We start from the raw sequence: 112364 nt of genomic DNA, 5'->3' as shown, positions 1-112364 counted from the left end.
TGCACGAGGCCATCGCCGGTCACGACCCGCTGGACTCCACCTCCATCGCCTCCCCGGTGCCGGTGCTCGCCGAGGCCGCCCGCCGCGGCGCCGAGGGCGGCCTGTCCGGCCTGCGGGTCGGCGTCGTCACCGAGCTCGGCGGCGAGGGCCACACCGACGGCTACGACGAGGGCGTGCTCGCCCGCGTCGCCGAGGCGGTCGCGCTGCTGGAGAGCCTGGGCGCGGAGGTCCGCCACGTCTCCTGCCCGGCGTTCGACCTCGCGCTGCCGGCCTACTACCTGATCGCGCCCAGCGAGGCGTCGTCCAACCTGGCCCGCTTCGACGGCGTCCGGTACGGCCTGCGGGTCGGCGACGACGGCGACCGGGACCTCGACGAGGTCATGGCGCTCACCCGCGAGCAGGGCTTCGGTCCCGAGGTCAAGCGCCGGATCATCCTCGGCACCTACGCGCTGTCCAGCGGCTACTACGACGCCTACTACGGGCAGGCGCAGAAGGTGCGCACCCTTATCACCCGCGACTTCACCAGCGCCTGGGACGACGTGGACGTGCTGGTCAGCCCGACCAGCCCGACCGTCGCCTGGCCGGTCGGCGCCCGCGTGGACGACCCGATCGCCATGTACGCCGCCGACCTCTGCACGCTGCCGGCGAGCCTCGCCGGCGTGCCCGCGATCTCGGTGCCCTGCGGGCTCTCCGAGGGCCTGCCGGTCGGCTTCCAGATCATGGCGCCGGCCCTGGCCGACGACCGCTGCTACAAGGTCGCCGCCGCGCTCGAGGCAGCTCAGGACGCCGCCCGCGGCTCCCGGTTCCTCGACCAGCTCACCGCCCGCCCGGCCGGGAGCGCGGCGTGAGCGGCGCGCTGAAGGCCGCCTGGGGCCTGACCGCCTTTGTCATCGTCGGCGGCCTCGTCGGCTGGATCGCCTCCGGGCGCCCCGTCTTCGCCGTCTTCCTCGTCCTGGGCGTGCTCACCGCCGTCGGCGCCGTGGTCACCGGCCGCGCCGAGCGAGCCGCAGGCCGGCCCCCCGCACCCAAGGAAGGCCCCACCCCGTGAGCAGCACCACCGACCGGCTCGTCGACTTCGACGAGGTCCTCACCCGCTACGAGCCGGTGTTCGGCCTGGAGACCCACGTCGAGCTGGGCACCGCCTCCAAGATGTTCTGCGGCTGCGCCACGACCTTCGGCGCGGAGCCCAACACGCAGACCTGCCCGACCTGCCTGGGGCTGCCCGGTTCGCTGCCGGTGGCCAATGCCGCCGCGATCGAGTCGACGATCCGCATCGGCCTGGCGCTGGGCTGCCGGATCGCCACGTGGGCGCGGTTCTCCCGGAAGAACTACTTCTACCCGGACATCCCCAAGGGCTTCCAGACGACGCAGTACGACGAGCCGATGTGCACCGCCGGGCATCTGGACGTCGAGGTGGACGGCGAGACGTACCGGGTCGAGATCGAGCGCGTGCACCTCGAGGAGGACACCGGCAAGAACCTGCACGTCGGTGGCTCGACCGGGCGGATTCACGGCGCCGACCACTCGCTGATCGACTACAACCGCGCGGGCATCCCGCTGGTCGAGATCGTCACCCGGCCCATCCCGGGTGCCGGCGCCAAGGCCCCCGAGGTGGCCAAGGCCTACGTCACCGAGCTGCGCGAGATCCTCGTCGCGCTCGGTGTGTCCGAGGTGCGCATGGAGCAGGGCAACCTGCGCTGCGACGTCAACACCTCCCTGGCGCCGATCGGCAGCCTGGAGTGGGGCACCCGCACCGAGACCAAGAACGTGAACTCGCTGCGCTCGGTCGAGCGCGCCGTGCGCTTCGAGATGCGCCGCCAGGCCGCGGTCCTCGATGCCGGCGGCACGATCACGCAGGAGACCCGGCACTTCCACGAGGACACCGGCAGCACCTCGCCCGGCCGCAGCAAGGAGGAGGCGACCGACTACCGGTACTTCCCCGAGCCCGACCTGGTGCCGGTCGCTCCCGACGAGGAGTGGGTCGCCTCGCTGCAGGCCGCCCTGCCCGAGCTGCCCGCCGCCCGGCGCACCCGGCTCTCCGACGAGTGGGGCATCTCGCCGACCGAGATGGCCTGGCTGGTCAACGCCGGTGCCGTCGAGCTGGTCAGCGACACCGTCGCCGCGGGCGCCTCGCCCGCCGACGCCCGCAAGTGGTGGCTGGGTGACCTCGCCCGCCGTGCCAACGACACCGGTGTCGAGCTGGGCGAGCTCGCCGTCACGCCGAAGCAGGTCGCCGAGCTGATCGGGCTGATCTCCGCCGGCACGATCAACGACCAGCTGGCCCGGCAGGCGCTCGACGGCGTGCTCGCCGGCGAGGGTGACCCGGCGGCCGTGGTCGAGGCGCGCGGGCTGGCCGTCATGGGCGACTCCGACGAGCTGGTCAGCGCCGTCGAGGCGGCCATCGAGGGCAACCCCGACGTCGCGGAGAAGGTGCGCGGCGGCAAGGTGCAGGCCATCGGCGCGCTCGTGGGCGCGGTCATGAAGACCACCCGCGGCAAGGCCGACGCCGCCACCGTCAAGCGGATGCTCGAGGAGCGGCTCTCCTAGAGCGGACTTCCGCCCGCGGACGACGGCGGGTTGATGCGCAGCACCTTGTCGTCGTCCTCGGCCGGGGCGCCGATGCCGTCGCGGTTCGACGTCGTGATCCACAGCGCGCCCTGGGGGTCGGCGACGACGGTGCGCAGCCGCCCGTAGCGGCCGCCGAGGAACTCCTCGAGGTCGCCGGCGACCGCGCCCGCGTCGTCCACCGGGACGGCGTGCACCCGTTGGCCGTCGAGCGCGCCCAGGAACACCGCGCTGCCGGCGACGGCGCAGCCGCCGAGGCCGTCGTCGCCGGGCGGGATCTCGACGACGGGGCCGGTCACGGCGTAGTCGCGGCCCTCGGTCAGCGCGTCCAGCTCGTCGGGGCCGTCGAGGGCGGCGTCGACGGCGAACAGCCGGTCCTCCTCGCCGACGCACACGGCGGTGACGTCGCGGTGCCCGCTGGTGAAGGCCGGCCCGGCGCCCACCGGCCCCCCGAAGACGTCGATCCGCAGCACCTTGCCGCCGAGGGAGAGCGGGTCGGTGCCCAGCGCCGGGTTGCCCGTGTCGCCGGTGCCGACGTAGAGGCTGCCGTCGGCGCCGAACACCAACCCGCCGCCGTTGTGCACCTCGCCGCGCGGGAGACCGGTGAGCACCGCGTTCGGAGTCCCCCCGATCGGGAAGCGCACCACCCGGTTGTCGGTCCCGGTGGAGAGGTAGGCGTAGAGCAACCCGTCCTCGAGGTACGTGGGCGAGACGGCCAGGCCGAGCAGCCCGCCGTCACCGGCCGGGTCCACGCCCGGCACGACCATCAGCTCGCGGGCGGGGGAGCGGTCGGGGAAGACCTGCAGGATGCGGCCGGTGTCCCGCTCGCCGACGACGGCGGTGCCGTCGGGCAGCAGCGCCAGCCCGGTGGGCACGGCGAGGCCGGAGGCGACGACGTTGGGGTCGCCGTCGGACTCCTCCGCGCCGGGCTCGGCCGGGCGGTCGGGGTCCGGCGCGGACGACGACGGCGGCGGCCCGACCCGGGGTGGGGCGCCCTCGGGCAGCGGGCGGAAGGGCCCGGACGGCTCGTAGCCGTCGCTGCCGCACCCGGCGAGGAGGACGGCGCTCAGCAGCAGCGCACCCGCCGAGACCCGCCGCATGCCCCCACAGTACGTGCGCACCGCGGGGCCGGACGGAGGTTGCGCCTAGTCTCGGCGCTCGTGAGCGAACCGCTGATCGGCCCCGACGAGGTGCTCGACGTCCTGGTCCCTTCCCGCGCCCTGGCGGCTGCCGTCGAGGCGGTCTCGCCGCGGGTGCGCGCGCACCGCTGGTCGGTGCTCGACGGCCCGCCCAGCGGCGACGCCGTCCGCTCCCGGGTGTGGGTCCCGCGCTCCGGTGGCGCCGACGTGCCCGACGGGGAGTTCTTCGCCGCGCTGCCCGACCTGCGCGTGGTGCAGCTGCTCAGCGCCGGCGCCGAGCGCTTCGCCGGGCGGCTCCCCGAGGGCGTCACCCTGTGCAACGCCCGCGGTGCGCACACGCCCTCGACCGCGGAGTGGGCGGTGACCGCCACCCTGGCCGCCCAGCGCGGGATGCCGTTCTTCGTCCGCGAGCAGGACGCCGGCCGCTGGACCCCGCGCACCCACCACTCCCTGGTCGGCGCGAAGGTGCTCGTCGTCGGCGCCGGCGACATCGGCCGCACGATCGGCCGGATGATGGCCGGCTTCGACGTCGAGCTGACCTTCGTCGCGCGCACCGCCCGCGACGGCGTGCACGCCACCAGCGAGCTGCCCGAGCTGCTGCCGCAGGCCGACGTCGTCGTCGTGATCGTGCCGGTGACCGACGAGACGACCGGCCTGGTGGACGCCGCGTTCCTCGCCGCGATGAAGGACGACGCCCTGCTGGTCAACGCCGCCCGCGGCGTGGTCGTCGACACCGACGCCCTGCTCGCCGAGCTGACGTCGGGCCGGCTGCGCGCCGCCCTCGACGTCACCGAGCCCGAGCCGCTGCCCGAGGGGCACCCGCTCTGGTCGGCGCCCAACCTGCTGCTCACCCCACACGTCGGCGGCGACGTGCCGGGCACGAACCTCCGCGCCGCGGCGGCGGTCACCGACCAGCTGCGCCGGATCCTCGACGGCCGGCCGCTGGAGAACGTGGTCGACCGCTACTGAGCCGCAGGCGCTACCGGTCCGCCGGCGGCGCGGGGGAGGGGATGCGGCCGCCCGAGGCGTGCGCGATCGCGGGCAGGTCGCGGGCGCGCACCGCGGGCAGCCGCACCTCGGTGCCTCCGGTGGTGACCAGCCAGAGGTCGGCCCGCTCGCCGACGCGCACGCCGGCGAGCTCCGCCCACGGCACCCGGCGGCTGCCGGCCAGCGTGCGCACGGTGATCGCCTCGTCGTCGACGTCGAAGCCGGTGCGCACCACCCAGAGGGCGACCACCGCGGGGATGACCAGCAGCAGCAGCGCCCAGAGCGAGGCGGCGGCCAGCGCGGTCAGGCAGATGGCGAACACCAGCACCGGCAGCAGCGAGGTGCGGTTCATGCGGAAGCGCGCGGGGGTGGCCACGGGAGGTGATCCTCCCACCGCCGGGAACGTGGCCGGGAGCACCGGCCTAGCATCGGTGCCCGTGACGACCGGCGAGGACCTCATCCCAGGCAACGACTCGGCCAGCGCGACCCGCAGCCCCATGAAGCCGCGCAGCTTCGAGGTGACCGACGGGGACGCCAAGGCCCCCGCCCGCGCGATGCTCCGCGCCGTCGGCATGGGCGACGAGGACATGGTCAAGCCGCAGATCGGCGTCGCCTCGTCCTGGAACGAGATCACCCCCTGCAACCTGTCGCTGCAGCGCCTGGCCCAGCGGGCCAAGGACGGCGTCCGCGCCGCCGGCGGGTTCCCGATGGAGTTCGGCACCATCTCGGTCTCCGACGGCATCTCCATGGGCCACGAGGGCATGCGCGCCTCGCTGGTCTCCCGCGAGGTCATCGCCGACTCGGTCGAGACCGTCATGTTCGCCGAGCGGCTCGACGGCTCGGTGCTGCTGGCCGGCTGCGACAAGTCCCTGCCCGGCATGCTCATGGCCGCCGCCCGCCTGGACCTGGCCAGCGTCTTCCTCTACTCGGGCTCCACGATGCCCGGGAAGCTGGACGACCGGGACCTCACGATCATCGACGTCTTCGAGGCGGTCGGCGCCTGCGCCCGCGGGCTGATCAGCCGCGACGAGCTCACCGCCATCGAGAAGGCGGCCTGCCCCGGACAGGGGTCGTGCGGCGGCATGTACACCGCCAACACGATGGCCAGCGTCGCCGAGGCCCTCGGCATGGCGCTGCCCGGCAGCGCCGCCCCGCCGGCGCCCGACAGCCGCCGCGACGACTACGCCGTGGCGTCGGGCGAGGCGGTCGTCAACCTGCTCCGCCACGGCATCACCGCCCGCCAGATCATGACCAAGAAGGCGTTCGAGAACGCGATCACCGTGGTCATGGCCCTCGGCGGCTCGACCAACGCCGTCCTGCACCTGATGGCGATCGCGCACGAGGCGCAGGTCGACCTCACGCTCGAGGACTTCAACCGGATCGGCGACCGCACGCCGCTGCTGGCCGACGTGAAGCCCTTCGGCCGGTTCGTCATGACCGACGTCGACCGCGTCGGCGGCGTCCCCGTCGTCCTCAAGGCGCTGCTGGACGCCGGCCTGCTCCACGGCGACGTCCTGACCGTCACCGGGAGGACGATGGCGGAGAACCTGGCCGACCTCGCCCCCACCGACCCCGACGGCGCGATCATCCACGCGATGAACGACCCCATCCACCGCACCGGTGGGCTGGACATCCTCCGCGGCTCGCTGGCCCCCGAGGGCGCGGTCGTGAAGTCCGCTGGCTTCGAGTCCACGACCTTCGAGGGCACCGCCCGCGTGTTCGACGGCGAGCAGGGCGCCATGGACGCCGTCACCGACGGCACCCTCCAGCCCGGTGACGTCGTCGTCATCCGGTACGAGGGCCCGCGCGGCGGCCCCGGCATGCGCGAGATGCTCGCGGTCACCGGCGCCATCAAGGGTGCGGGCCTGGGCAAGGACGTCCTGCTGCTCACCGACGGCCGGTTCTCCGGCGGCACCACCGGCCTGTGCATCGGCCACGTCGCCCCCGAGGCCACCGACGGCGGGCCGATCGCGTTCGTCCGCGACGGCGACCGGATCCGCCTGGACCTCGCCACCCGCACCCTGGACCTGCTGGTGGACGACGAGGAGCTGGCCCGCCGCAAGGAGGGCTGGGAGCCGCTGCCCCCGCGCTACACGACCGGTGTCCTCGGCAAGTACGCGAAGCTGGTCGGCTCGGCCGCGCAGGGCGCCATCTGCGGCTGATCGACCCTCCCGTGGCGCCCCCTCCCTTGGGGTGAGGTCCGCACCGCACGACTCGGCCCGGCGCCCGCCGGTGCCGAGAAGGCGGTGTGGACCCGCGTCGCTGGTGGTTGATCGCGGTGGCCGTGCCGGCTGGGATCGCCTGCACCGCCGCCGCCGCAACCCCTGCCCTCCGTGACCTCGGCGACCTCGCCGTCGTCCTCGTCGGACTGATCACCTCGGCCGTCCTGTGGACAGCCGGACGGCAGCCGGGGCGGTCCGCCGCCTGGCGGATGTTCGCCGTCGCGCCGCTGTTCCCGGTGCTCGGGGCCGTGCTGGCATCCCTCGTGGACGCCACCGACCCGCTGGACCGGGTCGTCGTGCGCTGGCTGCCGACCGTGCCCGGCTACGTGATCGCCACCGTCGCCCTGCTCGGGCTCGCGGGCCGGTCGCGACTGCGCACCGGGCGCCTGGCCGCCGCCGAGGCCGCGCTGTTCCTGACCTCCTGCGTGGTGGTGGTCCGCCTGCTCGTCGCCGGCCCCGTCGGCGAGTGGACCGGCATGGAGCTGGGGGAGCGGCTCGTCCTGGGCGCCGCCGTCGCCGTCACCTCGGCGACCATGACCGCCGCCCTCGTGCTGCTCGGCGTCGTCGAGCCGGCCCGCCGGCGGATGGCCGCGGTGCTGCTGGTCGGCACCGTGCTGCTCACCAGCGGCCGCGGGCTGGGCACGTCCGCCGTGCTCTCCGACACCGATGCGCTGGTGGCGCTGTCCCGCTTCCTCGTCGCCGGCGGGCTGCTCCTGCTCGCGCTCGCCGTGCTCACCGACCCCGGCCGGGACGCCGCGCCGCCGGCGCCGCGCACCGTCTCGCGCACCGTCGAGATCGGCCACCTGCTGCCGCTGGGCGCGCTGGTCGTCGCCGTCACGGCCGCCGGCGTGGTCCGCTTCCTGGGCCGGCAGCTGGACGTGGCCACCTGGGCCGGGCTCCTGCTCGCCGTCCTGCTGGCCCTCGTGCAGCGCTGGACCTCCGCCTGCCAGGAGCAGCGCCTGTCCGCGCGGCTGCGCCGCAGCGAGGCCTACTTCCGCTCGCTGGTCCACTCGGGCACCGACGCCGTCGTGCTGCTGGACGACGCCCTGCGCGTCACTTGGGCCTCCCCGGCCCTGGACCGCGTCCTGGGCGCCGCGGCGGCCGGGCTCGTCGGCCGCCCCCTGCTCGACGCCGTGCACCCGGAGGACACCGCCGCCATCGAGGAGGCCCTCGTGCCCGGCGGGCCGGTCTCGCCGCTGCTCGGCCTGCGGCTGGCGGACACCGACGGCGTGTGGCGCTGCCTCGAGGCCGGCATCGCCGACCTCCGCGACGACCCCGACGTGGGCGCCGTCGTCCTGCAGTGCCGCGACATGACCGAGCGGCAGGCCCGCGAGGCCTCGCTGCAGAACGTCGCCTACATCGACCCGATGACCACCCTGCCCAACCGGGCCGGGATGCTGCAGCTGCTCGGCGAGCGGCTGACCGGCCCGGCCGGGGCCGAGGAACCGGGCACCCTGCTCCTGGTCGAGCTCGACGGGATCCTCGAGGCCCGCGAGCACGCCGGCCGCGACGTGGTCGGTGCGGTCGTGGCCGAGATCGGCCGCCGGCTGCGTGCCACCGTGCGCGGCGACGACGTCGTCGCCCGCATGGGCGGGGGTTCCTTCGGCGTCCTGACCACGGGGCAGGGCGCCGACGCCGACCGGCTGGCGGGTCGGATCCTCTCCGTCGTCGAGCAGCCGATCCCGACCGACGCCGGCATCGTCGACCTCACCGCCGGCGTCGGCCTGGTGGAGCTCGACCCGGGCCTGGCGGTCGAGGACCTGCTGGCCCGCGCCGACCTGGCCGTGCGCGCCGCCCGCGCCGCCGGCCAGGGCATGGCGCAGCGCTACCGCCCCGCCCTCGGCGAGGCCGCCGCGCGCCGCGAGCAGCTGCGCGAGGACCTGCGCTCCGCCCGCGCCCGCGGCGAGCTGTTCGTGCTCTTCCAGCCCGTCGTCTCCCTCGCCGACCGGCGCATGTCCGGGGTCGAGGCGCTGCTGCGCTGGCGGCACCCCACCCTGGTGGGAGATCCCGCCGGCGGAGTTCCTGCCGATCGCCGAGCAGTCCGGCCTCCTGGGCGAGCTGCAGCGCTTCGCGCTGGAGGAGGCCGTCACGACGGCCGCCGTCTTGCCGGAGTCCGCGGGCGATGTGCTCATCGGCCTGGACGCGCCGGCCGCCTACGTGGCCACCGGCGCGATGGTGGCCGACGTCGAGGCGGCGCTGCGCCGCTCCGGCCTGGCGCCCGAGCGGCTGGTGCTCGAGATCAGCCACGAGACCGTCACCTCCCGCGAGGAGCGCGACGCCCTCGACGTCGCGACCCTCCGGCTCATGGGCGTGCACGTGGGCCTCACCGGCTTCGGTGGCGACTCCTCGGTGCTGACGCACCTGACGCGGCTGCCGATCGACATGGTCAAGCTCGACCGCGCCTTCGTGTCCCGCATCGACCGCGACCCGAAGATGCGCGCGCTGTGCGAGTCGGTCCTCGGCATCGGCCGGGCCCTGGGCATGTCGGTCATCGCGGAGGGGGTGGAGACCTCCGCCCAGCTCGCCGTGCTGAGCAGCTTCGGCTGCGACTACGCGCAGGGCTTCCTGCTCGCCCGCCCGATGCCGCGCGAGCAGCTCGTGGCCGTGCTCCGCGACGAGGCGGGGGCGGCGTGGCCGGGTCTGGTCAGCTCCCGATGAGCGACGGTGCGCGGTGACCGCTCACCCGGCGGCGGGGTGGCCCCGCCGGCCGCTGGTGGTCGCGCTCGCGGCCACCGCCGTCGTGCTCGCCGTCCAGCAGCTCGTCGTCCCCGGCTGGAACGGGTGGAGCGGTCCGGCGGGGCTCGCGCTGGCCACCGCCGGCCTCACCGCGCTGATCGCCCGTCACGGCCGCCGGCTCGATGCGCGGGCGGCCGTCACGTGGCGGTCGGTCGCCCTCATCGGCGGTCTGCTCGCCCTGGGCCACCTGGTGCGCGCGCTCACGGGGGCCGGCGTGAACCCCACCGCCGCCGGGCCCGCCGATCTCTTCCTGGCCGCCACCGGACCGGTGGTGGTCCTGCTCTGCGTGCGGCTCATGCGCTCGACCGGCGGCCGGCTGCGGGTGCAGGTCGTGCTGGACGCGCTGGTCGCCCTCGTCGCGCTCGGCGTGCTGGTCCAGCTGCTGGTGCCGCTCACCCCCGGCCCCGACGGGGCGCCGGGGGACCAGCTGCTCACCGTCTACTACCCGGTCGTCACCGCCGTCCTCTGCGCCGTCGGTCTGGTCACCGTCGGCGCCGTCTCCCCGCCGCGGCGGCGCGCGGCCGGCTGGGTGCTGGCCGGGTTCACCTCGCTCGCGGTGACCCTGACCGTCGGCGCCCTCGCGGTGGCCGGGCCCTCCGCGCTGCTGGACGCCGTCGCGACCACCGCCTACCTCGGCGTGCTCGCGGCCGCGACGCTCGCGCTGGCCGCCGACCCCGGCCCGCGGGGCGCCACGGAGGCCCTCGGCGCCTCGTCGGTGCCCCTGTTCGGCGTCGTGGTCAGCTGCTGCCTCGGCTTCGGCGTGCTCCTGCTCGTGCTGGGCGGCATGGCCGCCGGGCAGCCGCTGCGCACCCTCGAGGCGCTGCCGCTCGTCGTGCTCATGCTGCTGACCCTCGCCCGCACGCTGGTCTGGGCGGCCGACGGCGCCCGCCTGACCCGGCAGGTGCTGCGGACCGAGGCCTACTTCCGCACGCTGGTCCACCACGCCGCCGACGTCACCGTCGTGCTCGACGCCGCCGGCCAGGTGACCTGGGCCGGGGCAGCCACCCCCGAGATCACGGCGTGGCTGCCCCCCGACCTCGAGGGCCGGGCGCTGCGCGACGTCGTGCACCCCGACGACCGCCACGAGCTGCACGTGGCCCTGGACCGGCGGAGCGACAGCGTCCCGGCGGGCGCGGACGGGCCGGCGCCGGTCTTCCGGCTGCGCGGCAGGACCGGTGCCTGGCACCGGTTCGAGGTCGTCCGCGCCGCCTCCTCCTCGGTGCTGCCCGCGGACGCGGCGGGGGAGCGCGCCGGCCGCGGCGACGGCACCGTCCTGCACCTGCGCGACGCCGACGGGCGGCGCAGCAGCGACCTCGAGCGGATGGCCTACACCGACTACCTGACCGGGTTGCCCAACCGGGCGCGGCTCATGGCGGCGCTCGCCGACGCCCGCGCCCGGGCCGCCCAGGGCGAGCCGGCCTCGTTCCTGCTGCTGGACCTGGACGGCTTCAAGCTGGTCAACGACGTCGCCGGGCACGACGCGGGGGACGACCTGCTGGTGCAGGTCGCCGGCCGGCTGCGCGCCGCGGTCCGCGACGGCGACCTGGTCGCCCGGCTCGGCGGCGACGAGTTCGCCGTCCTGGTCCGCGGTCCGCTGGAGGACGCCGTGGGTCTGGCCGAGCGCGTCGTCGCCGACCTGCGCACCGTCCGCGCCGCGCCCGACGCCGCCCGCGCGGCGGGGGTCGTCTTCGACGTCGGCGGCAGCGTCGGCGCGACCGCCCTGGACGCCGACGACGAGGCGTCGGAGACCATCCGGCAGGCCGACATCGCGCTGCGCGCGGCCAAGGCCGACGGCAAGTCCTGCGTCCGGACGGCGGCCCGGGCCACCGACTCCGCGATGGGCCGCCGTGCCCGGCTCGCCCGCGACCTGCCCGCCGCCCTGGACCAGGAGCACTTCCGGATGGTCTACCAGCCGGTGGTCGGGATCGAGGAGCGGCGCATCCTGGGCCTGGAGTCCCTCGTCCGCTGGGACCACCCGGTGCTGGGCACCGTGCCGCCCGACGAGTTCATCTCCCTGGCCGAGGACGAGGGCCTGATCGTCGCGCTGCAGCGCTGGGTGCTGCGGCGGGCGACCCGCGACGCCGCGGCGCTGCTCGCCGCCGGGTTCCAGGTCATGACGAGCGTCAACGTCTCGGTCCGCCACCTGCAGGCCGGCTGCCTGGCCCCCGACGTGGCCGTCGCGCTGGCGGAGTCCGGCCTGCCGCCGCACAAGCTCATCCTCGAGATCACCGAGTCGGTGATGCTCGACGCGGAGGACCGGCTCGAGAGCGACCTCGCCACGCTGCGCGAGATGGGGTGCGTGCTCTCGGTCGACGACTTCGGCCGCGGCTACTCGTCGCTGGCCTACCTGTCCCGGCTGCCGGTGCAGATCCTCAAGCTGGACCGCGCGTTCGTCGCGGACATCGAGCACGACGAGCGCGGGGCCACCCTCGTGGCCGGCGTCCTGGACCTCGGCCGGCGGCTGGGCCTGGACGTCGTCGCGGAGGGCGTGGAGACCGCCGGCCAGCGGCGCCTGCTCGAGTAGCGCGGGTGCCGGTTCATGCAGGGCTGGCTGTTCGGCCGGCCGGTCGACGCCGGCTCGCTCCAGGAGGTGCTCGCCGGCTTCGACGCGGAGGCCGTCCTCGCCGACCGCGGTGTGGATCTGGACACCAATGCCCAGCCAGTGGGACGGGCTGGTTGACGGCCGGCCGTCGGCAGGCGCACAGTGTGGAGGTGCCCCACGCCTGCCCGCTCGTCGACGGCCGCTCCCGCAGCCTCCTCGTAGTTCCGTAGCGCGCCGGTCCACCCGACCGACGCGCTGACCCCTCCGTGCCTGCGGCACGAGGGGTTTTTTGTTGCCCGACAGCTGTCGACGCCCGCACCGCACACCCGCACCGTCCCGCACGGCCAGGAGAGAACCCCGGATGACCACCAGCCAGAGCGAGTCCGCCACCCGCGAGGCCGCCACCGCCCTCACGGGCGTCGAGACGACGGCCCGCTCCCTCGACGAGGCCGCCCACGAGCCGGCCACGGGCATCACCGGGGCGCAGAGCCTCGTCCGCTCGCTGGAGGCCATCGGCGTCGACGTCGTCTTCGGCATCCCCGGCGGCGCGATCCTGCCGCTCTACGACCCGCTGTTCGACTCGAAGGTCCGGCACGTGCTGGTGCGCCACGAGCAGGGCGCCGGGCACGCCGCCACCGGGTACGCGCAGGCCACCGGGCGGGTGGGCGTCTGCATGGCGACCTCCGGCCCCGGTGCGACCAACCTGGTCACCCCGCTGGCCGACGCCTACATGGACTCGGTCCCGATCGTCGCGATCACCGGTCAGGTGCCCAGCGGCGCGATCGGCACCGACGCCTTCCAGGAGGCGGACATCCGCGGCATCACGATGCCGATCACCAAGCACAACTTCCTGGTCACCGACGCCGCCGACATCCCGCAGCGCATCGCCGAGGCCTTCCACCTGGCCTCCACCGGGCGGCCCGGCCCGGTCCTGGTCGACGTCCCCAAGGACGTGCTGCAGGCGACGACGGACTTCGCCTGGCCGCCGCGGATGGACCTGCCGGGTTACCGGCCGACCACCCGGCCGCACGGCAAGCAGGTCCGCGAGGCCGCGACGCTGATCGCCGGTGCGAGCCGGCCGGTGCTCTACGTCGGCGGCGGCGTGCTCAAGGCCGGTGCCACCGAGGAGCTGGCCGAGCTCGCCCGGCTGACCGGCGCGCCCGTCGTCACCACGCTGATGGCCCGCGGCGCGTTCCCCGACAGCGACCCGCAGCACCTGGGCATGCCCGGCATGCACGGCACCGTCGCCGCGGTGACCGCGCTGCAGAAGTCCGACGTGCTCGTGGCCCTGGGCGCCCGCTTCGACGACCGGGTGACCGGCCAGCTGTCGAGCTTCGCGCCCGACGCGCTCGTCGTGCACGCCGACATCGACCCGGCCGAGATCGGCAAGAACCGCAAGGCCGACGTGCCGATCGTGGGTGACGCTAAGGAGACCATCGGCCAGCTGGTCACCGCGCTGCGCGCCGAGCACGAGGCCGGGCGCACCCCCGACCTGGCGGCCTGGTGGGCGCAGCTGGACACCTGGCGCGAGCGGTACCCGCTGGGCTACGACGAGCCCGAGGACGGCGCGCTCTCGCCGCAGTACGTCATCGAGCGGCTCGGCGCGATCGCCGGCCCGGACGCGATCTACACCTCCGGCGTGGGTCAGCACCAGATGTGGGCCGCGCAGTTCATCAAGTACGAGAAGCCCGGCACCTGGCTCAACAGCGGCGGCCTCGGCACGATGGGCTACGCCGTCCCCGCGGCCATGGGCGCCAAGCAGGGCATGCCGGAGACCACCGTGTGGGCGATCGACGGCGACGGCTGCTTCCAGATGACCAACCAGGAGCTGGCCACCTGCGCCATCGAGGGCATCCCGATCAAGGTCGCGGTCATCAACAACGGCAACCTCGGCATGGTGCGGCAGTGGCAGACCCTGTTCTACGAGGGCCGCTACTCCAACACCAAGCTGCACCCGCAGAACGCCGACGGCACGCCCAAGCCGGTGCGCATCCCCGACTTCGTGGCCCTGGCCGAGGCGCTGGGCTGCGTCGGGCTGCGCTGCGAGAGCAAGGACGACGTGGACGCCGTGATCGAGAAGGCCATGGCGATCACCGACGCCCCCGTCGTCATCGACTTCATCGTCGGCTCGGACGCGCAGGTGTGGCCGATGGTGGCTGCTGGCGCGAGCAACGACGACATCCTCGCCGCGCGCGACGTGCGGCCCGTCTTCGGAGAGGGTCAGGTCTGATGCCCCGCCACACGCTCTCGGTGCTGGTCGAGAACAAGTCCGGTGTCCTGGCCCGCGTCTCGGCGCTGTTCAGCCGGCGCGCCTTCAACATCGAGTCCCTCGCCGTCGGCCCGACCGAGAACCCCGGCCTGTCGCGCATGACGATCGTCGTGGAGGCCGAGGCCCAGCCGCTCGAGCAGATCACCAAGCAGCTGAACAAGCTGGTGGAGATCATCAAGATCGTCGAGCTGGAGACCGGCGCCGCGGTGCAGCGCGAGCTGCTCCTGGTCAAGGTGCGCGCGCCGCTGGCCGAGCGCACCCAGGTCCTCCAGACCGCCGAGCTGTTCCGGGCCCGCGTCATCGACGTCAACCCGGAGACGGTGACCCTCGAGGCCACCGGCACCCCCGACAAGCTGCAGGCGCTGCTCGCCGTCCTCGCCCCGCTGGGCATCAAGGAGATGGCGCAGTCGGGCACCGTGGCCCTGGGCCGCGGCCCGCGGTCCATGTCCGGCACCGGTACGTTGCGCCCCGTCGAGCGCACCGCCTGAGTCACCCGCTCGAAACAACCGAAGGGACACACCACAGCATGGCCGCCGAGATCTTCTACGACGACGACGCCGACCTCTCGATCATCCAGGGGCGCACCGTCGCCGTCCTGGGCTACGGCAGCCAGGGGCACGCGCACGCGCTGTCGCTGCGCGACTCGGGCGTCGACGTCCGCGTCGGCCTGCCCGAGGGCAGCAAGAGCCGGGCCAAGGCCGAGGCCGAGGGCCTGCGGGTCGTCACGCCGGCCGAGGCGGCCGCCGAGGCCGACCTGATCATGATCCTGGCGCCCGACCACGTGCAGCGCGGGCTGTACAAGGAGTCGGTCGAGCCGAACCTCCAGGACGGCGACGCGCTGTTCTTCGGCCACGGCTTCAACATCCGGTTCGGCTACATCCAGCCCCCGGCCGGCGTCGACGTCGCCATGGTCGCCCCCAAGGGCCCCGGCCACCTGGTGCGCCGCGAGTTCGAGAACGGCAAGGGCGTGCCCTGCCTGATCGCCGTCGAGCAGGACGCCAGCGGCAACGCCCAGGCGCTCGCGCTGTCCTACGCCAAGGCCATCGGCGGCTCGCGCGCCGGCGTCATCAAGACGACCTTCGCCGAGGAGACCGAGACCGACCTGTTCGGCGAGCAGGCCGTGCTCTGCGGTGGCGCCAGCGCGCTGATCACCGCCGGGTTCGAGACCCTCACCGAGGCCGGCTACCAGCCCGAGGTCGCCTACTTCGAGTGCCTGCACGAGCTCAAGTTGATCGTCGACCTGATGTACGAGGGCGGCATCGCCAAGCAGCGCTGGTCGGTGTCCGACACCGCCGAGTACGGCGACTACACCTCGGGCCCGAAGGTCATCGACGCCCGCGTGAAGGAGTCGATGAAGGACGTCCTCACCGCGATCCAGGACGGCTCGTGGGCTGCCGCCTTCATCGCCGACCAGGACGCCGGCGCGCCGGACTTCAAGGCCAAGCGCGCCGCCGCCGAGGCGCACCCGATCGAGGAGACCGGGCGCAAGCTGCGCGGCCTCATGAGCTGGGTGTCCGCCGAGGACGACTACACCGGGACCGCCGCGCGCTGATCCAGCACGTGAAAGGGCCCCGTCACCTCGCGGTGACGGGGCCCTTCTGCGTTCCTACCGGGTCAGTAGCCGTAGCCGCCAGCCGCCTGGTACTTCGGCGAGGGACCGTGCTGGTTCGGCGCCGGGTCGCCGTCCTGGGCCCAGAACACGATCAGCACGATGATGCCGACCAGCGGCACCAGGGCGATGAGCTGCCACCAGCCGGACTTGCCGATGTCGTGCAGGCGGCGGGCGCCCACGGCGAGGCCGGGGATGAGCAGCCCGAGGCCGACGACGATCTGCAGCAGCGGCACGCCGAGCACCTGGTCGATGATCGAGGCGACGACCGAGGCCAGGAAGTTGGCCAGGTAGAACCACCAGAACTCCGAGCGCCGGGCCCGGCCGGTGAAGTTCGCGTACTGGCCCAGGACGCTGCGCACCGCAGTGGCGATGTCCATCTGCGGCGAGGCGCCCGACGGGCCGGCGTAGCCGGGAGCCGCGGGGTAGGCCTGGCCGTAGCCCGGGGCCTGGCCGTAGCCCGGGGCCTGGCCGTAGCCGGCCGGCGGGGGGGTCGTGCCCCAGCCCGGCTGGTCCTCGGGCGGGACGTTCGGGTCGTAGCCGGGGGGTGGGGTCGTCATCGCGCAGCGTCCTCCTGGGCCGCCCGCCACGGCGGCGGGTCGTCGGGCCGGAGTGTAGGGGTTCCGGGCCCCGGGCCTCAGGAGCCGCGGCGGCCCCGGGAGGCGGCGAAGAAGTCGGCGGACGGCCGCAGGGACAGCAGCAGCACGATCGCCAGGGCCCCGGCGAAGAGCAGCAGGTTGACGACGACGTCGCCGCCGCTCGTGCTGTTGACGCTGCCGAGGAACCCCAGCGTGGTGACGACGAGCGCGATCGAGCCGCCCACCAGCAGCAGCACCCGGCTGCGCCCGGTCAGCGCCCACACCCCGCCCCAGATGAGCAGCACCGCCCACGCGATCGCGAGCAGCGCGACGACCACCGCCACCGCGACCGCCGCGTCGGCGAGGCCGTCGAACCCGGCGGGTGAGGAGTCGTCGTCCAGGCTGCCTGCGATCGCGCCCAGGACCAGCGCGCCGAGCGCCACGACCAGACCGAAGGCGCCGAACACGAACCCGAGGACGGCGGCCGCGACGACCGTGCCCGGCCGACGGGGCGGGGGTGCGAGATGCCCGTGCGGTTGCTGCTGTGGGTACCCGGCGTAGCCGAACCGGCCGCCGTGCGGCCCCCGGCTCCAGGCGGGGTCCTCCGGGAGGCGGGGCAGGTCCCCGGGGGGCTGCGTCACGTCGTCCTCCCTCGGTCGGCGCGGCGGATGCCGCGACGCGGCCAGGATGAGCGGTCCGCGGGGCCGGCGGCAAGAGCTCGGGCGGCTGTCCCGCTCAGTGGGACCGCCGTCCCACACCATGCACCCGGACGTTCCCGCGGGTGGCGTCCTCCCTAGGCTGTCGAGCCGTGACAGCCACCGTGCGGGGGACCGCGCCCGTCGTCCTGATCGCCGAAGAGCTCGCCCCGAGCGTCCTGGAGGTGCTCGGGACCGACGTCGAGATCCGCCACGTCGACGGCGCCGACCGGTCGGCGCTGCTGCCCGCGCTGGCCGACGCCGCCGCGGTGATGATCCGCAGCGCCACCCAGATCGACGCCGAGGCCCTCGCCGCGGCGCCGAACCTCAAGGTCGTGGCGCGCGCCGGCATCGGCCTGGACAACGTCGACGTCCCCGCGGCCACCGAGCGCGGCGTGATGGTCGTCAACGCGCCGACCTCGAACATCGTCAGCGCCGCGGAGCACGCCGTCGCCCTCCTGCTGGCCGCCGCGCGCCAGATCCCCGCCGCGGACGCGACGCTGCGCGAGGGCCAGTGGAAGCGCTCGAAGTTCATGGGCGTCGAGGTCACCGACAAGACCGTCGGCGTCGTCGGCCTCGGCCGCATCGGCGTGCTGTTCGCCCAGCGGCTGGCCGCCTTCGGCGTCGAGCTCATCGCCTACGACCCCTACATCCAGCCCGGCCGGGCCGCCCAGCTCGGCGTCCGGCTGGTCTCTCTGGAGGAGCTGCTCCGCGAGGCGGACTTCATCTCCATCCACCTGCCCAAGACCCCCGAGACCCTCGGGCTCATCGGCGCCGAGCAGCTGGCGCTGACCAAGAAGGGCGTCATCATCGTCAACGCCGCCCGCGGTGGGCTGGTCGACGAGGCGGCGCTGGCCGACGCGCTGCGCTCGGGCCAGGTCGGTGCTGCGGGACTGGACGTCTACGCCACCGAGCCGTGCACCGACAGCCCGCTGTTCGGGCTGCCGAACACCGTCGTCACCCCGCACCTGGGCGCCTCGACCACCGAGGCGCAGGACAAGGCCGGCACCGCCGTCGCCCGCTCGGTGCGCCTGGCGCTGCAGGGCGAGTTCGTCCCCGACGCGGTCAACGTCCAGGCCGGCGGTGTCGTCGCCGAGGACGTGCGCCCGGGCCTGCCGCTGGCCGAGAAGCTCGGCCGGGCGTTCACCGCCGTCGCCGGCGGGCTGGCCCAGTCGCTGACCGTCGAGGTGCGCGGCAAGCTCGCCGAGTTCGACGACTCGGTGCTGCAGCTGGCGGTGCTCAAGGGCGTCTTCTCCGACGTCGTCGAGGAGCAGGTCACCTACGTCAACGCACCGTTGTTCGCCGAGCAGCGCGGGCTGGAGGTCGGCCTGACCAGCGACCTGGAGAGCCCCACCTTCCGCAACCTGGTGACCGTGCGCGGCGCCATGGCCGACGGCCGCCAGGTCTCGGTCTCCGGCACGCTCTACGGCAAGAACCAGGTCGCCCGGCTGACCGAGGTCGCCGGCTTCGAGATCGACCTGGCCGCCGACGGCCGGCTGCTGTTCTTCACCTACGAGGACCGGCCCGGCGTCGTCGGCGCCGTCGGTGCGGCGCTCGGGGAGGCCGGCATCAACATCGCCGGCGCCCAGGTCAGCCGCACGACCGAGGGTGGCGAGGCGCTCATGGCCGTCACCGTCGACAGCCCGGTCAGCCCCGAGCTGCTCGAGTCCATCGCGGGCCGCATCGGCGCCCGCGAGGCCCGCGCCGCCGACCTCGACACCCTCTGAGACCAGGAGTTCCCCCATGCGCTTGGCAGTGATCGCTGGCGACGGCATCGGCCCGGAGGTCGTCGCGGAGGGCCTCAAGGTCCTCTCCGAGGTGGCCCCCGACCTCGAGACCACCCCCTACGACCTGGGTGCGGCCCGCTGGCAGCGGACCGGTGAGCTGCTGCCCGACACCGTGCTCGACGAGCTGCGCCAGCACGACGCGATCCTGCTCGGCGCCATCGGCGACCCGAGCGTGCCGCCGGGCATCCTCGAGCGCGGGCTGCTGCTGCGGCTGCGCTTCGAGCTCGACCACCACGTGAACCTGCGCCCGGCCAAGCTGTTCGACGGCGTCCGCGGATCCGCTGGCGGCCGACGGCCCGATCGACATGCTGTGCGTGCGCGAGGGCACCGAGGGGCCCTACGTCGGCAACGGCGGCGTGCTGCGCAAGGACACCCCGCACGAGATCGCCACCGAGGTCAGCCTCAACACGGCGTTCGGCGTCGAGCGCGTCGTCCGCTACGCCTTCGAGCGGGCCGTCACCCGCCCGCGCAAGCACCTGACGCTGATCCACAAGACCAACGTGCTCACCCACGCCGGCGGGCTGTGGTCGCGCGTCGTCGAGGAGGTCTCCGCGGAGTTCCCCGACGTCCAGGTCGCCTACCAGCACGTCGACGCCGCCTCGATGTTCTTCATCACCGACCCGGGCCGCTACGACGTCATCGTCACCGACAACCTGTTCGGCGACATCGTCACCGACATCGCCGCCGCGGTGACCGGCGGCATCGGGCTGGCCGCCAGCGGCAACCTGGACGCCTCGGGCACCAACCCGAGCATGTTCGAGCCGGTGCACGGTTCCGCGCCGGACATCGCCGGCCAGGGCATCGCCGACCCGACCGCCACCGTGCTGTCGGTGGGGCTGCTGCTCGAGCACCTCGGGCGCGCCGAGCAGGCCAAGAAGGTCAACGCCGCGGTCGCTTTCGACCTGTCCACCCGCGACCCGCAGCAGCAGATCCGCACCCAGCAGGTCGGCGACCGGCTGGCCGCGCTCGCCAGCGGCTGACGCCCCCTCGACAGGGTGCGCGGATGACGCCTTCCGCACCGCGGGACGCGTCATCCGCGCACCACGTCGGCCGGCCGGACGGGGCCGCCGGCGGCGCGTGATTTACTCGTCGCGATGCACACCACCGCCTCGATCATCATCGTGTAGCGCGCAGTCCCCTCCTCGACTGCGCGCAGACCTCCCGTACCCGGGGGGTCTTTTTCGTGTTCGGGCCGGCCGCACCCTCTCCGGGAGAGATCCGTGACCACCAGCGACACCGACTTCCACGTCTTCGACACGACGCTGCGCGACGGCGCCCAGCGCGAGGGCGTCAGCTACTCCGTGGCCGACAAGCTCGCCGTCGCCCGGCTGCTGGACGAGATCGGCGTCGGCTTCATCGAGGGCGGCTGGCCCGGTGCGCTGCCCAAGGACACCGAGTTCTTCGCCCGCGCCCGCACCGAGCTCAAGCTGCGGCACGCCCAGCTGGTCGCCTTCGGCGCCACCCGCAAGGCCGGGGTCCGGGTCGAGGACGACCTGCAGGTCCGCGCGCTCCTGGACGCCGGGACGCCGGTGGTGTGCCTGGTCGCGAAGTCCGACGTCCGGCACGTGCGCGAGGCGCTGCGGACGACGCTGGAGGAAAACCTGGCGATGGTGGCCGACACCGTCGCCTTCCTCGTCTCCCACGGTCGGCGGGTGTTCGTCGACTGCGAGCACTTCTTCGACGGCCACGCCGCCGACCCCGAGTACGGGGTCGCGGTGCTGCGGGCGGCGTTCGACGCCGGCGCGGAGGTCGGCGTCCTGTGCGACACCAACGGCGGGATGCTGCCCTCGGGCGTGGGCCGGGTCGTGGCCGACGTGCGGGCCCGGGTGAGCGGCCGGCTGGGCATCCACTGCCAGGACGACACCGGCTGCGCGGTCGCCAACTCGCTGGCCGCCGTCGAGGCCGGCGTCACCCACGTGCAGGGCACCGCCAACGGCTACGGCGAGCGGGCCGGCAACGCGGACACCTTCGCGCTCATCGGCAACCTGGTCACCAAGATGGGGCTGCCGGTGGTGCCCGCCGAGTGCCTGCCCGAGCTGCAGCGGGTCAGCCACGCCATCGCGGAGCTGGCCAACATCGCCCCCGACGACCACCAGCCGTTCGTCGGCGCCTCGGCGTTCGCGCACAAGGCCGGGCTGCACGCCAGCGCGATCAAGGTCAGCCCGGAGCTCTACAACCACCTCGACCCCGCCGTCGTCGGCAACGACATGCGCATCCTGGTCACCGAGATGGCCGGCCGGGCGTCGGTGGAGCTCAAGGGTCGCGAGCTCGGCGTCGACCTCAGCGGGCACGCCGACGCGATCGGCCGCGTCGTGGACCGGGTCAAGGTCCTGGAGGCCGACGGCTGGTCGTTCGAGGCGGCCGACGCCTCCTTCGAGCTGCTGCTGCGCGACCAGCTGCCCGACGCCCCCGCGCCCCTGTTCGAGCTGGAGAGCTACAAGACCTCGGTCGAGCACTGGGGCAACGGCGTCGTCGTCAGCGAGGCCACCGTCAAGGTGCACGTCGACGGGGAGCGGATCATCAGCACCGCCGAGGGCAACGGCCCGGTGAACGCGCTGGACAACGCGCTGCGCCAGGCGCTGGTCAACCGGTACCCGCAGCTCGCCGACGTCGCCCTGGCCGACTACAAGGTCCGCATCCTCGGCTGGCGCGGCGGCACGAGCGCGACCACGCGGGTGCTCATCGACACCACCGACGGCGTGGGGGAGTGGACCACCGTCGGCGTCCACGCCAACATCGTCGAGGCCTCGTGGCACGCGCTGGTCGACGCCATGACCTACGCCGTGCTGCGCCGGCCGGCCGCCGGCTGAGCGCTCAGCGCGGCTGGATCTCGCCCATCGGGCCCCAGCCGGAGACGTCGGGGGCGTCGACGTAGATGATCTGCGGCTGCGCGGCGACCAGGTCCGGCGCGCCCTCGACGAACCGCTTGAAGTTGTCCGTGCCGACGTGCGCGGCCCCGGCGTCGCCGTCCCGGAAGCCCTCCACGCAGACGAAGGTGTTCGGGTCCTCGAGGCTGCGGGACCACTCGAAGAACAGCGAGCCCTCCTCGGCGTTCACCCCCCGCGCGTAGTCGGCGGCGAGCGCCGCCCACTCGTCGGCGCGCTCGGGGCGGACGGGGAACTTCACGACGATGAGGATCACGCGCCCATCGTCGTCCTCAGGACCGGGCCGCGGCCACCCGCCCCCGCCCCGCGAGGATCAGGTGACCTGATCGTGCAGCGTCCTCCCTCACCGTGGGAGCTGAGGGAGGACGCTCGATGATCAGGTTCCCTGATCCCGAGCGGTGCTCACAGCGGGTCGAGGCGGCGCTCCAACAGGCAGAACTCGTTGCCCTCGGGGTCGGCGAGGACGTGCCAGTTCTCCCCGCCGGTCTGGCCGACGTCGGCGCGCACCGCACCCAGGTCCAGCAGCCGCTGCAGCTCGGCCGCCTGGTCGCGGTCGGTGGGGCTGACGTCGATGTGCAGCCGCCGCCTGCCCGGGGTCGGGTCGGCCACCGGACCGAACACCAGCGTGGGCGCGGCACCCCCGAAACCCTCCGCGGGGCCGATCTCCACGCTGCCGTCGTCCTCCCGGCCCAGCACCCGGTAGTCCAGCACCGCCGCCCAGAAGGCGGCCAGGGCCTCGGGGTCGCGGCTGTTGACGACGAGCTCGGAGAAGCGGCAGGCCATGGGCGCCCGGTAGCCGGGACCGGGCGCGGCTAACCTCGCGCTGTGCGCATCGTCCGTTTCGCCTCGCCCCAGGGCATGTCCTTCGGTGTCCTCGACGGGGACGGCCAGGTGGCCCAGATCGAGGGCCACCCCTTCGGCCAGATCTCCTTCACCGGCGCCCGCTACGCGCAGGCCGACATCCGGCTCCTGTCGCCGATCCTGCCGAGCAAGGTGGTGGGCGTCGGCAAGAACTACGCCGATCACATCGCGGAGATGAAGGGGCTGACCGGCGACGCCCCGAAGGAGCCGCTGATCTTCCTCAAGCCCTCCACCTCGGTCATCGGCCCCGGCGATGCCATCCGCATCCCGGCGGGCAGCACCAACGTCCACCACGAGGTCGAGCTGGGCGTCGTCATCGGCGCCCGCGGTGCCCGCAACATCTCGCCCGAGCAGGTCGGCGCCAGCATCTTCGGCTACACGATCGGCAACGACGTCAGCGAGCGGGACATGCAGCAGAGCGACGGGCAGTGGACCCGCGCCAAGGGCTTCGACTCGTTCTGCCCGCTCGGCCCGTGGATCGAGACCGACCTCCCGGGCGTCGGGCTGGACCCCGCCGACCTCCGGGTCACCTGCACCGTGGACGGCGAGCCCCGCCAGGACGGCCGCACCAGCGCGCTGATCTTCGACGTCCCGACGCTCATCTCCTACATCTCGAAGGTGATGACGCTGCTGCCCGGCGACGTCGTCCTCACCGGCACCCCGGCCGGCGTCGGCCCCATCCGGGCCGGCCAGCGGGTCGAGTGCACGATCGAGGGGCTGGGCACCCTGGCCAACTCGGTCGCCGACGCCGACGCCGTCTCCACCGCGGGCGGTGCCCGGTGACCGTCCCCGGCCCGGTCCGCACCCGGTTCTGCCCGTCGCCCACCGGCATGGTGCACGTCGGCCTGATGCGGACGGCGCTGTTCAACTGGGCGCACGCCCGCCACACCGGCGGCACCTTCGTCTTCCGCATCGAGGACACCGACGCCGCGCGCGACTCCGAGGAGTCCTACCGGCACCTGCTCGACTGCCTGCGCTGGCTCGGCCTGGAGTGGGACGAGGGCCCCGAGGTCGGGGGCCCGTTCGGCCCCTACCGGCAGTCCGAGCGGCACGACGTCTACCGCGAGGTGGCCGCGAAGCTGCTGGAGTCCGGCCACGCCTACGAGTCCTTCTCGACCAACGAGGAGGTCGACGCCCGCCGCCGGGCCGCCGGCCAGGACCCCAAGCTCGGCTACGACAACCACGACCGGTTCCTCACCGACGCGCAGAAGGCCGCCTTCCGCGACGAGGGCCGCTCCCCGGTGCTCCGGCTCCGGATGCCCGACGAGGACCTGGTCTGGGACGACCTGGTGCGCGGCGAGGTGCGCTTCGCCGCGGGCTCGGTGCCCGACTTCGTGCTGGTGCGCGGCAACGGCGTCCCGCTGTACCCGTTCGTCAACCCGGTCGACGACGCCCTCATGCAGATCACCGACGTGCTGCGCGGCGAGGACCTGCTGCCCTCCACCCCGCGCCAGCTGGCGCTCTACGCGGCGCTCACCGACATCGGCGTCGCGCAGGGCACCCCGCGCTTCGGCCACCTCCCCTACGTGACCGGCGAGGGCAGCAAGAAGCTCTCGAAGCGCGACCCGCAGTCCAACCTCGACATCTACCGCGAGCGCGGCTTCCTGCCCGAGGGCTTCGCCAACTACCTGGCGCTGCTGGGCTGGTCGATCGCCGAGGACCGCGACATCTTCTCGATGGCCGAGCTGGTCGAGGCCTTCGACGTCACCCGGGTGAGCGCGAACCCGGCCCGCTTCGACCTCAAGAAGGCCGAGGCGATCAACGCCACCCACCTGCGCGCGCTCCCGGTCGAGGAGTTCACCGAGCGCGTGGTGCCCTACCTGGCCGGCGCCGGGCTGGTCGCCGAGCCGCCGACGGCGGAGCAGTCGCGGGTCCTCGCCGCCATCGCGCCGATGGCCCAGGAGCGGATGATCGTGCTCTCCGAGGCGGTGAACCTGCTGCGCTTCCTGTTCGTCGACGAGGTCGAGATCGACCCCGCGGCGGCCGAGAAGCAGCTCTCCGGCGAGGGCGCGGTCGCGGTCCTGGACGCAGCGACGACGGCGATGCGCGAGCTGCCCGAGTGGAGCACCGCCGCCATCGAGGAGGCGCTCAAGGCCGCGCTCGTCGAGGGGCTCGGCCTCAAGCCGCGCCAGGCGTTCGGCCCGGTGCGCGTCGCCGTCAGCGGTCGCACCGTCTCACCGCCGCTGTACGAGTCGATGGAGCTGCTCGGCCGCGAGCGCACGCTGGCCCGGCTGGCCGCCGCGCGCACCGTCGCCGGCGGATGACCGCCGGGGCGGCCGGGGACCTGGCGCCGGAGGAGCGGGAGCGGGCACCGGAGCCGTACGCCGGTCCGCCGCCCATGCGGCGGCCGACGCCGGAGCAGCTCCGGCCGGCGCCGCAGCAGGAACCGGACGACGACGTCGCCGTGCCCGAACCGGTCCGCCCGCTGCCCTACCTGCTGGCCATGCGGTCGGCTCCGTGGGCGTGGTGGCGGCCGGTCGCGGGGCTGGCCGTCGTCGCCTTCCTGCTCGGCATCGCGCTGGTCCTGACCGGGATCGCCGACGTGCTCACCGGCACCGGCGCGGACCTGGGCCCGGCGCCGCTGACCTGGCGCGGGCTGCTGGTCACCGGCCTGCTCCTGGCCACCGCCGTCCCCGCGGTGCTGCTCGCCTGGCCGCTCGCGCACGACGTGGGGCCGGGTCGTGGCCTGTCCGTGGCGCGGCGCTTCCGGTGGGGGCTGCTGCGCCGCGCAGCCCTGCTGGCCCTGGGCACGGCGGGCGCCGGCGTGACGCTGGCCACCGCGGGCGCGGTCCTGCTGGCCGACCGGGAGGCACCGGGGCCGGTCGCCGACCTGCCGTGGGTGCTCGTCGCCGGGCTGCTCACCGTGCCGCTGCGCGCCGCGGGGGAGGAGTTCCTGCTGCGCGGCTACCTGAGCCAGGCCGTGGCCGGCTGGATCGGCCGCCCGCGGGCCGGGGCGGTGACAGCCGCCGTCGTCAGCGCCGCGCTCGGTGCGCTGCTGCACGGTGCCGACGACGCGCCCGCGTTCCTCGGGTGGACCGCCCTGGGGCTGGCCGCCTCGGCCGCCGTGGCGCTGACCGGGGGTCTGGAGGCCGCCGTCGCCCTGCACGCGGTGGTCGCGCTGGTCGTGTTCCTGCTCACCGCCGGCCTCGGGGACGGCGTCGTGCCGGGGCTGTCCGCCGGCCCTGGGACGGCGTTCGCGCTGGTCGGAGCCGGAGGATTGGCCGCCTTCGCAGCGCTGGTCGCCCGCCGGGGCGCGCGGACCTAGAGGGGGGTGCTCCGGGCGCTCCGGGCATCGGGTAGTGTTCTCCCCGGCGCCGTGAGAACGGCCCATGGGGTATGGGGTAATTGGCAGCCCGACGGTTTCTGGTTCCGTTAGTCTAGGTTCGAGTCCTGGTACCCCAGCGAGGGAGCGAGAGCTCCTCTCGCTGCAGCACGACCGCAGCACTGCACGGCCCCGTCGTCTAGCGGCCCAGGACGCCGCCCTCTCACGGCGGTAGCGAGGGTTCGAATCCCTTCGGGGCTACGCACACGAGCAGCCCCCGACCGGCAACGGTCGGGGGCTCTCGGCGTTCACGGGCCCCCGTGCGAGCCCCCCGGAGGGCCGTGGCAAGATGTCCGGTGTCCGGCCCCGTCGTCTAGCGGCCTAGGACGCCGCCCTCTCACGGCGGTAGCGAGGGTTCGAATCCCTTCGGGGCTACAACGCGCGAGAGCCCCCGACCCACGGGTCGGGGGCTCTCGGCGTTCAGGGGGCGGCCTCAGCCCAGCGTCAGCGTCGTCTCCAGCGGCAGGTCGACCGCGCTCGTGCCGATCCGCAGCCGGAAGCCGCCCGGCTCGTACTGCCAGCCGTCGGACCAGTGCGCCAGCAGCCGGGTCGCGACGGCGACCTCGACCCGCGCGGTCGCCCCCGCGGGCACCCGCACCGGGGCCGAGCCGACCAGCCAGCGCACCGGACGGTCCACGGCCGAGCCGGCCCGCTCCGCGTAGACCTGCACCACCTGCTTGCCGTCGCGGTCGCCGCGGTTGGCCACCTCCACCGGTCACCGGCACGACCTCGCCCCCGCGGGCGGCGTCCGGCGCCTCGACGCCGAGGAGGTCGATCCGCGTGTACCCCTGGCCGGCGCCGAACCAGTAGGCCGGGGCGGTCTCCTGCCGGAGCCAGGCGCGGTAGCCGATGTGGATGCCCTCGGCGTACTCCAGGGCCCCGTCGACCGGCGTGCAGGAGAGCACCGGGACGTCGGCCTCGGCCGCCGGCCAGGTGGTGGGCAGCCGCCCGCCGGGCTCGGTGGCACCCAGCAGGACGTCGGCGACGGCCGCGCCGAACTCCTGACCGCCGAACCAGCCCAGCAGCAGCCCGGCGACGTCGTCCCGCCACGGCAGCAGGACCGGGGCGCCGGAGTTGACCAGCACCACCGTGCGCGGGTTCGCCGCGGCGACGGCGCGCACGAGGTCGTCCTGCCGGCCGGGCAGGGCCAGCGTGGTCCGGTCGTAGCCCTCGGACTCCACGAGCGCGTTGGTGCCGACGACGACCAGCGCGACGTCGGCCTCCGCGGCGGTGCGGGCGGCCTCGGCGATCAGCGCGTCCGCGTCGACGTCGGCCGGCTCGGTGCCCAGGCGCAGCGACATGGCGCGCGCGTTGAAGCCGCGGCGCCGCCGCAGGTCGTAGACCAGCCGCAGGTCCACGGGCGTGCCGGCGACCACCTCGACCTGCACCGAGGCCGTCGGCGGGTTGGTGAACGCCGCACCGAGCGCCTCCGCGCTGGGCCGCAGCCGCTCGTCGATGAGCCGGTCGTCGTCGACGAAGAGCTGCGCGGTGCCGACCAGGGCCAGGCCGAGCCGCACCGGACCGCTCTCCGACGGCGTCCAGGTGGTGGTGAGCTCGAACTCGGCGGCGTCCTCGATGGGCACGTCGCTGCCGAAGTAGACGAGGTTGCTCGACCGGCGGTCCTCGGCGAGCAGCTCGCCGCCGTCCTCGGCGAGGAACCGCGCGTGCAGGCCGGGCTCGCCGGTGGCCGGGTTGGTCAGCTCGCGCAGCGGCAGCTCGACCACGCCGTCCTGGACGACCGCGCCGACCGCGTAGCGCACGTCGACGCCGGGCAGGGCGGCGCGCAGCCCCTCGAGCGGGGAGACCGTGTGCTCGGGGACGACGGTCGCGCTCCCGCCGCCCTGGGTGCGCGCGGCGGAGGCGTTGTTGCCGATCACCGCCACCGTGCGCAGCGCCGCGGCGGCCCACGGCAGCTCTCCGCGGTTCTCCAGCAGCACGATGCCCTCGGCGGCCGCCTCGCGGGCCAGCGCCCGGCCGTCCTCGACCAGCACCGGCTCGGCCGGTGCGGTGCCCTCCAGCGCCCCGACGCGCTCGGCGAGCCGCAGGATGCGCAGCACCTTGCGGTCGACGACGGCCTCGTCGATCTCCCCGGCGCGGACGGCGGCGACCAGCGCCTCGCCCCAGGGCCCCTGCGGGCCGGGCATGACCAGGTCCTGGGAGGCGCGGGCGCTCGCCAGGCTGCGGACGCCGGTCCAGTCGCTGACGACGACGCCGTCGAAGCCCCACTGGCTGTTGAGCGGGGTCTCCAGCAGCTCGTTCTCGCTGGCGGTGGCGCCGTTGATCGAGTTGTAGGAGCTCATGACCAGCCAGGCCCGCGCCTCGACGACGGCCTTCTCGAAGGCCAGCAGGTAGAGCTCGCGCAGCGGGCGCTCGTCGACCCGGACGTCCACGGTGAAGCGGTCGGTCTCGAAGTCGTTGGCGACGTAGTGCTTGGGGGTGGCGCCGACGCCGTTGTCCTGGACGCCGGACACGTAGGCCGCGGCCAGCTCGGCGGTGAGGACCGGGTCCTCGCTGAAGCACTCGAAGTGCCGGCCGCCCAGCGGCGAGCGGTGCAGGTTGATCGTCGGCCCGAGGACGACGTCGACACCCTTGCGGCGGGCCTCCACGGCCGCCGCGGCCCCGTACCGGCGGGCCAGCTCCGGGTCCCAGGAGGCGGCCAGCGCGGTCGCCGAGGGCAGGTTCAGCGAGGGGTCGCGCTCGTCCCACACCTCGCCGCGCACCCCCGAGGGACCGTCGGACACGAGGATGCGGCGCAGGCCGATCTCCTCGATCGGCCAGGTGGTCCAGAAGTCCCGCCCGGTGAGCAGCTGGACCTTCTGCTCGAGGGAGAGGGCGCCCAGCGCGTCGGAGAGCCGGGTGGCGGAGGTGGCGTCGGTCGTCATGGGCCCGTTCTCGTCCGGGGGCGGGGGAGTGCTGCGCCGCGGAACGTAGCGCGCCACCACCCGGGAGGGGGATCCCGACGTCTGGCGTGGCCGCTCCCGCCGGGCGGGGCTAGCGTCGGGCCGGGCCGCCCGCCGACGGGTGCGGGGCGGCCCGACCTGCGCGGGAGGCGCTGCCACGGTGATCCGGACGAGCCGCTCCCTGGCCGACGGCCGGGAGATCCTCTACTTCGACGAGGACGCGCACCCGGGCACCCACGACGCCCCCGACACCCGCGACCTGCCGCCCGTGGCCACCCGCTCCCAGCTGCGCTGGGACGCCCTGCTCGGGGAGTGGGTGGTCGTCGCCGCCCACCGGCAGACCCGCACCTTCCTGCCCCCGGCCGACCAGTGCCCGCTGTGCCCCTCCCGGCCGGGCCGGCCCACCGAGATCCCCGACGACGACTACCAGGTGGTGGTGTTCGAGAACCGCTTCCCCTCGCTGGCGACCGGGGTGGCGACCGACCTGCCGCCGACCGTTGCGGGTGCCCCCCTCGCCGAGCTGCGGCCCGGGTTCGGCCGCTGCGAGGTCGTCGTCTTCACCAGCGACCACGACCGCGACTTCGCCGGGCTCGGCCGCGACCGGGCCCGGCTGGTCGTGGACGTGTGGGCGGAGCGGACGAAGGCGCTGTCCGGTCTCGCGGGGGTCGAGCAGGTCTTCGTCTTCGAGAACTCCGGCGAGGAGATCGGGGTGACGCTGTCGCACCCGCACGGGCAGATCTACGCCTACCCGTTCGTCCCGCCGCGGGTCGAGAAGGTGCTCGGCTCGGTGCGCCGGCACCGCGAGCGGACCGGCGGCGACCTGTTCGCCGAGGTGGTGGCGGCCGAGCGCTCCGGGCCCCGGGTGGTGGCCGCCAACGAGCACTGGACCGCCTTCGTCCCGGCCGCGGCGCGCTGGCCCTACGAGGTCCAGCTGTTCCCGACCCGCCGGGTGCCCGACCTGCCGGCGCTGACCGGCGAGGAGCGCGACGCCCTCGTCGCCGTGTACCTCGACGTGCTGGGCCGCTTCGCGCACCGCTTCGACACCCCGATGCCCTACATCGCCGCCTGGAACCAGGCCCCGCGCCCGGCCCGCGACGAGTGGTGGCTGCACCTCCAGCTGTTCTCGCTGCGCCGCGCGCCCGGCAAGCTCAAGTACCTGGCCGGCTCGGAGTCGGGGATGGGCGCGTTCATCACCGACACCGACCCGGAGGACGTCGCCGAGCAGCTGCGGGCCGTGACGTGGTGACCCGGGACGACGAGGCGGCGGCGCGCGCGGCGGACGCCTTCGCGGAGCGGTTCGGCCGGGCTCCCGAGGGCGTCTGGGCGGCGCCGGGCCGGGTCAACGTCATCGGCGAGCACACCGACTACAACGGCGGCTTCGTGCTGCCGGTCGCGCTGCCGCACACCACCCGGGCCGCGGTCGCCCGCCGGGACGACGGCCGGCTGGTCCTGCGGTCGCTGCAGCACCCCGGCGACGACGCCGACCTCGCCCTCGCCGACCTCGCGCCGGGCAGCCCCGCCGGCTGGGCGGGGTACGCGGCCGGGGTCGTCGCGGAGCTGGCCGGTGCGGCGCCCGGCGGGCTGAGCGTGCTCATCGACGGCGACGTCCCGGCGGGCGCGGGGCTGTCGTCGTCGGCGGCGCTGGAGTGCGCCGTCGCCCTGGCGCTGCGCGACCTGCTGGCGCTCGGGCTGAGCCGCGCGGAGCTGGTCGACGTGGCCCGCCGGGCGGAGAACGACTTCGTCGGCGCGCCCACCGGCATCCTCGACCAGTCCGCCTCCCTGCTCTGCGAGGCCGGCGCGGCGCTGTTCCTCGACACCCGCGACCGCGGCACCGAGCAGGTGCCCTTCGACCTGGCCGCCGCCGGCCTGGCGCTGCTCGTCCTCGACTCCGGCACCACCCACGACCACGCCGAGGGCGGCTACCGCGACCGGCGCCGGGAGTGCGAGGAGGCGGCGGCGCGGCTCGGCGTCCCGCTGCTGCGCGACGTCCCGGACGTCGCCGCGCTGGAGCGGCTCGCCGACGGGACCGCCGAGGGGGCGCTGCTGCACCGCCGCGCCCGGCACGTGGTCACCGAGGACGCCCGGGTGCTGCGCGTCGTCGAGGTGCTGCGGGCGGGGGAGGACCCGCGCGCCGTCGGCCCGCTGCTCACCGAGGGCCACGCGTCGCTGCGCGACGACTTCGAGGTCTCGGTCCCCGAGATCGACGCCTGCGTCGAGGCGGTGCTCGACGCCGGCGCCCACGGCGCCCGCATGGTCGGCGGCGGGTTCGGCGGGAGCGTCGTCGCCCTCGTCGAGGCCGATGCGGTCGACGCCCGTGACCGCCGCCGTGGCCGCCCGCTCCACCCGCACCTCCGCCGTCGTGCCCTCCGCGGGCGCGCGCCGGCTGGCCTGACCCGCTCCCGAGAAGGAACCCGATGGACGACACCCTGCAGCTCGACGCGAACGTCGTGGACTACGCGCTCGTCGCCGCGTACTTCGCCGTGGTGCTGGGCATCGGCTTCGCCGCCCGGCGGCGGGTCTCCGACAGCCTCGACTTCTTCCTGTCCGGGCGCTCGCTGCCGGCCTGGGTGACCGGGCTGGCGTTCGTCTCCGCCAACCTCGGCGCGGTCGAGATCGTCGGCATGTCGGCCAACGGCGCCCAGTTCGGCATGGCCACGATGCACTACTTCTGGATCGGCGCCGTGCCCGCGATGCTGTTCCTGGGCGTGGTGATGATGCCCTTCTACTACGGGTCGAAGGTCCGCAGCGTCCCCGAGTACATGCGCCGCCGGTTCGGCACCGGGGCGCACCTGGTCAACGCGCTGAGCTTCGCCGTCGCCCAGGTGCTCATCGCCGGCATCAACCTCTACCTGCTGGCGCACATCGTCGAGCTGCTGCTGGGCTGGCCGCTCTGGGTCTCGCTGATCGTCGCCGCGGTCGTCGTCCTCAGCTACATCACCCTCGGCGGGCTGTCGGCGGCCATCTACAACGAGGTCCTGCAGTTCTTCGTCATCGTCGCCGCGCTGCTGCCGCTGACCCTCCTCGGCCTGCACCGCGCCGGCGGCGTCGGCGGGCTGATCGACTCGGTCCGGGAGGCCGGGAACGAGGAGATGCTGGCCTCGTGGCCGGCCACCGAGCTCACCGGCTTCGAGAGCCCCTTCTGGTCGGTCGTCGGCGTCGTGCTCGGCCTGGGGTTCGTGCTCTCCTTCGGCTACTGGACGACGAACTTCGTCGAGGTGCAGCGGGCGATGGCCACGCACTCGATCTCCGCCGCGCGGGCGACGCCGATCATCGGCTCGTTCCCGAAGATGTTCGTGCCGTTCATCGTGGTCATCCCCGGGATCATCGCCACGGTCCTCGTGCCGGAGGTCGCCGCGGCCAAGGCCACCGGTGACGAGGACTTCGACTACAACAACTCGATCCTGTACCTGATCAGCGACGTCCTGCCCAACGGGCTGCTCGGCGTCGCGCTGGCCGGCCTGCTGGCCGCCTTCATGGCCGGCATGGCGGCCAACATCTCCGCCTTCAACACCGTCTTCAGCTACGACCTGTGGCAGCAGTACGTGAAGAAGGACCGGCCCGACGACTACTACCTGCGGGTGGGCCGGTGGGCGACGCTGGGCGCCACCGTCACCGCGATCGGGACGGCGCTGATCGCCTCGGGCTACACGAACCTGATGGACTACCTGCAGACGCTGTTCGGGTTCTTCAACGCCCCGCTGTTCGCGACCTTCATCCTCGGCATGTTCTGGAAGCGGATGACGCCGACGGCGGGCTGGACCGGCCTGGTGTCCGGAACGCTGGCCGCCGTCGGCGTGGCGCTGCTCAGCGATGACTCGCTCGGGGCGCTCTCGCTCGGCGTGCTCCCGCTGAGCGGCCAGGGCGCCAGCTTCGTGGCCGCCGGCGCGGCGTTCGTCGTCGACATCGTGGTGAGCGTGGTCGTCACCCGGGTCACCGAGCCCAAGCCCGCGCGCGAGCTGGTCGGGCTGGTCTACTCCGAGACCCCGGAGGAGCAGCGCACCGACCCGGAGGCGGGCGCGCTGCCGTGGTACCGGTCGCCGACGACGCTGGCCGGCATCTCGCTGGTCATGGTCATCGCCCTGAACGTCATCTTCCGCTGAGAGCCAGGAGCGCGATCCGATGAGCAGTGAGAAGCAGGCGGCCGGGGCCTTCGACGTCCGGAACGTCATCGCCGCCCTGATCGGGTTCTACGGCGTCGTCCTGGTCGTCGTCGGGCTCGTCGACGACGACGAGGCGGCGCTGGAGAAGACCGACGGGTTCAACGCCAACCTCTGGGTGGGCCTCGGCCTGGCCGCCTTCGCGCTGGCCTTCGCGCTGTGGGCCCGCCTGCGGCCGGTCGTCGTCGACTCGCCGGAGACCGGCGACGCCCCGGCCGGCGACCGGGAGCCCTCCTAGCGGGCGGCGCGGGCGATCGCGGTCGCGGCGTCCAGCACCGCGCCGACCACCTCGGGGGCGGGCCGGCGGCCCAGCCGCTCGACCGGCCCGGAGATCGAGACCGCGCCGAGCACCGCGCCGGAGCCGTCGCGCACCGGCGCCGACAGGGAGGCGACGCCGGGCTCGCGCTCGGCGATGCTGTGCGCCCAGCCGCGGCGGCGGACGTCGAGCAGCGTGCGGGCGGTGAAGCTGGCCGAGGGGAGCAGCCGGGTCACCTCGTCGGCCGGGGTGAAGGCGAGCAGCGCGTGCGCCGCGGAACCGGCGGTCATCGGCAGCCGCGCGCCGACGGGGACGGTGTCGCGCAGGCCGCTGGTGCGCTCGGCGGCGGCGACGCAGACCCGGCTGGCGCCGTCGCGGACGTAGAACTGGGCGCTCTCGCCGGTCGCGTCGCGCAGGGTCACCAGGTGCCGGCCGGCGACGTCGCCCAGGTCGGCGGAGCCGCGGCCCAGCTCGGCGAGCGCCGGGCCGGGGGCCCAGGTGCCCGCGTCGGTGCGCGAGACCAGGCGGTGGCCCTCCAGCGCGACCGCCAGCCGGTGCGCCGTGGCGCGGGGCAGACCGGTGCGCGCGACGAGCTCGGCGAGCGTCGCCGGTTCCTCGGCGACTGCGCGGAGGATCGCGACCGCTTTGTCCAGAACGGCGACGGGGTTAGGCTGTCCCACACAGCAATACTTGCATCTCATACAGTGAGACGCAAGCGCGACGAGCCGGGTGACCCCCGGGAAGAGGACGGACCGTGCCCAAGACCCTGGCCGAGAAGGTCTACGACGCCCACGTGGTGCGCAGCGCCGACGGAGAGCCCGACCTGCTCTACATCGACCTGCACCTCGTCCACGAGGTCACCAGCCCGCAGGCCTTCGACGGGCTCCGCGCCGCCGGCCGCACCGTGCGCCGTCCCGACCTCACGATGGCCACCGAGGACCACAACGTCCCGACGCTGGACATCCTGGCACCCATCGCCGACCCGGTCAGCCGGGCCCAGGTGGAGGCGCTGCGCCGGAACACCGCCGAGTTCGGCATCCGGCTGGCGCCCATGGGCGACCGCGACCAGGGCATCGTGCACGTCATCGGCCCGCAGCTGGGCCTCACCCAGCCGGGCATGACGATCGTCTGCGGCGACAGCCACACCTCCACGCACGGGGCCTTCGGCGCGCTGGCCTTCGGCATCGGCACCAGCGAGGTCGAGCACGTGCTGGCCACCCAGACGCTGCCGCAGTACAAGCCCAAGCAGATGGCGGTCACCGTCGACGGCGAGCTGCCCCCGGGCGTCTCGGCCAAGGACGTGATCCTCGCCGTCATCGCCCAGATCGGCACCGGCGGCGGGCAGGGCTACGTCATCGAGTACCGCGGCAGCGCCATCGAGAAGCTGTCGATGGAGGCCCGGATGACGATCTGCAACATGTCGATCGAGGCCGGCGCCAAGGCCGGGCTGATCGCGCCGGACCAGACCACCTTCGACTTCCTGCAGGGCCGGCCGCACGCCCCGCAGGGCGCCGAGTGGGACGCCGCCGTCGCCGAGTGGTCGACGCTGCGCACCGACGAGGGCGCGGTCTTCGACGCCGAGGTGGTCATCGACGCCTCCACCCTCACCCCCTTCGTCACCTGGGGCACCAACCCCGGCCAGGGCCTGCCGATCGACGCCCGCGTGCCCGACCCGGCCGAGTTCGCCGACGAGGGCGACCGCCGCGCCGCCGAGCAGGCGCTGGAGTACATGGGCCTGACCCCGGGCACGCCGCTGCGCGAGATCGAGGTGGACACCGTCTTCCTCGGCTCCTGCACCAACGGCCGGATCGAGGACCTGCGGGTCGCCGCCGAGCTGCTGCGCGGCAAGCGGATCGACCCCGGCACCCGGATGCTCGTCGTCCCCGGGTCGGTGGCGGTCAAGGCGCAGGCCGAGACCGAGGGTCTGGACCAGGTGTTCCTCGACGCCGGCGCCGAGTGGCGGGGTGCGGGGTGCTCGATGTGCCTGGGCATGAACCCCGACCAGCTCAAGCCCGGCGAGCGCTCGGCCTCCACCAGCAACCGCAACTTCCAGGGCCGTCAGGGCAAGGGCGGGCGCACCCACCTGGTCAGCCCCGCCGTCGCCGCCGCGACCGCGCTGACCGGCCGCCTGACCGCCCCCGCCGACCTGATCGGAGCCTGACCGCCATGGACGCCTTCACCACCCACACCGGCACCGCCGCGCCGCTGCGCCGCACCAACGTCGACACCGACCAGATCATCCCGGCCGAGTACCTGAAGCGGATCACCCGCACCGGCTTCGAGGACGGCCTGTTCGTCGCCTGGCGCACCAACGAGCCGGACTTCGTGCTCAACAAGCCCGAGTACGCGAACGCCTCGATCCTCGTGGCCGGCCCGGACTTCGGCACCGGCTCCTCCCGCGAGCACGCCAACTGGGCGCTGCTGGACGGCGGCTTCCGCGTGGTCATCAGCCCGCGGTTCGCCGACATCTTCCGCAACAACTCGACCAAGGCCGGGCTGCTCACCGTCGTCCTGCCCGAGGCCGACGTCGAGGCGCTCTGGGCCGCGATCGAGGCCGACCCGGCGCTGCCGGTGACCGTCGACCTGCAGGCCGAGCAGGTCACCTACGGCGAGACGGTCGTGCCGTTCCAGATCGACCCGTACACCCGCTGGCGGCTGCTCGAGGGGCTCGACGACGTCGGCCTGACCGAGCGCCACCTGGACGCGATCGAGGCCTTCGAGTCGTCCCGGCCGGCCTGGAAGCCGAAGGCGCTGCCCGCCGTCTGACCCGCCCCCCGAGGGCAGAAATGGCCATTTCTGCCCTCAGGGCCGGGCGTCGGGATCGGGGTCGAGGTCCCGGTAGTAGTCCGCGACCAGCGCGCCCGGCCGGCCGCCGAGGGCCCACACGCTGCCCTTGGCGGCCGGCGGGTGCAGGCCGGGCACGCCGTGGCCGTGCACGCCCAGCGCCCGCAGCACGGTCGGGATCGTCCCGCCCTGGCTGCAGACGACGGCGACACCGGGCGCGTCGAGCTCCCGCTGCAAGGACTCCAGGGCGATCTGCGGGTCGCCGCCGAACTCCGGCTCGCCGAACTCCCGGCGCCCGGTGACGGGGAGGTCCAGCCGTTCCGCCAGCGGGGTGACGGTCTGCCGGCAGCGCAGGGGCGCCGCCGCGCCGACCGACGTCGGCCCGAACAGCGGCAGCACCGCCGCCAGCCGCGCGGCCTGCTCCTCGCCCGCAGCCGTCAGCGGGCGCTGCTCGTCCGGGCCGTCCCAGTCGTCGCTGCTGCCGGCCTTGCCGTGCCGGACCAGCAGCACCGACACCTCCCGCGGGACGTCGGTGCGCGCCGCGTCCGCGATGACCTGCCCGTCGTGTGCGTAGCTGACCAGCTGCGCGGCGTCCGCGGGCGCGAGCCAGCGCAGGTCGTCGGCCTCGTCGTTGGCGGCGAAGCCGCCGCCGGTCCACCGCATGACCCAGTAGTCCACCCGCTTCGGTGCACCCTCGACCGCGTAGCGGGTGGTGAGGCTCCGGCGCCCGGGGACCGCGGTCAGCCCGGTCTCCTCGAGCACCTCGCGCACCGCCGCCTGCAGGGCGTGCTCGCCGGCGTCCACGTGGCCCTTGGGCAGCGACCAGTCGTCGTGCCGCGGCCGGTGGACGACGGCGACCTCGATGCCCTCGCCGTCCGCCGCCGGCCGCCAGACGACCCCGCCGGCCGCGGCGATCACCGGGCCCTCAACCGGCGAGCTCATGCATGCGCCCCATGAGCTCGGCCTGGTAGTCGCGGCCGTCGAGGTGCTCCCAGCTGCCGTCGCTGCGCAGCTCCCAGCACCGCACTCCCGGCGCCATGGCCGGGGCCAGCGTCTGCTCCAGCTGAGTGCGCAGCCGGTCGTCGCAGACCCGCAGCAGCACCTCGACGCGGCGGTCGAGGTTGCGGTGCATCAGGTCGGCGCTGCCGAGCCACCACTCCGTCTCGCCGCCGTTGACGAACGACATGACCCGGGAGTGCTCCAGGAAGCGGCCGACGATCGAGCGCACCCGGATCGTCTCCGACAGGCCCGGCACGCCGGGGCGCAGCGCGCAGATGCCGCGCACGAACAGCTCGACGGGGACGCCGGCCCGCGAGGCGGCGTACAGCGCGTCGATGATCTGCTCGTCGACGATCGAGTTCGCCTTGATCCGGATGCCGGCCGGCCGGCCCTCGCCGGCGTGCCGCACCTCGCGGCGGATCTTCTCGATCAGGCCGTTGCGGATGCCGTGCGGCGCGACCATCAGCGTGCGGTAGTTCGTCTGCCGCGAGTAGCCGGTGAGCACGTTGAACAGGTCGGTGAGGTCCGCGCCCACCCGCGGATCGGCGGTGAGGATGCCCAGGTCCTCGTACAGCCGCGCCGTCTTCGGGTTGTAGTTGCCCGTGCCGATGTGGCAGTAGCGCCGGATCAGGCCCTGCTCGCGGCGCACGACCAGGGCGGTCTTGCAGTGCGTCTTGAGCCCGACCAGCCCGTAGACGACGTGGCAGCCCGCGCGCTCCAGCGAGCGGGCCCAGCTGATGTTGGCCTCCTCGTCGAAGCGGGCCTTGATCTCCACCAGGACGACGACCTGCTTGCCGGCCTCGGCGGCCTCGATGAGGGCGTTGACGATGGGGGAGTCGCCCGAGGTCCGGTACAGCGTCTGCTTGATCGCCAGCACGTCCGGATCGGCGGCGGCCTGCTCGATGAAGCGCTGCACGCTGGTCGCGAACGAGTGGTACGGGTGGTGGACCAGCACGTCTCCCTCGCGCAGCGTCGCGAACACGCTCTTGGGCGTCTCGCCCTCGCTCAGCCGCGGGTGGGTGGCCGGCACGAACGGCTCGTCCTTGAGCTCGGGGCGGTCCAGGTCGTAGAGGGCCATGAGCGAGGCCAGGTCCAGCAGCCCCGGCACGTGGACGACGTCGGCCGGCGAGACCTCGAGCTCGGAGACGAGCACCTCGAGGATCCGCGGGTCCATCGGCTCGGCGACCTCCAGCCGCACGGCGGGGCCGAAGCGGCGCCGGGCCAGCTCCCGCTCGAGCGCCTGCAGCAGGTCCTCGTCGCGGTCCTCCTCCACCTCGACGTCGGCGTTGCGGGTGACGCGGAAGAAGTGGTGGTCGAGCACGTCCAGCCCCGGGAAGAGCTGGTTGAGGTGCGCGGCGATGAGGTCCTCCAGCGGCAGGAACACGGCAGTGCCGTCGCCGCCGCCCCCTGTGCCCACCGGCACGAACCGCGGCACGTTGTTGGGCACCTTGAGCCGGGCGAAGCGCGGGGCGCTGGTCTCCGGGTCGCGCACCGAGACGGCGAGGTTGAGCGAGAGCCCGCTGATGTAGGGGAAGGGGTGCGCCGGGTCCACCGCCAGCGGGGTGAGCACGGGGAAGACCTGGTCGCGGAAGTACTCGCGCAGCCGCAGCGCCGCCCCCTCCTCCAGCTGGTCCCAGCGGACGATGCGGATGCCGCACTCCTCCAGCTTGGGCAGCACGTCCCCGTTGAAGACGTCGGAGTGCCGCTGCACCAGCTCCTGGGTGCGGGCGGTGATCAGCTCCAGCTGCTCCCGGATGGTGAGCCCGTCGGGCGAGCGGACGGTCAGCCCGGTGCTCTGCCGCCGCTTGAGCCCGGCGATCCGGACCATGAAGAACTCGTCGAGGTTGCTGGCGAAGATGGCCAGGAACTTGACCCGCTCGAGCAGCGGCGCGGTGTCGTCCTCGGCCAGCTCCAGGACGCGCGCGTTGAAGTCCAGCCAGGAGAGCTCGCGGTTCAGGAACCGGTCCGCCGGCAGCGGGGCGTCGTCGTCGGTGGAGGGCACGTGGTCATCGTGCCGCACCCAGGTGGACGGCGAGAGTCGGCGAGGTGGCCAGCCAGTGCGTCGTCCGCGGGCCGACACCCAGCGCGACCGCGGCCCGCAGGTCGTCGAGGTCGTCCACGTCGCGGAGCAGGCCGGGCCAGTCGCCGGTGAGGGGGACCGCGCCGTCCTCCCGGTGCGCCCGCGCCGAGCCCTGGCCGAACCGCGGCCGCAGCGGCGTCCCGGTCGCGGTGAGCACCGTCGTCCCGGTGCCGTGCACGTCCGCGACGAAGCAGCGCGGCGCCGCTGCGGCGTCCAGCGCCGCGGCCAGCTCGGCGGGGCGCAGGGCCGGCAGGTCGGAGGAGAGCGCGGCGACGGCGTCACCGCCGGCCTCGCGCGCGCCGTGCTCGAGGGCGGGGTTGAGGCCGGCGTCCGGGGCGTCGGCGACGGTGCGGGCGCCGAGGGCGCCCACCAGCTCCGCGGCCGCCGGCTCGTCGGTGACGACGACGACCTCCGCGACGCGCGGGCAGGCCAGCGCTGCGGCCACGGTGTCGGCCAGCAGGGCCAGCACGAGCGCCTCATGCGCGGCGGCGGGCTCCGCGGCGTGGTCGGTCAGCGGCCGCAGCCGCGTCTTGGCCACGGCGAGCCGCTTCGCCGGGACGACGACCGACCAGGCAGGCACGGCGACCATGTGAACACACCCCCGCCAGGAGTCCACCGGCACCGCGGCGGACCCGGTGGCCCCACCCGAGTGGGGCAGGGTCGATCATGGGGCAGATCACAGCGACGGGGAGGCGGTCCGGTGGCGGAGGAGAGGTCCTGGGCGGACCCGGGCACGGCCGGGGCGCTCGCGCCCTCGGAGCCCGTCGCCCGTCGGCAGGAGCGGTGGCGGCCCGGCAGGTGGCGCACCCGCGGGCGGATCGGCTGGGCGTTCTGGCTGTGCATCGCCGTGGTGTTCCCGGCGTCGAAGCTGATGTTCCGGATCCGCTACCGGCACGGCGAGCGGCTGCCCCGGACCGGCCCGGTGCTGCTGGTGGCCAACCACGTCTCGGTGCTCGACCCGATCGCCTGCGCGCGCCTGGTGTTCGACCACGGCCGGATGCCGCACTTCCTGGCCAAGGAGTCGGTGTTCAAGGGGCTGGCCGGCACGATCCTGCGCTCGGCGGGGCAGATCCCGGTGGCCCGCTACTCCTCCGACGCGGTCGGCGCGCTCTCCGCGGCCCAGGCCGACCTGGCCGCCGGCAACCTGGTGGTCATCTACCCCGAGGGCTCGGTCACCCGGGACCCGGACTGGTGGCCGATGGAGTCGCGCACCGGCGCGGCGCGGCTGGCGCTCACCACCGACGCCGTGGTCGTGCCCGTCGCCCAGTGGGGCCCGCAGAACCTGCACGACTACCACGCCAAGAAGCTGCACCCGCGGCTGCGCACGCCCGCCGAGTACCTCGTCGGCGAGCCGATCGACCTCACCGAGGTGCGCGCCCAGGTGCGCGCCGGGCGCCCGCTCACCGCCGACCTGCTGAAGGAGACCACCGAGCTGATGATGGGCCGCGTCCGCGACCAGCTGGCCGAGCTGCGGGGGGAGCCGGCGCCCGCGTTGTTCCACCCGCGGCCGCGGCGCGAGCTCCCCGGTGACCTGCCCGGCGGCGCGGCGTGAGGCGCGCGGCGGTCCTCGGCGCGGGCTCTTGGGGGACGACGTTCGCCAAGGTCCTCGCCGACGCCGGGTGCGACGTCGCCCTGCACGCGCGCCGCCCCGAGCTCGTGCAGGCCATCACCGCCGGCGGCGAGAACCCCGACTACCTGCCGGGCATCCGGCTGCCGTCCGCGGTGCGGGCCACCACGGACGCCGCTGAGGCGCTGGCCGGAGCCGACGTCGTCGTCCTCGCGGTGCCCTCGCAGTCGCTGCGGGACAACCTCACCGCGTGGGCGCCCCTGCTGCCGGCCGACGCCACCCTGCTCAGCCTGATGAAGGGCATCGAGCTGGGGACGACGAAGCGGATGAGCCAGGTCATCTGCGAGGTGACCGGCGCCGGGCCGGACCGCGTGGCCGCCCTCTCCGGGCCCAACCTCGCCCGCGAGATCGCCGAGGAGCAGCCGGCCGCCACGGTCATCGCCTGCACCGACGGCGACCGTGCTGCGGCGCTGCAGGCGGCCTGCCACACCCCGTACTTCCGCCCGTACACGAACGCCGACCTGGTCGGCTGCGAGCTCGGCGGCGCGGTCAAGAACGTCATCGCGCTGGCCTGCGGCATCGCCGAGGGCCTGGGCTTCGGTGACAACACGCGGGCTTCGCTGATCACCCGGGGGCTGGCCGAGACCGCCCGCCTGGGGCTCGCGCTGGGCGCGGAGCTCACCACGTTCGCCGGCCTGGCCGGCCTCGGCGACCTGGTCGCCACCTGCAGCTCGCCGCTCTCCCGCAACCGCACGTTCGGGGAGAAGCTCGGCCGCGGGATGACCGTCGAGGAGGTGCAGCGCGACACCCGGCAGACCGCCGAGGGCGTGAAGAGCTGCCGCTCGGTGCTCGACCTGGCGCGCGCCCACGGCGTCGACGTCCCGATCACCGAGGCCGTCGTCCGGGTGTGCCACGAGGGCGAGTCGGCCGCGCGCATGGTCAAGGCGATCATGGCGCGGGAGGCGAAGCCGGAGTGAGGGACGACTCCTGGGGCGACGGCACGCGCTCGGTGCGCGCGGGGGAGCAGCCGGCCGTCCCGGGTGCGCCGCTGCGCCCCTCGCCGGTCTTCGCCGCCCCCTTCCACCTCGGCGACCTCCCGCCGCGGGCCGGTGGCGTCGACGCCTACGCCCGCACCGAGCAGCCGACGCTGCGCGACTTCGAGGCGGCCGTCGGGGAGCTCGACGGCGGCCGGTGCCTCTCCTTCGCCACGGGGATGGCCGCGCTCACCGCGGCGGTGCTGGCCTGCGCCGGCAGCGGCGACCGCGTCGTGCTCCCGTCGGATGGCTACTTCGCCACCCGCCTGCTGGGGGCGGAGGAGCTCACCCGCTTCGGCATCGAGGTCCTCCAGGTGGCCACCCCGGAGGTCGAGCGGTTCGCCGCCGACGGCGGGCTCGAGGGCGTCCGGATGGTGCTGCTGGAGACGCCGAGCAACCCGCAGCTCGATGTGTGCGACATCGCCGCGGTGGCGCTGCGCCGCCCGGGCGGGCGGGACGCTGGTCGCCGTCGACAACACCACCGCGACCCCGCTGGGGCAGCGGCCCCTGGCACTGGGCGCGCACCTCACCGTCGGCAGCGACACCAAGGCGCTGACCGGGCACAGCGACGTCCTGCTCGGCCACGTCAGCACGACCGACGACGAGCTGCACGCCCGGCTCAAGGGGTTCCGCGACCGCACCGGCAGCACGCCGGGGCCGTTCGAGGCCTGGCTCGGGCACCGGTCGATGAGCACGCTGGACCTGCGGCTGGCGCGGCAGGCGCAGAACGCCGCCGCGGTGGCACAGCTGCTGGCCGCCTCCCCGGCGGTCACCGGGCTGCGGTGGCCGTGGCGGCCAGAAGACCCGTCGTTCGCGCTGGCGACGCGGCAGATGCTGCGGCCCAACGGGGTGCTCTCCTGCGAGCTCGCCGACGAGGAGGCCGTCGCCCGGCTGGTGGCCGCCAGCCGGCTGTGGGCGGCCGCGACCAGCTTCGGCGGCGTGCACAGCACGATCGACCGCCGGGCGCAGTGGGGCGGGGACGCCGTCGCGCCGGGGTTCGTGCGGCTGTCCTGCGGCATCGAGGACACCGCGGACCTCGTGGCCGACCTGTCAGTCGCCCTGGCTGCCCTGGACTGAGCGGGCCGCCCGCCGCACCCCGGCGCCGCGGGCGGTCAGCCAGAAGCTCAGGCCCCAGTAGTAGACGACGTAGGCCAGCGACGCCGCGACCGCCCAGGGGGCCGGGTCGGGCAGCTGCACGACCAGCACCGCGTAGGTGACGAGCCAGACGAGGGTGAACGCGAGCGTGACGCCCCGGAGGGCGCCCATCCGGGACGGGTAGAGGTACCGGATCGGGACGAAGACGAGCACCGCGAAGACGAGCAGCGAGATCGACGTGGCCAGCTCGCCGGTGTCGAGCACGATCACGTAGAAGGCCACGACGTTCCAGTAGCTGGGGAAGCCCAGGAAGAAGTGGTCGCTGGTCTTCGCGTCCACCCGGCAGAACTGGTAGCACGACGCCAGCAGCGGGACCGCCGCGACGACCCACCCGACCGCCCCCTCGGGCAGGTGGCCCGTGGTCCACAGCAGCACGACCGGGGCGAACACGTAGGTCAGGTAGTCGACGATGTTGTCGAGCAGGGCGCCGTCGAACCAGGGGATCGTCTCCTTGACCCGGAACCGGCGGGCCAGCATGCCGTCGGTGCCGTCGACGAACAGCGCCGCCAGGCCCAGCCACAGCGCCGCCTCGACGTCCCCCTCGAGGGCGGCCAGCACGATGAGCAGGCCCAGCACCGAGCCGCTGGCGGTGTAGACGTGCACCGCCGCACCGGCCAGCCGCTGCCGCCGCGAGAACGTCTCCGCCGGGGGAGCTGCCTGATCCTGCACGGGACGAGGCTGCCACACCGCGCGGTGCCCGGCGGGACGGCGCGGGCCCTGGGAACCGGCCGCTAGGGTCGGTGCGATGAACGGGCAGGCAGGCAAGGTGCGCGTCGCGGTCGTGTTCGGGGGCCGCAGCGCCGAGCACGCCATCTCCTGCGTGTCGGCGGGGAGCGTGATGGCCGCCCTCGACCCGGAGCGCTACGAGGTCGTGCCGGTCGGCATCGCCCGCGACGGGCGGTGGGTGCTGGCCGACCCCGACCAGCAGCTGGCGATCACCGACGGCGCGCTGCCCGAGGTGACCGGCGGGACGGCGGTCTCCCTGGTCGGCGACCCGGAGGGCCGCGGGCTGGCGGTGCTCGAGCCGGGCGCGGCCGTCGGCCGGGCGCTCACCGAGGTCGACGTCGTCTTCCCGGTGCTGCACGGCGCCTACGGCGAGGACGGCACGATCCAGGGCCTGCTGGAGATGACCGGGCTGCCCTACGTGGGCTCCGGGGTGTTCGCCAGCGCCGCCTCCATGGACAAGGAGTTCACCAAGAAGCTCCTCGCCGCCGCCGGGCTGCCGCAGGGCGACCACGTCGTCCTGCGCGACGCGCACGGCGCCCTCTGCGCCGACCCCGCCGTGCTCGACGAGGCCGCCCGCGAGCGGCTCGGCCTGCCGGTGTTCGTGAAGCCCGCCCGCGCCGGCTCCAGCATCGGCATCACCCGGGTCACGGACTGGGCGCAGTTCCCGGCCGCGGTCGCCGAGGCCGCCGCGCACGACGCGAAGGTGATCGTCGAGGCCGCCGTCCCCGGCCGGGAGATCGAGTGCGGCGTGCTCGCCGCGCGCGGCACCGGCCTGCCGGAGGCCAGCCTGCCGGCGGAGATCCGGCTGCGGGAGGGCGTGGCCTGGTACGACTTCGCCGCCAAGTACCTCGACGACGCCGCCGAGTTCGACATCCCGGCCGACCTGAGCCCGGCGCAGGTGGAGGCGGTGCAGGCGGCCGCCCGCCGGGCCTACCTGGCCCTGGACTGCGCGGGCCTGGCCCGGGTCGACTTCTTCCTCGGCACCGGCCCCGACGGCGCGGATCGGCTGGTCATCAACGAGGTCAACACGATGCCCGGGTTCACCCCGATCTCGATGTTCGCCCGGATGTGGGCGGCCACCGGCGTGGACTTCGCCGAGCTCGTCGACCGCCTCGTGTCCGGCGCCCTGGCCCGGCGGTGAACGCTGGGCGGCGGGCCGGCGCGCACCGGGCCGCCGTCCTGCTGGCGCTCGTCCTGGGCGCCGCACCCGGCTGCGCGCAGGGCAGCGGGGACGCGACCGCGGCGGACACCGCCGGCCCGGCCGGCGCGGCACCCGCCGAGGTGGGGGAGCTCGAGCCGCTGGTGGTCGACGCGGTGGCCTCCGGGCTGCCGCGGCTGCCCGACGACGCGATCACGCCGCCGGCCGGCGCCAAGAGCGTGGCGGACGTCGACGGCTACTCCGATGACCCGGCGCGCGAGCGCGCGGTGCTGGCCGGCTACGGCTACCGGTTCGGCTGGGAGCGCTTCTGGGGTTCCGGCACGGGGGAGGGGCCGCAGACCGGCGTCTTCGTGGACCGCTTCGAGCGGCCCGACGGCGCGCGGGCCTACGCCGAGGACCTCGCCCGCAACGAGGCGGAGCACTACGGCGGGCTGCTCAGCGAGGGTTCCCCGGACCTGCCCGCCGGCTGCTGGCGGCTGGTCGTCGACGAGGCCCGCCCCGAGCAGGGGCTCTCCGGCCCGGCCGCCTTCGCCTGGTGCACCCGCGGCAGCTTCAGCGTCTCGGTGACCGCGATCGCGGGCTCGCTCGACGCGGCGGGCGAGGAGGTCGGCGCGGTGGTCGCCGACCAGCTGGACCGGCTACCGGGCGCCTGAGCGGCTCACGCGCCGGGTTCGGGCTCCCGGTAGGGGAGAGCCCCGGCCAGCGCGGTGGTGAGCGCCGTGACGGGCGCGCTGTCGACGCTGGCCGGCAGGCGCACCGCGACGTAGACCGGCCGGTCCACGACCGTCCACACGGTGGTCTCCGGATCGCTGGTGTCGACGTACCACTGGACGCCGTTGATCTGGATCGCCGAGGCACCGACCACCCAGCCGTCGGGCCGGTCGACCCCGCACTCCTAGGACCACCGGCGGCTCGCCCCAGGCGTAGACGAACGGCGAGTCCGAGTCGATCCGGCGCGACTGCTCCCCGGCCAGCTCCAGCGGCAGGGCGCCCATCAGCGCGGTGCAGGGCTCCTCGGCCTCCGGCGGCACCGGCGGGACGTCGAGCTGCAGCGTCGGCAGGTCGGCCCGCTGCGGCGCGGCCGTGCCGTCGATCTCGGCGGGGCCGCGCGGCTCGTCGTCCTCCGCGTCGTCCCCGAGGACGTTGACCAGCACCGCGAGCGCCACGACGACCGGCAGCAGGACTGCCAGCGCGATCAGCGCGACCCGCCGCAGCGGGTCGTCGGGGCGGTCGGGGACCGGCGGGTGCTCGGTCAGGGCGTCAGATGTTGACGACGGGGCAGGTCAGCGTGCGGGTGATGCCGTCGACCGACTGGACCCGCGCCACGACCAGGCGACCGAGCTCGTCGACGGTCTCGGCCTCGGCGCGCACGATCACGTCGTAGGGCCCGGTGACGTCCTCGGCGCGCGTGACCCCGGTGATCTCGCTGATCGTGGAGGCGACCTGGGCGGCCTTGCCGACCTCGGTCTGGATGAGGATGTAGGCGTGGACCACGGGAGATCCTTCCTCCGGCCACTCGGCCGATACGTCGTCCCCGCCGGGTGGCGGACAGGTCGGCAACCTACCGCAGTGACCGGAGGCACCTCGTGAGTCGGCCCCGCCCGCCCGTCCCCTCGCACCCCGCCGACACCGTCGGGGCGGTGGGCGAGTTCGGCGTCATCGCCCGCGTGGTCGCCCGCGCCGGGGTGGCCCGCCTCGCCGAGGTGGGCCCCGGTGACGACGCCGCCGTCGTCAGCGCGCCCGACGCCCGCGTGGTCGCGACCACCGACGTGCTGGTCGAGGGCCGGCACTTCCGCCGGGACTGGTCCTCGGGCGAGGACATCGGGCGCAAGGCGGCGGCGGCGAACCTGGCCGACGTCGCGGCGATGGGTGCGACGGCGACCGCGCTGCTCGTCGGCCTGGCCTGCCCCGCGGAGACGCCGACCGCCTGGCTGGAGGAGGTCGCGGCCGGCCTGGCCGCCGAGTGCGCGCCCCTGGGCGCCGCCGTCGTGGGGGGCGACACGGTCGCCTCCGCGCCCGGCAGCGGTGCCGTCGTGCTGTCGGTGACGGCGCTGGGCGACCTCGCCGGGCGATCACCGGTCCTGCGCTCCGGCGCCCGGGACGGCGACGTCGTCGCGCTGGCCGGCCGGCTGGGCTGGTCGGCGTGCGGGCTGGCCGTCCTCCGCCGCGGCTTCAGCAGCCCGCTGGCCGCCGTCGCGGCGCACCGCCGGCCGGCACCCCCTACGCGGCCGGGCCGGTCGCGGCCGCCGCCGGGGCGACGGCCATGTGCGACGTGAGCGACGGGCTGCTCGCCGACACCGGCCACCTGGCGACGGCGAGCGGGGTGGTGCTCGACCTGGACCGCGCCGCGCTCGTCCAGGCGTGCCTGACGCCGGAGGGGCCGCTGCAGCAGGTGGGCGCGGCGCTCGGCGTGGACCCGCTGGTGTGGGTGCTCACCGGCGGCGAGGACCATGCCCTCGTGGCGACCTTCCCCGCGGGCACCCCGCTGCCCGAGCCCTGGCGGCCGATCGGCGCGGTGCGCGCCGCGGAGCGGGCCGGCGTGCTCGTGGACGGCCGGCCGGCCGAGGTCGTCGCGCGCGAGCTGGGGGCGGAGGGGACCGGGCATGCCCACTTCGGCTGAGCGGCTGCGGCCGCTGCCCTACGACCACCCGGTCGCCCAGCACCTCGTCGAGCGGGTGCAGCAGGAGTACGTCGTCCGCTACGGCGGGCGGGACGCCGCCGTGGTCGACCCGGCGGAGTTCACACCCCCGGCCGGGCTGTTCCTCGTCGCCGAGGTGGACGGCGTGCCCGCCGGCTGCGGCGCCTGGCGGGTCCTGCCCTCGGGCGAGGTGGAGATCAAGCGGGTCTACGTGGAGCCGGCCCACCGGCGGCGCGGCCTGGCGCAGCGGCTGATGGCCGCCCTCGAGGACAGCGCCGCCCGGGCCGGGCACCGCGCCGTCGTCCTCAACACCGGGCAGCAGCAACCGGAGGCGCTGGCGCTGTACGCGCGGCTGGGCTACCAGCCGGTACCGGGGTACGGGGTGTACGCATGTGCGCCGGACGCGGTGTTCCTGGGCAGGGAGCTCGCGCCGCGCGGGGGACCGGACGGCATCGAGGGTGGGAAGGGGATCTCATGGGCGTCGTGACGCTGTCGGCGGCCTACGGGGCGGGAGGCCCGGACATCGGGCCGGCCGTGGCCGAGCGCCTGGGGCTGCCGTTCCACGACCGGGTCATCCCGGTGAAGGTCGCGGGCCGGCTCGGGGTGCCGGTCGAGGAGGCCGAGGCCAACGACGAGACCGTGGTGACCGGGCTCTGGCGCATGGTCGCCAGCCTCGGGGCCATGCCGGACACCGTGGGCGGGGTCATGCCGGCGGCCGGGATCCCCGACGCGCGGGCGTTCCGGGAGCAGACCGAACCGGGTGCTCACCGAGATCGCCGCCACCGGCGGCGGGGTGGTGCTCGGCCGGGCGGCGGCGCTGGTGCTGGCCGACCGGCCCGACGTGCTGCACGTGCGCCTGGGCGGGCGCCGCGAGCGGCGGCTGGCGGCGGCGGTGGCCCGGTACGGGCGGCCCGCCGAGGAGCTGCGCCGCGAGATGGACGCCAACGACCGGGCCCGCGAGGCCTACGTCCGGCACTTCTACCGGGCCGACGCGTCCTCGGCGCGGCACTACCACCTGGTGATCGACAGCACCGCCTTCGCGGTCGACGCAGTCGTGGACCTGGTCGTCGGCGCGGCCCGCAGCCGGGGGATCGGCGCGGTCTGAGGGCGCAGCACGACGAACCCCGGAGGCCGGTGGCCTCCGGGGTTCGACGCGGTGTTCAGGTGTCGTGCGGCGCCTGGATCAGGCGCGCACGACCTTGCCCGCGCGGATGCACGAGGTGCAGGCGTTGATGCGCCGGCGGTTGCCGGGGGCGATTCAGCGCCCGCACGGACTGGATGTTCGGGTTCCAACGGCGCGGCGTGCGGCGGTGCGAGTGAGACACCGACATACCGAAACCGGGGCCCTTGCCACACACATCGCACACGGCAGCCACGGCGGATCACTCCCAGAAAAGAATCGTTCACAGACGGCGGGGCAGACGCACCCGCAACAAGACCGGAGAGGAGTCTAGCCGCTCCCGGGACGACGTGCCGCCACCGCCCCGTCGCGAGCTCGCCGGGACCGGTCCTGTCGGCCGCCACGGGTACCCTCCGCCCGTGCTCGAGGCGCTGGACGAGGCCGCGGTCGGCAACTGGTGCCGCACCGCGGTCGAGGCGCTGTCCGAGGCCCGCGGCCGGCTCGACGAGCTCAACGTCTTCCCCGTCCCGGACGGCGACACCGGCACCAACCTGCTGCTCACCGCGCAGGCGGCGCTGGCGGCCCTCGAGAAGGAGGGCGCGCGCACCACCGAGCCCGCCTGGTCGGTGCTGGCCCGCGGCGCGGTCCTGGGCGCCCGCGGCAACTCCGGCACGATCCTCGCCCAGCTGATGCGCGGGCTGGCCGACCAGCTCGCCGGCCGGCCCGCCGCCGACGGCCCGGTGCTCGCCACCGCGCTGCAGAAGGCCGCCGAGACCGCCTACACCGCCGTGGCCGATCCGGAGGAGGGCACCTTCCTCAGCGTGGCCCGGGGTGCGGCCGAGTCGGCCGGGGACGCGGTCGACGCCGGTCGCACGTCGCTCGCCGACGTCGTCACCGCGGCCGCCGACGGCGCGCGGGTCGCGCTGGACCGCACCCCCGGCCAGCTGGCCGCGTTGCGCGAGGCGGGCGTGGTGGACGCCGGCGGTGCCGGGCTGTGCCTGGTGCTCGACGCGCTGGTCACCACCGTGACCGGCGTGGAGCCGGCCCGGCCCCCGCTGGCCCGCCGCGAGGCGGGGCACCGGCACCCCCACCGCACCGACTCCCGCGACCTCCCGCACCAGCCCCCGCCGGGGCCGGGAGGCGAGGTGCAGTTCCTGCTCGCCGACTCCGACGAGGCGGCGGTGGCGCGCATGCACGCCCGGCTCGCCGAGCTCGGCGACAGCCTCGTCGTCGTCGGCGTGGACACCCCGACCGGCCGGGAGTGGAACGTGCACGTGCACGTCTCCGACATCGGCGCCGCGATCGAGGCCGGCATCGAGGCCGGCCGGCCCTACCGGGTCTCGGTCGAGCCGCTGGCCCCGCAGCCCGTGCCCGCACCGGTCGCCGGCACCCGGGCGCTGGTCGCCGTGGTCTCCAGCGACGGGCTGGCCGAGCTGTTCGGCGAGGCCGGCGTGCGCGTGGTCACCTGCGGCCCCGACGGCGTGACCGAGGACGACGTCCTCGACGAGATCCTGGCCTCGGCGGCGCACGAGGTCGCCGTGCTGCCCAACGACGCCGCGCTGCTCCCCGTGGCCGCGCGCGCCGCGGCCCGCGCCCGCGAGCTGGGCCGCGAGGTCGGCGTCGTCCCCACCCGCTCGCCGGTGCAGGGGCTGGCCGCCTGCGCCGTCGGCGACCCCGGCCGGCGGTTCGGCGACGACGTCATCGCGATGGCCGAGGCCGCCGCCGCGACCCGGTGGGCGGAGGTGACCGTCGCCGAGCAGGAGGCGCTCACCTCGGCCGGCCGGTGCGCGCCCGGTGACGTGCTGGGCTCCGCCGAGGGCGACGTCGTCGTCATCGGGCAGGAGCCGGCGGACGTCGCCTGCGACCTGCTCGACCGGCTGCTGTCGGCGGGCGGGGAGATGGCCACGCTGCTGGTCGGGCCGGACGAGGCGCTCGGCGACGCGGTCTGCGCCCACCTCTCGGCGCGGCACCCCACGATCGAGGTCGTCCGCTACGGCGGCGGGCCGGCCGCCATCCCGCTGCAGGTGGGCGTCGAGTGAGCCGGCTGGGGGGCTGACGTGGCCGTCACGATGCAGACGCCGCTGGCGCGGGTGCTGGGCCCGAAGACGGCCACGAGCATGAGCGAGCAGCTGGGCCTGGAGACCGTGCGCGACCTGCTCCGGCACTACCCGCGCCGTTACGCCCGCCGCGGCGAGCAGGCCGACCTCGCCGACGTCCAGGTGGGCGACCGGGTGACCGTGCTGGCCCAGGTCCGCAGCGTGACCACCCGGCCGATGCGCAACCGCCGCGGATCGCTCACCGAGGTGGTCGTGGGCGACGGGAGCAGCCGGATGAAGCTCGTGTTCTTCAACCACCGGCACGCCCAGCTCAAGCCGGACGCCTGGGGCATGTTCGCCGGCACGGTGGGGGAGTGGCGCGGCGAGAAGCAGTTCGCCCACCCCGACATGCACCTGCTCGACAGCGCCGACGACGACACCGACTGGGCGCGCGCGCTGGTCCCGATCTACCCGGCGAGCAAGGACGTCTCGAGCTGGGTGATCCAGAAGTCGCTCAAGCTCCTGCTGGGCGCCACCGGTGGCTTCGGCGAGCTGGTCGACGACCCGCTGCCCGAGGAGATCCGCGCCCGCCACGGGCTGCTCCCGCTCGCCGCCGCGCTGCTCGACATCCACCGGCCGACCACGATGGAGGACGTCGAGCGCGCGGCCTCCCGGCTGAAGTGGGACGAGGCGCTGGTCCTCCAGCTCACCCTCGCCGCCCGCCGCCGCGCCGCGGCCCTGGAGCCGGGCATCGCCCGGCCGCGCCGCGCCGGCGGGCTGCTCGACGCCGTCGACGCCGCCCTGCCCTTCGCGCTCACCGAGGGCCAGCGCGAGGTGGGGGAGGAGCTCGCCGCCGAGCTGGACCGCGACCAGCCGATGCACCGGCTGCTGCAGGGCGAGGTCGGCTCCGGCAAGACGGTGGTCGCGCTGCGGGCCATGGCCCAGGTGGTCGACGCCGGTGGCCAGGCGGCGCTGCTCGCGCCCACCGAGGTGCTCGCCGCCCAGCACGCCCGCGGCATCCGCCAGCTGCTGGGCCCGCTCGGCCGCGCCGGCGAGCTCGACGGCGACCCCGCCGGCACCCGGGTCACCCTGCTCACCGGCTCGCTCAAGGCGGCGGCCAAGCGGCAGGCCCTGGCCGAGGTGGCCGACGGCAGCGCGGGCATCGTGATCGGCACGCACGCGCTGCTCCAGCAGGGCGTGGACTTCGCCGACCTGGGCCTGGTCGTCGTCGACGAGCAGCACCGCTTCGGCGTCGAGCAGCGCGACGCCCTGCGCGCGAAGGGCACCCGCCCGCCGCACGTGCTGGTCATGACCGCCACGCCGATCCCGCGCACCGTCGCCATGACCGTCTACGGCGACCTGGAGACCTCCACGCTGCGCCAGCTGCCGAGCGGCCGCGGCGGCGTCTCCAGCTCGGTGGTGCCGGCGGTCGAGAAGCCCGGCTGGGTGGATCGCGCCTGGGCCCGGCTGCGCGAGGAGGTCGCCGCCGGTCGCCAGGCCTACGTCGTCTGCCCGCGGATCGGCGACCTGCCCGGCGACGAGCCCGAGGACGCCGACGGCGCCCCGCCGGAGGAGGACGGCCCGCGCAGCGACCGCCGCCCCCCGCTGGCGGTGCTCGACGTCGCCGAGCTGCTCCGGTCCGGCCCGCTGGCCGGGCTGCGGCTCGACGTCCTGCACGGCCGGATGACCCCCGAGGAGAAGGACGCCGCGATGCGCGCCTTCGCCGCCGGGGAGACCGAGGTGCTCGTGGCCACCACGGTGGTGGAGGTGGGCGTCGACGTGCCCAACGCCACCGTGATGGTGGTGATGGACGCCGACCGGTTCGGCGTCAGCCAGCTGCACCAGCTGCGCGGCCGGGTCGCCCGCGGGAAGCACGCGGGGCTGTGCCTGCTGGTCACCGACGCGCCGACGTCGTCCCCGACCGGGCAGCGGCTGGCCGCGGTCGCCGCGACGTCCGACGGCTTCGAGCTGGCCCGGCTGGACCTCGAGACCCGCCGCGAGGGCGACGTGCTCGGCGCCGCGCAGTCGGGCACCCGCTCGGGCATCCGGCTGCTGTCGCTGCTGGAGGACGAGGAGCTCATCGCCACCGCCCGCGCCGAGGCGACCGCGCTGCTCGCCACCGACCGCGGCCTGGCCGACCACCCCGGCCTCGCCGCCGAGGTGGCGGCGCTGGCCTCCGACGACCGCGCCGACTGGCTGGAGAAGGCATGACACGGGTGATCGCCGGGCACGCGCGGGGACGGCGGCTGGCCGTTCCGCGCACGGGCGTGCGGCCGACCGGCGACAAGGCACGGGGCGCGCTGTTCAACAGCGTGGGCTCGCTGCTGGACCTCGAGGGCGCCGCCGTCCTCGACCTGTACGCCGGCTCCGGCGCCCTGGGTCTGGAGGCGCTCAGCCGCGGCGCCCGGTCGGTGCTGTTCGTCGAGTCGGGAGCCGGGGTGCTGCCGGTCCTGCGGGCCAACCTCGACGCCGTCGGGCTGCCCGGCGGGCGGGTGCAGGCCGGCTCGGTGACCACCGTCGTCGCCGGCACCGCGCCCGAGCCCTTCGACCTGGTGCTCGCCGACCCGCCCTACGCGACGCCGGTCGAGGAGGTCCTCACCGTCCTCACCTCCCTCGTCGGGAACGGCTGGCTGGCCCCCGACGCGGTGGTCGTCGTGGAGCGCGGCCGGCGCGACGACCCCTGGGAGTGGCCGACACCGCTGACCGGACTGCGCGATCGGCGCTACGGGGAGGCCGTGCTCCGGTACGGTCGGCTGTCGTGAGACGCGCCGTGTGCCCTGGTTCGTTCGACCCGGTCACCAATGGCCACGTCGACGTCATCAACCGCGCCTCGGCGCTGTACGACGAGCTGGTCGTGGCCGTGCTCGTCAACCCCGGCAAGGCCGGGTTCTTCCCGGTCGAGGAGCGCATCGAGCTGCTCCGCGAGTCCGTCGCCCACCTGTCCAACGTGCGCGTGGACAGCTTCCAGGGCCTGCTCGTGGACTACTGCGGCGCCCACGACATCCCGGTGATCGTCAAGGGGCTGCGCGCCGTCAGCGACTTCGAGTACGAGCTGCAGATGGCCCAGATGAACCGCGAGCTCGCCTCGATCGAGACGCTGTTCGTCCCGACCGCCCCGCAGGTCGGCCACCTCTCCTCGAGCCTGGTGAAGCAGATCGCCACCTTCGGTGGCGACGTCTCGCGGCTGGTCCCGGCCGTCGTCGACGCCCGGCTGCGCGCCCGCGCGGCGGAGGAGAAGGCGCCGTGACCCGCCCCGGGCGGATGAACACCACCGAGGTCGTCTACCGGCTCTACGAGACCGTGGACGAGCTCACCACCGTCATCGAGAACGCCCGCAGCGTGCCGATGTCGAGCTCCTGCATGGTGCCCCGCGACCACGTCCTGGACCTGCTCGACGACCTGCGGGAGTCCCTCCCCGAGGACGTGCAGGCCGCCGGCGCCATCGTCGAGCAGCGCACCGAGATCCTCCAGCAGGCGCAGGCCGAGGCCGAGCGGCTCACCACCCACACGCGGGACGAGGCCGAGCGGCTGCTCGAGGCCGGCCGCCGCCAGCGCGACGAGCTGCTCGCCACCGCCCGCCGGCAGCGCGACGAGCTCATCAGCCAGGCGCAGCTCGACGTCGAGCAGCTGATCGTGGACGCCGAGGCCGAGGCCGAGGTGCTGGTCGCCGACGGCCGCCGCCGGCGCGAGTCGATGATCGCCGAGGCGCAGGCCGAGCACGAGCGGCTCCTCACCGAGACCGAGGTCTACCGCACCGCGGTCGACCGCGCCGACGCCCTCGGCGAGCAGGCGCACGCCGAGGCGGCCCGCATGCGGGCGGAGGTCGACGAGTACGTCGACACCCGGCTCGCCGACTTCGGGACGACGCTGGAGCGGATGCTGCGGTCGGTCGAGAAGGCCCGCACCACCCTGCGCGAGTAGCGGTGGCGCCCGCCGACTTCCCGCTCGCCGAGTTCGACGGGCACTCGCCCGCCGTGATGGTGCCCGAGTCCCTGGCCGTCGCCGGGGACGTGCCCGAGCGCGCGGTCGTGTGCTTCTTCCGCGACGTGATCGACGAGGTCTGCGGCGACGGCCGCGCGGAGGTCGTGGGCTCGACGACGTGGGAGAGCGGCGCGCACACGCTGTACCGGCTGCGCGTGGACGGCGGCGAGATCGGGGTCTTCCACCCCGGCGTCGGCGCCCCGCTGGCCAGCGGGGTGCTCGAGGAGATGATCGCCAGCGGCTGCCGCACGTTCGTGGCCTGCGGCGGTGCGGGCGCGGTGATCCCCGGCCTGGCGCTGGGGCACGTCGTCGTCCCCGATGCCGCCGTCCGGGACGAGGGGACCTCGTACCACTACCTCCCGGCCGGCCGGGAGATCGCCGCCGACCCGCGGGTCACCGCCGTCCTCTCCGCGGTGCTGACCGAGCGCGACGTCCCGCACGTGGTGGGCAAGACCTGGACCACCGACGCCCCGTACCGGGAGACGCAGGCCAAGGTCGCGGCGCGGCGGGCCGAGGGGTGCCTGACGGTGGAGATGGAGACCGCGGCGTTCCTCGCCGTCGCCCGGCACCGGTCGGTGACCTTCGGGCAGTACCTCTACGCGGGCGACGACGTCAGCGGCGCGGTCTGGGACAGCCGCCAGTGGCAGACGTCGTCGGCCCGGACGGACCTGTTCTGGTTGGCCGTCGCGGCGGTCCAACGGCTGTAGCGGCCCGCAGACCGGCCCGCGCGGGGTGATCTCCCTCGCCGCCAGCGGTTCCGGCCGGCCGGTCGGGTAGGCTGGCTCCCTGGTTCGACCACCGGTGGTTCCGCCCCGGGTCGGGCCCCTCCCACTACCTACCGCGAGTACTGACATGCCTGCCGCTCCTGCGCCCCGCCGCGACGCCGCTCCGACCCCGGACCGGCGTCCCTCCGCCAACCCCTGGAAGCTCGACCTCCGGGAGCTGGGGCGCCGCGCGGGCTCGATGCAGGAGCTGGACCGCACGGTCCCCGCGCCGGACGACTGGAAGGTCGAGCTCATCGGCGTCCCCGCCGGCGCCGACGTGCACCTCCGGCTGCGGCTGGAGTCGGTGATGGAGGGCGTGCTCGTCTCCGGCGAGATCGAGGCGCCGCTCGTGGGCTCCTGCGCCCGCTGCCTCGAGCCGATCGAGGACACCCTCACCCTCGACGTGCAGGAGCTGTACGCCTACGAGGGCAGCACCACCGAGGCCACCAGCGAGGAGGACGAGGTGCGCCTGGTCGAGGGCGACTTCCTCGACCTGGCGCCGATGGCCCGCGACACCGTGGTGCTGAGCCTCCCGCTCTCGCCGGTCTGCGACGAGGACTGCGGCGGCCTCTGCGTCGACTGCGGTCAGCGCATCGACGACCTCCCCGCCGACCACTCGCACGAGATCACCGACCCGCGCTGGGCCGGCCTCGCACAGCGTTTCGCCTCATCGTCGGGCACCCCCGGCGACGACGACACCACCAAGGAGAACTGATCGTGGCCGTTCCGAAGCGGAAGATGTCCCGCGCCAACACCCGCATGCGCCGCTCGCAGTGGAAGGCCGTCGCCCCCACGCTCGCGCCGTGCCCGAACCGCGCCTGCGGCGAGCTCAAGCCGCCGCACATCGCGTGCCCGAACTGCGGCCAGCACTCCGGCCGCCAGGTCCTCTCGGTCTGATCGACGACCGCATCACCGTGGGCAGGACGGCCGCCGCAGCGCACCCCGACGAGGGTGCCGGGGCAGGCCGTCCCCCCGGTGGGCGGGAGCACGCCGAGCGCGCCGCCGCGTGGGCGCGTGACGCCCTGGGCGTCGAGATCCCGGGCGACCTGCTCGGCCTCGCCCTGACCCACCGCTCGTTCGCGTACGAGAACGGTGGGCTGCCGACCAACGAGCGCCTGGAGTTCCTCGGCGACTCGGTGCTCGGCCTCGTCGTCACCGACGAGCTCTACCGCAGCCAGCCGGACCTCCCCGAGGGCCAGCTGGCCAAGCTGCGTGCCTCGGTCGTGAACATGACCTCGCTGGCCGGCGTCGCCCGGCGGCTGGGGGAGGGCGGCGTCGGGCCGCACCTGCTGCTCGGCCGCGGCGAGGAGACCACCGGGGGCCGGGAGAAGGACTCGATCCTCGCCGACGTCGTCGAGGCGCTGATCGGCGCGGTGCACCTGGGCTGCGGCCTGGACGCAGCCGGGGTGCTGGTGCACCGGCTGTTCGACCCGCTGCTGGCAGAGTCGGCCACCCGGGGCGCCGGCCTGGACTGGAAGACCAGCCTGCAGGAGCTCGGCGCCTCGCTCGGCCTGGGCGCGCCCAGCTACGACACCGCCGACGAGGGTCCCGACCACGCGAAGACCTTCACCGCCGCGGTCGTGCTCGCCGGCACCGTGCACGGGCGGGGGCGCGGCCGCACCAAGAAGGCCGCCGAGCAGGAGGCCGCCCAGGTGGCCTGGCGCGCGCTCACCGCCGAGGCCTGACGCCGTGCCGGAGCTGCCCGAGGTCGAGGTCGTGCGACGGGGGCTGGAGCGCTGGGTCGCCGGGCGCACCGTGGCCCGCGTCGAGGTGCACCACCCGCGCGCCGTCCGCCGCCACCTCGAGGGCGCGGAGCACTTCGTGCAGGCGCTGACCGGCCGGACGCTCACCGCCGCGCACCGCCGCGGCAAGTACCTCTGGCTGCCGATGGCCGAGCCCGACGGCGCCCCCACCGGCCGCGCCCTCGTCGGCCACCTCGGGATGAGCGGCCAGCTGCTGGTCGAGAAGCCGTCGGCGCCGGACGAGACGCACCTACGCGCCCGCTTCACCTTCACCGACGGCGGCCGCGAACTGCGCTTCGTCGACCAGCGGACCTTCGGCGGGCTCGTCGTCGAGGAGCTGGGTGCCGACGACGCCGTCCCCCCGCGGCTCGCGCACATCGCCATCGACCCGCTGGACGAGGCCTTCGACGTCGACGGCTTCTCCGCCGCGCTGCGCCGCCGGCGGACCGAGGTCAAGCGGGCGCTGCTGGACCAGACGCTCATCGGCGGCGTCGGCAACATCTACGCCGACGAGGCGCTGTGGCGGGCCCGGCTGCACGGCGCCCGGCCCGCCGACAAGCTCACCCGCGCGCAGGTGGCCGACCTGCTCGAGGGGGTGCGCGACGTGCTCGGCGAGGCCCTGGCCCAGGGCGGCACGTCCTTCGACTCCCTGTACGTCGACGTGAACGGGCAGAGCGGCTACTTCTCCCGCTTCCTCGCCGTCTACGGGCAGCTCGACCGGCCCTGCCCCCGCTGCGGGACGCCGATCCGGCGCGAGTCGTTCATGAACCGGTCCAGCTACAGCTGCCCGGTCTGCCAGCCGCCGCCGCGGGGCCGGAAGACGGTGGCTCCCCGGGGCACGGCGGCCCGCGCGCGCCGGGCCTGAGGACATCCGGGAGTGACGAATCCGACACCTCCCGGACACGGTGGCCAGGTCCTGCGGCCGTTGACCGGCGTCGGCGGGCCTGTCACCCTGGCATCACCACAGCCGCGCCGACCGGGTCCCGGGGCGCCGGCTCACCCTCCCGCTGTCTGGAAAGGCCGTCCCAGCCATGGCCAAGGCCCTGTTCGGTTCCGTCGTCGCCCCCGCGCAGCTGCGCCTGGTCGAGGAGAACGCCGCGCTGCGGGCGAAGCTGCGCCGGCTGGAGTCCGAGCTCGAGGTGCTGCGCGCGCACCGCGACGCCGCGATCGCGCACGAGCTGCTGTCGATGGCCGACGACTCCGAGCCCGCGCTGGCCTGAGCGCCACCCCACCCGCACCACCGGTCCCGGACGCCCCCTGCCGGGCGGGCCGCGGCACTAAGCTCTCCGTCCCGTGCACCTCTCCAGCCTGACGCTCAAGGGCTTCAAGTCCTTCGCGTCCGCGACGACGCTCCGGCTGGAGCCCGGCATCACCGCCGTCGTCGGCCCCAACGGGTCCGGCAAGTCCAACGTCGTCGACGCGATCGCGTGGGTCCTCGGCGAGCAGGGCGCGAAGAGCCTGCGCGGCGGCAAGATGGAGGACGTCATCTTCGCCGGCACCGCCGGCCGCCCGGCGCTGGGCCGGGCCGAGGTGACGCTGACCATCGACAACACCGACGGCGCGCTGCCCATCGCCTACACCGAGGTGTCGATCACCCGCCGCATGTACCGCTCCGGGGAGAGCGAGTACGAGATCAACGGCGACAAGGTGCGGCTGCTCGACGTGCAGGAGCTGCTCAGCGACTCCGGTATCGGCCGCGAGATGCACGTCATCGTCGGCCAGGGGCAGCTCGACGCCGTGCTGTCCGGCCGCCCGGAGGACCGCCGCGCCTTCATCGAGGAGGCCGCCGGCGTCCTCAAGCACCGCAAGCGCAAGGAGAAGGCGCTCCGCAAGCTCGACGGCATGCAGGCCAACCTCGACCGGCTGGCCGACCTCACCGCCGAGCTGCGCCGCCAGCTCAAGCCCCTGGGCCGGCAGGCCGAGGTGGCCCGCCGGGCCGCCGGCGTGCAGGCCGACCTGCGCGACGCCCGGCTCCGGCTGCTCGCCGACGACCTCGTGCAGCTGCGCGACGCCCTGGACAAGGACGTCGCCGACGAGAACGCCGCCCGCGAGCGCCGCACCGCCGTCGAGCAGACCCTGTCGGTCGTCTCCCGCCGGGAGGGGGAGCTGGAGTCCTCGCTCGCCGAGAGCGCGCCGCTGCTCGCGGCCGCGTCCGAGACCTGGTACCGGCTCTCCGCGCTCACCGAGCGGTTCCGCGGCGTCGCGTCGCTGGCCGCCGAGCGGTCGCGGCACCTCTCGGCCGCCGCCCCCGCGGAGACCGCCGGGCGCGACCCCGACCAGCTCGACGCCGAGGCCGAGCGGGTGGCGGCCCACGAGGCCGAGCTCGCCGCCGGCCTGGAGGCCGAGCGCGCCCGGCTGGCCGGCGTCGTCGCCGAGCGGGGCCGCCTGGAGCAGGCGCTCGCCGAGGCCGAGAAGGCGTGGGTCGCCGCGGCCCGCGCCCTCGCCGACCGGCGCGAGGGCCTGGCCCGCCTCTCCGGTCAGGTGGCCGCCGCGCAGTCGAAGGTCGGCGCGGGGGAGGCCGAGATCGAGCGGCTGGCGCGCGCCGCAGCCGAGGCCGCCGAGCGGGCCGAGCACGCGGCCGAGCGGCTGGCCGACCGGCGCTCGGCCGTCGCCGAGCAGGAGGACTCCGACGTCGCCCTGGTCACCGCGCACCAGGACGCCGTCGCCGCGCACACCGCCGCCGCCAAGGCGGTCACCGAGCTGACCGCCGCCGAGCGCGCCGCCGAGCGCGACCGCGCCTCCTGGCAGGCGCGGCGCGATGCGCTGGCGCTGGGGCTCACCCCCGCGGACGGTGCCGCCGCCGTGCTGGCCGCCGGGCTGGACGGCGTCCTCGGGCCGGTCGCCGACCGGCTCACCGTGCACCCCGGCGACGAGGTCGCGCTGGCCGCCGCGCTGGACGGGATGGCCGACGCCGTCGTCGTGGCCGGGGTCGCCGGTGCCGCCGGCGCGCTGGAGCGGCTCAAGACCACCGAGGGCGGCCGGGCCGGGCTGCTCGTCACCGGCGGACTGCCGCCGGTGCCGCGCGACGGCTGGCCCGAGCTGCCCGCCGGCGCCCGGTGGGCGCTGGACGCGGTCGAGGCGCCCGCGGAGCTGCGGCCGGCACTGGCCCGCGCGCTCGAGCGGGTCGCGCTCGTCGCCGACCTCCCCGCCGCCGTCGAACTGGTCGGCACCCACCCCCGGGTGCGCGCGGTCACCGCCGACGGCGACCTGCTCGGCGCCGACTGGGCGCTGGGCGGCCAGCGGGACGCGCCGTCCAACCTCGAGGTGCGCGCCCGCGTCGACGAGGCCGAGCACGAGCTGACCGCCGCCGTCGCCCGGGCCGCCGCGCTGGCCGACGAGCTGGCCGCCGCCCGCGAGACCGCCCGCGCCAGGTCCGGCGAGGTGGACGCGGCGCTCGCCGCCCGGCAGGCCGCCGACCGCGGTCGGTCCAAGGTGGCCGCGGAGCTCGCCGAGCTCGGTGCCGCCGCCCGCTCCGCCGCGGCCGAGGCCGAACGGCACGAGGCCGCGCGCGTCCGCGCCGAGGGCGAGCTGGAGCAGGCCCAGGTCGCGCTGTCCGGCCTGGAGTCGCGGCTGGCAGAGGCGGAGGCCGCGCCGGTCGAGGAGGAGCCGCCCACCGAGGAGCGCGACCGGCTGCGCGCCGAGGTCGCCGCGGCCCGGCAGGGCGAGACCGAGGCCCGGCTGGCGGTGCGCACCGCCGAGGAGCGGGCCCGCGCGCTGACCGGGCGCGCCGAGTCGCTGCGCCGCCAGGCCCGGCAGGAACGCGCCGCGCGCGAGCGAGCCGCCACCGCCCGCGCCGCCCGCGAGCGCGGCGCCGCCGTCGCCGGCCGGGTGCGGGCCGACGCCGAGGTCGCGCTGACCGCCCTGGCTGGCTCGCTCACCCGCGCGGCCGCCGAGCGGGACGCGCTGGCCACCGGCCGGGCCGCCGCCGAGGCCGAGCTGCTCGAGGTCCGCGGCCGGGTGCGGGCGGCTACCGCCGAGCTCGACCGGCTCACCGACGAGGTGCACCGCGACGAGGTGGCCCGCGCCGAGCAGCGGCTGCGGATCGAGGCGCTCGAGGGCCGCGCCGCCGAGGAGTACGGCGTCGACCTGCCCACCCTGGTCGCCGAGTACGGGCCGGCCGCGCCGGTGCCGCCGTCGCCGGCCGAGGTCGCCGCCGCGGAGACCGCGGGGGAGGAGCCCCCGGCGCCGACCGGCTACGACCGCGCGGTGCAGGAGCGGCGGGCCGCCCGCGCCGAGCGCGATCTCGCCACCCTCGGCAAGGTCAACCCGCTGGCGCTCGAGGAGTTCGCGGCGCTGGAGGAGCGGCACACCTTCCTCGCCACCCAGCTCGAGGACCTCAAGAGCACCCGGCGCGACCTGCTGACCGTCGTCCGCGAGGTCGACGACCGCATCCACGACGTCTTCGCCGCCGCCTACGCCGACGTCGCCCGCGAGTTCGAGGGCGTCTTCGCCACCCTGTTCCCGGGCGGGCAGGGCCGGCTGGTGCTCACCGAGCCCGACAGCATGCTGACGACCGGCATCGAGGTGGAGGCCCGCCCGCCGGGCAAGAAGGTCAAGCGGCTCTCGCTCCTGTCCGGCGGCGAGCGCTCGCTGACCGCCGTCGCCCTGCTCGTGGCGATCTTCCGCGCCCGGCCCTCGCCGTTCTACGTCCTCGACGAGGTCGAAGCGGCCCTCGACGACGTCAACCTCGGCCGGCTGCTCACCCTGGTCGAGCAGCTCCGGTCGACCTCGCAGCTGATCGTCATCACCCACCAGAAGCGCACGATGGAGATCGCCGACGCGCTCTACGGCGTGAGCATGCGCGGCGACGGCATCACCGGCGTCATCAGCCAGCGCCTCCGCGAGCTCCCCGCCGCCTGACCCCCGGGGCAGAAATGGCCATTTCTGCCCTGTTCGACGGCGGTTGCTGCCACGATCGGGCCCATGACATGGGCGCCCGGGGAGGTCGTCGTCCACCAGGAGGTCTGGCGCGACCGCGTCTGGGCGGCCCGCCCGCTGGTCGTCGTGGAGGACTCGCCGGACCGGATGCTGTTCTGGCTCCCCGCCGGCACGGTGCGCAAGGTCCCGTGGACGCCGCCGCACCGCCCGGACCCGGGGGAGGGGACCGCGCGGGTCCTCGACCTCCTCGCGCGGGGCGACTGGATCCACGTCGACCACGTGTGGGACGTCTCGTGCCTGTGGATCCTGCGGCCCGGCGACTGGCACGCGGTGTGGGTCAGCTGGCTGCCCTCGGGCGAGCGGTACGGGTTCTACGTCAACCTGCAGCAGTCGTTCCGGCGGACGGCTGTCGGGATCGAGTCGATGGATCTGGCGCTGGACGTCGTCGCCACGCCCGACCGGGTCTGGTGGTGGAAGGACGACGCGTCGAGCTAGTGCCGCCGCACCAAGATCAGCACGCGCGGGTGGTGGTGGCGATCCGGAGACCGCCCACCGTCAGTGCGTGCTGATCTTGGAAGGGTGCGGTCTCAGACGCCGGAGGGGATCCGCAGGTCGACGACGAGCGGCAGGTGGTCCGAGGCGCCGGCGGCGTCGAGGACGCGGGCGCTCGCGACGGTCACGCCGGCCGACACCCACGCCTGGTCGATCCGCCGGTGCGGTGAGCGGGCCGGGTGGGTGTGCCCCGCGTCGCGCTGCCAGAAGCGCCAGCGGGCCTGGTCGCCGCGGTCGTCGGCCAGCTCCCAGGCGTCGGTGAACCGCTCCCGCAGCGGGTGCAGCTCGGGGGCGTCGGGGCGGGCGTTGAAGTCGCCCACCAGGACGCCGGAGGCCATCTCCTCGGTGTGCAGCGCGGCCAGCGCCGCCACCTGCTGCGCGCGCTCCTGCGCCGACCGGGTGGTCAGGTGCGTGGCGGTCACCCACAGCGTGCCGCCGTCCAGCTCGAGCATGGTGCGCAGCGCGCTGCGGGGCTCGCCGCTGCCGGGCAGCCGGTGCACGTCGCTGATCAGGATCGGCAGCCGGGAGAGCAGCGCGTTGCCGTACTGGCGGCGAGGGTGATCGCCCGGATGCGGCTCGTCGATCGCCGGCCCCCACGCCAGCTGCATGTCCAGCGCGCGGGAGAGCAGCAGCGCCTGGTCGACGTCCTCGCTGCGCGCGCCGAACCAGCGGTCGACCTCCTGGAGGCAGATGACGTCGGCGTCGGCCGCGGCCAGCACCTTGGCCAGCCGCGGCAGGTCGTGCCGGGAGTCCTCACCGACCCCGTGGTGGGTGTTGAAGGTGACCAGCCGCACCGGGATCGGCGGCTGGTCGGGACCGGGGGCGGGGCGGATGCCGAAGGGGTCGGTCACCGGTCCAGCCTGTCACCTGTCCGACAGCGGGCTGTCCAGCACCTGCCGCAGGGCGTCGTCGCCCTGCTCGGCCACCGAGAGGAGGAACCGCGCCTCCCGGCCCTCCAGCACCAGCTCGCCGATCTGGTTGCCGAAGAACGGCCCGGCCTGCTTCTCCCACTGCAGCGCCGTCGGCTCGGCCTTCGCGAACCGGGCCAGCCGCTCGGTGAACCGGCGGGCCGCGCGGCTCCAGCCGATCTTGAAGCCGACGCGGATCGGGTGCGGCGCCTGGTTGTGCAGCGGGGAGACGGTGAGCTGGTGCACCCGCGCGTCGAGGTCGCCGGGTCGCACCAGCTCGGCGGCGTAGGCGTGGTGGACGTCGCCGGAGAGCACCAGCGCGGTGGCGGGTGCGCGGCCGTGCTCGCCGCGGGCGACGGCGGTCAGCGCGGCGCCCAGCCGCTCGAAGGAGTGCCCGAACGCCGCCCAGTGCTCCAGGTCGGCGGCCTGTCGCAGCTGCTCGGCGAGCCGGCCACGCCAGCGCCCGTGGTGCCGCACGTTGAGCGTCTCGTTCCAGCGCTCGATGTTGTGGATCGCGTGCGGCAGCAGCCAGGGCAGGGAGGTGCCGACGATCAGGTGCTCGACGCCCTCGTCGACGGCGCGGCGCATCGCGGCCTCGACCCAGGCGAACTCATCCTCGTCGAGCATCCGGCGGTGCTGCTCCTCCAGCACCCGGCCGGCCCGGCTGTCGACCATGATCAGCCGCGCGTCGCCCCAGTGCCGCACGTAGCTCCAGCGGAACGTGGCGGGCTCGGCGTCGGCGAGCTCGGCCATCCGGCGCAGCATCGGCTCGGCGTCGCGGACCTCGTCGTCCCCGGCCATCTCCTGGATCGACCGCCAGGCGGCGTTCTCCGCGAGCTCCTGCGGGCTGAGGTTGCCCAGGTGCTGGTAGACCCAGTAGCTGACCAGCCCGCCGGTGATCCGCCCGTGCCACCAGGGCTCGCGGGTGGTCGTCGCGCGCCAGGCCGCCGAGGTGTTCCAGTCGTCGATCAGCTCGTGGTCGTCGAAGACCATCGACGAGGGGATCGTCGACAGCAGCCAGCGCACCTCCGGGTCCAGCCAGGACTCGTAGTACAGCCGGGTGTACTCCTCGTAGTCCGCGACCTGGTCGTCCGGGGCGCGCTGCTCGGTGCGCCGGTCCCGCAGGCGGTGCAGCAGCGACCGGGTCCGCTCGGTGAGCTCGTCGGCGTAGACCTGGTCGCCCAGGAGCACCAGCGCGTCGGGCCACCGGTCCTCGGGCTCGCCTGCGAGCCGGCGCGCGTAGAGGTCCAGCGCGTCCGGCGGGATGCCCTCGGCGTTCCTCGACGGTGCGCGGGCTGGCGTACCGGCAGGAGCCGAACGCCAGCCGGAACGGGCCCGGGCGGCCCGGCGTCCGGATGCGGCTGGGCGGGAAGGCGGAGTCGGCGAGCGGCCAGACCTGCTCGCCGTCCAGGAGCACCTCGTAGGGCGTGGTGCTGCCGGACTCCAGGTCCTCCACCACGACCAGCGCGTAGTGGTGGCCGGCGACGCAGAACGTGCGTGCGCTGCGGCCGAGGACCTCGACCCGGCACGGGCGGTCGGTCTCCACCCAGACGGTCGCGGAGACCGGGTCGACGTGCCGCAGCAGCGGACCCAGGACGAGGGTGGGTGCGCTCGGTGCGGTGGCTGGCATGCCCCCAGCCTGGCCCATCGCCCCGGGCGGCGGGCGCTGGGGAGTCGCGTCGGCGGGAACGCCGCGGGCTGGGAGACTCGCGGCATGGAATTCGTGCTGATCGCGATCGCGATCCTCGTCGTCGCGCTCGTCGCCGGGGTCGGCCTGCCTCGTCGGGCGGGGCCGGCGCACCACCCGCCTGGACGACGACGCCGTCGCCGGCACGACGCTCACCCGCCCGCGGCCGCCGCAGACCCCGCCGGTCGCCCCCGCGCCGCCCGCGGATCAGCCCGATGCCGTCGTGCCCGACGCCGCTCCGCCGGTCGAGCTGCCGCCGGCCGAGCCCGAGCCGGGGCTGGTCTTCGAGACGCCGCCGCCCTCGGCCGGCCGCCTGGTCCGGCTGCGCTCCCGGCTGGCCCGCTCGCAGTCCTCCCTGGGCCGCGGCCTGCTCACCGTGCTGGCGCGGGAGAAGCTCACCGAGGACGACTGGGAGGAGGTCGAGGAGACGCTCCTGGCCGCCGACGTCGGCGTCAGCGCCACCACCCGGATCGTCGACCGGCTGCGCACCCAGTCGATGGTGCTGGCCACCGCCTCGCCGGCCGAGCTGCGGGCGCTGCTCGTCGGCGAGCTCACCGGCGTCCTCGGCCCGGACCTGGACCGCACGCTGGGCACCGCCCGCCGCGACGGCCACCCCGGTGTCGTGCTCGTCGTCGGGGTCAACGGCGCCGGCAAGACGACGACGGTCGGCAAGATCGCCCGCGCGCTCGTCGGGGACGGCAAGAGCGTGGTCCTGGGCGCGGCCGACACCTTCCGCGCCGCCGCCGCCGACCAGCTGGAGACCTGGGGCGAGCGGGTCGGCGTCCTCACCGTGCGCGGCAAGGAGGGCGGCGACCCGGCGTCGGTCGCCTTCGAGGCCGTGCGCACCGGCGTGGAGGCCGAGGTCGACACCGTCGTCGTCGACACCGCCGGCCGGCTGCACACCAAGTCCGGGCTGATGGACGAGCTGGGCAAGGTCAAGCGGGTCGTGGAGAAGCAGGCGCCGGTGACCGAGGTGCTGCTGGTCCTCGACGCGACGACCGGGCAGAACGGCGTCGTCCAGGCCCGGGTGTTCACCGAGGCCGTGGAGGTCACCGGGGTGGTGCTCACCAAGCTCGACGGCACCGCGAAGGGCGGCATCGTCGTCCGCGTCCAGCAGGAGCTGGGCATCCCGGTGAAGCTGATCGGGCTGGGGGAGGGCGCCGACGACCTGGCGCCGTTCGAGCCGGAGGCGTTCGCCGAGGCGATCGTCGGCTGACGGGTCAGGCGCGGCTGGGGTCGAACCCGTAGGGCAGCTCGAGCCGGTGCGCCGCGAGCAGCGGCGCATCGGCGAGCAGCTCGCGGGTGCCGCCGTCGGCGACGACCGCACCGCCGTCCAGCACCACCGCCCGCGGGCACAGCTGCAGCGCGTAGGGCAGGTCGTGGGTGACCATCAGCAGGGTCACCGGCAGCGACTCCAGCACCTCGGCCAGCTCGCGCCGGCCGGCCGGGTCGAGGTTCGACGACGGCTCGTCGAGCACCAGGATCTCCGGGTGCATCGACAGCACGGTGGCGACGGCGACCCGCCGCCGCTGCCCGAACGACAGGTGGTGCGGTGCGCGGTCGGCGGCGCCGGCCATGCCCACCTGCGCCAGCGCCTCCTCGACGCGGGCGGCCACCTCGGCCTCGGGCAGCCCCAGGTTGCGCGGGCCGAACGCGACGTCCTCGCCGACGGTGGGCATGAAGAGCTGGTCGTCGGGGTCCTGGAAGACGATGCCCACCCGGCTGCGGATCTCGCGCAGGTTCTGCTTGGCCACCGGCAGCCCGGCGACCGAGATCGAGCCGCGGCCGGGCCGCAGGATGCCGTTGAGGTGCAGCACCAGCGTCGTCTTGCCCGCGCCGTTCGGGCCGAGCAGCGCGACCCGCTCGCCGGGGTCGATGCGCAGGTCGACGCCGAACAGCGCCTGGTGCCCGTCGGGGTAGGCGAAGGCGACGTCCTCGACCAGCAGCGAGGGGGTGGTGCTCACCCCAGCAGCATCCCCGTCGCGAGGACGACGCCCGCGACGAGGGGGAGCGCCAGGCCCGCGGCCCACTCCCGCGGGGGGACGGCGGCGGCCGGCCCGCCGGGCAGCCGGCCGCTGTACCCGCGGGACAGCATCGCCAGGTGCACGCGCTCGCCGCGCTCGTAGGAGCGGATGAACAGCGCGCCGGCCGCCGCCCCGAGCACCCGGAGCGCCCCGCGCCGCCGCCCGTCGAAGGCGCGCGACTCCCGGGCCACCCGCATGCGGTGCAGCTCGCCGCTGACGACGTCGACGTACCGGATCATGAAGCCGAGGATCTGGACCAGCGCCGCGGGCAGCCGCAGCCGCTCCAGCCCGCGCAGCAGCGCCCGCGGCTCGGTCGTGGTGGCCAGCACGGTGGCCGCCAGCACCGACAGCGTCGCCTTGGCCAGCAGCGCGCCACCGGTCTGCAGGCCGCTCTCCGACAGCGACAGCCCCAGCACCTCGACCCGCGGGCCGCGGGTCACGAACGGCAGCAGCAGCGCGAAGACGACGAACGGGATCTCGACGACCAGGCTGCGCAGCAGCCGGGCGGGCCGCACCCGGGCGACCGCGGCGACGGTCAGCACCGCCAGCAGGTAGCCGGCGTACGCCCACGGCGCCCAGCCGGCGTGCACCGGCGTCGCCACGACGACCAGGGCGTAGGCCAGGACGGCGACCAGCTTGACCTGCGGGGCCAGCCGGTGCACGGGGCTGGTGCCCGCCACGTAGCGGGCGCTCAGCGCGCCGCCGTGGCCGGCGCCCACGTCAGGCCTTCGGTGCGGAGCCGGCGTCGACGTCCGTGCGGGAGTCGTCGTCGGCGGGAACATCGTCGGTGCCGCTGCGGCGGCGGACGAGCAGGGTGATGCCGCCGGCGAGGGCCAGCGTCACGGCGACGCCGATGACCCCGGCGAGGCCGCCGGAGAGCCGGCCGTCCTCGACGCCGGAGACGGCGTAGTCGGCCAGCGGCGAGCCCGCGGTGGAGCTGTCCTCCGCGGTGTGCGCGAAGCCCTCCTTCTCGGCCGACCACTCCAGGCCGTCGGGGGAGCTGCTGGCGTAGTAGCTGCCGATGCCGGCGACGACGAGCGCCACGAGCAGGCCGGCGAGCAGGAAGCCGGAGGTCCGGCGGCGGGTGGTCATCGGGACGCCACGACCTCGGGACGGCGGAGCAGCGTGCCGGCGTCGCGCAAGTGCGCGGCGCCGTGCACCAGGTCGGGCCGCGCGGCGAGGACGGCGCCGAGCACGGCCACGGTGATCGCCGCCTCGCCGAGGCCGATGAGCACGTGGATGCCGCCCATCGTCGCGGCGACCGCGCCGAGGGAGATGTCGGCGACGCCGCCGGCCGCGAAGAGCGCCACGAAGGCCAGGGCCGAGAGCGGCACCGAGGCGAACGCGCCGACGCCGGCGCCGACGAGCACGCCGGTCCGCGTCCGCGGCAGCACCGCGACGACGAGGCGGAACAGCCCGTAGCCCACGCCGACCGCGACCAGCGCCATGAGCGTGACGTTCGTGCCGAGCGCGGTCAGCCCGCCGTCGGCGAACAGGACGGCTTGCACGAGCAGCACCACGGTCATGCAGAGCACCGCGGTCCAGGGCCCGACGAGGACCGCGGTCAGCGCGCCCCCGATGAGGTGGCCGCTGGTCCCAGCACCGACCGGGAAGTTCATCATCTGCACCGCGAAGACGAAGGCCGCGGTGAGGCCGGCCAGCGGCGCGGTGCGCTCGTCCAGCTCCTCCCGCGCCTTGCGCAGCGCCAGGGCCACGGTGCCGGCGGCGAGGACGCCGGTCGCGACCGACGTGGGCGCGTCGAGGAATCCGTCGGGTACGTGCACGCCCTCGACCTTATTGCACATCGTTTGCAACTAGCCAGGGCAGCGGTGGTCCACGGCGGTACCCGGGGGTCCGCAACACGCCTGCAACGTGCGGAGGGGACACGCGGACGGGAGTTCACCGTCGCGAAACAAGCGGAGACCGCCCGCCGAAACACACGCCCGGCACGGTGAACGCCACGTCGCCCTCCCCCCGGAGGGACCGGCGCCACCGACCGGCCGCCCGGCCGACGACCCCCTCAGGAGGTTGCCGTGGTCAACACCGGCGACACCGCCTGGATCCTCACCCAGCGCGGCGCTCGTGCTGCTGATGACGCCCGGCCTCGCACTGTTCTACGGCGGCATGGTCCGCGCGAAGAGCGTGCTGAACATGATGATGATGAGCTTCGGGGCCCTGGCGCTGATCAGCGTGCTCTGGGTGCTCTACGGCTACTCGATCGCCTTCGGCGACGACATCGGCGGCGGGCTGCTCGGCGACCCGAGCGAGTTCTTCGGCCTCAAGGGCCTCATGGAGGACGTCACCGGCGACGAGGGCGGCCTGCCGGTCATGGCCTTCGTCGGCTTCCAGGCCGTCTTCGCCATCATCACCGTCGCCCTGATCTCCGGCGCGATCGCCGACCGGGCCAAGTTCGGCTCCTGGATGGTCTTCGCCGGCATCTGGGCCACGGTCGTCTACTTCCCGGTCGCGCACTGGGTGTTCGCCTTCGACGGCGACGACGTGGTCGGCGGCTGGATCGCCAACGGTCTGGAGGTCATCGACTTCGCCGGTGGCACCGCGGTCCACATCAACGCCGGTGCGGCGGGCCTGGCCCTCGCCCTGGTCCTGGGCAAGCGGCGCGGCTTCGGCCGCGAGGCGATGCGCCCGCACAACCTGCCGCTGGTCATGATCGGCGCGGGCCTGCTGTGGTTCGGCTGGTTCGGCTTCAACGCCGGCTCCGCCCTGGCCGCCGACAACACCGCCTCGGTGGTCTGGGTCAACACGCTGGTCGCCACGGGCGCCGCGACGCTGGGCTGGCTGCTGGTCGAGAAGCTCCGCGACGGCCACTCCACCTCGCTGGGTGCCGCGTCGGGCGTCGTCGCCGGCCTGGTCGCCATCACCCCGGCCTGCTCCGCGCTCTCGCCGATCGGCTCGATCATCGTCGGCGCGATCGCCGGCGCGCTCTGCGCCCTGGCCGTCGGGCTCAAGTACAAGCTGGGCTACGACGACTCGCTCGACGTCGTCGGCGTCCACCTCGTCGGTGGCCTCTGGGGCACCATCGCCATCGGCTTCCTGGCCGACCCCGACGCCCCCGCCGGTGCGGAGAGCCTCTTCTTCGGCGGCAGCGCCGACCTGCTGTGGCGCCAGATCGTCGGCGCCCTGGCCGTGCTCGCCTTCTCCTTCGTGGTCACCTGGATCATCGGGACCGCCATCCAGCGGACCATCGGCTTCCGGATCAGCGAAGATGAGGAGATCACCGGCATCGACACCGTCGTGCACGCGGAGTCGGGCTACGACTTCGCCTCGCTCGGCAGCAGCGGTTCCACCGCCCCACTGGCCGGGCAGGCGCGTGCCGAGGCCCGTAACACCGAGAGGACCATGGCATGAAGCTCGTCACCGCGATCGTCAAGCCCTTCAAGCTGGACGACGTCAAGAACGCCCTCGAGCTGATCGGCATCGCCGGGCTCACCGTCAGCGAGGTCCAGGGCTTCGGCCGCCAGCGCGGCCACACCGAGGTCTACCGCGGCGCGGAGTACCAGGTGGACTTCGTGCCCAAGGTCCGCATCGAGGTCGTCGTCTCCGAGGTCGACGCCGCCCGCGTGGTGGACGCCGTGGTCGAGGCCGCCTCCACCGGGCAGATCGGCGACGGCAAGGTCTGGGTCACCACGATCGACGAGATCGTGCGGGTCCGCACCGGGGAGCGCGGGGACGACGCGCTCTGATGCACCGCTGAGCACACCCGCCGGCCGGGGTGGTGGGACCGCCCACCGCCCCGGCCGGCGCACTTCCCGAGGCCGACAGAGGGGGACCCGTGCTGGACACCGAGGCGCTGCCCGGTCTGCCCCGCGCCGAGCGCGTGCAGGTCGTCGACACCTGGCTCGCCGGCCTGCTGGACGACGCGGTCGGCGGCACGCCGCCGCCCCTGGCCCGGCGGGGGAGCGCCCCGCCCCGCACCGGCACCGACGGCCTCGCGCTCGTCGCCGTCGGCAGCCTGGGCCGGCGCGAGCTGCCGCCGCACGGCGACCTCGACCTCGTCCTCGTCCACGACGGCCGGCCCGAGATCGCCGCCATCGCCGACGCGCTCTGGTACCCCGTCTGGGACGCCGGCCTCCGGCTGGACCACTCCGTGCGCTCGGTGGCCGAGGCCGTCGCGGTCGCCTCCACCGACGTCAAGGCCGGCCTGGGCCTGCTCGACGCTCGGCTGGTCGCCGGCGACGCGGAGCTGGCCGGCCGGCTGCGCACCGCCACGCTGAGCAGCTGGCGGCAGGCCGCCTCGCGGCTCCTGCCGGCGCTGCGCGACCTGCGTCGGGACCGCGCCCGCCAGGTCGGCGAGCTGGCCTTCCTGCTCGAACCCGACCTCAAGGAGGCCTACGGAGGGCTGCGCGAGGGGCAGGTGCTGCGCGCGGTCGCCGCCGCGCAGCTCGCCGACGAGCCGACCGCCGAGGTCGAGGCCGCCTACGCCTTCCTGCTCGACGTCCGCGACGAGCTCCGCCGGCGCACCGGCCGCCCGGCCGACGTCCTGGTCCGCCAGGAGCAGCGGCCGGTGGCCGTGGCCCTCGGCCTGGCCGGGGAGGACGACCTGCTGCGCGAGGTCAGCCTGGCCGGGCGCCGGCTGGCGTTCGTCGCCGACGAGACCTGGCGTCGGGTGGAGGCCACGCTCGTGCGCCGGCCGCGCAGCCGCTACCGCCGGGTGCGCCGCGAGCCCCTGGCCGACGGCGTGGTGCGCCAGGGCGACGAGGTCGTCCTCGCCCGGGACGCCCGCCCGGCCGGCGACCCGGGCCTGCTGCTGCGGGCCGCGGCCGCCGCCGCCCGCGCCGACCTGCTGCTCTCGCCGTACACGCTCAAGGTGCTCGCGGTGCACAGCCAGCCGATGCCCGAGCCGTGGCCCGCCGAGGTGCGCTGGTCGTTCCTCCGGCTGCTGGCCAGCGGGCGCTCCGCCGTCCCCGTGCTGGAGCAGCTGGACCAGGAGGGGCTGCTCTCCCGGCTGATCCCGGAGTGGGACCGCGTCCGCTCGCTGCCGCAGCGCCACCCCTGGCACCGCTTCACCGTCGACCGGCACCTGGTCGAGGCCGCGGCCGCCGCGGCCGAGTCTCACCCGGGACGTCGACCGCCCCGACCTGCTGCTGGTCGCCGCCCTGCTGCACGACATCGGCAAGGGCTGGCCGGGCGACCACAGCGAGGTGGGCGAGCCGATCGCCGCCGCGATCGCCGCCCGCATGGGCTTCACCGAGGCCGACGTGGCGATCGTGGCCACCCTGGTGCGCCACCACCTGCTGCTCCCCGCGACCGCCACCCGCCGCGACATCGACGACCCCGCGACCATCGACCGGGTCGCGGAGACCATCGGCTGCGACGGCGCCGTCCTCCAGCTGCTGCACGCGCTGGCGCAGGCCGACGGCGCGGCGACCAGCGCGTCGGCGTGGTCGCCGTGGAAGGCCCACCTGGTGGCGGCGCTGGTCGCCCGGGTGCAGGCCAGGCTCGGCGGGGTGCCGGTCGAGGAGCCCGCGCCGGTGCTGCGGCCCACCAGCCCGCAGGCCTCGACGCCGACGCCGGACCTGCCGGGGGAGACCGCGCCGGTCACCGTCGGGATACCGGGACGTCGCCGACGGCCAGGAGGTCACCATCGGCGCCCCCGACCGCCCGGGCCTGCTGAGCACCTGCGCCGGCGTGCTGGCGCTCAACCAGCTCGACGTCCGCGCGGCGAAGATCACCGTCGAGGGCGGGCACGCCACGAGCGTGTTCGCGGTCCGGCCGCGGTTCGGCCGGGCCCCGGTGCCGGAGATCCTGGCCGACGGCGTGCGCGCCGCCCTCGAGGGCAGCCTGCCCCTGGCCGAGCGGCTGCGGCAGCGGGAGGCCGACTACCACCAGGACGGCGCCCGCTCGGCGCCGCCGCGGATCTCCTGGCACAACGGCGAGGTCAGCGGCGCGGCGACCGGCATCGTCGAGGTGCGGGCCGGCGACCGCGCCGGGCTGCTGTACCGGCTGACCGCGGCGATCGCGGGGGAGGGGCTCGACGTCACCTCCGCCCGGATCGAGACGCTCGGCGCCGACGCGGTGGACTGCTTCTACGTCGCCAACCCCTCCGGCGACCCGGTCGACCCCGAGCAGCGCCGCCGGGTGGACGCCGCGCTCGTGGGTGCGATGCGCCCGGCGGGAGCGGACACGCCGGTCGCGGGTGCGTGAACCTGTCGGTGCCCCGTGCGACGGTCGGGACCGAGCGGGACGGACCGGTCCCACCGACGGAGGGCAGGACGTGGAGTTCCAGCTGTGGCACTGCTCCGACTGCGGCGACGAGCGCGAGTTCGTGCAGCCGACGTGCACCGACGGGCACACCGAGGACGGCGGCCCCTGCCCGGACTGGGCCTGCGTCGACTGCGGCGCCGCGCTGGTCACCGGCGTCGCGCCGCGCACGCTCGTCGGGTCGGGCCTGACGCACGCCGCCTAGACCGCCGATACCCTCGGGGCGGACGGCGCGACGTGCTCGCGCCCGGAACTGCTGAGGACGTGCTGTGTTCGAGACCCTCTCCGACCGCCTGGACAAGGTCTTCACCGGCCTGCGGGGCAAGGGTCGGCTGACCGACGCCGACATCGACGCCACCGCGCGCGAGATCCGCATCGCGCTGCTCGAGGCCGACGTGGCCCTGCCGGTCGTGCGGTCCTTCATCGACGCGGTGAAGGAGCGCGCCCGCGGGGCGGACGTCTCGCAGGCGCTCAACCCGGCGCAGCAGGTCATCAAGATCGTCAACGAGGAGCTCATCGGCATCCTCGGCGGGGAGACCCGGCGGATCCGGCTGGCCAAGCAGTCGCCGACGGTGATCATGCTGGCCGGTCTGCAGGGTGCCGGTAAGACGACCCTCGCCGGCAAGCTCGGCCGCTGGCTCAAGGAGCAGGGGCACACCCCGCTGCTGGTGGCCGCCGACCTGCAGCGCCCGAACGCGGTCAACCAGCTCTCGATCGTCGCCGGCCAGGCCGGCGTCGACGTCTACGCGCCCCAGCCGGGCAACGGCGTCGGTGATCCGGTGCAGGTGGCCCGCGACTCGATCGACCACGCGCGCCGCACCATGCACGACGTCGTCGTCGTCGACACCGCCGGCCGCCTCGGCATCGACGCCGAGCTGATGCAGCAGGCGGCCGACATCCGCGACGCGGTCCACCCGGACGAGACGCTGTTCGTCGTCGACGCGATGATCGGCCAGGACGCCGTCACCACGGCGCAGGCGTTCCAGGACGGCGTCGGCTTCAGCGGCGTCGTCCTCACCAAGCTCGACGGCGACGCCCGCGGTGGTGCCGCGCTGTCGGTGCGGCACGTGACCGGCCAGCCGATCATGTTCGCCTCCACCGGCGAGAAGCTGACCGACTTCGACGTCTTCCACCCCGAGCGGATGGCCTCGCGCATCCTCGGCATGGGCGACGTGCTCACCCTCATCGAGCAGGCCGAGAAGACCTTCGACGCCGACCAGGCCGAGAAGATCGCGGGCAAGCTCGCCTCCCGCGAGGGCTTCACGCTCGAGGACTTCCTCGAGCAGATGATGGCCATCCGCAAGATGGGCCCGATCGCCAACCTGCTCGGCATGCTGCCGGGCGCCGGGGCGATGAAGGAGCAGCTCAAGCAGGTCGACGACCGCGACCTGGACCGCACCGCGGCGATCATCCGCTCGATGACGCCGCAGGAGCGGGTCAACTCGAAGATCATCAACGCCTCGCGGCGGGTGCGCATCGCCAACGGCTCGGGCGTCAGCGTCACCGACGTCAACCAGCTGCTGGAGCGCTTCGCCCAGGCCCAGAAGATGATGGGCCAGATGGCCGGCAGCATGGGTCTGCCCGGCATGGGCCCCATGTCGAAGAAGGCCCGCGGCCGCCAGATGCAGGCGCAGTCGAAGAAGGGCAAGGGGAAGAAGGGCAAGGGCAAGGGCGGTCCCGCCCGCCGTCCCGTCGGCGCCCCCGGCCTGCCGCCCGGCGCCGGCAACCCCTTCGGCGGGCTGCCCGGCGGGATGCCGAACCTGCCCCCGGGTCAGGGCCTGCCCGACCTCACCAAGCTGAACTTCGACCAGTTCAAGGACGGCAACGGGCGGTGAGCGCGCCGCTGCCCTCCCTGCACCTGTCCGGTGTGGTGCTCCCCGAGGGGGAGCACCGTGACGTCTGGGTGCGGGAGGGGCGGTTCACCTTCGAGCCCGTCCCGGGCGCCGAGACGGTCAGCCGGGGCGGCTGGCTGATCCCCGGGCTGGTGGACGCGCACTGCCACGTCGGCATCCTGCGCGGCGGCGGGCACGCCGAGGACCTGAGCCAGGCCCGCGCGCAGGCGGTCGCCGAGCGCGAGGCCGGCGTCCTGGCGCTGCGCGACTGCGGTTCGCCGGTGGACACCCGCGCCCTCGACGACGAACCCGACCTGCCGACGATCATCCGGGCGGGCCGGCACATCGCCCGCACCCGGCGCTACATCCCGGGCCTCGGCATCGAGATCGAACCCGAGGACCTGGTCGAGCAGACCCGCGTGCAGGCCCGGCGCGGGGACGGCTGGGTCAAGCTGGTGGGGGACTGGATCGACCGCTCGGTCGGCGACCTCGCCCCCGAGTGGCCGGCCGACGTCGTCGCCGCGGCGATCGCGGCGGCGCACGAGGAGGGCGCGCGGGTCACCGCGCACACCTTCGGCACCGACGCGCTGCCCGCGCTGATCGAGGCCGGCATCGACTGCATCGAGCACGGCACCGGCCTGACCGAGGAGCTCATCGGCGCGATGGCCACACGCGGCACCGCCGTCGTCCCGACGCTGGTGAACGTGGAGAACTTCCCGGGCTTCGCCGCCGCGGGGGAGAAGAAGTTCCCGACCTACGCGAGCACGATGCGGCGGCTGTACGCGAACTCGGGTGCGGTGGTGCGGGCCGCGTTCGAGGCCGGTGTGCCGGTGTTCGCCGGCACCGACGCCGGCGGCGGCATCGAGCACGGCGTCATCGCCGACGAGATCCGCGCGCTGTGCGAGGCGGGCATCCCGGCCGAGGACGCGCTGGCCGCCGGGTCGTGGAAGGCGCGCGAGTGGCTCGGGCTGCGCGGCATCGAGGAGGGCGCGGTCGCCGACGTCGTCGTCTACGAGCGCGACCCCCGCACCGACCTGGGCGCGTTGCAGTCGCCGCAGCGGACGGTCCTGCGAGGCCGCGTCGTCGCCTGACCCGGGCCACCCGATACCCGCTCGCGCGGCCTGGGAGACTCGTCCCGTGCTGCTCCGGATGTCGACCCTGTTCCTGCGGACCCTGCGTGATGACCCGGCTGACGCCGAGGTCGCCAGCCACCGCCTCCTCGCCCGCGGCGGGTACATCCGCCGCGCCGCGCCCGGCGGGTTCACCTGGCTGCCGCTGGGCTACCGGGTCTTCCGCAACGTCGAGCGCATCATCCGCGAGGAGATGGACGCGATGGGCGCCCAGGAGGTCGCCTTCCCGGCTCTCCTGCCGCGCGAGCCCTACGAGGCCACCGGCCGCTGGACCGAGTACGGCCCCAACCTCTTCCGGCTGCAGGACCGCCGCGGGAACGACTTCCTGCTCGGCCCCACCCACGAAGAGATGTTCACCCTCCTGGTGAAGGACCTCTACGGCTCCTACAAGGACCTGCCGGTCTCGCTGTACCAGATCCAGACCAAGTACCGGGACGAGGCGCGGCCCCGCGCCGGCCTGTTCCGCGGCCGCGAGTTCACGATGAAGGACAGCTACTCCTTCGACATCGACGACGCCGGCCTGGACGTCAGCTACGCCAAGCACCGCGACGCCTACATCCGCATCTTCGACCGGCTGGGCCTGGAGTACGTCATCGTCTCGGCGATGTCGGGCGCGATGGGCGGCTCCAAGAGCGAGGAGTTCCTGCACCCGACCGCGATCGGCGAGGACACCTTCGTCCGCTCGCCCGGCGGCTACGCGGCCAACGTCGAGGCCGTCACCACCGTGGTGCCCGACGAGATCCCGTTCGACGGGCTGCCCGCCGCGCACGTCGAGGACACCCCCGACACCCCGACCATCGAGTCCCTGGTCGCCGTCGCGCAGAAGCTGTTCCCGGACGCCGGCTACACCGCGGCCTCCACGCTGAAGAACGTCGTCGTCACGCTGGTGCACCCCGATGGCAGCCGCGAGCCGGTCGTCATCGGCCTGCCCGGCGACCGCGAGGTCGACGCCAAGCGGCTCGAGGCGCAGGTCGCCCCGGCCGAGGTCGAGCCGTTCACCGACTTCGCCGGCAACCCGCTCCTGGTCAAGGGCTACATCGGCCCGCAGGTGCTCGGTGCCGAGAGCGACTCGAAGATCCGCTACCTGGTCGACCCGCGCGTGGTCTCCGGCACCCGCTGGATCACCGGCGCCAACGAGGCCGGCAAGCACGTCTTCGACCTCGTCGCCGGCCGCGACTTCACCTGGGACGGCGTCATCGAGGCCGCCGAGGTGCTGCCCGGCGACCCCGCACCCGACGGCTCCGGCCCGCTGGAGCTCGCCCGCGGCGTGGAGATGGGGCACATCTTCCAGCTCGGCCGCAAGTACGCCGAGGCGCTCGAGCTCAAGGTGCTCGACGAGAGCGGCAAGCTCGTCACGGTCACCATGGGCTCCTACGGCATCGGCGTCTCCCGCGCCGTCGCCGCGATCGCCGAGTCCACCCACGACGAGCTGGGCCTGGCCTGGCCGCGCTCCGTCGCGCCCGCCGACGTGCACGTCGTCGCCACCGGGAAGGACGCCGCCGTCTTCGAGGCGGCCGAGGCGCTCGCCGGTGAGCTCGTCGCCGCCGGGCTCACCGTGCTCTACGACGACCGGCCCAAGGTCAGCCCCGGCGTGAAGTTCAAGGACGCCGAGCTGCTCGGCATGCCGACGATCGTCACCGTCGGCCGCGGCCTCGCCGAGGGCGTCATCGAGGTGCGCGACCGGAAGACCGGCGAGCGCGAGGAGGTGCCGGTCGCCGAGGCCGGCGCCCGCGTGCTCGCCGCCGTCCGCGGCTGACCCGAGGCACCCGCGCTGGGATCAGGTTCCCTGATCCCAGCGCTTCCTCCCTCACGGTGCGCGGTGAGGGAGGAAGCGCTCCGGTGAGGGAGGACGGCGTCCGGCAGGGGGCGCCGGTCCGTCGTCGAGGCGAGCGGTCGCGTGTCGCTGACCTCGACGGCTCACCGGACGGAGCCGCCCGTGATCCACTCTGGACATGCCGCAGGACGTCGAGGAGCAGGTCGCGCAGAGCGCACAGGTTGTCGAGCAGAACCTGGCCCTCGGTGACCAGGTGCACAAGCCGCGGCCGATCGACCACCTGGCCGGGTTCCGCACCCGCCGCGCCGCCGAGGCGGCGGGGGAGGAACTGGTGGCCGCTGGCTACCGCATCGACGGGCTGCGCCGCCGCTTCCTCACCGTGTGGCTGGAGTTCAGTGCCATGACCGCCGTCGACCACGGCACCGCGGCCGCCTTCACCCGCGAGGTCGTCGGCATCGTCAACCGGCACGGCGGCACCTACGACGGCTGGGGCGGTTTCCTGGTGGCCGCCGAGGATGACGCCGACGGATGACCGCCCAGGACCGCCGTCCGCTGACGGCGATCGAGCGCGCTCTCCTCGATGCCTTTCTCGGGCACGACTTCCCCGGGGTCGAGCAACTGCGGGCCCAGTCGGGGACGGCGACGGCGTCGCCGGGGTGCACGTGCGGTTGCGGCACGGTCGAACTGCACGTGCCCGACGCTGCGCCCCCGTCGACCGCGACGAGCCCCGTCCGGGTGGAGGGCACGGTGCTCGACCTCGCCGGGAACGCGGTCGGCGGGCTGTTGCTGTTCCTCGAGGACGGCCGGCTGGCCGGCCTCGAGGTGTACCCGCTCGACGACGATTCGCTGCCTCTGCCTCTGCCTCTGCCTCTGCCTCTGCCTCTGCCTCTGCCTCTGCCTCTGCCTCTGCCTCTGCCGCCGGTCGACCGGGTGCGGTGGGGCTAGCCGGCCGGGTCGGCGACCAGCTCGACCTCGTAGCCGTCGGCGTCTTCCAGGAACGCCGCGCGGTGGTCCGGGCCCCCGGCGAACGGGTGCCGGTCGGCGAACAGCAGCCGCCAGCCGTGCGCCGGAGCCTCCGCCACCAGCGCGTCCAGCTCGGCGGCAGACCCGGCGCGGAACGCCAGGTGGTTCACCCCGGGGGCGCGGCGCTCGTGCGCGGCGCCGACCAGCGCGGGGGACTGCTCGACGACGACGTAGACACCGTCGGCACCCCACCGCCACGACCGCCCGTCCTCCCACGACCGGTACGGCTGCGCGCCCAGGCGGGGGAGCAGCCACCCCCAGGAGGCCTCCGCGCGGGCGAGGTCGGGCACCCACAGCTCGATGTGGTGCAGCGGTCCGGTGCTGGCCACGGCGCTCCTCCCGGGATCTGGCATCATGGTCGGTCGAACACGGCGGGAGCGGCCCTCTCACCGATCCCGGCCGTGTCCATCGCTCCGCCCCGACGCAACCCCACACGTCGCCCGGCGAGCAACCACACAGCGTTCGAGGAGTACACCACCCACCGTGGCCACCAAGATCAAGCTCATGCGCCTGGGCAAGATGCGCGCGCCGTACTACCGCATCGTCGTCGCCGACGCCCGCACCAAGCGTGACGGTCGGTCGATCGAGACGATCGGCAAGTACCACCCGAAGGAGGACCCCTCCTACATCGAGGTCGACTCCGAGCGCGCGCAGTACTGGCTGGGTGTCGGCGCGCAGCCGACCGAGGCCGTCGCCGCCATCCTCCGGGTGACCGGTGACTGGCAGAAGTTCAAGGGCGAGCCGGCCCCCGCGCCGATGCGCGTCGCCGAGCCCAAGCCGGACAAGAAGGCTCTCTACGAGGCCGCCGTCCGCGCCGGCATGGACGAGCCGACCACCGAGGCGACCACCGCCAAGAAGAAGGCCGCGCCGAAGAAGGCCGCTGCCGCCGACGAGGCTCCCGCCGCCGAGGCCCCGGCGACCGAGGCTCCGGCCGCGGACGCCGCCCCGGCCGAGACGCCTGCCGAGTAAGACGTGCTCGAAGACGCGCTCGAGCACCTGGTCAAGGGCATCGTCGACCATCCCGAGGACGTGACGGTCGACCTGCTCACCAACCGCCGTGGCAAGACCCTCGAGATCCGGGTGCACCCCGACGACCTCGGCAAGGTCATCGGCCGCGGCGGTCGTACCGCCAAGGCGCTGCGCCAGGTGATGACCGGTGTCGGGGGACGCGGCCTCCGGGTCGACGTCGTCGACACCGACGGGCGCTGAGCACGACGCCTTGAGCACTCCGCACGACCCCCCTCCGGACACCGTGGTGGTCGGCCGCATCGGCCGGCCCCACGGTGTCCGTGGTCTGACCACCGTCGAGGTGCGCACCGACGACCCGGACGCCCGCTTCGCCCCCGGCACCGTGCTGCGCACCCAGCCGGCCGAGCGCGGCCCGCTCACCGTCGTCGACAAGCGCTGGCACAGCGGCACGCTGCTGCTGCAGCTGGCCGCTCCCTCCGGTGAGGTCTACGCACTGCGCGAGACCGTCGACGCCCTCCGCAACACCCTGCTGCTCGTCCCGGTCGACGAGCTGCCCGAGCTCCAGGAGCCCGACTCCTACTACGACCACCAGTTGGTCGGCCTGGGCGCCCGGCTGCCCGACCGGCTCGGTGATCGGCGAGGTCACCGCCGTCCGGCACGAGGCGCAGGACCTGCTCGTCGTGCGCCGGCCCGAGGGCGGCGAGGCGCTGATCCCCTTCGTGGCGGCGCTGGTACCCACCGTCGACCTCGACGGCGGCTTCCTCGTCGTCGATCCGCCCGAGGGGCTGCTCGACCTGTGAGCGCGCCGTACCGGGTCGACGTCGTCACCATCTTCCCCGAGTACCTGGCGCCGCTGCGCCAGTCGCTGCTGGGCAAGGCCGCCGAGCGCGGCCTGGTCGCCATCGGCGTGCACGACCTGCGGCAGTGGACCGACGACGTGCACCGCACCGTCGACGACTCCCCGTACGGGGGCGGCCCCGGCATGGTCATGAAGCCCGAGCCGTGGGCGCGCGCGCTGGAGGCCGTCCGGCCGCCCGGCACCCGCCTCGTCGTCCCGACGCCGGCCGGGCGCCCGTTCACCCAGGCCCTGGCCGCGGAGTGGTCGGCCGAACCCGGCCTGGTCTTCTCCTGCGGCCGCTACGAGGGCATCGACCAGCGGGTCGCCGACTGGGCCGCCGACGCCGGTCCCGTGTCGGAGGTCTCGATCGGCGACTACGTCCTCGCCGGCGGGGAGTCCGCCGTCCTGGTCATGGTCGAGGCGGTCACCCGGCTGCTGCCCGGCGTCGTCGGCAACCGCGAGTCGGTGGAGTTCGACTCGCACGCCGACGGCCTCCTCGAGGGTCCGTCCTACACCCGGCCCGCGACCTGGCGGGGCCACGAGGTGCCGCCGGTGCTGCTCTCCGGCGACCACGCGGCTATCGAGCGGTGGCGCCGCGCGGAGTCGCTGCGGCGCACCGCCGACCGGCGCCCAGACCTGCTCGCCGCGCTGCCCGACGAGGCGCTGGACGCCGCGGACCGCGCCCTCCTCGACGGCCGCTGAGCGGTGGCCGGCAGCACGGTCGTCCGCCCCTCGGCTCGGGTCGTCGTCCTCGACCCGGTCGGCCGGATCCTGCTGCTGGGCGCCCGGCTGACCGACCCCGGCGTGCCGCCGGGCGACGTGCTGTTCTGGTACACCCCCGGCGGGGGCGTGGAGGCGGGCGAGTCGCTGCGCACCGCCGCCGTCCGGGAGCTCGCCGAGGAGATCGGCCTGGACGTCGAGCCCGCGGCGCTGGAGGGACCGGTCTGGTTCCGGCGCTTCGTGGGCCCCTTCGGCGGCGTCGAGTACGACAACCGGGAGACCTACTTCGTGCTCCGCGACGTCGTGCACGACGTCGACCCGCGCGGCCGCACCGAGCTCGAGCTGCTGGGCGACGAGCCGCACCGGTGGTGGACCGTCGAGGAGATCGCCGCCAGCAGCGAGGAGTTCGCACCCCGCGAGCTGGCCGCGGTGCTCCCGGCGCTGGTGGCGGGCCCGTGGACCGGGGTGCCGCGCATCGTCACCTGAAGATGTGGCACGATGGACCACTGCTGCGCACCGTCGGCCGGGTCGACGGGGGAGTTCCGCCGAGGAGCCCGCAGCTCCCGGGAACGGACAGCCGGGTCGTACCGCTGTCCGCACCGCACACGAGCCACTGCCAGAACATGAGGACTGCCGCGATGAACACCCTGGACGCACTCGACGCCGCTTCGCTGCGCGACGACATCCCGACGTTCCGCCCGGGTGACACCGTCAAGGTGCACGTCCGCGTGGTCGAGGGCAACCGCTCCCGCATCCAGGTCTTCCAGGGCGTCGTCATCCGCCGCCAGGGCGGCGGCATCCGCGAGACCTTCACCGTCCGCAAGGTGAGCTTCGGCGTCGGCGTGGAGCGCACCTTCCCGGTGCACACCCCCGTCGTGGAGAAGATCGAGGTCCTCACCCGCGGTGACGTGCGTCGCGCCAAGCTCTACTACCTGCGCGAGCTCCGCGGCAAGGCCGCCAAGATCAAGGAGAAGCGCGACGTCGTCGCGCGCTGACCTGCGCTGAACGACGGGCGGCTCGACCGCCCTCTGCGTCTCCGGCGGGCCCTCCGCGCCGTACGCTGCTCCTGATGAGCAGCCAACGGCCCGGGGGGCCCGCCGACGTCGTTCCCGGCGAGCCCGACCCGGAGGACGGCGCCCGCAGCGGCGAGGCGGAGCAGCAGACCGGGCACCGGGCGGAGCAGCCGGCCGAGGCGTCCGGTGGGCGGCGTCGAGGTCGCGACGGCGCGGCGAAGAAGGGCTCGCTCCTGCGGGAGCTGCCGGTGCTGCTGGTCGTGGCCTTCGTGCTCGCCCTGGTCGTGAAGACCTTCTTCGTGCAGGCGTTCTTCATCCCGTCCGGGTCGATGGAGCAGACGCTGCACGGCTGCCCCGGCTGCACGGGTGACCGCGTGCTGGTCAACAAGGTGCCGTACTGGTTCGGCGAGCCCGAGCCCGGCGACGTGGTGGTCTTCAAGGGCCCCGACACCTGGAGCCCCGAGGTCACCGTCGCCGAACCCGGCAACGCGGTGACCGGGGCCCTGCTGTGGCTGGGCCGCACCGTCGGCGTCGCGCCGCCGAGCGAGGACGACTTCGTCAAGCGGGTCATCGCCGTCGGCGGGCAGACCGTCCAGTGCTGCGACGCCGAGGGCCGGGTCACCGTCGACGGCGAGCCGCTCGACGAGCCCTACATCTTCGAGAACACCCCGATCGACCAGCGCGCCTTCGGCCCGGTCACCGTCCCGGACGGGCGGCTGTGGGTGATGGGCGACCACCGGTCGGCGTCGGCGGATTCCAAGGCGCACCTGGGGGACCGGTACTCCGGCACCGTCGGTGTCGACGACGTCATCGGCAAGGCCGCGGTCATCGTCTGGCCGCTCAGCCGGTTCGGCTTCGTCGGCTCGCCCGACATCCAGGACGTCGACGCGGCCGGTGCCGGTGTGGACGGCGGCGCCACGGGTGTGCGCCCGGACCTGCTCGCCTCCTCCGCGGTCGGGCTGGTCGGCGCCGTGCCGGTCGTGGCGTGGCGGCGCCGTCGCCGCGACCGCTGACGGGGTCGTCGTCCCGGAATGGCGATCCGATGGTGCGCAATGTGACGCGGGCCGCAGGAATGGTCGTTCTCGATAAGCGACGAAAAATTGTCAGCAAAGTGTTCAAGCAACCGTTTCACCCTTCCGATGGAGAGAGAGCAAGCAATTCGGAGTGAAACGGAGTCAGTTGTGTCTGCACCCATGGCGAGCACCGCCCGCGGAGTCACCCGCGTGCTCCTCCTCGCCGACGCGCCCGTCCTGCGCCGTGGTCTGGTCAGCATGATCAACGAGACCGCCGGCATGCAGTCGGTCGGGACGCCCGGCGAGCTGCGCCGCGCCATGACGCTGGCCGAGTCGGCCCGCCCCGACGCCGTCGTCGTCGAGCTGGGCCAGGGCCGCGCCGCCACGCTGAACGCCTGCCGCGACCTCCGTCGCCGCTTCCCCCGGGTCGCCATCGTCGCGCTGGCCACCTCCGAGGACCCGGCCGTCGTCAACGAGGCGCTCGCCGCGGGTGTCGGTGGCTACCTGCTGCTCAACACCTCGCCGACCCTGCTGGGCTGGCGCGATCCTGGCCGCCCGCGCCGGCCGCACCGTCGTCGACCCGCAGATCCGCCGGGTCGAGCCCTCCGCCGTGCCGGCCGCCAAGCCGTTCACCCCCGAGGTGCCGCTGACCCGCCGCGAGCAGGACGTCCTCGACGAGCTGCTGCAGGGCCAGTCCAACCGGGCGATCGGCCGCAACCTGTTCATCAGCGAGGACACCGTCAAGAGCCACGTCAAGGCCATCCTGCGCAAGCTGGGTGCCCGTGACCGGGCCCACGCGGTCTCCCTCGTGCTCTCCTCGCGCACCCCTGCCACCTGCACCTGCGGTGCCCACGGCACCGCCCGCGCCGAGGTGCCCGCCGAGGTGCCCGCCGAGATCTGAGTTCCCGGGGCGTTCGCGCCCGCACGTTCCTCCGCACGCAGGGCCGGTCCGCTCCAGGGCCGGCCCTGCGTGCGTCCGGGGCCGCCGGGTGTCCGGTCCCGGGCCGTCGGACCGCCGTCGTAGGGTCGGTGCGCGATGGCTGCTCGACCCGTTCACTCCGCTGCCGCCCCGGTGCCCCGCGGGCGCCGGGTCGTCGTCGACGACCGGCCCGACGCGCTCTGGGACATGGAGCGCTCGCTGCGGCGGCGCGGCTTCACCGCCGTCGCCGGGGCCGACGAGGCCGGCCGGGGCGCCTGCGCGGGGCCGCTGGTCGCCGCCGCCTGCGTGCTGCCCTCGGGCAAGCGCGGCCGGGTGCCCGGGCTGGCCGATTCCAAGCTGCTCACCGCCGCCGCCCGGGAGCGGGTCTACGCCGAGATCCTCGACCGCGCCGTCTCCTGGTCGGTCGTGCAGATCCCGGTGGAGGAGCTCGACGCGCGCGGCATGCACGTCACCAACCTCGAGGCGCTGCGCCGGGCTGTGTGCACGCTGGACCCCGAGCCGGACTACGTGCTCACCGACGGCTTCCCGGTCCCCGGGCTGTCCCGTCCCGGGCTCGCCGTGTGGAAGGGCGACCGGGTCGCGGCCTGCGTCGCGGCGGCCTCGGTGCTGGCCAAGGTCACCCGGGACCGCGTGATGCTGGAGCTGCACGAGCGCTGGCCGGAGTACGACTTCGCCGGCCACAAGGGCTACATCACCGACGTCCACACGGCGGCGCTGGAGCGGCACGGGCCCTGCCCGGCGCACCGGATGCGGTTCGTGAACGTGGCCCGCGCCCGCGACCTGCACGCGGGGAGGTCCCTCGGGCTGCCCGTCGGTGCCGCCATGCACGATGATGGGGCCATGCGCCCTGAGTCCTGCGAGCCCGCGACGAGCACCGAGGACCGATGAGCACCGAGGATCTCGAGAAGTACGAGACCGAGATGGAGCTGCAGCTCTATCGCGAGTACAAGGACATCGTCCGCCAGTTCACCTACGTGGTGGAGACCGAGCGGCGGTTCTACCTGGCCAACTCCGTCGACCTCCAGGTCCGCGAGGCCGGCGGCGAGGTCTACTTCGAGCTGAAGCTCTCCGACGCCTGGGTGTGGGACATGTACCGGCCGTGGCCCGGTTCGTCCGCAACGTGCGGGTGCTGACGTTCAAGGACGTCAACGTCGAGGAGCTGGACAAGCCCGACCTCGAGCTGCCGGACAACCCGCGCCTGCCCTGAGGGCTACGTGTCGAGGGTCTGGACCCGCTCGATGTTCGTGACGTCGATGACCTCGGCGGTCGAGACGACCAGGACGCGGCCACCGACGAGCGGCTTCATGGTGAGCCACCCGGCGGGGCTGAAGCGGACGAAGGCGTCGACCGGCGGCCGGCTGCTCGCCGCGGAGGACCGCAGCCGCACGCTGGCCTGGTAGGTGTCCCGCTCGTTGATCTGGACGACCGTCTCGACGTACATGCCCCGACGGTAGCCACGCCGACGGCGGGGCCCCGTCCACAGGCGCGGCCACCGTCCACAGCTCCGCCGCAGACCTGGGATCCCGGCGGCGGGCCGGTGAGGGTGGAGCGGTGCCTCCTCCACGCCTCGGCGACCACGGTGAGCGGATCGCCGCCGCCTTCCTGACCGACGCCGGCCTGCGCGTCCTCGACCGCAACTGGCGGTGCCGCGAGGGCGAGCTGGACATCGTCGCCCGCGACGCGCGTGCGCTCGTCTTCTGCGAGGTGAAGACCCGCCGCGGCATCGGCTACGGCCACCCCGCCGAGGCGGTGACGCCCGCCAAGCAGCGGCGGCTCCGGGTCCTGGCCCAGCGGTGGCTGGCGGCCCACGACGAGCACGCGCCGGAGATCCGGTTCGACGTCGTGGGCGTGCTCGTCCGGCCCGGCCGGCCGGCGCAGGTCACGCACCTCCCGGCGGCGTTCTCGTGACGCTGGCGCGCACCTGGTCGGTCGGGCTGGTCGGGGTCCGTGGCGCCCTGGTCGAGGTGGAGCTGGACATCGGGCAGGGGCTGCCCGGGGTGACCCTGGTGGGGCTGCCCGACACCGTGGTGCGGCAGTCGGTGGACCGGGTGCGTGCGGCGGTGGCGAACAGCGGCGGCGACTTCCCGAACCGGCGCATCACGATCGGGCTGTCGCCGGCGTCGATGCCCAAGCAGGGGAGCGGCTTCGACCTGGCGCTGGCCGCGGCGGTCCTCGCCGCGGCCGGGACGGTGCCCGAGGGGTCCATCGATCGGCTGGTGCTGCTGGGGGAGCTCGGGCTCGACGGCGCGGTGCGGCCGATCCGCGGGGTGCTCCCGGCGGTGCTGGCCGCCGCGCACGCCGGCCACGCACAGGTCGTCGTGCCGGCCGGCAACGCCGACGAGGCCGCGCTGGTCGCGGGCGTCGACGTGCTGCCGGTGAGCTCGCTGGAGCAGCTCGTCGAGCACCTCTCGGGGCGCCGGGTGATCCCGGCGCACGTCCGCGGCGAGACTCCCGGGCCCGCGCCGACCGCCGACCTGGGGGACGTGGTCGGCCAGGCCGTGGGCCGCCGGGCGGTGGAGGTCGCGGCCGCCGGCGGGCACCACCTGTTCCTGGCCGGGCCCCCGGGTGCCGGCAAGACGATGCTCGCCGAGCGCATGCCCGGCCTGCTGCCGCCGCTGGACGAGGAGGCGGCGCTGGAGGTCACCGCCATCCACTCGATCGCCGGGACGCTGTCGCCGGACGCGCCGCTGCTCACCCGCCCGCCGCTGGAGGCGCCGCACCACTCGGCCACGATGGCCGCGCTGATCGGCGGCGGCTCGGGCCAGATCCGCCCGGGCGCGCTGTGCCGGGCCCATCGCGGGGTGCTCTTCCTCGACGAGGCGCCCGAGTTCCCCCGGGCGGTGCTCGACACCCTGCGCCAGCCGCTGGAGCGCGGTCAGGTGACGATCCACCGGGCGGCCGGCTCGGCCACCTTCCCGTGCCGCGCGCAACTGGTGCTGGCGGCCAACCCCTGCCCCTGCGCGAGCGCCGCGGGCGACGCCGCCTGCACGTGCAGCGCGCTCGAGCGGCGCCGCTACCGGTCCCGGCTGTCGGGGCCGCTGCTGGACCGCATCGACCTCCGGGTGGAGCTCCCGCCGGTCACCCGGGCCGCCTGGCTGGACGGGCTGGGGGAGCCGGAGTCCACGGCAGTCGTGGCCCGGCGTGTGCAACAGGCCCGCGCGGTGGCCGCGGAGCGGTTGGCCGGGACGGGGCTCCTGCTGAACAGCCAGGTGCCCGGCCGGCTGCTGCGCGAGCGCTTCGCCCCGCCGCGGTCCTCGCTGGCCCTGGCCGAGCGGGCCCTGGAACGGGGCGCCCTCTCCGTGCGCGGCTTCGACCGCGTCCAGCGGGTCGCCTGGACGCTGAGCGACCTGGCCGGGCGCACCGTGCCCGGCGCCGACGAGGTGGCCGAGGCCCTCGGCATGCGCCTGCAGCGGGTAGCGGCATGACGACCCTGGACGAGGACCTCGAGGACGCCGCCGGGGTCGCCGGCCACGGCAGCGGTCCGGTGCACCCGGGGCTGCGGCGGGCGCGGGCCTGGCTCAGCCGCGCCGTCGAGCCGGGCACGATCGACCTCTGGCGCTACGTCGACGACCACGGGCCAGTGGAGGCCGTGCGGCGGTTGCGCGACGGCCGGGCGCCGACGACGGTGCGCTCGCTGATCGGGGCGCGGGCCGACCAGGACGCGACGCTGGCGGACCTGCAGCGGGCCGAGCGCTGCGGGGCGCGGCTGCTCGTCCCCGAGGACGACGAGTGGCCGCACCTGCCCCTGTCCGCGCTGACCCGCGCGGTCGCCGCCGAACCCGCCGAGCGGCAGCACCAGTCGAAGCGCACCCAGGCGCTCGTGCCCCCGCTCGCCCTGTGGCTGCGCGGACCCGGCCGGCTCGACGAGCTCGCCGACCGGTCGGTGGCCGTCGTCGGCGCCCGCGCGGCGACCGCCTACGGCGAGCACGTCGCCGCCGAGCTCGGGCACCAGCTGGGGGAGCGGGGTTGGGCCGTGGTCTCCGGCGGGGCGTTCGGCATCGACGGCGCCGCGCACCGCGGGGCTCTGGCCGCCCAGGCGCCGACGGTCGCGGTGCTCTCCTGCGGGGTCGACCGGCCCTACCCGGCCGCCCACGGCGCGCTGTTCGACCGGATCGCCGCGACCGGGCTGCTCCTCAGCGAGTGGCCGCCGGGGTCCGCGCCGCTGCGGCACCGGTTCCTCGTCCGCAACCGGCTGATCGCGGCCCTCACCCGCGGCACCGTCGTGGTGGAGGCCGCCGCGCGCTCCGGTGCGCTGGCCACCGCCCGCCGCGCGCAGGAGCTCGACCGCCCGGTGCTGGTCGTGCCCGGCCCCGTGACGAGCGCGCTGAGCGTCGGGTGCCACGAGCTGCTCCGCGAGGCGGAGCTGGGCGCCCGGCTGGTGACCTCCGCGGCGCACGTGCTCGAGGAGGTCGGGCGGATCGGGGACGACCTGGCCGACCCCGCACCCCGGCACACCACCCCGCGCGACGGGCTCTCCGATCTCGCCGCCCGCGTGCTCGACGCCTGCCCCGTCCGCACCGGCGTGAGCCCCGACCGCCTGGCCGCGGTGGCCGGCTGCGACGTCCTGGAGGTGCTGCGCGTCCTGCCCGCCCTCGAACTGGCCGACCTCGTGCAGTGGACCGGCACCGGCTGGCGGCTGGCCCCGCAGCCCGGGGCGCGGCCCGCGACCGGATCCGGCGCGGCGCCTTGACCGGCCCGGCGCGCCGACGGACGGTTCCGGGGTGGCAACCGGGACGACGGACGCGCGCGCCGCCCTGCCGCCTGCCCTCGCCGAGGTGCTCGCCGGGTACGAGGAACACCTGCGCGGCCAGCGCGACCTCTCGGAGCACACCGTCCGCGCGTACGTCACCGACGTCACCGGGCTGCTGGACCACCTCACCCGCCGCGGCGGCGAGCGCCCCGAGCACCTCGACCTCGCCGTGCTCCGCAGCTGGCTCGCGCAGGGCCGGACGCGCGGCCACAGCCGCGCCACGACCGCCCGGCACGCCGCCGCGGCCCGGTCCTTCACCCGCTGGCTGCACCGCGCCGGGCACGCCGCCGAGGACGCCGGCCTCCGGCTGGTCAGCCCCCGCGCCCACCGCACCCTGCCCGACGTGCTCGCACCCGACCAGGCGCGGGCCGTCGTCGAGTCGGCCGCGGACGCCGAGGACCCGGTCGGTCTGCGCGACGCGCTGGTCCTGGAGCTGCTCTACGCCAGCGGCATCCGGGTCAGCGAGCTCGTCGGCCTCGACGTCGACGACGTGGACCGGGGTCGCCGGGTGCTGCGCGTGCTCGGCAAGGGCCGCAAGGAGCGCACCGTCCCCTACGGGCTGCCCGCCGAGAAGGCCCTCGACGCCTGGCTGACGCGGGGCCGCCCCGCTCTGGCCGTCACCGACTCGGGGCCCGCGCTGCTGCTCGGCGCGCGCGGCCGGCGGCTGGACCCCCGCGAGGCCCGGCGCACGGTGCACGCCGCCGTCGCGGCGGCCCCGGGGGCACCCGACATCGGCCCGCACGGTCTGCGGCACTCCGCGGCGACGCACGTCCTCGAGGGCGGCGCGGACCTGCGGTCCGTCCAGGAGCTGCTCGGCCACGCTAGCCTCGCTACAACGCAGATCTACACGCACGTGACCGTCGAACGGCTCCGTGCGGTCCACGCCCAGGCCCATCCACGGGCCTGAGCGGCGGGGACGACGGATGCGACGCACAGCAGCCACCACCGGCCGGGACAACGGGGCGCGAGCCCGCAGCGCGAGCGAGGAGGGCCACCGTGCCTGAGGCAACGATCCACCGGATCGACGAGGCGGCCGAGGACACCGACGCGTTCGTCGCGCAGCTGTGGGCCGCCTACGTCGCCGACCGCGACCCGGGCCTGCGCGACCGGCTGATCCTGCACTACGCGCCGCTGGTCAAGTACGTCGCCGGCCGGGTGGGCAGCGGCCTCCCGAGCCACGTCGAGCAGGCCGACCTGGTCTCCTACGGCACCTTCGGGCTCATCGACGCCATCACCCGCTACGAGCCCACCCGCGAGGTCAAGTTCGAGAGCTACGCGATGGCCCGCATCCGCGGCGCGATCATCGACGAGCTGCGCAACACCGACTGGATCCCGCGGTCGGTGCGCATGAAGGCCCGCCAGTTCGAGCGCACCGTCGCCGAGCTCGAGGCCCGCCTGCACCGGACGCCGACCGACGACGAGGTCGCCGACGCCATGGACATGGACGTCGAGGACATCCGCAAGTTCCTCGGCCAGCTGTCCCTGGTCAACGTCGTCGCCCTCGACGAGCTGCTCACCGACGACGACGGCGGTGCCCCGCGGCTCGGCGACACCCTCCAGGACACCAGCGCGCTGGACCCGCAGGCGATGGCCGAGCACGGCGAGGCCCGCCAGCTGCTCGCCCGCGCCGTCGAGCAGCTCCCCGAGCGGGAGAAGGTCGTCGTCTCCCTCTACTACTTCGAGGGCCTCACGCTCGCCGACATCGGCCGCGTCCTCGGGGTGACCGAGAGCCGGATCTGCCAGCTGCACACCAAGGCGGTCCTGCACCTGCGCACCAAGCTCGCCGACATCGCCTGACGGCTCGCCGGATCAGCCCCCGCGCAGCGGCAGCAGCCGGACCCGCGGCGGCGCGAGCAGGGACAGCGGGTCCAGGTAGACCTCCCCGCGGCGCAGCCCCCAGTGCAGGCACGCCTCCACCGGGCAGCCCGCGTGGCCCGGGACGAGCGCGCCCACGGGGGAGCCCCGCGCCACTCGCTGGCCCGCGGCCACGGACCCGGTGACCGGCTCGTACGTCGTCCGCAGGCCACCGGCGTGGTCGATGCTGACCACCGGCCGCCCGGCCACCATGCCGGCGAACACCACGACGCCCTCGCCCGCGGCCAGGACCGGCGCCGCGGGGGCACCGGCGAGGTCCACGCCCCGATGGCCGGGCCCGTACGGGTTCGCGAGCCGGTCGAAGGGCCGGGTCACCACCGGTCCGCCGTCGAGCGGCACGCCCCAGGCGGCGGCCGTCGGAGCGGGAGGCGGGGCCGCCACCGACACCGGTGTCGCCGCTGCCACGACCAGCGCCGCGACCAGCGCGGCGAGCGCGGCAGCGGGGACGGGACGCATGCCGCCGAGCCTGCCCGCGGACCGGCCGCAGGAGAGCCGCCCACCGGAGGCTGTGGACGGACCTGGCGGCGGGGGAGGAGCCCCCGTGAGGTCGCGTATGCTGTCCGGTGCGACCCGTCCGCGGGTCGACTTCGCGTGTCCTCTTCCCGCCGATCGGCGGGGCAGCCACCACCTCGGTCCTCGCCCGCACGGGCGGGGGGAGTGGTGCCGCAGGACGCCAGGGCGGGCGCCACCCGGTGCCCGCGACAACCGGATCATGCGTGCGGCCCCGTGGGGTCGCGCGCGGAAGAAGAGAGGCTGCAATGGCAGTCGTCGGCATGAAGCAGCTGCTCGACAGCGGCGTCCACTTCGGGCACCAGACCCGTCGCTGGAACCCCAAGATGAAGCGCTTCATCTTCACCGAGCGCAACGGCATCTACATCATCGACCTGCAGCAGACGCTCGGGTACATCGACAACGCCTACGAGTTCGTCAAGCAGACGGTCGCGCACGGCGGTTCGATCCTGTTCGTCGGCACGAAGCGCCAGGCGCAGGAGGTCGTCGCCGAGCAGGCCACGCGCGTGGGCATGCCCTACGTCAACCAGCGCTGGCTCGGCGGCATGCTGACCAACTTCCAGACGGTCTTCAAGCGCCTCGAGCGCCTCAAGGAGATCGAGGACATGGAGCAGACCGGCGTGCTGGTCAGCCTGTCCAAGAAGGAGCAGCTGGTCCTCAGCCGCGAGAAGGCAAAGCTCGACCGCTCCCTGGGCGGTATCCGCGACATGAAGAAGGTGCCCAGCGCCATCTGGATCGTGGACACCAAGAAGGAGCACATCGCCGTCGGCGAGGCCCGCAAGCTGAAGATCCCGGTGGTCGCGATCCTCGACACCAACTGCGACCCCGACGAGGTCGACTACAAGATCCCGGGCAACGACGACGCGATCCGCAGCATCGCCGTCCTCACCCGCGTGATCGCCGACGCCGTCGCCGAGGGCCTCATGGCCCGCTCGGCCGCGCAGGCCAACGCCGGCCGCGAGGACGGCGCCGAGCAGGTCATCGGTGGCGACCAGCCGCTGGCCGACTGGGAGCGCGAGCTGCTGACCGGTGGGGACGCCGCGGCCGCCCCGGCCGCCGACGCCGCCGCCACCCCGCTGCCGGAGACCCCGGCCGAGGCCCCGACGGTCACCGCCGAGGAGGTCGCGCCCGTCGAGGGCGTGCCCGCCACCGGCAGCACCGAGACCGGCACCCAGGGCGCCCAGAACGGTTGATCACCCGGCGCCGTCCCCGACACCGGGGACGGCGCCGCGGCGCGCCCGCTCCACCCCCGCAGCACCGACAGACCACAGAGGAAAAGACATGGCTGACTTCACTGCGGCCGACGTCAAGCGTCTCCGCGACGCCACCGGCGCCGGCATGATGGACTGCAAGAAGGCCCTGACCGAGGCCGACGGCGACTACGACAAGGCCGTCGAGTTCCTGCGCGTCAAGGGCGCCAAGGACGTCGGCAAGCGCCTCGAGCGCTCGACGACCAACGGCATCGTCGTCAGCAAGGACGGCGCCCTGCTCGAGCTCGACTGCGAGACCGACTTCGTCGCCAAGAACGCCGACTTCATCAAGCTCGCCGAGCGCCTGCTCGAGATCGGCCTGGCGAACAAGGCCGCCGACGCCGAGGCCCTGCTGGGCAGCGACGTCGAGGGCCAGACGGTCGCCGCGCTGGTCGAGGGCGAGTCCGCCCGCATCGGCGAGAAGCTGGTGCTGAGCCGCTTCGCCATCTTCGAGGGCACCACCGCCACCTACCTGCACAAGCGGGCCACCGACCTGCCCCCGGCCATCGGTGTCGCCGTGCAGTACAGCGGTGGCAGCGAGGACGCGGCCCGCAGCCTGGCGATGCACATCGCCGCCGCGCGCCCGCGCTACCTCACCCGCGAGGAGGTCCCGGCCGAGGCGGTGGAGACCGAGCGCCGCGTCGCCGAGCAGACGGCGAAGGAGGAGGGCAAGCCCGAGCAGGCGATCACCAAGATCGTCGAGGGTCGGGTCAACGCCTACTACAAGGACTTCGTCCTGCTCGAGCAGCCGTCGATCACCGAGCCCAAGCGCACGGTCAAGCAGATCGTCGACGAGGCCGGTATGACCGTGGAGCGCTTCGCGCGCTTCGAGGTCGGCCAGGCCTGAGCCGAGCACCCGCGCACGGGCATTCGGCCCCGCTCCTCTCCGGGAGCGGGGCCGAACGTCTGTGCGGCAGGATCAACCCCACTGACGTCGAACGAGGGATGACGCGTTGACCGAGACGACCGCACCGCTGTCCGCGCCCACCGCGTTCCAGCCCGCCGACGGCACCGGCTACCAGCGCGTGCTGCTCAAGCTCTCCGGCGAGGCGTTCGGGGGCGGCAAGGTCGGGATCGACTCCGGCATCGTGCACAGCATCGCCGAGCAGCTGGCCGAGGTCGTCCACAAGGGCACGCAGGTCGCCGTCGTCGTCGGTGGCGGCAACTTCTTCCGCGGCGCGGAGCTCGCCCAGGCCGGCATGGACCGCCGGCACGCCGACTACATGGGCATGCTCGGCACGGTCATGAACGCGCTCGCCCTGCAGGCGTTCTGCGAGCAGGTGGGCCTGGAGACCCGCGTGCAGACGGCGATCACCATGGGCCAGGTCGCCGAGCCCTACATCCCGCGCAAGGCGGTGCGGCATCTGGAGAAGGGCCGGCTGGTCATCTTCGGCGCCGGCGCGGGCATGCCGTACTTCTCCACCGACACCGTCGCCGCCCAGCGCGCCATGGAGATCGGCTGCCAGGTGCTGCTGATGGCCAAGAACGGTGTCGACGGCGTGTACGACGACGACCCCCGGATCAACCCGGCGGCCACCATGTACGAGGACCTGGACTACGCCACGGTGCTGGCCGACGAGCTCAAGGTCGCCGACGCCACGGCGATCAGCCTGGCGATGGAGAACCGGATGCCCATCGTGGTGTTCAACCTGCTCCGCGACGGCAACATCGCCCGGGCGACCGCAGGTGAGAGGATCGGCACGCTGATCAGCCAGCCGGCCTGACCCCGGCGCACGATCTGCACAGACGAGGACGACGACGGCCGCGGTCCGGCCGTCGCAGGAGGGACAACCCGTGATCGACGACACCCTGCTCGATGCCGAGGAGCGGATGGACAAGGCCCTGTCGGTCGCCCGGGAGGACCTCGGCTCGGTCCGCACCGGCCGCGCCACGCCGTCCATGTTCAGCAAGATCATGGTGGACTACTACGGCGCTTACACCCCGGTGCCGCAGATGGCCTCGATCACTGTGCCCGAGGCGCGGATGGCGGTCATCAAGCCCTACGACATGAGCCAGCTGACCGCGATCGAGCGGGCCATCCGGGACAGCGACCTCGGCGTCAACCCCACCAACGACGGCCAGATCCTGCGCGTGGTCTTCCCGCAGCTGACCGAGGAGCGCCGCCGCGACCTGGTGAAGCAGGCGCGCGCCAAGGGTGAGGACGCGAAGGTGGCGATCCGCAACATCCGCCGCCGCGCGAAGGACGAGCTCGACCGCATCGCCAAGGACGGCGAGGCCGGTGAGGACGACGTCCGCCGCGCGGAGAAGGAGCTGGACAACCTCACCGAGCAGCACGTCGCGCACGTCGACGAGGCGATGAAGAACAAGGAGACCGAGCTGCTCGAGGTCTGACCTCCGATCGGCCGACCGCCCATGACACCCCCCTCCGCCGACCGCCCGGGCGCGCTGCGCCCGGGGGCCACGCCGTTCCCGCCGGCGGGCGCCCGCCCCGCCTCCGGGAGGTCCGACGGCGACACCGGTCCGGTCTCCCGGTCGCGGTCGGTCCCGCCGCTGCCGCCGCTGGCCTCCCGGCCCGTGGAGCCCGTCCCCGAGGCGACCGTCGAGGTCCCCGCGGTCGAGGTCCCCGCGACGGCTGCCGACGGCACCCCCGTCGCGGAGCCGCCCGCGGATGCGGAACCGCCGGTGGACGAGCTGCCCGAGACGGAGAAGCCGGTGACCGGCCACGGCCGCGCCGGGCGCGACCTCGGTGCCGCGATCGGCGTCGGTCTCGGGCTGGCCGGCCTGGTGCTGGGCTCACTGCTGATCTGGCGGCCGGCCTTCGTGGGCCTGGTCATCGCGGCGATGCTCGTGGGTGTCGTCGAGCTGACCCGGGCGATGCGCGCGGGCGAGTTCCGCGCGCCGCTGGTGCCGCTGCTCGTCGGCGTGCCGGCCATGCTGGTCCTCGCCTGGACCCGCGGGACGACCGGCCTGGTCACCGGCTTCTTCGTCACCGTGCTCGCGGTGCTGTTCTGGCGGCTCGCCGACGGCCCGGCGGGCTACCTGCGGGACGCCTCGGCCGGCGTCCTGGTGGCCCTCTACGTGCCGCTGCTGGCCGGTTTCGCCGTCCTGCTCGCCGTTCCCGACGACGGCGTGGCCCGGGTGCTCGCCTTCATCGCCACCGTGGTCTGCAGCGACGTCGGCGGCTACGCGGCCGGGGTGCTCTTCGGCAAGCACCCGATGGCGCCCTCGATCAGCCCGAAGAAGTCGTGGGAGGGCCTGGCCGGCTCGGTGCTGGCCTGCGTGGCCATCGGCGTCTGCCTGTTCACCTTCACCTTCCACGAGCCGTGGTGGGGTGGCGTGCTCTTCGGCGTGGCGCTGGCGCTCACCGCCACGATCGGCGACCTCGGCGAGTCGCTGATCAAGCGCGACCTCGGCATCAAGGACATGGGCAACCTGCTGCCCGGGCACGGCGGGATCATGGACCGGCTGGACTCGCTGCTGCCCTCGGCGGCCGTCGCCTATTTGCTGCTCTCGGCGCTCGCCCCCGTCTGACGCCTCAGGCGCTGCGGCTGACCGACCAGGTGCGGCCCAGCTCGGCGAAGCCACGGCGGGCGTACCACCTCCTCGGCCAGTCGTCGGCGGTCGCCTCGAGCACCACCAGGTCGCAACCGGCGGCGCCGGCCAGCTCCAGGGCCCGGGCGAGCAGCGCGTCGGCGTGCCCCCGGCCGCGCGCCTCCGGGTCGGTCATGACCGACTCCAGCGCGGCGGTCGCGCCGTCCACCCGCAGCTGGGCCGCGGCGACGACCCGGCCGTCCTCGTGCACGGCCAGGTCGGTCACCGCGAGGACCGGGTCGTTGAGCAGCTCACGCCGGAGCAGCTGCTCGACGACGGCGTCCAGCCGGTCGACCGTGCCGGCCAGGTCACGGCGCCAGGACCGGTCCCGGAGGTCGCGGAGCTCCTCCGTCGTCACCACCGTCACCCGGTCGGTCGCCGCCCGCGGCGGGTCGGCGGGGGAGCGGCCCATGAGCACCAGGTCCTCGACGGCCCAGCCGCGGCGGCCCAGCTGGAGCGCCACCGGCTCCGCCCCCGGCCAGGCGAGGTAGGCCGCCCGGTGCGGCCAGCCGGCGTTGCCGCCCACGTCCTCGGCGGCGGCCTCCACCTCCGCGGCGTCGACCGGCGAGGTGAGCACCAGCCTGTTGTTGTCGTAGGAGGCGACCACGTCCGGATCGAGGACGGCGACGCCCCCGGGTACGTCGCCCACGCCGACGGCGCGGCGCACCGGCAGCGAGGTGTAGTGGGCCAGGGCGCGCCCCAGCGCGTCGTCGGGGGAGGGGAGAACCGGCGGCACCGGCGGCCGGTACGGGACGACGGCGACGACCGCGCGGGTCGGCAGCGGCCCGTGCAGGTGCGGGAAGAGCATGCCCGCGGGGTCCTCGGGGCGGCCGGGTTCGAACCGCACCGGGTCGGTCAGCCGCGCCGGGTCGACCACGAGGAGCACCAGGTCGCGGCGGCCCGGGAAGAGCGCCCGCGCCGGCAGGTGCACCTGCTCCGGCGTCGACAGGTGGACGAAGCCGACCGAGGCGAGCGACGGCGGGCGCACCGCGCCGTCGGTCAGCGCGGCCCGCCATGCGGCCGGCTCGATGAGGTGCAGGAGGACGTCGGCAGCCACCCTGCGATCCTCCCTGGGTGCCCGACGACGAGCTGCCCGGCCCCACCGACTGGGGGACGACGGTCGGCGTCGGCCCGTGGGAGGGCCCGTGGCCGCAGGACCCGCGCTACGACGCGGAGCTGCTGGCCGCCGGCGACCGGCGCAACGTCGTCGACCGGTACCGCTACTGGACGGTCGAGGCGATCGTCGCCGACCTGGACCGTCGCCGGCACGGGTTCTCGGTGGCGATCGAGAACTTCGGCCACGACGCGAACATCGGCACGGTGGTGCGGACCGCCAACGCGTTCCTCGCCGAGGAGGTGCACGTCGTGGGCCGGCGCCGGTGGAACCGGCGGGGCGCGATGGTCACCGACCGGTACCAGCACCTGCGGCACCACACCGACGTCGGCGAGCTGCTCGCCTTCGCCGCGGCGCGGCAGCTGACGGTGGTCGCCGTCGACAACCACCCGGGCGCGGTGCCCCTGGAGACCGCGGTGCTGCCCGAGCGCTGCCTGCTGCTGTTCGGGCAGGAGGGCCCCGGGCTCACCGAGGAGGCGCGGGCCGGCGCCGACCTGACCGTCTCGATCGCCCAGTTCGGCTCGACCCGCTCGATCAACGTCGGGGTCGCCGCCGGCATCGCGATGCACGCCTGGGTGCGCCAGCACGCGCGGATCGGCTGACCCGAGCCGCTCGCGCGGCCGGGCCGGGCGCCGGGCTCATCGCCGTGGCGGCAGCCCGGTGTCGATGCCGCGGGCGGCGAGCGCGTCCTCGACCGCCGCGCACACGGTGCGGACGACGTCGACACGGGCCCAGCGCTTGTCCTCCCCGGCGACCACGTGCCACGGCGCGGCCGGCGTGTCGGTGCGCTCGAGCATCTCCTCGACGGCGGCCTCGTACTCGGCCCGCTTCCCGCGGTTCCGCCAGTCCTCGTCGGTCAGCTTCCACGCCTTGTGCGGATCGGCCTGCCGCGACTCGAAGCGGCGCAGCTGCTCCTCGGGCGAGACGTGCATCCAGAACTTGACCAGCACGGTGCCCTCGGCGGCGAGCGTGGTCTCCAGGTCGACGATCTCCCCGTAGGCGCGGCGCCACGCCTCCTCGGACGCGAGGCCCTCCACCCGCTCCACCAGCACGCGGCCGTACCAGGTGCGGTCCAGCACGGCCATCCCGCCCCAGCCGGGCAGCGCCGGCCAGAACCGCCAGAGGAAGTGGTGCCGCTTCTCGTGGGAGCTCGGTGCGGAGAACTGCGCGACCCGCGCGTGCCGGGGATCAAGCGGCTCGACCAGCCGCTTGATCGCCCCGCCCTTGCCCGAGGCGTCCCAGCCCTCGAACAGCACCAGCAGCGGCGGCCCGAGCTCGCCGGAGCCGAGCTGGCCGCCCAGCAGCAGCCGCAGGTGGGTCAGCCGGTGCTGCGCCGCCGCCAGCTGCGCCTTGGCCTCCTCCTTGCCGAGGGAGGCGGTCAGGTCGACGTCCGCGAGCCGGCTCATGCCCGCAACCCTGCCAGGTGCCGACCCGACGGGGGTGAGTTCGGTCTCCGCACGGTCTGCACGCGAGGTGGAGTGGGACCATGGACCGGTTATGACTGCCCTGCCCCTCGTCTTCGACGCCCCGCGCCGCGGCAAGCCGCCGCGCCACCTCGCCGACCTCACCCGCGACGAGGCCCGGGCCGCCGTCGCCGAGCTCGGGCAGCCGGCGTTCCGCGCCGACCAGCTGGCCCGGCACTTCTACCGCGGCGTCACCGACCCGGAGCAGATGACCGACCTGCCCGCCGCGGTGCGCGAGTCGCTGACCGAGGCGCTGCTGCCGGGGCTGCTGACCGTCGTCCGGCACCAGACCGCCGACGACGGGCGCACCCGCAAGACCCTGTGGCGGCTGCACGACGGCGCGCTCGTGGAGAGCGTGCTCATGCGCTACCCGGGCCGGGCCACCGTCTGCATCTCCAGCCAGGCCGGCTGCGGCATGGCCTGCCCGTTCTGCGCCACCGGACAGCAGGGCCTCACCCGCAACCTGTCGGCCGCCGAGATCATCGGCCAGGCGGTGGCGGCGGCCGCCGCGATGGCGAACGGCGAGCTCGCCGGCGGCCCGGGCCGGCTGTCCAACGTGGTGTTCATGGGCATGGGCGAGCCGCTCGCCAACTACCCCCGCGTCCGCAAGACCCTCGACGCGCTGCTCACCCCCGCACCGCACGGGCTGGGCCTGGCGCAGCGCTCGGTCACCGTCTCCACCGTCGGCCTGGTGCCGGCGATCCGGCGGCTCACCGACGAGGGGCTCAACGTCACCCTCGCGGTCAGCCTGCACGCCCCGGACGACGAGCTGCGCGACGGCCTCGTGCCGATCAACACCCGGTGGAAGGTCGGCGAGGTGGTGGAGGCCGCCGACGCCTACGCGCGGAAGACCGGCCGCCGCTACTCGGTGGAGTACGCGCTCATCCGCGACGTCAACGACCAGCCCTTCCGCGCCGACCTGCTCGGGAAGCTGCTGGCCGGCCGGCTCGCGCACGTCAACCTGATCCCGCTCAACCCGACCCCGGGCAGCAAGTGGGACGCCAGCCCGCTGCCCGCCCAGCGGGAGTTCGTCGCCCGGCTGCGCGCCGCGGGGGTGCCGACGACGGTGCGCGACACCCGCGGCCAGGACATCGACGGCGCCTGCGGCCAGCTCGCCGCCGCCGACCAGGTGGACGGCGTCCCCAGCGTCGCGCTGCCCACCCCTTCGGCGGAGCCGGTCGAGCCGCCCGTGGAGCTCGGCGCCGAGGGCGACGAGTGACCACCGACGCGGCCCCGGACGCCGAGGCGCACGAGCACTCGCACTCCGACGTCTCCGGCGGCTGGCTGCGCGCCGCGGTCTTCGGCGCCATGGACGGGCTGGTCACCAACACCGCGCTCGTCGCCGGCGTCGGCGGCGGGGGCGCGGCCCCCCGGGCGGTCGTCCTGGCCGGCGTGGCCAGCCTCGTCGCCGGCGCGATCTCGATGGCGCTCGGCGAGTACACCTCGGTGAAGACGCAGAACGAGCAGCTCGACCTCGAGGTCGAGAAGGAGCGGCGGGAGCTCGAGCGCAACCCCGACGGGGAGCTGCGCGAGCTGGTCGAGATGCTGCGCGTGCGGGGCGTCGACCAGGACCTCGCCTCCCGAGGTCGCCGTCCAGCTCTCCCGCGACCCGGAGACGGCGCTGCGGCTGCACGTCGTCGCCGAGCTCGGGCTCAGCCCGGGCGACAAGCCGTCGCCGACGACCGCGGCGGTCTCCTCGTTCGTCACCTTCGGCGTCGGCGCGCTGATCCCGCTGCTGCCGTACCTGTTCGGTGCCGCGGTGCTGTGGCCGGCCCTGCTCTGCGGTGGCCTCGGGCTGGTGGTGGCCGGGGCGCTCTCCTCGACCTTCACCCCGCGGCCGTGGTGGTACGCCGGCGCCCGGCAGCTGCTTTTCGGCGCGGCCGCCGCCGGGATCACCTACCTGATCGGCTCGGCGATCGGCGTCGCGGTCGCCTGACCGGACGCGACGAGGGCCGGCTCCCCGTGCGGGAACCGGCCCTCGCGTGCGTTCGGGCTGCGGGTCAGCGGCTGCGCCAGGCGTTCTTCCTGCGGAAGATGTCCCAGACCAGGATCACGATGAGCAGGAGCGCGGTGCCCAGCACCACACAGGTCCTCGACGCGGCCCTCGTGGTTGCCGACGAGGTAGCTCAGGGTCACGAGCACGGCGATCCAGGCGCCGATCCGGCCCTTGCGGCCGGTCTGCCCGTGCCAGCCCCAGTCGGCCGGCTCCTCGTGCTCGACGGGGTGCGCACCCGCGCGGACCACGCCCTCTTCACGACCGGGCTGGTTGACCCGCTCGGTGGCCGGGTCGTCGATCGCGATCCGGTCCCGGTGCGTCTGCTCGCTCACGTGCTCTCCTCGCGACGCTGCTGTGTCCGTGATCAGCGCGCAGGTCGCTGACCCGCTCATGATGCCAGGCGGTGTCCGCGGTGACCGGCCAGGGCGGTCGCGCGTGGCGCGTTCAGCCGCCGCAGCTCAGCCCCGCCGCGGCGACGGCGGCCGCGGTGGCGGGCGTGGGCAGGCGCAGGAGGGCGCCCTCGACCGGCGGGCCGGCGGGCAGCACCTCGGCCGTGCCGAGCTCGGTGCCGGCGAAGGACGCGAGGTCGGCCAGCGAGGTGCCCGGGTCCCGGGACACCGCGCCCGAGGCGGCCCAGGCGACCCGCTGCAGCCGCCACGGACGGGTGCGGGCCTCGGCCGCGCGGTCCGCGAACGCCCGCAGCACCCCGGCCGCCGTCGCCGCGCGCGCGTCGGGGTCGACGGGGGAGGGGGCCCAGCCGCCGCCGTCCGCCGGCGTCTCCGGGTGGCGGGAGCGGACGAGGGCCAGCGCCGTCGCACCGTCGAGCTCCTGCGCCCCGCCCCGGGGGAGCAGGAGGCCGGCCTGCGGATCGCGGACGGGGCCGGGCAGGTCCACCTCCACCCCGCCGACGGCGTCCACCAGGTCGGTGAACCCGGCGAGGTCGACGGTGACCAGGTGGTCGGTGGGGATGCCGAGCCCGCACAGGGCGGCGACGGTGGCCCCGGGCCCGCGGAGCCAGGTGAGCGCTAGCCGCCCGCTCTGCCCCCCGCCGGTGACCAGCAGGTCGCGGGGGACCGACAGCACCCGGGTGCCGGCGTCGGAGCGGTGCACCACGAGCACGACGTCGGCCCGGCTGCCGGGCACCTCCTCGGTCGTCCCGAAGGCGGCGGCGTCCGCGCCGCGGGGCAGGGCCGCGCGGGAGTCGAGCCCGAGCAGCACCCACGTGCTGCCGTCCCGGTCGTCGGCGGTGAGGTCGACCTCGACCGCACCCATCCGGGCGGAGAGGACGGCGACGTCGACGCCGGCGGCGAGGAGCACCAGCAGCAGGACGGCGGCCGTCGCCCGCAGCCACCGCCGGGACGACGACCGACGCCGGCCAGGGCGGGCCTGGCCGGCGTCGGGATCGTGCGGAGCGGTCATGCTCAGGCCTGCACGCCCCCGGTGGAGCGGCGACGGGCGGCGAGGACCAGGCCTCCACCGGCGGCGAGGGCACCCAGGCCCAGGCCCAGCGGCAGCGCGACGCTGGCACCGGTGGAGGCCAGGCGGGCCGAGCCGCCGGCCGGGGTGGCGGTGACGGCGAAGGCCTCCTGGAAGTAGGTGCCCTTGTCGCCCTCGTAGACCAGCGTGTGGTCACCGACCGGCGTGCCCGCCGGGACGGTGAACTCGACGCGGACGGTGCCCGAGGCGTCGGCGGTGAACGTGCCCACGCGCTGCGGGGTCGAGTTCAGGGTGACGGTGACGACCTCGAAGGGCTTGAAGCCGGTGAGGATCTTCACGACCTTCTGGCCCAGCGGGGCGGCGTCGCCGGTGGCGGCGCCGGTGTCGGGGCTGGCGACGCCGGCCGTGACGGCCGCCGCGCCGCGCGGGGTGCCGGGCGCGGAGGGCGTGGCCGAGGGCGCGGGGGCCGGAGCCGGCGCCGGGGTCGAGGACGGCGCGGCGACGGTGATCGTGAAGTTGCCGTACTCGAAGCCGTCGGTGTACCAGTCGCAGACGGCGGAGAACTCGTAGGACCCGGCCTCGGTCGGCGCGGTCGCGGTGAGGGTCCAGTCGCCGTTCTCGTCGGCCAGCTCGGCGTCGGCCGACTGCGCCCCGACCGCCAGGAAGACGACGCCCGCGGCGTCGTAGTCGGCGTCCTCGGAGATGCAGTCACCGCCGGAGACGGTGTACGTCGCGCCCGGCGCGACGGTCGACTGGCTGACGGTCACGGCCGGGGACGGGGCCGCCGACGCGGCGGGGGCGAACGCCACGCCGAGGGCGGCGGTGCCGAGGACGAGACCGGCGGCGCTGACCGCGCGACGGGGGGAGAGCTGCGACATGGAGGAGCCTTCCTGGCATCTGCGGCCCCGTAGGTGGACCGTCGACCAGGACATCGGCACGCCGACGTTCCGCTTGAGCCCTGGTCACCTTTCCGGGGCAGGTGGTGCCGGAGGGGCGGGTGAGGTCGGGGTGCCGGGGCGGGGCTTGGCAGGATCAGCGCCATGAGCCAGCCGCGCGAGGTCACCGTCCTCGGGTCCACCGGTTCGATCGGCCGGCAGGCGATCGCGGTGGCCCGCCAGAACCCCGACCGCATCCGCATCACCGGGCTGGCCGCGGGCGGCGGCGACGTCGCGACGCTGGCCGAGCAGGCGCTCGCGCTGGGCGTGCGCACCGTGGCGGTGGCGCGGGCGACCGCCGCCCAGGACCTGCAGCTGGCGTTCTACGCCGCGGCGTCGAAGAAGGGCTGGTCGAAGGGCGAGTACTCCCTCCCGGAGATCCTCGCCGGCCCGCGCGCCGCCGAGGAGCTCGCGGCGCGCCCGGCCGACGTCGTCCTCAACGGCATCGCGGGCTCCATCGGCCTGGGTCCGACGCTGTCCGCCCTGCGCGCCGGGCGCACCGTGGCGCTGGCGAACAAGGAGTCGCTGATCGCCGGGGGGGACCTGGTCCTCGCCGCCGCCGCGCCCGGCCAGCTCGTCCCGGTCGACTCCGAGCACTCGGCGCTGGCGCAGTGCCTGCGGGCCGGCACGCGCGGCGAGCTCGCCCGGCTGGTGCTCACCGCCAGCGGCGGGCCGTTCCGCGGCCGGTCGGCCGCCGAGCTGGAGGGCGTCACCGTCGAGCAGGCGCTGGCCCACCCCACCTGGGACATGGGGCCGGTCGTCACCATCAACTCGGCGACGCTGGTCAACAAGGGCCTGGAGCTGATCGAGGCGCACCTGCTCTTCGGCGTCCCCTACGCCGACATCGACGTCGTGGTGCACCCGCAGTCGATCGTGCACTCGATGGTCACCTTCGCCGACGGCGCGACGATCGCCCAGGCCAGCCCGCCGGACATGCGGCTGCCGATCGCCCTCGGCCTCGCCTGGCCCGACCGGCTGCCCGACGTGCAGCCGGCGCTGGACTGGACGGCGGCCAGCACCTGGGAGTTCTTCCCGCTCGACGAGCAGGCGTTCCCCGCCGTGCGGCTGGCCCGCTCGGTCGGCGAGGCCGGTGGCGTGGCCCCGGCGATCTACAACGCGGCCAACGAGGAGGCGGTCGCCGCATTCACGGCGGGTCGGCTCTCGTTCCCAGGGATCGTCCAGCTCGTCGCGCGTACCCTCGACGAGGCGCCGGACCTCGGCGTCCCCACGCGCGTCGAGGACGTCCTGGCCGCGGAGAAGTGGGCCCGGGAGCACGCCCGGGGCATCATCGCCGGAGGCTGAGCTGAGCGGGTTCCTCCTGACGGTCCTCGGGATCGTCGCCTTCGCGCTGGGCCTGCTGTTCAGCATCGGCTTCCACGAGTTCGGCCACTTCTACTGGGCGCGGAAGTTCGGCATGCGCGTGCCGCAGTTCTTCGTCGGCTTCGGCCCGACGGTGTTCTCCCGCCGCTACGGGGAGACCGAGTTCGGCATCAAGGGCATCCCGCTCGGCGGCTACATCCGCATCGTCGGCATGATCCCCCCCGCTGAGGAGGGCGAGGGCACGCGCGCCACCCGGATGCGCAGCTTCATCGCCGAGGTCCGCGGCCAGGCGCTGGACGACGTGCTGCCCACCGACGGCGACCGGGTCTTCTACAAGAAGCCCTGGTGGCAGCGGGTCATCGTGATGTTCGCCGGCCCGTTCCACAACCTGGTGCTGGCGGTGCTGTTCTTCACCATCGTGCTCACCGCCTTCGGCATCCCCGGGGCGACCACCACGGTCAGCGCGGTGCCCGAGTGCGTGCTGCCGGCCGACGCGGCCGTCCGCACCTGCTCCGACGACGCCACCCCCTCCCCGGCGGCCGCTGCCGGCATCCGCGCCGGGGACACCGTCGTCGCGATCGACGGCCGGCCGGTGTCCTCGGTCGCCGACACCGGTCAGGACGACGAGGTGACCGGCTGGGGTCAGGTCCAGGACGCCATCCGGGAGAGCATCGACACCCCCGTCGTCCTCACCGTGGAGCGCGAGGTCGACGGCGCGACGACGCGGGTCGACCTCACCGTCACCCCGATCGCCAACACCGTCTACGTCGACGACGACGGGGACGGCGAGGCCGACGGCACCCGGACCGTGGGCTACGTCGGCATCCAGGCCGCGCAGGACTACGTGCGGCAGCCGGTCACCGCCGTCCCGGGCTTCGTCGGCGACTACGCCCAGCGCGCCGTCGACCGGCTGGTCGAGATCCCGCAGCGGGTGCCGGCGCTGTTCCGGGCCACCTTCCTCGGCGAGGAGCGCGACCCGCTCGGGCCGATCGGCGTGGTCGGGGTCGGCCGCATCTCGGGCGAGGTGTTCTCCCTCGACCGGTTCACCACCCTGGAGAAGGCCAGCCTGTTCTTCCAGCTGCTGGCGGGGATGAACCTCGTGCTGTTCCTGTTCAACCTGCTGCCGATCTACCCGCTGGACGGCGGGCACGTGGCCGGGGCGCTGTACGAGAAGGCGCGCGCGACCGTCGCCCGGCTGCGCGGCCGGCCCGACCCCGGGCCCTTCGACATCGCCCGGCTGATGCCGGTCGCCTACGTGGTCGCCGGGGTCTTCCTGGCGCTGTCCGCGCTGCTGTTCCTCGCCGACGTCATCAACCCGATCACCCTCGCGGGCTGAGCCGGCCGGGAGCCGATCAGCACGCCGGCGACCACGAGCACGCCGGCGGCCAGTTCGACGCGGTCGAGCACCTCCCCGAACGCGAGCCAGGAGGCGAGGACGCCGACCACGGGCACGAGCATCGAGAACGGCGCCACCACGTTCGACGGGTGCCGGGACAGCAGCGAGTTCCACAGCCCGTACCCGACGAGCGTGGCGACGACGACCACGTAGAGCAGTCCCAGGACCGCCGGCAGCGCCTCGGCGGTGGCGACACTCGTCAGCGACCGGCCGATCCGCGCGGGCCCCTCGACCACGAGTGCCAGCGCCAGCATCGGCAGCGGCGGCACGACCGCGGACCACAGCGTGAGGTGCAGCCCGTTGGGCGCCTTCGCCTGCCGGCTGCAGACGTTGCCGATCGCCCAGCCCAGCGCCCCGCACAGGGTGAGGACGACGGGCAGCCACGCGGCGGTCTGCGACCGGTGCAGCGCGATGACGGCCAGCCCGGCGACGGCCAGGGCGACGCCGCCGAGCTGCCGGGCGGAGAGCTTCTCGTGCAGCCAGACGCCGGCGAGCAGCACGGTGAACGGCGCCGAGGCCTGGAGGACGAGCGAGGCCAGGCCGCTGGGCATCCCGGCGGCCATGCCGAGGTAGAGGAAGGCGAACTGCAGGAGCCCGATGCCCAGGCCGACGCCGACCAGCCAGCGCAGCGGCACCGGCGGGCGGGGCACGAGCAGCAGGGCGGGCAGGGCGACCAGGGTGAACCGCAGCGCGACCATGAACAGCGGCGGGAAGTGCTCGAGGGCGAGCGCCGTGGCGGGGAAGTTGACGCCCCAGCAGACGGCGACGAGGCAGGCGAGGAGGCGGTCGCGGGGAGGCACGGCGACGAGCTTCCGGCCCATCAGGGTGAAGGGCAAGCGCGTTCTCGTGCACCGACCTTGTAGCGTTGCTTCATGGTCGACAGCGGGTTGTGGGAGCGGGTGGACGTCGCGCACCTCGCCGTCCTCCGGGAGCTGGCCGAGCACGGGTCCGTGACCGCGGCGGCCCGGGCCACCCGGCTCTCGCCGTCGGCGGTCTCCCAGCAGCTCAAGGTGCTGCAGCGCCGGCTCGGCGTCGTCCTGGTCGAGCGGGCCGGGCGCGGGGTGCGGTTGACCGACGCCGGCCGGGCGCTCGCCGGGATCGCGGCGAGCGTCTCCACCGCCCTGGCCACCGCGGAGGCCGACTGGCAGCGCTACCGCGGCGGGGTCGGTGGCACGGTGCGGCTGGCGACCTTCCACTCGGCCGGGGAGCTCCTGGTCCCCGGTCTGCTCGACCGGATGGCGGCGCATCCCGACGTCGTCCTGGAGACCGTCGACGAGGACGTCCTGCAGGACGACTTCGCGGGCCTGACCGCCGACTACGACGTCGTCGTCGCGCACCGCTCGGACGACGTCGTCCCCCCGCGGCGCGACGGCCTGGAGGTCCGCCTGCTGCTCCGCGAGCCGCTGGACGTCGCGCTGCCGCTGGACCACCCGCTCGCCGGGCGCGACCGGGTGAGCCCGGGCGACGTCATCGACGAGGACTGGATCGTGCCGCCGCCGGAGTTCCCGATCGACCGCGTGCTGACCGCGCTGGCGGCGCAGGCCCGCCGCCCGGTGCGCGTCGTGCGCCGCACGACCCACCTGCCGCTCATCGAGAAGCTGGTCGCCGGGGGGCACGGCATCGCGCTGCTGCCCCGGCACACCACCCAGGAGCGGGCGGAGGGGCGGCTGGCGCTGGTGCCCCTGGCGGACCTGCGCGCGGGCCGGGTCGTCGAAGCCCTGTCCCGCCCCGACCGGGCCGCCCGCCGCTCGGTGCAGGTCGTCCTGGACGCGCTGGCAGCCGAGGCCGCCGCGGTCGCCGGCTGACCCGACGGCGCACGTCACAGCCGTGCGGCGGGCATCCGCGGCGGCGCGGGGGATACTGGCGGGCATGGCGATCCCCGTCGGCCTCGGCATGCCGGCTGCACCCCCGCCCGTCCTCGCTCCGCGGCGGAAGACCCGCCAGCTCGACGTGGGCGGCGTCGGCGTCGGCAGCGACTTCCCGGTCAGCGTCCAGTCGATGTGCACCACCAAGACCGCGGACATCAACGCGACGCTGCAGCAGATCGCCGAACTGACCGCCTCGGGCTGCCAGATCGTGCGCGTGGCGGTGCCCGACACCGACGACGCCGAGGCGCTCGCGACGATCGCCAAGAAGTCGCAGATCCCGGTGATCGCCGACATCCACTTCCAGCCGCGCTACGTGTTCGCCGCGATCGACGCCGGCTGCGCCGCGGTCCGGGTGAACCCGGGCAACATCAAGAAGTTCGACGACAAGGTCGGCGAGATCGCCCGCGCGGCCAAGGACGCCGGCATCCCGATCCGCATCGGCGTCAACGCCGGCTCCCTCGACAAGCGGCTGCTGGCCAAGTACGGCAAGGCGACCCCGGAGGCGCTGGTCGAGTCCGCGCTGTGGGAGTGCTCGCTGTTCGAGGAGCACGACTTCCGCGACATCAAGATCTCGGTCAAGCACAACGACCCGGTCGTCATGGTCCGCGCCTACGAGCTGCTCGCGGCGCAGTGCGACTACCCGCTGCACCTCGGCGTCACCGAGGCCGGCCCGGCGTTCCAGGGCACGATCAAGTCCGCCGTCGCCTTCGGTGCGCTGCTGTCCCAGGGCATCGGTGACACCATCCGCGTCTCCCTGTCGGCCCCGCCGGCCGAGGAGGTCAAGGTCGGCAACCAGATCCTGGAGTCGCTGAACCTCAAGCAGCGCGGCCTGGAGATCGTCAGCTGCCCCTCGTGCGGGCGCGCGCAGGTCGACGTCTACAAGCTGGCCGACGAGGTGACCGCCGGGCTGGAGGGCATGGAGGTCCCGCTGCGCGTCGCGGTCATGGGCTGCGTCGTCAACGGCCCCGGCGAGGCGCGCGAGGCCGACCTCGGCGTCGCCTCCGGCAACGGCAAGGGGCAGATCTTCGTCAAGGGCGAGGTCGTCAAGACCGTGCCCGAGTCGATGATCGTGGAGACGCTGATCGAGGAGGCCATGCGGATCGCCGGCGAGGTCACCGACGCGGGTGCGCCGTCCGGCCCGCCGGTCGTCTCCGTCAGCTGACCGGCGCTCCTCCCGCCCCTCGTGCTCCGTTCGCCCGGGTCCCCCACCACCCCGACGGCCCGCGTCCTCGACGAGGGTGACGAGGCCGCGGTCCACCGGCTGCTCGCCGGTGACCCCGTGGCCGCCTGCGTCCTGGCCGGCCGGGTCGAGCTGACCGGCACCGCCCCGGCGGCCGTGGGCGCGCCGCTGTGGGGCGTGGGCTCCGGCCGGGCGCTCGAGGCGGTCTGCCTGGCCGGGGCGAACCTCATCCCGTTCGCCGTCCCGGGCGCGGAGCGCGCCGCCGCGGCGGCGTTCGCCGACCGCGCCCTCCGGGCCGGGCGCCGGTGCAGCACGATCGTCGGCCCGACGGCCTCGGTGGCCCCGCTGTGGGAGGTGCTGGCGCCGGCCTGGGGCCCGGCCCGCGACCTGCGCCCCCGCCAGCCGCTCATGGCGATCGAGGGCCCGCCGGCCGTCGTCCCCGAACCCCGGGTGCGGCCGGTGCGCCCCGAGGAGCTCGACACGCTGCTGCCGGCCGCGGTCGCGATGTTCACCGAGGAGATCGGCGTCAGCCCGCTGCGCCTGGACGGCGGGGCCGGGTACCGGGCGCGGCTGGCCGAGCTGGTCCGGGCCGGGCGCGCGCTGGCCTGGATCGAGGACGGGCGCGTGGTGTTCAAGGCCGAGATCGGCGCCGTCAGCCGCGCGGCCTGCCAGGTGCAGGGCGTCTGGGTGGCGCCCGAGCACCGCGGCCGGGGCATCGGTGCCGCCGGCACCGCCGCGGTGGTCGAGCACGCCCGCGCGCACGTCGCCCCGGTGGTCAGCCTCTACGTCAACGACTACAACGCGGCGGCGCGCGCCGCCTACCTCCGGGTCGGCTTCCGGGAGGTCGGGCAGTTCTCCAGCGTGCTCTTCTGACGCCGGGCGGGCAGGGGTGCCGTCGACGGGTCCGGGGGTCCACGATGGGGAGGCCTCGCGCCGAGGCCGTCGACGCGGGCAGTCCCCGGGGAGCCGGCATGACCACAGGGCTGATCGAGCTGTCCGACCACCCGCCGCAGACGGTGGCCGTGGTGTACGGGCACGTGGAGAACTCCGAGTACGACGACTTCCTCGCCGCCGCGTTCGGCGAGGTCCGGCGGATGCTGGCCGACCAGCGGCTGCCCGCCGCCGGGCCGCCGTTCGCCCGGTACCGGTCCACCCGGATCGGGCTGGACGTGACCGCCGGCATCCCGGTGGACGCCGACTTCCGCCCGTCGGGCCGGGTGACCACCGAGCAGCTGCCCGGCGGGCTCCGCGTGGCCGCCCCGCACGTGGGCGACCACGACACCGTCGGGTTCACCTACGAGACGCTGGAGGTGTGGATGGCGGGCAACAACTACGTCCCGGCCGGCGACCCGTGGGAGTCCTTCCCGGACGGCGCGGCGGGGCCGACGCTGGTCACCATGCCCTGCCGGCGGAGCACCGCGATACCGCGGCAGCAGCACGTCCGGCCCTGCGACGCCTGACCCCTGACCTGCGCTCCGCGGGTCCACCGCGCCGCGGAGGGGTCGTCTGGGAGGCTGGCCGCCGTGCGCACCTCGCGGCGACCCGCCCTCCTGCTGACCGCGGTCATCGTCGCCGCACCCCTGCTGTCGGCCTGCTCCGACAGCTCCGAGGAGGACGTGCGGGCGGCCGCGCAGGCGTTCCTCGACGCCTGGGCCGGCGGCGACGCCGACGCCGCCGCGGGGGCGACGACCGATCCCGGCGCGGCCGCCGCGCTGCTGGAGCAGACCGCCACCGACCTGCCGGGCGCGGAGCTGTCCGCCGAGCTCGGCGCGGTCACCGTCGAGGACGGCACCGCCACCGCGGACTGGACCGCCACCTGGGACCTCGCCGCCGCACCCGACTGGAGCTACGACGCGACCCTGCGGCTCGAGGAGGGCGACGACGGCTGGGCCGTCGTCGCGGGGCCCACCGTGGTGCACCCCGGTCTCGACGAGGGCCAGCACCTGGTGCTCGCGCGCAGCCTGCCCGAGCGGGCGCCGGTCACCGACGCGACGGGCGCGCCGCTGTTCACCCCCACCGAGGTGGTCAACGTGGGCGTCGACCCCGGCCAGGTCACCGACCTCCCGGCCCTGGCCGCCGCGCTGTCGGCGGCCACCGGCGTCGCCGCGGACGAGATCGCCGCCGACGTGCAGGCCGCGCCGGCGGGCCAGTTCGTCCCGGTCATCACGCTGCGCCGGCCGGACTTCGAGGCCATCCGGGCCCAGGTCTTCGACCTCCCCGGCGCGGTCTTCCCGACCGCCACCCGCCTGCTGGCACCCACCCCGCGGTTCGCCGAGGCGCTGCTCGGCCGGGTCGGGGCGGCCACCGCCGAGATCCTCGAGGAGACCGCCGAGGACGGCGAGCCCCGGTACGCCGCCGGCGACCAGCTGGGCACCTCCGGGCTGCAGCGCGCCTTCCAGGACCAGCTGGCCGGCACCCCGGGCTTCACCGTCCGCGTCGTCGCCCTCGACGAGAGCATCGGCGACGAGGGCCGCGAGGTCGGCGCCGTCGCGCCGGTGCCCGGCGAGCCGGTGCGGACCCCGCTGGTGCCCGCCGTCCAGAACGCCGCCGACGCCGCGGTGGCGGCCGAGACCCGGCCCACCCACCTCGTCGTCGTCCGCCCGGGCACGGGCGAGATCCTCGCCGTCTCCTCCAACGAGGTGGCCGACGCCGGGAACGCGCTGGCCGGCCGGTTCCCGCCCGGGTCGAGCATGAAGACGATCACCGCGACCGCGCTGCTGACCGCCGGGGCGGTCGCGCCCGACACCGTCGTCCCGTGCCCCGGGACGACGGTGGTCGAGGGCCGCGAGTTCGAGAACCAGGACCAGTTCGACCTCGGCACCGTGCCGTTCACCGAGGCCTTCGCCGAGTCGTGCAACACCACCTTCATCCAGCAGGCGATGCAGCTGCCCGACAGCGCGCTG

Annotated in this window: 112 protein-coding genes, 3 tRNA genes and 13 pseudogenes (2 of these 128 cut by a window edge); 97 read left to right on the top strand and 31 right to left on the bottom strand. The window is 74.9% G+C overall.

The genetic code is table 11. The annotated features are described in order from the left end of the window. The 3 genes in view from gatA to gatB are tightly spaced (each overlapping or abutting the next) and all read left to right on the top strand, a layout consistent with a single transcriptional unit that may run on beyond the window. Window positions 1–848: the 3' portion of an Asp-tRNA(Asn)/Glu-tRNA(Gln) amidotransferase subunit GatA gene (gene gatA / locus JKP75_RS14260; protein WP_200490644.1), read on the top strand. The gene continues 679 nt to the left of window position 1, outside the view; the window shows 848 of its 1527 coding nt (coding positions 680–1527); its start codon lies off the left edge, out of view; its stop codon occupies window positions 846–848. Continuing rightward, window positions 845–1048: a hypothetical protein gene (locus tag JKP75_RS14255; protein WP_200490645.1), complete on the top strand. Its 204-nt coding sequence runs from the start codon at window positions 845–847 to the stop codon at window positions 1046–1048. Before gatA ends, JKP75_RS14255 begins: the two co-directional genes overlap by 4 nt. Next, the gene (gene gatB, locus JKP75_RS14250; RefSeq protein ID WP_200490646.1) at window positions 1045–2547 is read left to right on the top strand and encodes an Asp-tRNA(Asn)/Glu-tRNA(Gln) amidotransferase subunit GatB; all 1503 of its coding nucleotides are present in this window, start codon (window positions 1045–1047) and stop codon (window positions 2545–2547) included. Before JKP75_RS14255 ends, gatB begins: the two co-directional genes overlap by 4 nt. On the opposite strand, the gene JKP75_RS14245 is transcribed toward gatB, so the two are convergent. Further along, on the bottom strand, window positions 2544–3665 hold the full coding sequence (locus JKP75_RS14245) for a sorbosone dehydrogenase family protein (RefSeq protein ID WP_200493182.1): 1122 nt from the start codon (window positions 3663–3665) through the stop codon (window positions 2544–2546). The genes gatB and JKP75_RS14245 overlap by 4 nt on opposite strands. A 60-nt stretch (window positions 3666–3725) precedes the next feature. Between JKP75_RS14245 and JKP75_RS14240 the strand changes: the two genes are divergently transcribed. Then, entirely contained in the window at window positions 3726–4673 is a 948-nt protein-coding gene (locus JKP75_RS14240; RefSeq protein WP_200490647.1) for a 2-hydroxyacid dehydrogenase, read from the top strand. Window positions 4674–4683: 10 nt separating this feature from the next. On the opposite strand, the gene JKP75_RS14235 is transcribed toward JKP75_RS14240, so the two are convergent. Continuing rightward, complete coding sequence (locus JKP75_RS14235; RefSeq protein ID WP_309229850.1) at window positions 4684–5067, bottom strand: PH domain-containing protein; 384 nt, start codon at window positions 5065–5067, stop codon at window positions 4684–4686. 61 nt (window positions 5068–5128) lie between these two features. Between JKP75_RS14235 and ilvD the strand changes: the two genes are divergently transcribed. The 8 genes and pseudogenes from ilvD (at window position 5129) to ilvC (ending at window position 16012) form a co-directional block, all read left to right on the top strand. Next, window positions 5129–6853 (top strand): dihydroxy-acid dehydratase, encoded by a 1725-nt coding sequence (ilvD, locus tag JKP75_RS14230; protein ID WP_200490649.1) that lies wholly within the window; start codon window positions 5129–5131, stop codon window positions 6851–6853. A gap of 269 nt (window positions 6854–7122) precedes the next feature. After that, window positions 7123–8898: pseudogene (locus JKP75_RS14225) on the top strand (diguanylate cyclase domain-containing protein); the annotation flags it as partial. Between the two features lie 19 nt (window positions 8899–8917). Next, window positions 8918–9571: an EAL domain-containing protein gene (locus tag JKP75_RS24685; RefSeq protein WP_375539254.1), complete on the top strand. Its 654-nt coding sequence runs from the start codon at window positions 8918–8920 to the stop codon at window positions 9569–9571. Window positions 9572–9584: 13 nt separating this feature from the next. Next, window positions 9585–12173: an EAL domain-containing protein gene (locus tag JKP75_RS14220; protein ID WP_200490651.1), complete on the top strand. Its 2589-nt coding sequence runs from the start codon at window positions 9585–9587 to the stop codon at window positions 12171–12173. 15 nt (window positions 12174–12188) lie between these two features. Next, window positions 12189–12329, top strand: a complete 141-nt coding sequence (locus JKP75_RS14215) for a hypothetical protein (protein ID WP_200490652.1) — start codon at window positions 12189–12191, stop codon at window positions 12327–12329. Window positions 12330–12552: 223 nt separating this feature from the next. Further along, a complete protein-coding gene (locus JKP75_RS14210) occupies window positions 12553–14421 on the top strand; it encodes an acetolactate synthase large subunit (RefSeq protein ID WP_200490653.1) in 1869 nt (622 codons plus the stop codon). Then, entirely contained in the window at window positions 14421–14948 is a 528-nt protein-coding gene (gene ilvN / locus JKP75_RS14205; protein WP_200490654.1) for an acetolactate synthase small subunit, read from the top strand. Before JKP75_RS14210 ends, ilvN begins: the two co-directional genes overlap by 1 nt. Before the next feature lie 38 nt (window positions 14949–14986). Next, window positions 14987–16012 carry a ketol-acid reductoisomerase gene (ilvC, locus tag JKP75_RS14200; RefSeq protein WP_200490655.1) on the top strand — a complete coding sequence of 342 codons (1026 nt, stop codon included), beginning with the start codon at window positions 14987–14989 and terminating at the stop codon, window positions 16010–16012. Window positions 16013–16074: 62 nt separating this feature from the next. Here the strand turns inward: ilvC and JKP75_RS14195 are convergent, their stop codons facing one another. Together JKP75_RS14195 and JKP75_RS14190 are read right to left on the bottom strand one after the other, a co-directional pair. Continuing rightward, window positions 16075–16629 carry a DUF805 domain-containing protein gene (locus JKP75_RS14195; protein WP_200490656.1) on the bottom strand — a complete coding sequence of 185 codons (555 nt, stop codon included), beginning with the start codon at window positions 16627–16629 and terminating at the stop codon, window positions 16075–16077. Window positions 16630–16706: 77 nt separating this feature from the next. After that, window positions 16707–17288 (bottom strand): hypothetical protein, encoded by a 582-nt coding sequence (locus JKP75_RS14190; protein ID WP_200490657.1) that lies wholly within the window; start codon window positions 17286–17288, stop codon window positions 16707–16709. Between the two features lie 167 nt (window positions 17289–17455). Here JKP75_RS14190 and serA point away from each other — a divergent pair, with 167 nt between their 5' ends. The 4 genes and pseudogenes from serA to cimA all read left to right on the top strand — a co-directional run bounded on the left by serA (window position 17456) and on the right by cimA (window position 21939). Further along, window positions 17456–19069 carry a phosphoglycerate dehydrogenase gene (gene serA, locus JKP75_RS14185; RefSeq protein WP_309229849.1) on the top strand — a complete coding sequence of 538 codons (1614 nt, stop codon included), beginning with the start codon at window positions 17456–17458 and terminating at the stop codon, window positions 19067–19069. A gap of 16 nt (window positions 19070–19085) precedes the next feature. Beyond that, window positions 19086–19337, top strand: a pseudogene (locus tag JKP75_RS22970) (isocitrate/isopropylmalate family dehydrogenase); the annotation flags it as partial. 106 nt (window positions 19338–19443) lie between these two features. Beyond that, the gene (locus tag JKP75_RS14180; RefSeq protein ID WP_309229848.1) at window positions 19444–20109 is read left to right on the top strand and encodes an isocitrate/isopropylmalate family dehydrogenase; all 666 of its coding nucleotides are present in this window, start codon (window positions 19444–19446) and stop codon (window positions 20107–20109) included. Between the two features lie 240 nt (window positions 20110–20349). Further along, window positions 20350–21939 (top strand): citramalate synthase, encoded by a 1590-nt coding sequence (gene cimA, locus JKP75_RS14175; RefSeq protein WP_200490659.1) that lies wholly within the window; start codon window positions 20350–20352, stop codon window positions 21937–21939. Window positions 21940–21943: 4 nt separating this feature from the next. On the opposite strand, the gene JKP75_RS14170 is transcribed toward cimA, so the two are convergent. Together JKP75_RS14170 and JKP75_RS14165 are read right to left on the bottom strand one after the other, a co-directional pair. Continuing rightward, complete coding sequence (locus JKP75_RS14170; RefSeq protein WP_200490660.1) at window positions 21944–22270, bottom strand: putative quinol monooxygenase; 327 nt, start codon at window positions 22268–22270, stop codon at window positions 21944–21946. A 146-nt stretch (window positions 22271–22416) separates the two neighbouring features. After that, entirely contained in the window at window positions 22417–22797 is a 381-nt protein-coding gene (locus JKP75_RS14165) for a VOC family protein (protein WP_200490661.1), read from the bottom strand. Window positions 22798–22839: 42 nt separating this feature from the next. Here JKP75_RS14165 and JKP75_RS14160 point away from each other — a divergent pair, with 42 nt between their 5' ends. The 6 genes from JKP75_RS14160 to JKP75_RS14135 all read left to right on the top strand — a co-directional run bounded on the left by JKP75_RS14160 (window position 22840) and on the right by JKP75_RS14135 (window position 26572). Then, window positions 22840–23658, top strand: coding sequence for a fumarylacetoacetate hydrolase family protein (locus JKP75_RS14160; RefSeq protein WP_200490662.1), 819 nt, complete (start codon window positions 22840–22842; stop codon window positions 23656–23658). After that, window positions 23655–25139, top strand: coding sequence for a glutamate--tRNA ligase (gene gltX / locus JKP75_RS14155; RefSeq protein ID WP_200490663.1), 1485 nt, complete (start codon window positions 23655–23657; stop codon window positions 25137–25139). The genes JKP75_RS14160 and gltX overlap by 4 nt, the downstream gene beginning before the upstream one ends. Then, a complete protein-coding gene (locus JKP75_RS14150; RefSeq protein WP_200490664.1) occupies window positions 25136–26140 on the top strand; it encodes a type II CAAX prenyl endopeptidase Rce1 family protein in 1005 nt (334 codons plus the stop codon). Before gltX ends, JKP75_RS14150 begins: the two co-directional genes overlap by 4 nt. 65 nt (window positions 26141–26205) lie before the next feature. Beyond that, a tRNA-Gln gene (locus JKP75_RS14145) sits at window positions 26206–26277 on the top strand. A gap of 48 nt (window positions 26278–26325) precedes the next feature. Next, window positions 26326–26398, top strand: a tRNA-Glu gene (locus JKP75_RS14140). 101 nt (window positions 26399–26499) lie between these two features. After that, window positions 26500–26572: transfer RNA gene (locus JKP75_RS14135), tRNA-Glu, on the top strand. 58 nt (window positions 26573–26630) lie between these two features. Here JKP75_RS14135 and JKP75_RS14130 read toward each other — a convergent pair. Together JKP75_RS14130 and JKP75_RS21560 are read right to left on the bottom strand one after the other, a co-directional pair. Further along, the gene (locus JKP75_RS14130) at window positions 26631–26909 is read right to left on the bottom strand and encodes a fibronectin type III-like domain-contianing protein (RefSeq protein WP_200493180.1); all 279 of its coding nucleotides are present in this window, start codon (window positions 26907–26909) and stop codon (window positions 26631–26633) included. Between the two features lie 190 nt (window positions 26910–27099). Further along, window positions 27100–29079 (bottom strand): annotated as a pseudogene (locus JKP75_RS21560) (glycoside hydrolase family 3 C-terminal domain-containing protein); the annotation flags it as partial. Window positions 29080–29257: 178 nt separating this feature from the next. On the opposite strand from JKP75_RS21560, the gene galT reads away from it, so the two are divergent. The 4 genes and pseudogenes from galT to JKP75_RS14105 all read left to right on the top strand — a co-directional run bounded on the left by galT (window position 29258) and on the right by JKP75_RS14105 (window position 33492). Next, window positions 29258–30343 (top strand): galactose-1-phosphate uridylyltransferase, encoded by a 1086-nt coding sequence (galT, locus tag JKP75_RS14115; protein ID WP_200490666.1) that lies wholly within the window; start codon window positions 29258–29260, stop codon window positions 30341–30343. Beyond that, a pseudogene (galK, locus tag JKP75_RS19825) lies at window positions 30337–31401 on the top strand (galactokinase); the annotation flags it as partial. The gene galT and the pseudogene galK, both read left to right, overlap by 7 nt. Before the next feature lie 110 nt (window positions 31402–31511). Next, window positions 31512–33197, top strand: a complete 1686-nt coding sequence (locus JKP75_RS21555) for a sodium:solute symporter family protein (protein ID WP_200493178.1) — start codon at window positions 31512–31514, stop codon at window positions 33195–33197. Between the two features lie 19 nt (window positions 33198–33216). Next, entirely contained in the window at window positions 33217–33492 is a 276-nt protein-coding gene (locus tag JKP75_RS14105) for a hypothetical protein (RefSeq protein ID WP_200490668.1), read from the top strand. Here the strand turns inward: JKP75_RS14105 and JKP75_RS14100 are convergent. Beyond that, window positions 33489–34190 carry an IclR family transcriptional regulator gene (locus JKP75_RS14100; RefSeq protein ID WP_200490669.1) on the bottom strand — a complete coding sequence of 234 codons (702 nt, stop codon included), beginning with the start codon at window positions 34188–34190 and terminating at the stop codon, window positions 33489–33491. The genes JKP75_RS14105 and JKP75_RS14100 overlap by 4 nt on opposite strands. 74 nt (window positions 34191–34264) lie before the next feature. On the opposite strand from JKP75_RS14100, the gene leuC reads away from it, so the two are divergent. Together leuC and leuD are read left to right on the top strand one after the other, a co-directional pair. After that, window positions 34265–35671 (top strand): 3-isopropylmalate dehydratase large subunit, encoded by a 1407-nt coding sequence (gene leuC / locus JKP75_RS14095; RefSeq protein ID WP_200490670.1) that lies wholly within the window; start codon window positions 34265–34267, stop codon window positions 35669–35671. Window positions 35672–35676: 5 nt separating this feature from the next. Next, complete coding sequence (leuD, locus tag JKP75_RS14090; RefSeq protein WP_200490671.1) at window positions 35677–36276, top strand: 3-isopropylmalate dehydratase small subunit; 600 nt, start codon at window positions 35677–35679, stop codon at window positions 36274–36276. A 36-nt stretch (window positions 36277–36312) separates the two neighbouring features. Here leuD and JKP75_RS14085 read toward each other — a convergent pair whose 3' ends face one another. From JKP75_RS14085 to cofC, 3 genes are read right to left on the bottom strand one after another with little or no spacing between them, the layout of a single operon-like run. Next, on the bottom strand, window positions 36313–37236 hold the full coding sequence (locus tag JKP75_RS14085; RefSeq protein ID WP_200490672.1) for a bifunctional NUDIX hydrolase/histidine phosphatase family protein: 924 nt from the start codon (window positions 37234–37236) through the stop codon (window positions 36313–36315). Further along, window positions 37220–39295, bottom strand: a complete 2076-nt coding sequence (locus JKP75_RS14080) for an RNA degradosome polyphosphate kinase (RefSeq protein ID WP_309229846.1) — start codon at window positions 39293–39295, stop codon at window positions 37220–37222. Before JKP75_RS14080 ends, JKP75_RS14085 begins: the two co-directional genes overlap by 17 nt. A gap of 4 nt (window positions 39296–39299) precedes the next feature. Further along, on the bottom strand, window positions 39300–39962 hold the full coding sequence (gene cofC / locus JKP75_RS14075) for a 2-phospho-L-lactate guanylyltransferase (RefSeq protein ID WP_200490674.1): 663 nt from the start codon (window positions 39960–39962) through the stop codon (window positions 39300–39302). A 111-nt stretch (window positions 39963–40073) separates the two neighbouring features. On the opposite strand from cofC, the gene JKP75_RS14070 reads away from it, so the two are divergent. The 4 genes and pseudogenes from JKP75_RS14070 to JKP75_RS14060 all read left to right on the top strand — a co-directional run bounded on the left by JKP75_RS14070 (window position 40074) and on the right by JKP75_RS14060 (window position 43051). After that, entirely contained in the window at window positions 40074–40925 is an 852-nt protein-coding gene (locus JKP75_RS14070; RefSeq protein WP_309229845.1) for a lysophospholipid acyltransferase family protein, read from the top strand. Next, on the top strand, window positions 40922–41917 hold the full coding sequence (locus JKP75_RS14065; RefSeq protein ID WP_200490675.1) for an NAD(P)H-dependent glycerol-3-phosphate dehydrogenase: 996 nt from the start codon (window positions 40922–40924) through the stop codon (window positions 41915–41917). The genes JKP75_RS14070 and JKP75_RS14065 overlap by 4 nt, the downstream gene beginning before the upstream one ends. Beyond that, window positions 41848–42348 (top strand): annotated as a pseudogene (locus tag JKP75_RS24070) (PLP-dependent transferase); the annotation flags it as partial. The gene JKP75_RS14065 and the pseudogene JKP75_RS24070, both read left to right, overlap by 70 nt. Before the next feature lie 34 nt (window positions 42349–42382). Continuing rightward, window positions 42383–43051: a PLP-dependent transferase gene (locus tag JKP75_RS14060; protein WP_255523318.1), complete on the top strand. Its 669-nt coding sequence runs from the start codon at window positions 42383–42385 to the stop codon at window positions 43049–43051. Here JKP75_RS14060 and JKP75_RS14055 read toward each other — a convergent pair. Beyond that, window positions 43025–43798 (bottom strand): CDP-alcohol phosphatidyltransferase family protein, encoded by a 774-nt coding sequence (locus tag JKP75_RS14055; RefSeq protein ID WP_200490677.1) that lies wholly within the window; start codon window positions 43796–43798, stop codon window positions 43025–43027. The two genes, JKP75_RS14060 and JKP75_RS14055, sit on opposite strands and share 27 nt — an antisense overlap. Window positions 43799–43874: 76 nt before the next feature. On the opposite strand from JKP75_RS14055, the gene JKP75_RS14050 reads away from it, so the two are divergent. Together JKP75_RS14050 and JKP75_RS14045 are read left to right on the top strand one after the other, a co-directional pair. Continuing rightward, window positions 43875–44996, top strand: coding sequence for a D-alanine--D-alanine ligase family protein (locus tag JKP75_RS14050; protein ID WP_200490678.1), 1122 nt, complete (start codon window positions 43875–43877; stop codon window positions 44994–44996). Continuing rightward, on the top strand, window positions 44993–45667 hold the full coding sequence (locus tag JKP75_RS14045; RefSeq protein ID WP_309229844.1) for a hypothetical protein: 675 nt from the start codon (window positions 44993–44995) through the stop codon (window positions 45665–45667). Before JKP75_RS14050 ends, JKP75_RS14045 begins: the two co-directional genes overlap by 4 nt. A gap of 5 nt (window positions 45668–45672) precedes the next feature. Here the strand turns inward: JKP75_RS14045 and JKP75_RS21550 are convergent, their stop codons facing one another. Beyond that, on the bottom strand, window positions 45673–45879 hold the full coding sequence (locus JKP75_RS21550) for a DUF3515 family protein (RefSeq protein ID WP_309229843.1): 207 nt from the start codon (window positions 45877–45879) through the stop codon (window positions 45673–45675). Between the two features lie 395 nt (window positions 45880–46274). Continuing rightward, complete coding sequence (locus JKP75_RS14035; protein WP_091980462.1) at window positions 46275–46508, bottom strand: Lrp/AsnC ligand binding domain-containing protein; 234 nt, start codon at window positions 46506–46508, stop codon at window positions 46275–46277. A gap of 92 nt (window positions 46509–46600) precedes the next feature. Between JKP75_RS14035 and JKP75_RS21545 the strand changes: the two genes are divergently transcribed. The 5 genes and pseudogenes from JKP75_RS21545 (at window position 46601) to JKP75_RS22950 (ending at window position 48757) form a co-directional block, all read left to right on the top strand. After that, the gene (locus JKP75_RS21545; protein ID WP_309229842.1) at window positions 46601–47290 is read left to right on the top strand and encodes an AIR synthase related protein; all 690 of its coding nucleotides are present in this window, start codon (window positions 46601–46603) and stop codon (window positions 47288–47290) included. Beyond that, window positions 47287–47634 carry a hypothetical protein gene (locus tag JKP75_RS21540; RefSeq protein ID WP_242473331.1) on the top strand — a complete coding sequence of 116 codons (348 nt, stop codon included), beginning with the start codon at window positions 47287–47289 and terminating at the stop codon, window positions 47632–47634. The genes JKP75_RS21545 and JKP75_RS21540 overlap by 4 nt, the downstream gene beginning before the upstream one ends. After that, a complete protein-coding gene (locus JKP75_RS14025) occupies window positions 47618–48139 on the top strand; it encodes a GNAT family N-acetyltransferase (RefSeq protein ID WP_200490680.1) in 522 nt (173 codons plus the stop codon). Before JKP75_RS21540 ends, JKP75_RS14025 begins: the two co-directional genes overlap by 17 nt. Then, a pseudogene (locus JKP75_RS24065) lies at window positions 48043–48258 on the top strand (cytidylate kinase family protein); the annotation flags it as partial. The gene JKP75_RS14025 and the pseudogene JKP75_RS24065, both read left to right, overlap by 97 nt. A 154-nt stretch (window positions 48259–48412) precedes the next feature. Beyond that, on the top strand, window positions 48413–48757 hold the full coding sequence (locus JKP75_RS22950; RefSeq protein ID WP_309229841.1) for a cytidylate kinase family protein: 345 nt from the start codon (window positions 48413–48415) through the stop codon (window positions 48755–48757). 78 nt (window positions 48758–48835) lie between these two features. On the opposite strand, the pseudogene rpmB reads toward JKP75_RS22950, so the two are convergent. Beyond that, window positions 48836–49028: pseudogene (gene rpmB / locus JKP75_RS14015) on the bottom strand (50S ribosomal protein L28). A 163-nt stretch (window positions 49029–49191) separates the two neighbouring features. Between rpmB and JKP75_RS14010 the strand changes: the two are divergent. From JKP75_RS14010 to JKP75_RS13950, 13 genes are all read left to right on the top strand, one after another. Continuing rightward, on the top strand, window positions 49192–50811 hold the full coding sequence (locus JKP75_RS14010) for a DAK2 domain-containing protein (protein ID WP_200493177.1): 1620 nt from the start codon (window positions 49192–49194) through the stop codon (window positions 50809–50811). Window positions 50812–50841: 30 nt separating this feature from the next. Beyond that, complete coding sequence (gene recG, locus JKP75_RS14005) at window positions 50842–53019, top strand: ATP-dependent DNA helicase RecG (protein ID WP_200493176.1); 2178 nt, start codon at window positions 50842–50844, stop codon at window positions 53017–53019. Beyond that, complete coding sequence (gene rsmD, locus JKP75_RS14000) at window positions 53016–53570, top strand: 16S rRNA (guanine(966)-N(2))-methyltransferase RsmD (RefSeq protein ID WP_200490682.1); 555 nt, start codon at window positions 53016–53018, stop codon at window positions 53568–53570. Before recG ends, rsmD begins: the two co-directional genes overlap by 4 nt. Next, window positions 53567–54055 carry a pantetheine-phosphate adenylyltransferase gene (gene coaD, locus JKP75_RS13995; protein ID WP_200490683.1) on the top strand — a complete coding sequence of 163 codons (489 nt, stop codon included), beginning with the start codon at window positions 53567–53569 and terminating at the stop codon, window positions 54053–54055. The genes rsmD and coaD overlap by 4 nt, the downstream gene beginning before the upstream one ends. Next, window positions 54052–54729 carry a hypothetical protein gene (locus JKP75_RS13990; protein WP_309229840.1) on the top strand — a complete coding sequence of 226 codons (678 nt, stop codon included), beginning with the start codon at window positions 54052–54054 and terminating at the stop codon, window positions 54727–54729. The genes coaD and JKP75_RS13990 overlap by 4 nt, the downstream gene beginning before the upstream one ends. A 2-nt stretch (window positions 54730–54731) precedes the next feature. After that, complete coding sequence (locus JKP75_RS13985; protein WP_200490684.1) at window positions 54732–55496, top strand: nucleoside phosphorylase; 765 nt, start codon at window positions 54732–54734, stop codon at window positions 55494–55496. 145 nt (window positions 55497–55641) lie between these two features. Beyond that, window positions 55642–56268 (top strand): DUF177 domain-containing protein, encoded by a 627-nt coding sequence (locus JKP75_RS13980; protein WP_242471251.1) that lies wholly within the window; start codon window positions 55642–55644, stop codon window positions 56266–56268. Between the two features lie 2 nt (window positions 56269–56270). Continuing rightward, a complete protein-coding gene (gene rpmF, locus JKP75_RS13975) occupies window positions 56271–56450 on the top strand; it encodes a 50S ribosomal protein L32 (RefSeq protein WP_200490685.1) in 180 nt (59 codons plus the stop codon). 17 nt (window positions 56451–56467) lie between these two features. Next, a complete protein-coding gene (rnc, locus tag JKP75_RS13970) occupies window positions 56468–57238 on the top strand; it encodes a ribonuclease III (protein ID WP_200490686.1) in 771 nt (256 codons plus the stop codon). A 4-nt stretch (window positions 57239–57242) separates the two neighbouring features. After that, window positions 57243–58160: a bifunctional DNA-formamidopyrimidine glycosylase/DNA-(apurinic or apyrimidinic site) lyase gene (mutM, locus tag JKP75_RS13965; RefSeq protein WP_200490687.1), complete on the top strand. Its 918-nt coding sequence runs from the start codon at window positions 57243–57245 to the stop codon at window positions 58158–58160. A gap of 166 nt (window positions 58161–58326) precedes the next feature. Beyond that, window positions 58327–58515 carry a hypothetical protein gene (locus JKP75_RS13960; RefSeq protein WP_200490688.1) on the top strand — a complete coding sequence of 63 codons (189 nt, stop codon included), beginning with the start codon at window positions 58327–58329 and terminating at the stop codon, window positions 58513–58515. Between the two features lie 73 nt (window positions 58516–58588). Further along, window positions 58589–62155 (top strand): chromosome segregation protein SMC, encoded by a 3567-nt coding sequence (gene smc, locus JKP75_RS13955; protein WP_200490689.1) that lies wholly within the window; start codon window positions 58589–58591, stop codon window positions 62153–62155. Window positions 62156–62218: 63 nt separating this feature from the next. Beyond that, window positions 62219–62668 carry a DUF402 domain-containing protein gene (locus JKP75_RS13950; protein ID WP_200490690.1) on the top strand — a complete coding sequence of 150 codons (450 nt, stop codon included), beginning with the start codon at window positions 62219–62221 and terminating at the stop codon, window positions 62666–62668. Window positions 62669–62760: 92 nt separating this feature from the next. Here the strand turns inward: JKP75_RS13950 and JKP75_RS13945 are convergent, their stop codons facing one another. After that, window positions 62761–63576 (bottom strand): endonuclease/exonuclease/phosphatase family protein, encoded by an 816-nt coding sequence (locus JKP75_RS13945; RefSeq protein ID WP_200490691.1) that lies wholly within the window; start codon window positions 63574–63576, stop codon window positions 62761–62763. A gap of 12 nt (window positions 63577–63588) precedes the next feature. Further along, window positions 63589–64824, bottom strand: a complete 1236-nt coding sequence (locus tag JKP75_RS13940; protein ID WP_309229839.1) for an alkaline phosphatase D family protein — start codon at window positions 64822–64824, stop codon at window positions 63589–63591. A 719-nt stretch (window positions 64825–65543) separates the two neighbouring features. Between JKP75_RS13940 and ftsY the strand changes: the two genes are divergently transcribed. Next, window positions 65544–66536 carry a signal recognition particle-docking protein FtsY gene (gene ftsY, locus JKP75_RS13935; protein WP_309229838.1) on the top strand — a complete coding sequence of 331 codons (993 nt, stop codon included), beginning with the start codon at window positions 65544–65546 and terminating at the stop codon, window positions 66534–66536. Window positions 66537–66540: 4 nt separating this feature from the next. On the opposite strand, the gene JKP75_RS13930 is transcribed toward ftsY, so the two are convergent. From JKP75_RS13930 to JKP75_RS13915, 4 genes are read right to left on the bottom strand one after another with little or no spacing between them, the layout of a single operon-like run. Beyond that, on the bottom strand, window positions 66541–67284 hold the full coding sequence (locus JKP75_RS13930) for an energy-coupling factor ABC transporter ATP-binding protein (RefSeq protein ID WP_200490693.1): 744 nt from the start codon (window positions 67282–67284) through the stop codon (window positions 66541–66543). Next, window positions 67281–68063 (bottom strand): cobalt ECF transporter T component CbiQ, encoded by a 783-nt coding sequence (gene cbiQ / locus JKP75_RS13925; RefSeq protein ID WP_200490694.1) that lies wholly within the window; start codon window positions 68061–68063, stop codon window positions 67281–67283. Before cbiQ ends, JKP75_RS13930 begins: the two co-directional genes overlap by 4 nt. A gap of 1 nt (window position 68064) precedes the next feature. Further along, complete coding sequence (locus JKP75_RS13920; protein WP_200490695.1) at window positions 68065–68436, bottom strand: PDGLE domain-containing protein; 372 nt, start codon at window positions 68434–68436, stop codon at window positions 68065–68067. Then, complete coding sequence (locus tag JKP75_RS13915) at window positions 68433–69128, bottom strand: energy-coupling factor ABC transporter permease (RefSeq protein WP_200490696.1); 696 nt, start codon at window positions 69126–69128, stop codon at window positions 68433–68435. Before JKP75_RS13915 ends, JKP75_RS13920 begins: the two co-directional genes overlap by 4 nt. 307 nt (window positions 69129–69435) lie before the next feature. On the opposite strand from JKP75_RS13915, the gene JKP75_RS13910 reads away from it, so the two are divergent. From JKP75_RS13910 to JKP75_RS13870, 11 genes and pseudogenes are all read left to right on the top strand, one after another. Beyond that, entirely contained in the window at window positions 69436–70710 is a 1275-nt protein-coding gene (locus JKP75_RS13910) for an ammonium transporter (RefSeq protein WP_207147269.1), read from the top strand. Continuing rightward, on the top strand, window positions 70707–71045 hold the full coding sequence (locus tag JKP75_RS13905; protein ID WP_113799209.1) for a P-II family nitrogen regulator: 339 nt from the start codon (window positions 70707–70709) through the stop codon (window positions 71043–71045). Before JKP75_RS13910 ends, JKP75_RS13905 begins: the two co-directional genes overlap by 4 nt. Window positions 71046–71074: 29 nt before the next feature. Further along, window positions 71075–71842, top strand: a pseudogene (locus JKP75_RS24060) ([protein-PII] uridylyltransferase); the annotation flags it as partial. A gap of 598 nt (window positions 71843–72440) precedes the next feature. Further along, window positions 72441–72560, top strand: a pseudogene (locus JKP75_RS21530) (HD domain-containing protein); the annotation flags it as partial. Window positions 72561–72990: 430 nt separating this feature from the next. Continuing rightward, the gene (locus tag JKP75_RS21525; protein WP_242473330.1) at window positions 72991–73506 is read left to right on the top strand and encodes a hypothetical protein; all 516 of its coding nucleotides are present in this window, start codon (window positions 72991–72993) and stop codon (window positions 73504–73506) included. 70 nt (window positions 73507–73576) lie between these two features. Next, entirely contained in the window at window positions 73577–73768 is a 192-nt protein-coding gene (locus JKP75_RS13895; RefSeq protein WP_200490699.1) for a hypothetical protein, read from the top strand. 64 nt (window positions 73769–73832) lie between these two features. After that, entirely contained in the window at window positions 73833–75398 is a 1566-nt protein-coding gene (ffh, locus tag JKP75_RS13890; RefSeq protein WP_200490700.1) for a signal recognition particle protein, read from the top strand. Beyond that, a complete protein-coding gene (locus tag JKP75_RS13885; protein WP_309229837.1) occupies window positions 75395–76486 on the top strand; it encodes an amidohydrolase family protein in 1092 nt (363 codons plus the stop codon). Before ffh ends, JKP75_RS13885 begins: the two co-directional genes overlap by 4 nt. A 46-nt stretch (window positions 76487–76532) precedes the next feature. Beyond that, on the top strand, window positions 76533–78281 hold the full coding sequence (locus JKP75_RS13880) for a proline--tRNA ligase (RefSeq protein WP_200490701.1): 1749 nt from the start codon (window positions 76533–76535) through the stop codon (window positions 78279–78281). Window positions 78282–78477: 196 nt separating this feature from the next. Continuing rightward, a complete protein-coding gene (locus tag JKP75_RS13875) occupies window positions 78478–78831 on the top strand; it encodes a ribonuclease E inhibitor RraB (RefSeq protein ID WP_200490702.1) in 354 nt (117 codons plus the stop codon). Further along, entirely contained in the window at window positions 78828–79244 is a 417-nt protein-coding gene (locus JKP75_RS13870; protein WP_200490703.1) for a hypothetical protein, read from the top strand. The genes JKP75_RS13875 and JKP75_RS13870 overlap by 4 nt, the downstream gene beginning before the upstream one ends. On the opposite strand, the gene JKP75_RS13865 is transcribed toward JKP75_RS13870, so the two are convergent. Then, a complete protein-coding gene (locus tag JKP75_RS13865) occupies window positions 79241–79651 on the bottom strand; it encodes a VOC family protein (RefSeq protein ID WP_200490704.1) in 411 nt (136 codons plus the stop codon). The genes JKP75_RS13870 and JKP75_RS13865 overlap by 4 nt on opposite strands. A 154-nt stretch (window positions 79652–79805) precedes the next feature. Between JKP75_RS13865 and rpsP the strand changes: the two genes are divergently transcribed. From rpsP to JKP75_RS13815, 12 genes and pseudogenes are all read left to right on the top strand, one after another. Further along, window positions 79806–80291: a 30S ribosomal protein S16 gene (rpsP, locus tag JKP75_RS13860; protein ID WP_200490705.1), complete on the top strand. Its 486-nt coding sequence runs from the start codon at window positions 79806–79808 to the stop codon at window positions 80289–80291. Between the two features lie 3 nt (window positions 80292–80294). Further along, complete coding sequence (locus JKP75_RS13855; RefSeq protein ID WP_089336030.1) at window positions 80295–80531, top strand: RNA-binding protein; 237 nt, start codon at window positions 80295–80297, stop codon at window positions 80529–80531. Further along, a pseudogene (locus JKP75_RS24680) lies at window positions 80479–80778 on the top strand (hypothetical protein); the annotation flags it as partial. The gene JKP75_RS13855 and the pseudogene JKP75_RS24680, both read left to right, overlap by 53 nt. Next, window positions 80771–81091 (top strand): ribosome maturation factor RimM, encoded by a 321-nt coding sequence (locus JKP75_RS24675; protein ID WP_375539253.1) that lies wholly within the window; start codon window positions 80771–80773, stop codon window positions 81089–81091. The pseudogene JKP75_RS24680 and the gene JKP75_RS24675, both read left to right, overlap by 8 nt. Beyond that, window positions 81088–81831: a tRNA (guanosine(37)-N1)-methyltransferase TrmD gene (trmD, locus tag JKP75_RS24670; protein WP_200490707.1), complete on the top strand. Its 744-nt coding sequence runs from the start codon at window positions 81088–81090 to the stop codon at window positions 81829–81831. The genes JKP75_RS24675 and trmD overlap by 4 nt, the downstream gene beginning before the upstream one ends. A gap of 3 nt (window positions 81832–81834) precedes the next feature. Beyond that, entirely contained in the window at window positions 81835–82335 is a 501-nt protein-coding gene (locus JKP75_RS13840) for an NUDIX hydrolase (protein WP_200490708.1), read from the top strand. A 152-nt stretch (window positions 82336–82487) separates the two neighbouring features. Next, window positions 82488–82844, top strand: a complete 357-nt coding sequence (gene rplS / locus JKP75_RS13835) for a 50S ribosomal protein L19 (RefSeq protein ID WP_200490709.1) — start codon at window positions 82488–82490, stop codon at window positions 82842–82844. A 74-nt stretch (window positions 82845–82918) separates the two neighbouring features. Then, window positions 82919–83875 (top strand): signal peptidase I, encoded by a 957-nt coding sequence (gene lepB / locus JKP75_RS13830; RefSeq protein WP_200493175.1) that lies wholly within the window; start codon window positions 82919–82921, stop codon window positions 83873–83875. A 126-nt stretch (window positions 83876–84001) separates the two neighbouring features. Then, window positions 84002–84325, top strand: a pseudogene (locus JKP75_RS24055) (hypothetical protein); the annotation flags it as partial. Between the two features lie 160 nt (window positions 84326–84485). Further along, window positions 84486–84776, top strand: a complete 291-nt coding sequence (locus JKP75_RS23450) for a helix-turn-helix transcriptional regulator (protein WP_309229836.1) — start codon at window positions 84486–84488, stop codon at window positions 84774–84776. 135 nt (window positions 84777–84911) lie between these two features. Further along, window positions 84912–85703, top strand: coding sequence for a ribonuclease HII (locus tag JKP75_RS13820; protein ID WP_200490711.1), 792 nt, complete (start codon window positions 84912–84914; stop codon window positions 85701–85703). Beyond that, window positions 85700–86022, top strand: a pseudogene (locus tag JKP75_RS13815) (DUF2469 domain-containing protein). The gene JKP75_RS13820 and the pseudogene JKP75_RS13815 overlap by 4 nt, the downstream one beginning before the upstream one ends. Before the next feature lie 3 nt (window positions 86023–86025). Here JKP75_RS13815 and JKP75_RS13810 read toward each other — a convergent pair. After that, on the bottom strand, window positions 86026–86256 hold the full coding sequence (locus JKP75_RS13810) for a hypothetical protein (protein ID WP_200490712.1): 231 nt from the start codon (window positions 86254–86256) through the stop codon (window positions 86026–86028). A gap of 110 nt (window positions 86257–86366) precedes the next feature. On the opposite strand from JKP75_RS13810, the gene JKP75_RS13805 reads away from it, so the two are divergent. The 5 genes from JKP75_RS13805 (at window position 86367) to whiG (ending at window position 91362) form a co-directional block, all read left to right on the top strand. After that, window positions 86367–86723 (top strand): YraN family protein, encoded by a 357-nt coding sequence (locus JKP75_RS13805; RefSeq protein WP_200490713.1) that lies wholly within the window; start codon window positions 86367–86369, stop codon window positions 86721–86723. Continuing rightward, the gene (locus JKP75_RS13800) at window positions 86720–88240 is read left to right on the top strand and encodes a YifB family Mg chelatase-like AAA ATPase (RefSeq protein ID WP_200490714.1); all 1521 of its coding nucleotides are present in this window, start codon (window positions 86720–86722) and stop codon (window positions 88238–88240) included. The genes JKP75_RS13805 and JKP75_RS13800 overlap by 4 nt, the downstream gene beginning before the upstream one ends. After that, complete coding sequence (dprA, locus tag JKP75_RS13795) at window positions 88237–89505, top strand: DNA-processing protein DprA (RefSeq protein WP_200490715.1); 1269 nt, start codon at window positions 88237–88239, stop codon at window positions 89503–89505. The genes JKP75_RS13800 and dprA overlap by 4 nt, the downstream gene beginning before the upstream one ends. Window positions 89506–89536: 31 nt before the next feature. Continuing rightward, window positions 89537–90472: a tyrosine recombinase XerC gene (locus JKP75_RS13790; RefSeq protein ID WP_200490716.1), complete on the top strand. Its 936-nt coding sequence runs from the start codon at window positions 89537–89539 to the stop codon at window positions 90470–90472. A gap of 89 nt (window positions 90473–90561) precedes the next feature. Further along, complete coding sequence (gene whiG / locus JKP75_RS13785; RefSeq protein ID WP_200490717.1) at window positions 90562–91362, top strand: RNA polymerase sigma factor WhiG; 801 nt, start codon at window positions 90562–90564, stop codon at window positions 91360–91362. A gap of 12 nt (window positions 91363–91374) precedes the next feature. Here whiG and JKP75_RS13780 read toward each other — a convergent pair whose 3' ends face one another. Then, on the bottom strand, window positions 91375–91896 hold the full coding sequence (locus JKP75_RS13780) for a murein hydrolase activator EnvC (RefSeq protein ID WP_200490718.1): 522 nt from the start codon (window positions 91894–91896) through the stop codon (window positions 91375–91377). A 302-nt stretch (window positions 91897–92198) separates the two neighbouring features. On the opposite strand from JKP75_RS13780, the gene rpsB reads away from it, so the two are divergent. From rpsB to JKP75_RS13755, 5 genes are all read left to right on the top strand, one after another. Continuing rightward, window positions 92199–93143: a 30S ribosomal protein S2 gene (gene rpsB, locus JKP75_RS13775; protein ID WP_200490719.1), complete on the top strand. Its 945-nt coding sequence runs from the start codon at window positions 92199–92201 to the stop codon at window positions 93141–93143. A gap of 88 nt (window positions 93144–93231) precedes the next feature. Further along, a complete protein-coding gene (gene tsf / locus JKP75_RS13770; RefSeq protein ID WP_200490720.1) occupies window positions 93232–94047 on the top strand; it encodes a translation elongation factor Ts in 816 nt (271 codons plus the stop codon). Between the two features lie 127 nt (window positions 94048–94174). Beyond that, window positions 94175–94924 (top strand): UMP kinase, encoded by a 750-nt coding sequence (gene pyrH / locus JKP75_RS13765; protein WP_200491373.1) that lies wholly within the window; start codon window positions 94175–94177, stop codon window positions 94922–94924. A gap of 70 nt (window positions 94925–94994) precedes the next feature. Continuing rightward, window positions 94995–95552, top strand: coding sequence for a ribosome recycling factor (gene frr, locus JKP75_RS13760; RefSeq protein WP_200493174.1), 558 nt, complete (start codon window positions 94995–94997; stop codon window positions 95550–95552). Window positions 95553–95573: 21 nt separating this feature from the next. Then, window positions 95574–96692 carry a phosphatidate cytidylyltransferase gene (locus JKP75_RS13755; RefSeq protein ID WP_200490721.1) on the top strand — a complete coding sequence of 373 codons (1119 nt, stop codon included), beginning with the start codon at window positions 95574–95576 and terminating at the stop codon, window positions 96690–96692. A 4-nt stretch (window positions 96693–96696) separates the two neighbouring features. Here the strand turns inward: JKP75_RS13755 and JKP75_RS13750 are convergent, their stop codons facing one another. Continuing rightward, window positions 96697–97809 carry a DUF952 domain-containing protein gene (locus tag JKP75_RS13750; protein ID WP_200490722.1) on the bottom strand — a complete coding sequence of 371 codons (1113 nt, stop codon included), beginning with the start codon at window positions 97807–97809 and terminating at the stop codon, window positions 96697–96699. Between the two features lie 17 nt (window positions 97810–97826). Between JKP75_RS13750 and JKP75_RS13745 the strand changes: the two genes are divergently transcribed. Continuing rightward, window positions 97827–98468: an RNA methyltransferase gene (locus tag JKP75_RS13745; RefSeq protein ID WP_200490723.1), complete on the top strand. Its 642-nt coding sequence runs from the start codon at window positions 97827–97829 to the stop codon at window positions 98466–98468. 36 nt (window positions 98469–98504) lie between these two features. On the opposite strand, the gene JKP75_RS13740 is transcribed toward JKP75_RS13745, so the two are convergent. Then, window positions 98505–99272: a polyphosphate kinase 2 family protein gene (locus JKP75_RS13740; RefSeq protein ID WP_200490724.1), complete on the bottom strand. Its 768-nt coding sequence runs from the start codon at window positions 99270–99272 to the stop codon at window positions 98505–98507. Between the two features lie 91 nt (window positions 99273–99363). Between JKP75_RS13740 and rlmN the strand changes: the two genes are divergently transcribed. The 3 genes and pseudogenes from rlmN to JKP75_RS21510 all read left to right on the top strand — a co-directional run bounded on the left by rlmN (window position 99364) and on the right by JKP75_RS21510 (window position 101265). Further along, window positions 99364–100548 (top strand): 23S rRNA (adenine(2503)-C(2))-methyltransferase RlmN, encoded by a 1185-nt coding sequence (gene rlmN, locus JKP75_RS13735; RefSeq protein ID WP_200490725.1) that lies wholly within the window; start codon window positions 99364–99366, stop codon window positions 100546–100548. Window positions 100549–100637: 89 nt separating this feature from the next. Next, window positions 100638–100853: pseudogene (locus JKP75_RS21515) on the top strand (VIT1/CCC1 transporter family protein); the annotation flags it as partial. A 97-nt stretch (window positions 100854–100950) separates the two neighbouring features. After that, the gene (locus JKP75_RS21510; protein WP_309230005.1) at window positions 100951–101265 is read left to right on the top strand and encodes a VIT1/CCC1 transporter family protein; all 315 of its coding nucleotides are present in this window, start codon (window positions 100951–100953) and stop codon (window positions 101263–101265) included. Here the strand turns inward: JKP75_RS21510 and JKP75_RS13725 are convergent. The 3 genes from JKP75_RS13725 to JKP75_RS13715 all read right to left on the bottom strand — a co-directional run bounded on the left by JKP75_RS13725 (window position 101226) and on the right by JKP75_RS13715 (window position 103640). Then, a complete protein-coding gene (locus JKP75_RS13725) occupies window positions 101226–101657 on the bottom strand; it encodes a DUF2631 domain-containing protein (protein ID WP_309229832.1) in 432 nt (143 codons plus the stop codon). The two genes, JKP75_RS21510 and JKP75_RS13725, sit on opposite strands and share 40 nt — an antisense overlap. A gap of 112 nt (window positions 101658–101769) precedes the next feature. Continuing rightward, a complete protein-coding gene (locus tag JKP75_RS13720) occupies window positions 101770–102744 on the bottom strand; it encodes an LCP family protein (RefSeq protein WP_200490727.1) in 975 nt (324 codons plus the stop codon). Between the two features lie 2 nt (window positions 102745–102746). Further along, entirely contained in the window at window positions 102747–103640 is an 894-nt protein-coding gene (locus JKP75_RS13715; protein WP_200490728.1) for a hypothetical protein, read from the bottom strand. 162 nt (window positions 103641–103802) lie between these two features. Between JKP75_RS13715 and dxr the strand changes: the two genes are divergently transcribed. Both dxr and JKP75_RS13705 read left to right on the top strand, forming a co-directional pair. Further along, on the top strand, window positions 103803–104999 hold the full coding sequence (gene dxr / locus JKP75_RS13710) for a 1-deoxy-D-xylulose-5-phosphate reductoisomerase (RefSeq protein ID WP_200493173.1): 1197 nt from the start codon (window positions 103803–103805) through the stop codon (window positions 104997–104999). A 1-nt stretch (window position 105000) separates the two neighbouring features. Then, complete coding sequence (locus tag JKP75_RS13705) at window positions 105001–106353, top strand: RIP metalloprotease (RefSeq protein WP_242473514.1); 1353 nt, start codon at window positions 105001–105003, stop codon at window positions 106351–106353. Here the strand turns inward: JKP75_RS13705 and JKP75_RS13700 are convergent. After that, entirely contained in the window at window positions 106269–107249 is a 981-nt protein-coding gene (locus JKP75_RS13700; protein WP_242471253.1) for an EamA family transporter, read from the bottom strand. The genes JKP75_RS13705 and JKP75_RS13700 overlap by 85 nt on opposite strands. A 36-nt stretch (window positions 107250–107285) precedes the next feature. On the opposite strand from JKP75_RS13700, the gene JKP75_RS13695 reads away from it, so the two are divergent. The 5 genes from JKP75_RS13695 to JKP75_RS13675 all read left to right on the top strand — a co-directional run. Beyond that, window positions 107286–108218: a LysR family transcriptional regulator gene (locus tag JKP75_RS13695; RefSeq protein WP_200490729.1), complete on the top strand. Its 933-nt coding sequence runs from the start codon at window positions 107286–107288 to the stop codon at window positions 108216–108218. Between the two features lie 64 nt (window positions 108219–108282). Further along, the gene (gene ispG / locus JKP75_RS13690) at window positions 108283–109443 is read left to right on the top strand and encodes a flavodoxin-dependent (E)-4-hydroxy-3-methylbut-2-enyl-diphosphate synthase (RefSeq protein WP_200490730.1); all 1161 of its coding nucleotides are present in this window, start codon (window positions 108283–108285) and stop codon (window positions 109441–109443) included. A 21-nt stretch (window positions 109444–109464) separates the two neighbouring features. Continuing rightward, on the top strand, window positions 109465–110334 hold the full coding sequence (locus JKP75_RS13685) for a DUF4081 domain-containing GNAT family N-acetyltransferase (RefSeq protein ID WP_200490731.1): 870 nt from the start codon (window positions 109465–109467) through the stop codon (window positions 110332–110334). Window positions 110335–110432: 98 nt separating this feature from the next. Then, window positions 110433–110921, top strand: coding sequence for a GyrI-like domain-containing protein (locus tag JKP75_RS13680; protein ID WP_200493172.1), 489 nt, complete (start codon window positions 110433–110435; stop codon window positions 110919–110921). 63 nt (window positions 110922–110984) lie between these two features. Then, window positions 110985–112364: the 5' portion of a penicillin-binding transpeptidase domain-containing protein gene (locus tag JKP75_RS13675; RefSeq protein ID WP_200490733.1), read on the top strand. The gene runs 516 nt beyond the window's last position; 1380 of the gene's 1896 nt are visible here — the first part of the coding sequence; the start codon lies at window positions 110985–110987; its stop codon lies beyond the right edge, outside the window.

It is taken from the genome of Blastococcus sp. TML/M2B, assembly GCF_016612865.1.
Classification (GTDB): Bacteria; Actinomycetota; Actinomycetes; order Mycobacteriales; family Geodermatophilaceae; genus Blastococcus.
The sequence above is the reverse complement of the archived record's forward strand: the minus strand, read 5'-3'. Positions and strand labels throughout refer to the sequence as shown.

Bases quoted from the DNA above. Each gene is read 5' to 3' on its own strand.
- JKP75_RS14245 (WP_200493182.1), bottom strand. From the start codon at position 3,665: ATGCGGCGGGTCTCGGCGGGTGCGCTGCTGCTGAGCGCCGTCCTCCTC.
- JKP75_RS14215 (WP_200490652.1), top strand. From the start codon at position 12,189: ATGCAGGGCTGGCTGTTCGGCCGGCCGGTCGACGCCGGCTCGCTCCAG.
- JKP75_RS14210 (WP_200490653.1), top strand. From the start codon at position 12,553: ATGACCACCAGCCAGAGCGAGTCCGCCACCCGCGAGGCCGCCACCGCC.
- ilvN (WP_200490654.1), top strand. From the start codon at position 14,421: ATGCCCCGCCACACGCTCTCGGTGCTGGTCGAGAACAAGTCCGGTGTC.
- ilvC (WP_200490655.1), top strand. From the start codon at position 14,987: ATGGCCGCCGAGATCTTCTACGACGACGACGCCGACCTCTCGATCATC.
- JKP75_RS14195 (WP_200490656.1), bottom strand. From the start codon at position 16,629: ATGACGACCCCACCCCCCGGCTACGACCCGAACGTCCCGCCCGAGGAC.
- JKP75_RS14165 (WP_200490661.1), bottom strand. From the start codon at position 22,797: ATGGCCTGCCGCTTCTCCGAGCTCGTCGTCAACAGCCGCGACCCCGAG.
- JKP75_RS14150 (WP_200490664.1), top strand. From the start codon at position 25,136: ATGACCGCCGGGGCGGCCGGGGACCTGGCGCCGGAGGAGCGGGAGCGG.
- JKP75_RS21555 (WP_200493178.1), top strand. From the start codon at position 31,512: ATGGACGACACCCTGCAGCTCGACGCGAACGTCGTGGACTACGCGCTC.
- JKP75_RS14105 (WP_200490668.1), top strand. From the start codon at position 33,217: ATGAGCAGTGAGAAGCAGGCGGCCGGGGCCTTCGACGTCCGGAACGTC.
- leuD (WP_200490671.1), top strand. From the start codon at position 35,677: ATGGACGCCTTCACCACCCACACCGGCACCGCCGCGCCGCTGCGCCGC.
- JKP75_RS14085 (WP_200490672.1), bottom strand. From the start codon at position 37,236: ATGAGCTCGCCGGTTGAGGGCCCGGTGATCGCCGCGGCCGGCGGGGTC.
- cofC (WP_200490674.1), bottom strand. From the start codon at position 39,962: ATGGTCGCCGTGCCTGCCTGGTCGGTCGTCGTCCCGGCGAAGCGGCTC.
- JKP75_RS14060 (WP_255523318.1), top strand. From the start codon at position 42,383: ATGTGTGCGACATCGCCGCGGTGGCGCTGCGCCGCCCGGGCGGGCGGG.
- JKP75_RS14050 (WP_200490678.1), top strand. From the start codon at position 43,875: ATGAACGGGCAGGCAGGCAAGGTGCGCGTCGCGGTCGTGTTCGGGGGC.
- JKP75_RS14025 (WP_200490680.1), top strand. From the start codon at position 47,618: ATGCCCACTTCGGCTGAGCGGCTGCGGCCGCTGCCCTACGACCACCCG.
- recG (WP_200493176.1), top strand. From the start codon at position 50,842: ATGCAGACGCCGCTGGCGCGGGTGCTGGGCCCGAAGACGGCCACGAGC.
- rsmD (WP_200490682.1), top strand. From the start codon at position 53,016: ATGACACGGGTGATCGCCGGGCACGCGCGGGGACGGCGGCTGGCCGTT.
- JKP75_RS13980 (WP_242471251.1), top strand. From the start codon at position 55,642: ATGCCTGCCGCTCCTGCGCCCCGCCGCGACGCCGCTCCGACCCCGGAC.
- JKP75_RS13960 (WP_200490688.1), top strand. From the start codon at position 58,327: ATGGCCAAGGCCCTGTTCGGTTCCGTCGTCGCCCCCGCGCAGCTGCGC.
- JKP75_RS13950 (WP_200490690.1), top strand. From the start codon at position 62,219: ATGACATGGGCGCCCGGGGAGGTCGTCGTCCACCAGGAGGTCTGGCGC.
- JKP75_RS13920 (WP_200490695.1), bottom strand. From the start codon at position 68,436: ATGACCACCCGCCGCCGGACCTCCGGCTTCCTGCTCGCCGGCCTGCTC.
- JKP75_RS13910 (WP_207147269.1), top strand. From the start codon at position 69,436: ATGACGCCCGGCCTCGCACTGTTCTACGGCGGCATGGTCCGCGCGAAG.
- JKP75_RS13905 (WP_113799209.1), top strand. From the start codon at position 70,707: ATGAAGCTCGTCACCGCGATCGTCAAGCCCTTCAAGCTGGACGACGTC.
- JKP75_RS13875 (WP_200490702.1), top strand. From the start codon at position 78,478: ATGCCGCAGGACGTCGAGGAGCAGGTCGCGCAGAGCGCACAGGTTGTC.
- JKP75_RS13870 (WP_200490703.1), top strand. From the start codon at position 78,828: ATGACCGCCCAGGACCGCCGTCCGCTGACGGCGATCGAGCGCGCTCTC.
- rplS (WP_200490709.1), top strand. From the start codon at position 82,488: ATGAACACCCTGGACGCACTCGACGCCGCTTCGCTGCGCGACGACATC.
- lepB (WP_200493175.1), top strand. From the start codon at position 82,919: ATGAGCAGCCAACGGCCCGGGGGGCCCGCCGACGTCGTTCCCGGCGAG.
- JKP75_RS13820 (WP_200490711.1), top strand. From the start codon at position 84,912: ATGGCTGCTCGACCCGTTCACTCCGCTGCCGCCCCGGTGCCCCGCGGG.
- JKP75_RS13810 (WP_200490712.1), bottom strand. From the start codon at position 86,256: ATGTACGTCGAGACGGTCGTCCAGATCAACGAGCGGGACACCTACCAG.
- dprA (WP_200490715.1), top strand. From the start codon at position 88,237: ATGACGACCCTGGACGAGGACCTCGAGGACGCCGCCGGGGTCGCCGGC.
- JKP75_RS13780 (WP_200490718.1), bottom strand. From the start codon at position 91,896: ATGCGTCCCGTCCCCGCTGCCGCGCTCGCCGCGCTGGTCGCGGCGCTG.
- rpsB (WP_200490719.1), top strand. From the start codon at position 92,199: ATGGCAGTCGTCGGCATGAAGCAGCTGCTCGACAGCGGCGTCCACTTC.
- tsf (WP_200490720.1), top strand. From the start codon at position 93,232: ATGGCTGACTTCACTGCGGCCGACGTCAAGCGTCTCCGCGACGCCACC.
- JKP75_RS13755 (WP_200490721.1), top strand. From the start codon at position 95,574: ATGACACCCCCCTCCGCCGACCGCCCGGGCGCGCTGCGCCCGGGGGCC.
- JKP75_RS13740 (WP_200490724.1), bottom strand. From the start codon at position 99,272: ATGAGCCGGCTCGCGGACGTCGACCTGACCGCCTCCCTCGGCAAGGAG.
- rlmN (WP_200490725.1), top strand. From the start codon at position 99,364: ATGACTGCCCTGCCCCTCGTCTTCGACGCCCCGCGCCGCGGCAAGCCG.
- JKP75_RS13720 (WP_200490727.1), bottom strand. From the start codon at position 102,744: ATGACCGCTCCGCACGATCCCGACGCCGGCCAGGCCCGCCCTGGCCGG.
- JKP75_RS13715 (WP_200490728.1), bottom strand. From the start codon at position 103,640: ATGTCGCAGCTCTCCCCCCGTCGCGCGGTCAGCGCCGCCGGTCTCGTC.
- dxr (WP_200493173.1), top strand. From the start codon at position 103,803: ATGAGCCAGCCGCGCGAGGTCACCGTCCTCGGGTCCACCGGTTCGATC.
- JKP75_RS13695 (WP_200490729.1), top strand. From the start codon at position 107,286: ATGGTCGACAGCGGGTTGTGGGAGCGGGTGGACGTCGCGCACCTCGCC.
- ispG (WP_200490730.1), top strand. From the start codon at position 108,283: ATGGCGATCCCCGTCGGCCTCGGCATGCCGGCTGCACCCCCGCCCGTC.
- JKP75_RS13680 (WP_200493172.1), top strand. From the start codon at position 110,433: ATGACCACAGGGCTGATCGAGCTGTCCGACCACCCGCCGCAGACGGTG.